This window comes from Ralstonia pickettii (assembly GCF_016466415.2).
In the GTDB taxonomy this organism is placed as follows: Bacteria; Pseudomonadota; Gammaproteobacteria; order Burkholderiales; family Burkholderiaceae; genus Ralstonia; species Ralstonia pickettii.
On record NZ_CP066771.1, the window covers coordinates 1,525,167 to 1,640,509 of the forward strand.

At 62.8% G+C, this 115,343-nt stretch carries 98 protein-coding genes, 2 tRNA genes and 2 pseudogenes (2 of these 102 cut by a window edge); 33 read left to right on the forward strand and 69 right to left on the reverse strand.

Annotated elements, in window-relative coordinates:
* From clpX to RP6297_RS07270, 8 genes are all read right to left on the reverse strand, one after another.
* Nucleotides 1-206, reverse strand: the beginning of a protein-coding gene (gene clpX / locus RP6297_RS07235; protein ID WP_009238059.1) for an ATP-dependent Clp protease ATP-binding subunit ClpX. It extends 1,069 nt beyond the left edge of the window; 206 of the gene's 1,275 nt are visible here — the first part of the coding sequence; its start codon is at nt 204-206; its stop codon lies off the left edge, out of view.
* A 196-nt stretch (nt 207-402) separates the two neighbouring features.
* On the reverse strand, nt 403-1,050 hold the full coding sequence (clpP, locus tag RP6297_RS07240) for an ATP-dependent Clp endopeptidase proteolytic subunit ClpP (protein ID WP_004627017.1): 648 nt from the start codon (nt 1,048-1,050) through the stop codon (nt 403-405).
* A 41-nt stretch (nt 1,051-1,091) separates the two neighbouring features.
* A complete protein-coding gene (gene tig / locus RP6297_RS07245; protein ID WP_009238058.1) occupies nt 1,092-2,435 on the reverse strand; it encodes a trigger factor in 1,344 nt (447 codons plus the stop codon).
* A gap of 244 nt (nt 2,436-2,679) precedes the next feature.
* A complete protein-coding gene (mnmC, locus tag RP6297_RS07250) occupies nt 2,680-4,698 on the reverse strand; it encodes a bifunctional tRNA (5-methylaminomethyl-2-thiouridine)(34)-methyltransferase MnmD/FAD-dependent 5-carboxymethylaminomethyl-2-thiouridine(34) oxidoreductase MnmC (RefSeq protein WP_009238057.1) in 2,019 nt (672 codons plus the stop codon).
* A 257-nt stretch (nt 4,699-4,955) separates the two neighbouring features.
* On the reverse strand, nt 4,956-5,150 hold the full coding sequence (locus RP6297_RS07255) for a hypothetical protein (RefSeq protein WP_009238056.1): 195 nt from the start codon (nt 5,148-5,150) through the stop codon (nt 4,956-4,958).
* 101 nt (nt 5,151-5,251) lie between these two features.
* Nucleotides 5,252-6,658, reverse strand: a complete 1,407-nt coding sequence (locus RP6297_RS07260; protein ID WP_009238055.1) for an MFS transporter — start codon at nt 6,656-6,658, stop codon at nt 5,252-5,254.
* Between the two features lie 80 nt (nt 6,659-6,738).
* The gene (locus RP6297_RS07265) at nt 6,739-7,926 is read right to left on the reverse strand and encodes a CaiB/BaiF CoA transferase family protein (RefSeq protein WP_009238054.1); all 1,188 of its coding nucleotides are present in this window, start codon (nt 7,924-7,926) and stop codon (nt 6,739-6,741) included.
* A complete protein-coding gene (locus tag RP6297_RS07270; RefSeq protein ID WP_009238053.1) occupies nt 7,923-9,686 on the reverse strand; it encodes an acyl-CoA dehydrogenase family protein in 1,764 nt (587 codons plus the stop codon). The genes RP6297_RS07265 and RP6297_RS07270 overlap by 4 nt, the downstream gene beginning before the upstream one ends.
* Before the next feature lie 117 nt (nt 9,687-9,803).
* On the opposite strand from RP6297_RS07270, the gene RP6297_RS07275 reads away from it, so the two are divergent.
* Nucleotides 9,804-10,700 carry a LysR family transcriptional regulator gene (locus RP6297_RS07275; RefSeq protein ID WP_009238052.1) on the forward strand — a complete coding sequence of 299 codons (897 nt, stop codon included), beginning with the start codon at nt 9,804-9,806 and terminating at the stop codon, nt 10,698-10,700.
* A 9-nt stretch (nt 10,701-10,709) separates the two neighbouring features.
* Here the strand turns inward: RP6297_RS07275 and RP6297_RS07280 are convergent, their stop codons facing one another.
* The 5 genes from RP6297_RS07280 to cyoA all read right to left on the reverse strand — a co-directional run bounded on the left by RP6297_RS07280 (nt 10,710) and on the right by cyoA (nt 15,390).
* Nucleotides 10,710-11,135, reverse strand: a complete 426-nt coding sequence (locus RP6297_RS07280; RefSeq protein WP_009238051.1) for a GNAT family N-acetyltransferase — start codon at nt 11,133-11,135, stop codon at nt 10,710-10,712.
* Nucleotides 11,136-11,150: 15 nt separating this feature from the next.
* Nucleotides 11,151-11,576 carry a cytochrome o ubiquinol oxidase subunit IV gene (gene cyoD / locus RP6297_RS07285; protein WP_009238050.1) on the reverse strand — a complete coding sequence of 142 codons (426 nt, stop codon included), beginning with the start codon at nt 11,574-11,576 and terminating at the stop codon, nt 11,151-11,153.
* Nucleotides 11,573-12,238, reverse strand: a complete 666-nt coding sequence (cyoC, locus tag RP6297_RS07290; RefSeq protein WP_009238049.1) for a cytochrome o ubiquinol oxidase subunit III — start codon at nt 12,236-12,238, stop codon at nt 11,573-11,575. Before cyoC ends, cyoD begins: the two co-directional genes overlap by 4 nt.
* Complete coding sequence (cyoB, locus tag RP6297_RS07295; protein ID WP_009238048.1) at nt 12,231-14,234, reverse strand: cytochrome o ubiquinol oxidase subunit I; 2,004 nt, start codon at nt 14,232-14,234, stop codon at nt 12,231-12,233. Before cyoB ends, cyoC begins: the two co-directional genes overlap by 8 nt.
* A 103-nt stretch (nt 14,235-14,337) precedes the next feature.
* Nucleotides 14,338-15,390, reverse strand: a complete 1,053-nt coding sequence (gene cyoA / locus RP6297_RS07300; RefSeq protein WP_009277499.1) for a ubiquinol oxidase subunit II — start codon at nt 15,388-15,390, stop codon at nt 14,338-14,340.
* Between the two features lie 157 nt (nt 15,391-15,547).
* Between cyoA and RP6297_RS07305 the strand changes: the two genes are divergently transcribed.
* Entirely contained in the window at nt 15,548-16,867 is a 1,320-nt protein-coding gene (locus tag RP6297_RS07305; RefSeq protein ID WP_009238046.1) for an MFS transporter, read from the forward strand.
* Between the two features lie 84 nt (nt 16,868-16,951).
* A complete protein-coding gene (locus tag RP6297_RS07310) occupies nt 16,952-17,140 on the forward strand; it encodes a CsbD family protein (protein WP_004627028.1) in 189 nt (62 codons plus the stop codon).
* An 840-nt stretch (nt 17,141-17,980) separates the two neighbouring features.
* Here RP6297_RS07310 and RP6297_RS07315 read toward each other — a convergent pair.
* Both RP6297_RS07315 and RP6297_RS07320 read right to left on the reverse strand, forming a co-directional pair.
* Nucleotides 17,981-18,733 carry a maleate cis-trans isomerase family protein gene (locus RP6297_RS07315; RefSeq protein ID WP_009238044.1) on the reverse strand — a complete coding sequence of 251 codons (753 nt, stop codon included), beginning with the start codon at nt 18,731-18,733 and terminating at the stop codon, nt 17,981-17,983.
* Between the two features lie 26 nt (nt 18,734-18,759).
* Nucleotides 18,760-20,079, reverse strand: a complete 1,320-nt coding sequence (locus RP6297_RS07320; protein ID WP_004627032.1) for an MFS transporter — start codon at nt 20,077-20,079, stop codon at nt 18,760-18,762.
* 213 nt (nt 20,080-20,292) lie between these two features.
* Here RP6297_RS07320 and RP6297_RS07325 point away from each other — a divergent pair, with 213 nt between their 5' ends.
* Together RP6297_RS07325 and RP6297_RS07330 are read left to right on the forward strand one after the other, a co-directional pair.
* Nucleotides 20,293-21,222 carry a LysR family transcriptional regulator gene (locus tag RP6297_RS07325; protein WP_009238043.1) on the forward strand — a complete coding sequence of 310 codons (930 nt, stop codon included), beginning with the start codon at nt 20,293-20,295 and terminating at the stop codon, nt 21,220-21,222.
* 119 nt (nt 21,223-21,341) lie between these two features.
* The gene (locus RP6297_RS07330; protein WP_223293267.1) at nt 21,342-21,593 is read left to right on the forward strand and encodes a hypothetical protein; all 252 of its coding nucleotides are present in this window, start codon (nt 21,342-21,344) and stop codon (nt 21,591-21,593) included.
* Nucleotides 21,594-21,701: 108 nt separating this feature from the next.
* On the opposite strand, the gene RP6297_RS07335 is transcribed toward RP6297_RS07330, so the two are convergent.
* The 22 genes from RP6297_RS07335 to cueR form a co-directional block, all read right to left on the reverse strand.
* Nucleotides 21,702-22,169: a hypothetical protein gene (locus RP6297_RS07335; protein WP_009238041.1), complete on the reverse strand. Its 468-nt coding sequence runs from the start codon at nt 22,167-22,169 to the stop codon at nt 21,702-21,704.
* A 17-nt stretch (nt 22,170-22,186) separates the two neighbouring features.
* Entirely contained in the window at nt 22,187-22,936 is a 750-nt protein-coding gene (locus tag RP6297_RS07340) for an FAD:protein FMN transferase (protein ID WP_223293268.1), read from the reverse strand.
* Between the two features lie 29 nt (nt 22,937-22,965).
* On the reverse strand, nt 22,966-23,526 hold the full coding sequence (locus RP6297_RS07345; protein ID WP_009238039.1) for an FMN-binding protein: 561 nt from the start codon (nt 23,524-23,526) through the stop codon (nt 22,966-22,968).
* A gap of 35 nt (nt 23,527-23,561) precedes the next feature.
* Entirely contained in the window at nt 23,562-24,938 is a 1,377-nt protein-coding gene (locus RP6297_RS07350) for a porin (protein ID WP_004627043.1), read from the reverse strand.
* 37 nt (nt 24,939-24,975) lie between these two features.
* Entirely contained in the window at nt 24,976-26,382 is a 1,407-nt protein-coding gene (locus RP6297_RS07355; RefSeq protein WP_037027432.1) for a cytochrome-c peroxidase, read from the reverse strand.
* Between the two features lie 359 nt (nt 26,383-26,741).
* Nucleotides 26,742-27,734 carry a DNA-binding protein gene (locus RP6297_RS07360; protein ID WP_009238037.1) on the reverse strand — a complete coding sequence of 331 codons (993 nt, stop codon included), beginning with the start codon at nt 27,732-27,734 and terminating at the stop codon, nt 26,742-26,744.
* A gap of 440 nt (nt 27,735-28,174) precedes the next feature.
* On the reverse strand, nt 28,175-29,533 hold the full coding sequence (locus RP6297_RS07365; protein ID WP_009240706.1) for a heavy metal sensor histidine kinase: 1,359 nt from the start codon (nt 29,531-29,533) through the stop codon (nt 28,175-28,177).
* A gap of 3 nt (nt 29,534-29,536) precedes the next feature.
* On the reverse strand, nt 29,537-30,214 hold the full coding sequence (locus RP6297_RS07370) for a heavy metal response regulator transcription factor (RefSeq protein WP_009240707.1): 678 nt from the start codon (nt 30,212-30,214) through the stop codon (nt 29,537-29,539).
* The gene (locus tag RP6297_RS07375) at nt 30,211-31,185 is read right to left on the reverse strand and encodes a cation diffusion facilitator family transporter (RefSeq protein ID WP_009240708.1); all 975 of its coding nucleotides are present in this window, start codon (nt 31,183-31,185) and stop codon (nt 30,211-30,213) included. Before RP6297_RS07375 ends, RP6297_RS07370 begins: the two co-directional genes overlap by 4 nt.
* A gap of 63 nt (nt 31,186-31,248) precedes the next feature.
* Nucleotides 31,249-34,425, reverse strand: coding sequence for a CusA/CzcA family heavy metal efflux RND transporter (locus tag RP6297_RS07380; RefSeq protein WP_009240709.1), 3,177 nt, complete (start codon nt 34,423-34,425; stop codon nt 31,249-31,251).
* A 13-nt stretch (nt 34,426-34,438) separates the two neighbouring features.
* Nucleotides 34,439-36,016 (reverse strand): efflux RND transporter periplasmic adaptor subunit, encoded by a 1,578-nt coding sequence (locus RP6297_RS07385; protein ID WP_009240710.1) that lies wholly within the window; start codon nt 36,014-36,016, stop codon nt 34,439-34,441.
* A gap of 15 nt (nt 36,017-36,031) precedes the next feature.
* Complete coding sequence (locus RP6297_RS07390) at nt 36,032-37,285, reverse strand: TolC family protein (RefSeq protein ID WP_009276932.1); 1,254 nt, start codon at nt 37,283-37,285, stop codon at nt 36,032-36,034.
* A 64-nt stretch (nt 37,286-37,349) separates the two neighbouring features.
* Nucleotides 37,350-37,682 carry a cation efflux protein, CzcI family gene (gene czcI, locus RP6297_RS07395; protein ID WP_223293269.1) on the reverse strand — a complete coding sequence of 111 codons (333 nt, stop codon included), beginning with the start codon at nt 37,680-37,682 and terminating at the stop codon, nt 37,350-37,352.
* A gap of 236 nt (nt 37,683-37,918) precedes the next feature.
* A complete protein-coding gene (locus tag RP6297_RS07400) occupies nt 37,919-38,299 on the reverse strand; it encodes a zinc ribbon domain-containing protein (protein WP_316857687.1) in 381 nt (126 codons plus the stop codon).
* A gap of 27 nt (nt 38,300-38,326) precedes the next feature.
* Entirely contained in the window at nt 38,327-38,587 is a 261-nt protein-coding gene (locus tag RP6297_RS07405; RefSeq protein WP_009240713.1) for a hypothetical protein, read from the reverse strand.
* Nucleotides 38,588-38,745: 158 nt separating this feature from the next.
* The gene (locus RP6297_RS07410; RefSeq protein ID WP_139181143.1) at nt 38,746-39,339 is read right to left on the reverse strand and encodes a sensor histidine kinase; all 594 of its coding nucleotides are present in this window, start codon (nt 39,337-39,339) and stop codon (nt 38,746-38,748) included.
* 221 nt (nt 39,340-39,560) lie between these two features.
* Complete coding sequence (locus RP6297_RS07415; protein WP_009240715.1) at nt 39,561-39,869, reverse strand: P-II family nitrogen regulator; 309 nt, start codon at nt 39,867-39,869, stop codon at nt 39,561-39,563.
* A gap of 391 nt (nt 39,870-40,260) precedes the next feature.
* Nucleotides 40,261-40,485 (reverse strand): DUF2933 domain-containing protein, encoded by a 225-nt coding sequence (locus tag RP6297_RS07420; protein WP_223293270.1) that lies wholly within the window; start codon nt 40,483-40,485, stop codon nt 40,261-40,263.
* 69 nt (nt 40,486-40,554) lie between these two features.
* The gene (locus RP6297_RS07425) at nt 40,555-40,866 is read right to left on the reverse strand and encodes a hypothetical protein (protein ID WP_009240718.1); all 312 of its coding nucleotides are present in this window, start codon (nt 40,864-40,866) and stop codon (nt 40,555-40,557) included.
* Nucleotides 40,867-40,997: 131 nt separating this feature from the next.
* Nucleotides 40,998-41,255, reverse strand: coding sequence for a hypothetical protein (locus RP6297_RS07430; protein WP_009240719.1), 258 nt, complete (start codon nt 41,253-41,255; stop codon nt 40,998-41,000).
* 606 nt (nt 41,256-41,861) lie between these two features.
* A complete protein-coding gene (locus RP6297_RS07435; protein ID WP_009240720.1) occupies nt 41,862-44,270 on the reverse strand; it encodes a heavy metal translocating P-type ATPase in 2,409 nt (802 codons plus the stop codon).
* Between the two features lie 12 nt (nt 44,271-44,282).
* The gene (cueR, locus tag RP6297_RS07440; RefSeq protein ID WP_009240721.1) at nt 44,283-44,711 is read right to left on the reverse strand and encodes a Cu(I)-responsive transcriptional regulator; all 429 of its coding nucleotides are present in this window, start codon (nt 44,709-44,711) and stop codon (nt 44,283-44,285) included.
* A 248-nt stretch (nt 44,712-44,959) separates the two neighbouring features.
* Here cueR and RP6297_RS07445 point away from each other — a divergent pair, with 248 nt between their 5' ends.
* The 5 genes from RP6297_RS07445 to RP6297_RS07465 all read left to right on the forward strand — a co-directional run bounded on the left by RP6297_RS07445 (nt 44,960) and on the right by RP6297_RS07465 (nt 51,768).
* Nucleotides 44,960-45,364, forward strand: a complete 405-nt coding sequence (locus RP6297_RS07445; RefSeq protein WP_009276929.1) for a hypothetical protein — start codon at nt 44,960-44,962, stop codon at nt 45,362-45,364.
* Nucleotides 45,365-45,435: 71 nt separating this feature from the next.
* Entirely contained in the window at nt 45,436-46,737 is a 1,302-nt protein-coding gene (locus tag RP6297_RS07450; RefSeq protein WP_009240723.1) for a TolC family protein, read from the forward strand.
* Nucleotides 46,734-48,269 carry an efflux RND transporter periplasmic adaptor subunit gene (locus RP6297_RS07455; RefSeq protein ID WP_009240724.1) on the forward strand — a complete coding sequence of 512 codons (1,536 nt, stop codon included), beginning with the start codon at nt 46,734-46,736 and terminating at the stop codon, nt 48,267-48,269. The genes RP6297_RS07450 and RP6297_RS07455 overlap by 4 nt, the downstream gene beginning before the upstream one ends.
* Nucleotides 48,266-51,433 carry an efflux RND transporter permease subunit gene (locus tag RP6297_RS07460; protein WP_009240725.1) on the forward strand — a complete coding sequence of 1,056 codons (3,168 nt, stop codon included), beginning with the start codon at nt 48,266-48,268 and terminating at the stop codon, nt 51,431-51,433. The genes RP6297_RS07455 and RP6297_RS07460 overlap by 4 nt, the downstream gene beginning before the upstream one ends.
* Nucleotides 51,430-51,768 carry a copper-binding protein gene (locus RP6297_RS07465; RefSeq protein ID WP_009240726.1) on the forward strand — a complete coding sequence of 113 codons (339 nt, stop codon included), beginning with the start codon at nt 51,430-51,432 and terminating at the stop codon, nt 51,766-51,768. The genes RP6297_RS07460 and RP6297_RS07465 overlap by 4 nt, the downstream gene beginning before the upstream one ends.
* Nucleotides 51,769-51,835: 67 nt before the next feature.
* On the opposite strand, the gene RP6297_RS07470 is transcribed toward RP6297_RS07465, so the two are convergent.
* Nucleotides 51,836-52,360 (reverse strand): hypothetical protein, encoded by a 525-nt coding sequence (locus RP6297_RS07470; protein ID WP_009240727.1) that lies wholly within the window; start codon nt 52,358-52,360, stop codon nt 51,836-51,838.
* A gap of 532 nt (nt 52,361-52,892) precedes the next feature.
* Here RP6297_RS07470 and RP6297_RS07475 point away from each other — a divergent pair.
* Nucleotides 52,893-54,059 (forward strand): NRAMP family divalent metal transporter, encoded by a 1,167-nt coding sequence (locus RP6297_RS07475; protein ID WP_009240728.1) that lies wholly within the window; start codon nt 52,893-52,895, stop codon nt 54,057-54,059.
* On the opposite strand, the pseudogene RP6297_RS07480 reads toward RP6297_RS07475, so the two are convergent.
* The 5 genes and pseudogenes from RP6297_RS07480 to RP6297_RS07500 all read right to left on the reverse strand — a co-directional run.
* Nucleotides 54,051-54,506: pseudogene (locus RP6297_RS07480) on the reverse strand (hypothetical protein); the annotation flags it as partial. The gene RP6297_RS07475 and the pseudogene RP6297_RS07480 overlap by 9 nt on opposite strands.
* Nucleotides 54,507-54,561: 55 nt before the next feature.
* A complete protein-coding gene (locus tag RP6297_RS07485; RefSeq protein ID WP_223293271.1) occupies nt 54,562-55,125 on the reverse strand; it encodes a YdcF family protein in 564 nt (187 codons plus the stop codon).
* Between the two features lie 145 nt (nt 55,126-55,270).
* Complete coding sequence (locus RP6297_RS07490) at nt 55,271-56,119, reverse strand: undecaprenyl-diphosphate phosphatase (RefSeq protein WP_009240731.1); 849 nt, start codon at nt 56,117-56,119, stop codon at nt 55,271-55,273.
* Nucleotides 56,120-56,182: 63 nt separating this feature from the next.
* On the reverse strand, nt 56,183-56,695 hold the full coding sequence (gene lspA, locus RP6297_RS07495) for a signal peptidase II (protein WP_009276927.1): 513 nt from the start codon (nt 56,693-56,695) through the stop codon (nt 56,183-56,185).
* A gap of 119 nt (nt 56,696-56,814) precedes the next feature.
* Nucleotides 56,815-59,217 carry a heavy metal translocating P-type ATPase gene (locus RP6297_RS07500; RefSeq protein ID WP_009240733.1) on the reverse strand — a complete coding sequence of 801 codons (2,403 nt, stop codon included), beginning with the start codon at nt 59,215-59,217 and terminating at the stop codon, nt 56,815-56,817.
* Between the two features lie 87 nt (nt 59,218-59,304).
* Here RP6297_RS07500 and cadR point away from each other — a divergent pair, with 87 nt between their 5' ends.
* The 3 genes from cadR (at nt 59,305) to RP6297_RS07515 (ending at nt 62,818) form a co-directional block, all read left to right on the forward strand.
* On the forward strand, nt 59,305-59,739 hold the full coding sequence (gene cadR / locus RP6297_RS07505) for a Cd(II)/Pb(II)-responsive transcriptional regulator (protein WP_009240734.1): 435 nt from the start codon (nt 59,305-59,307) through the stop codon (nt 59,737-59,739).
* A gap of 160 nt (nt 59,740-59,899) precedes the next feature.
* Nucleotides 59,900-61,828, forward strand: a complete 1,929-nt coding sequence (locus RP6297_RS07510) for a cytochrome c/FTR1 family iron permease (protein WP_009240735.1) — start codon at nt 59,900-59,902, stop codon at nt 61,826-61,828.
* 27 nt (nt 61,829-61,855) lie between these two features.
* Nucleotides 61,856-62,818 (forward strand): site-specific integrase, encoded by a 963-nt coding sequence (locus RP6297_RS07515; protein ID WP_009240736.1) that lies wholly within the window; start codon nt 61,856-61,858, stop codon nt 62,816-62,818.
* 126 nt (nt 62,819-62,944) lie between these two features.
* Here the strand turns inward: RP6297_RS07515 and RP6297_RS07520 are convergent, their stop codons facing one another.
* Nucleotides 62,945-65,878, reverse strand: a complete 2,934-nt coding sequence (locus RP6297_RS07520) for a Tn3 family transposase (protein ID WP_009240737.1) — start codon at nt 65,876-65,878, stop codon at nt 62,945-62,947.
* Between the two features lie 738 nt (nt 65,879-66,616).
* On the opposite strand from RP6297_RS07520, the gene RP6297_RS07525 reads away from it, so the two are divergent.
* Nucleotides 66,617-66,913: a site-specific integrase gene (locus tag RP6297_RS07525; RefSeq protein WP_223293272.1), complete on the forward strand. Its 297-nt coding sequence runs from the start codon at nt 66,617-66,619 to the stop codon at nt 66,911-66,913.
* Nucleotides 66,914-66,936: 23 nt separating this feature from the next.
* Here the strand turns inward: RP6297_RS07525 and RP6297_RS07530 are convergent.
* The 3 genes from RP6297_RS07530 to RP6297_RS07540 form a co-directional block, all read right to left on the reverse strand.
* Nucleotides 66,937-67,023: transfer RNA gene (locus tag RP6297_RS07530), tRNA-Leu, on the reverse strand.
* Nucleotides 67,024-67,174: 151 nt separating this feature from the next.
* Nucleotides 67,175-70,294, reverse strand: a complete 3,120-nt coding sequence (locus RP6297_RS07535; protein ID WP_009240740.1) for an efflux RND transporter permease subunit — start codon at nt 70,292-70,294, stop codon at nt 67,175-67,177.
* 42 nt (nt 70,295-70,336) lie between these two features.
* Nucleotides 70,337-71,545, reverse strand: a complete 1,209-nt coding sequence (locus RP6297_RS07540) for an efflux RND transporter periplasmic adaptor subunit (protein ID WP_009240741.1) — start codon at nt 71,543-71,545, stop codon at nt 70,337-70,339.
* Between the two features lie 185 nt (nt 71,546-71,730).
* On the opposite strand from RP6297_RS07540, the gene hpnD reads away from it, so the two are divergent.
* Nucleotides 71,731-72,564 (forward strand): presqualene diphosphate synthase HpnD, encoded by an 834-nt coding sequence (hpnD, locus tag RP6297_RS07545; RefSeq protein WP_009240742.1) that lies wholly within the window; start codon nt 71,731-71,733, stop codon nt 72,562-72,564.
* Here hpnD and RP6297_RS07550 read toward each other — a convergent pair whose 3' ends face one another.
* The 3 genes from RP6297_RS07550 to RP6297_RS07560 all read right to left on the reverse strand — a co-directional run bounded on the left by RP6297_RS07550 (nt 72,565) and on the right by RP6297_RS07560 (nt 75,928).
* On the reverse strand, nt 72,565-73,749 hold the full coding sequence (locus RP6297_RS07550) for a DUF1501 domain-containing protein (RefSeq protein WP_009240743.1): 1,185 nt from the start codon (nt 73,747-73,749) through the stop codon (nt 72,565-72,567).
* A gap of 25 nt (nt 73,750-73,774) precedes the next feature.
* Complete coding sequence (locus RP6297_RS07555; protein WP_009240744.1) at nt 73,775-75,412, reverse strand: DUF1800 domain-containing protein; 1,638 nt, start codon at nt 75,410-75,412, stop codon at nt 73,775-73,777.
* Nucleotides 75,413-75,481: 69 nt separating this feature from the next.
* Nucleotides 75,482-75,928 (reverse strand): hypothetical protein, encoded by a 447-nt coding sequence (locus RP6297_RS07560; protein WP_012762068.1) that lies wholly within the window; start codon nt 75,926-75,928, stop codon nt 75,482-75,484.
* A 190-nt stretch (nt 75,929-76,118) separates the two neighbouring features.
* Between RP6297_RS07560 and ompR the strand changes: the two genes are divergently transcribed.
* The 4 genes from ompR to RP6297_RS07580 all read left to right on the forward strand — a co-directional run bounded on the left by ompR (nt 76,119) and on the right by RP6297_RS07580 (nt 79,669).
* Nucleotides 76,119-76,841, forward strand: a complete 723-nt coding sequence (gene ompR / locus RP6297_RS07565; protein ID WP_004627064.1) for an osmolarity response regulator transcription factor OmpR — start codon at nt 76,119-76,121, stop codon at nt 76,839-76,841.
* A gap of 33 nt (nt 76,842-76,874) precedes the next feature.
* Nucleotides 76,875-78,236 carry an ATP-binding protein gene (locus RP6297_RS07570; RefSeq protein WP_009240746.1) on the forward strand — a complete coding sequence of 454 codons (1,362 nt, stop codon included), beginning with the start codon at nt 76,875-76,877 and terminating at the stop codon, nt 78,234-78,236.
* Nucleotides 78,237-78,519: 283 nt separating this feature from the next.
* The gene (locus RP6297_RS07575) at nt 78,520-79,068 is read left to right on the forward strand and encodes a peroxiredoxin (protein WP_004627068.1); all 549 of its coding nucleotides are present in this window, start codon (nt 78,520-78,522) and stop codon (nt 79,066-79,068) included.
* 79 nt (nt 79,069-79,147) lie between these two features.
* Nucleotides 79,148-79,669, forward strand: a complete 522-nt coding sequence (locus RP6297_RS07580) for a carboxymuconolactone decarboxylase family protein (RefSeq protein ID WP_009240747.1) — start codon at nt 79,148-79,150, stop codon at nt 79,667-79,669.
* Nucleotides 79,670-79,750: 81 nt separating this feature from the next.
* Here the strand turns inward: RP6297_RS07580 and ispF are convergent, their stop codons facing one another.
* Together ispF and ispD are read right to left on the reverse strand one after the other, a co-directional pair.
* Nucleotides 79,751-80,257, reverse strand: coding sequence for a 2-C-methyl-D-erythritol 2,4-cyclodiphosphate synthase (ispF, locus tag RP6297_RS07585; RefSeq protein WP_009240748.1), 507 nt, complete (start codon nt 80,255-80,257; stop codon nt 79,751-79,753).
* Nucleotides 80,254-81,012: a 2-C-methyl-D-erythritol 4-phosphate cytidylyltransferase gene (ispD, locus tag RP6297_RS07590; RefSeq protein WP_009240749.1), complete on the reverse strand. Its 759-nt coding sequence runs from the start codon at nt 81,010-81,012 to the stop codon at nt 80,254-80,256. Before ispD ends, ispF begins: the two co-directional genes overlap by 4 nt.
* Before the next feature lie 172 nt (nt 81,013-81,184).
* Between ispD and mfd the strand changes: the two genes are divergently transcribed.
* The 4 genes from mfd (at nt 81,185) to RP6297_RS07610 (ending at nt 87,886) form a co-directional block, all read left to right on the forward strand.
* On the forward strand, nt 81,185-84,616 hold the full coding sequence (gene mfd, locus RP6297_RS07595; protein WP_009240750.1) for a transcription-repair coupling factor: 3,432 nt from the start codon (nt 81,185-81,187) through the stop codon (nt 84,614-84,616).
* A gap of 37 nt (nt 84,617-84,653) precedes the next feature.
* Entirely contained in the window at nt 84,654-85,847 is a 1,194-nt protein-coding gene (gene argE / locus RP6297_RS07600; RefSeq protein WP_009240751.1) for an acetylornithine deacetylase, read from the forward strand.
* A 113-nt stretch (nt 85,848-85,960) separates the two neighbouring features.
* Nucleotides 85,961-86,818 carry a phosphoserine phosphatase SerB gene (gene serB, locus RP6297_RS07605; RefSeq protein ID WP_009240752.1) on the forward strand — a complete coding sequence of 286 codons (858 nt, stop codon included), beginning with the start codon at nt 85,961-85,963 and terminating at the stop codon, nt 86,816-86,818.
* 6 nt (nt 86,819-86,824) lie between these two features.
* Nucleotides 86,825-87,886, forward strand: coding sequence for a PDDEXK nuclease domain-containing protein (locus RP6297_RS07610; protein ID WP_009240753.1), 1,062 nt, complete (start codon nt 86,825-86,827; stop codon nt 87,884-87,886).
* A 74-nt stretch (nt 87,887-87,960) separates the two neighbouring features.
* Here RP6297_RS07610 and RP6297_RS07615 read toward each other — a convergent pair whose 3' ends face one another.
* The 9 genes from RP6297_RS07615 to phaC form a co-directional block, all read right to left on the reverse strand.
* Nucleotides 87,961-89,172, reverse strand: a complete 1,212-nt coding sequence (locus tag RP6297_RS07615; RefSeq protein WP_009240754.1) for a cystathionine beta-lyase — start codon at nt 89,170-89,172, stop codon at nt 87,961-87,963.
* 41 nt (nt 89,173-89,213) lie between these two features.
* Entirely contained in the window at nt 89,214-89,957 is a 744-nt protein-coding gene (locus tag RP6297_RS07620; RefSeq protein ID WP_009240755.1) for a hypothetical protein, read from the reverse strand.
* Nucleotides 89,932-91,116, reverse strand: a complete 1,185-nt coding sequence (gene bktB / locus RP6297_RS07625; protein ID WP_009240756.1) for a beta-ketothiolase BktB — start codon at nt 91,114-91,116, stop codon at nt 89,932-89,934. Before bktB ends, RP6297_RS07620 begins: the two co-directional genes overlap by 26 nt.
* A gap of 87 nt (nt 91,117-91,203) precedes the next feature.
* A complete protein-coding gene (gene rimO, locus RP6297_RS07630; RefSeq protein WP_009240757.1) occupies nt 91,204-92,565 on the reverse strand; it encodes a 30S ribosomal protein S12 methylthiotransferase RimO in 1,362 nt (453 codons plus the stop codon).
* Nucleotides 92,566-92,631: 66 nt separating this feature from the next.
* Nucleotides 92,632-93,612 (reverse strand): tRNA dihydrouridine synthase, encoded by a 981-nt coding sequence (locus tag RP6297_RS07635; protein WP_037028597.1) that lies wholly within the window; start codon nt 93,610-93,612, stop codon nt 92,632-92,634.
* Nucleotides 93,613-93,810: 198 nt separating this feature from the next.
* On the reverse strand, nt 93,811-94,365 hold the full coding sequence (gene phaR, locus RP6297_RS07640; protein WP_004627096.1) for a polyhydroxyalkanoate synthesis repressor PhaR: 555 nt from the start codon (nt 94,363-94,365) through the stop codon (nt 93,811-93,813).
* Between the two features lie 404 nt (nt 94,366-94,769).
* A complete protein-coding gene (locus RP6297_RS07645) occupies nt 94,770-95,510 on the reverse strand; it encodes a 3-ketoacyl-ACP reductase (RefSeq protein WP_009240759.1) in 741 nt (246 codons plus the stop codon).
* A 122-nt stretch (nt 95,511-95,632) separates the two neighbouring features.
* Nucleotides 95,633-96,814: an acetyl-CoA C-acetyltransferase gene (locus RP6297_RS07650; protein ID WP_009240760.1), complete on the reverse strand. Its 1,182-nt coding sequence runs from the start codon at nt 96,812-96,814 to the stop codon at nt 95,633-95,635.
* 88 nt (nt 96,815-96,902) lie between these two features.
* Nucleotides 96,903-98,696 carry a class I poly(R)-hydroxyalkanoic acid synthase gene (gene phaC / locus RP6297_RS07655; protein ID WP_009240761.1) on the reverse strand — a complete coding sequence of 598 codons (1,794 nt, stop codon included), beginning with the start codon at nt 98,694-98,696 and terminating at the stop codon, nt 96,903-96,905.
* A 270-nt stretch (nt 98,697-98,966) separates the two neighbouring features.
* Between phaC and RP6297_RS07660 the strand changes: the two genes are divergently transcribed.
* The gene (locus RP6297_RS07660; protein WP_009240762.1) at nt 98,967-99,203 is read left to right on the forward strand and encodes a hypothetical protein; all 237 of its coding nucleotides are present in this window, start codon (nt 98,967-98,969) and stop codon (nt 99,201-99,203) included.
* Nucleotides 99,204-99,207: 4 nt separating this feature from the next.
* Here the strand turns inward: RP6297_RS07660 and pgeF are convergent, their stop codons facing one another.
* Both pgeF and RP6297_RS07670 read right to left on the reverse strand, forming a co-directional pair.
* Complete coding sequence (gene pgeF / locus RP6297_RS07665) at nt 99,208-100,017, reverse strand: peptidoglycan editing factor PgeF (RefSeq protein ID WP_004627107.1); 810 nt, start codon at nt 100,015-100,017, stop codon at nt 99,208-99,210.
* A complete protein-coding gene (locus RP6297_RS07670) occupies nt 100,001-101,113 on the reverse strand; it encodes an RluA family pseudouridine synthase (RefSeq protein WP_009240763.1) in 1,113 nt (370 codons plus the stop codon). The genes pgeF and RP6297_RS07670 overlap by 17 nt, the downstream gene beginning before the upstream one ends.
* A 15-nt stretch (nt 101,114-101,128) precedes the next feature.
* Here RP6297_RS07670 and RP6297_RS07675 point away from each other — a divergent pair, with 15 nt between their 5' ends.
* Nucleotides 101,129-101,986 carry an outer membrane protein assembly factor BamD gene (locus RP6297_RS07675; RefSeq protein ID WP_037028599.1) on the forward strand — a complete coding sequence of 286 codons (858 nt, stop codon included), beginning with the start codon at nt 101,129-101,131 and terminating at the stop codon, nt 101,984-101,986.
* 58 nt (nt 101,987-102,044) lie between these two features.
* On the opposite strand, the pseudogene RP6297_RS07680 reads toward RP6297_RS07675, so the two are convergent.
* The 4 genes and pseudogenes from RP6297_RS07680 to RP6297_RS07695 all read right to left on the reverse strand — a co-directional run.
* Nucleotides 102,045-103,261, reverse strand: a pseudogene (locus RP6297_RS07680) (IS3 family transposase); the annotation flags it as partial.
* Between the two features lie 107 nt (nt 103,262-103,368).
* Nucleotides 103,369-105,510, reverse strand: a complete 2,142-nt coding sequence (locus RP6297_RS07685; RefSeq protein WP_171924785.1) for an ATP-dependent DNA helicase — start codon at nt 105,508-105,510, stop codon at nt 103,369-103,371.
* Nucleotides 105,511-105,594: 84 nt separating this feature from the next.
* A complete protein-coding gene (locus RP6297_RS07690) occupies nt 105,595-105,798 on the reverse strand; it encodes a DUF465 domain-containing protein (RefSeq protein ID WP_004627116.1) in 204 nt (67 codons plus the stop codon).
* Between the two features lie 35 nt (nt 105,799-105,833).
* A complete protein-coding gene (locus RP6297_RS07695) occupies nt 105,834-106,598 on the reverse strand; it encodes a hypothetical protein (protein ID WP_009277604.1) in 765 nt (254 codons plus the stop codon).
* A 110-nt stretch (nt 106,599-106,708) separates the two neighbouring features.
* Between RP6297_RS07695 and RP6297_RS07700 the strand changes: the two genes are divergently transcribed.
* Nucleotides 106,709-109,042 carry a Tex family protein gene (locus tag RP6297_RS07700; RefSeq protein ID WP_009240767.1) on the forward strand — a complete coding sequence of 778 codons (2,334 nt, stop codon included), beginning with the start codon at nt 106,709-106,711 and terminating at the stop codon, nt 109,040-109,042.
* 186 nt (nt 109,043-109,228) lie between these two features.
* Nucleotides 109,229-109,669, forward strand: coding sequence for a hypothetical protein (locus tag RP6297_RS07705; protein ID WP_009240768.1), 441 nt, complete (start codon nt 109,229-109,231; stop codon nt 109,667-109,669).
* Nucleotides 109,670-109,748: 79 nt separating this feature from the next.
* Here RP6297_RS07705 and RP6297_RS07710 read toward each other — a convergent pair whose 3' ends face one another.
* Nucleotides 109,749-111,650, reverse strand: coding sequence for a potassium transporter Kup (locus RP6297_RS07710; protein ID WP_009240769.1), 1,902 nt, complete (start codon nt 111,648-111,650; stop codon nt 109,749-109,751).
* 389 nt (nt 111,651-112,039) lie between these two features.
* On the opposite strand from RP6297_RS07710, the gene RP6297_RS07715 reads away from it, so the two are divergent.
* Complete coding sequence (locus RP6297_RS07715; RefSeq protein WP_009240770.1) at nt 112,040-112,279, forward strand: hypothetical protein; 240 nt, start codon at nt 112,040-112,042, stop codon at nt 112,277-112,279.
* Between the two features lie 25 nt (nt 112,280-112,304).
* On the opposite strand, the gene RP6297_RS07720 is transcribed toward RP6297_RS07715, so the two are convergent.
* Nucleotides 112,305-113,339, reverse strand: a complete 1,035-nt coding sequence (locus RP6297_RS07720) for a quinone-dependent dihydroorotate dehydrogenase (RefSeq protein ID WP_009277602.1) — start codon at nt 113,337-113,339, stop codon at nt 112,305-112,307.
* Between the two features lie 230 nt (nt 113,340-113,569).
* On the opposite strand from RP6297_RS07720, the gene RP6297_RS07725 reads away from it, so the two are divergent.
* The 4 genes from RP6297_RS07725 to RP6297_RS07740 form a co-directional block, all read left to right on the forward strand.
* Nucleotides 113,570-113,646, forward strand: a tRNA-Met gene (locus RP6297_RS07725).
* Nucleotides 113,647-113,837: 191 nt separating this feature from the next.
* Nucleotides 113,838-114,425 carry an NUDIX hydrolase gene (locus tag RP6297_RS07730; protein ID WP_009240772.1) on the forward strand — a complete coding sequence of 196 codons (588 nt, stop codon included), beginning with the start codon at nt 113,838-113,840 and terminating at the stop codon, nt 114,423-114,425.
* A gap of 24 nt (nt 114,426-114,449) precedes the next feature.
* Nucleotides 114,450-115,196 (forward strand): leucyl/phenylalanyl-tRNA--protein transferase, encoded by a 747-nt coding sequence (gene aat / locus RP6297_RS07735; RefSeq protein WP_009240773.1) that lies wholly within the window; start codon nt 114,450-114,452, stop codon nt 115,194-115,196.
* Nucleotides 115,183-115,343 carry the 5' end (the start) of an arginyltransferase gene (locus tag RP6297_RS07740; RefSeq protein WP_009240774.1) on the forward strand. It continues 604 nt past the right edge of the window, so 161 of the gene's 765 nt are visible here — the first part of the coding sequence; the start codon lies at nt 115,183-115,185; its stop codon lies off the right edge, out of view. Before aat ends, RP6297_RS07740 begins: the two co-directional genes overlap by 14 nt.

A 115,343-nucleotide genomic window follows, 5' to 3' on the forward strand; every position in this document is an offset into this window, starting at 1 on the left:
GTGGGCAGGTCGGACTTGACCGCCAGACCACCTTCTTTTTCAGAGATGGCAGCTTCGTCCCGGATGATTTCGTTGCACAGGTCGATACATTCATCGCAGATGAAGACCGAGGGGCCGGCAATCAGTTTTTTGACCTCATGCTGGCTCTTGCCGCAAAACGAGCAGTACAGCAGCTTTTCGCCAGTCGAGCCTTTCTTGTCCGCCATAACGATTACCAGTAGTTCTTGGCAGCATCATACGCCAAATTATCTGGCGACGATCCGCAGGTGTTGTTCCAAGCAAAAACGAGGCGCGAGGCCTCGTTTTTGACACCGCTTGACATGTTTCGTGCGGTTAGCCGGTGTGCCGTAAAACGCACCGGCCACGCCGTCTATCCATAGATCGGCACATTACCCCGACACTTCAGCGCTTTGCGATGACCTGGTCGATCAGGCCGTATTCCTTAGCCTGTTCGCTGCTCATGAAGTTATCACGATCCGTGTCGCGGGCGATCTTATCAACAGGCTGACCGGTCACTTCCGAGAGCACCGTATTCAGGCGCTCGCGCAGGTACAGAATCTCACGCGCCTGGATCTCGATGTCGGAAGCCTGGCCCCGCGCGCCGCCCAGCGGCTGGTGAATCATGATGCGCGAGTTCGGAAGGGCCAGACGCTTGCCCTTCGCGCCGGCTGCCAGCAGGAACGCGCCCATACTGGCTGCCATACCCATGCAAAGCGTGGACACGTCCGGCTTGATGAACTGCATCGTGTCGTACATTGCCAGACCGGACGATACAGAACCGCCCGGCGAATTGATGTACAGCGAGATGTCCTTGTCCGGATTCTCACTTTCCAGGAACAGCAGCTGTGCCACCACGAGGTTGGCAGTCTGGTCGTTGACCTCGCCCACCATGAAGATCACTCGCTCCTTTAGCAGGCGCGAGTAGATATCGTAGGCGCGTTCGCCGCGGCCCGACTGCTCGACCACCATCGGCACCAGACCGAGCCCCTGCGTTTCGAGCGCGGAAGCTTGGGTACGGGCAAGTTGGTCGATCAGTTCATTGCGGATCATGCGGTTCTCCGGTGCTTATTTCGGAAACTTTATCGATCGAATCAGCCTTGCGCCGGCGTGGCGGTCAGCTCTTCGAACGACACGACCTTGTCAGTCACCTTGGCCTTGTCGCACACAAAATTTACCACGTTGTTTTCGAGCACGTAGGCTTCCATCTCAGCCAGGCGCTGTTGGTCACCGTAGTACCAGCGGATGACTTCCTTCGGATCTTCGTAGCTCTTGGCGAACTCTTCGATCTCAGCCTTGATCTGCTCCGGCTTGGCTTCCAGGCCGTTGGCCTTCACGACTTCGGCCAGCACCAGGCCCAGCTTCACACGGCGCTCGGCTTGCTGCGTGAACATCTCCGCCGGGATCGGCATGTTCTTGGCGTTCGGCATGCCGCGCGATTCTAGGTCGCGGCGCGCCATTTCGACCAGACGCTCCTGGTCTTGCTCGACCAGCGACTTCGGCACGTCCAGCTCTGCCACCTTCAGCAGCGCTTCCATGACTTGATCCTTGAGCAACGCGTGCGTGCGGCGCTTGACCTCACGCTCGAGGTTTTCGCGGATGTCGGCGCGCATCTTGTCGAGGTTGCCGTCGGCGATGCCCAGCGATTGCGCGAAGGCTTCATTGACTTCCGGCAGGTGCGCCCACTCAACTTGCTTGAGCGTGACGGTGAACTCAGCCGTCTTACCAGCGACGTCCTTGCCGTGGTAATCCTCGGGGAACGCCAGCGGGAATTTTTTCGATTCGCCTTGCTTCAGGCCCAGCGTGGCTTGCTCGAACTCGGGCAGCATGCGGCCTTCGCCCAGCACGAAGCTGAAACCTTCAGCCTTACCGCCGGCGAATTCCACGCCGTCGATCGTGCCGACGAAATCAACCGTCACGCGGTCGCCGTCTTGGGCAACGGCTGCGCCGCCGTCACCGTGCTCGCCGGCTTCGCCGCGCGGGTGGTAATGCACGCGTTGCTTGCGCAGGATGTCGAGGGTCTTGTCGATTTCGGCATCGGTGATTTCGGTCTTGGTGCGGGTCAGTTCCGCACCGGCCAGATCGCCAAGCTTCACTTCCGGGTACACCTCGAAAGTGGCATCGAACGCGACTTGGTCATCGGCCACGCCTTCGGTCTTCAGCTCGAAGCGCGGTTGGCCGGCGACCTTCACGCCCTGCTCGTTGGTGATGTCGAAGAACTGACGGGCCGCCTTGTCGTAGCGGACTTCGAATTCGACTTGTTGGCCGTATTGCTTCTCGACCATCTTCATCGGGACCTTGCCCGGGCGGAAGCCGGACATCTTGACGGTCTTGGACAGACGCGCCAGACGGCTTTGCTTCTCTTGCTCCACTTCGGCCTTCGGGACAGCCAGGGTCACTTTGCGATCAAGCTTGCCGAGGTTTTCGATAGTCGACATGGTCGTAATTCCAGATTCAGAAGATGGTTGCGTCGAACGGCGCAGCGCCAGCAGCAGCCGTGGTTCAAAGTTCTTGGTCTTGCCGGGCTTGCAGGAATGCGGCGCGAGGGCCGCTTCAATGCACAATGCACGGCACGTCGGGCGCGTTCAGGCTGGCAAACGCAAAACGCATATTATGGCATGGAACGTTCGGCGGCCCTGATTTTTTGGGTCGGAACGCTTGGAAAACCCTTCAATCGGCGCGTTAATCCAGCGGTTCCGCAGCCTTGCTTTCCGTGCGTGCAGCGCCCTGCCCTTGGAGGCCTCCGTGTTGCAACGCACGCAGGACAAAGCGGCCAGGGTCGAGCGCTGCCACCAGGTCGGATTCCAGCGGGAGCGGGCCACCGTCAATCTGTGCCGCCAGCAACTCCGCGCCCAGTACCGACCATGTGAGGCCGCGCGAACCATACGCAAGTGCGGCATACAGCCCGGCAAGGCGAGGCAATTGCGCATGCGGCCCGCGCAAGCGAAAACCGGGTACCGCAGCGGCGGCCTCATCCGCCAGCGGACCGATCAACGGCAACCGATTGGCCGAGACGCATCGCACACCGACATAGCCTCGTAACTGGGCGGGGTCGAGCCTGCCCAGCGCGCCCGCTTGACCCGGTTGCAACGCGGTCAGCCGCCGGAGATTGGCGACGTGATCGGCGACGCGCTCCGTCAGATCGGATGCGCCCGGTTGGAATGAGGAACCTATGCGCACTGACTGTGCGCCCTGCTCGGCAGGCAAGAGGTACCCCTCGCCGCAAACAACGGCCTTTGGCCACGCGGCGCCGGCTTGCAATGCAGTGACGGGCACATCGGTGAGTTGACCGCGCACCGGCTTGAGCGACGCGGATGTCAACGGCGCCAGACGTGCCGCACCGAGACTGTTGGCGAGCACGATGACCGGCGCCCTGGCGATCACATTCTGGTGCGCGTCCAGCGCCGCCCATTGATCGCCGTCTTGGCGCAGCGATTCGACACGCGTGTTCCAACGTGCGTCGACAGCGGCCCCGGCAGCGGCGAGATTGGCACGGCAAATGTCCGGCGGTGCGACCCAGCCGGCTTGCGCAAACCACCACCCTCCCTGCGGAACGCTGGCTCCGATGCGTTCGGCGGCCTGCTCCACATTGAGCCAGTCGATGTAATCGGTTGGATAGCCGAGCGCTTGCACGATGCGTTGCTGCTCGATGGCATCGCCGGCGTGTTCAGCGAGTTGCAGGACGCCGGTGCATTGGAAACCTGCGGCGAAGCCGGCGCGATCCAGCGCGTCCCAGTGGCGGCGCGCAAGGAGATTGCCTGCGCGCGATAGCTGCGACAGCACGCTGTCGTCGATGGACACATGGGGATGCATGGCCGCTGCGCGATGCGCCGACGTGCCTCGCGCGGGGCCCTCGTTTTCGTCGATGAGCGTGATGCGCCAGCCGCGCGACGCGAGCCGTTCTGCAACGGCGCAGCCGGCAAGCCCGGCGCCGAGCACGATGGCGTGATGTTGGCTCCAGACCGGCGCTTCGGCCGGTCCGCGCCGCGTGCGCCAGTGGGTTGGAAATTGCGCGACGGTCATGTCGCGTTTGGTGCCGAAACCGGGCGCCTTGCGCACCTCGAAACCAGCTTCCTGCAAGCCGCGCCGTACGAATCCAGCGGCGGTATACGTGGCCAATGTCGCGCCGGCGCGCGCTACCCGCGCAAGCTGCTTGAACACGCGCGGCTGCCACAGATCCGGGTTTTTTGCGGGAGAGAAGCCGTCGAGATAAAACGCGTCGGCAGCGCACGACAGTTGGGGCAGCGTCTCCATCGCGTCACCAAACAGCAGCGTCAGGGTGACGCAGCCGCCATCGAACGCCAGGCGATGCACACCCGGCACGGGCACGGGCCACGATTGACGGAGCATCTCGGCAAGAGGCGCCAGCGCGCCGTCCTTTGGATGCACGATCGACAAGCCTACGCGATCGAATGGGTGCTTCTCGATCGAAACGAAATCGAGTCGCGCGCAACGCTGCGGATCGTGGCGCCACGCGGCCCACGTGGCAAGGAAATTCAGACCTTGGCCGAAGCCTGTTTCGACAATGGTGAAGGTTCGCTTGCCCTGCCACGCGCTAGGCAAGCCATTGCCGCCCAGGAAAACGTGATGCGCCTGCGCCAGACCGCCTTCGGAGCTGTGATAGACGTCGTCGTATTGCGCGGAGAACGGCGTGCCGTCCGACGTGAGCTGAGGCGTGGGGAGAACGAGGCCGCGTGGCATGGAACACCCTGGGAAGAAGCGGCAAATTGTAACGCCGCCCTTTCCCTGCGCCTTGATCTGAAGCAGTCCGCCTGGCGGCTTCAGGCTGGATGCCGGATCGGCCCGACTGTCCATGCGCACGATCATCGTGGTTAGATAACCGCGCGGCTCTCCCTCCCACCCCGTCTTTACGACGTCGCGGCAACACCTTCGCCGCATCTTATGAATGGGAATTCACAATGGAGCGCCAAGAGTGAGCGTGGCGCAGCCGGACAGCCTCAAGCCACATCATCTGCAGACCGGTGTCGCCAAGCCATGAGTGCAACCGCCAGCGCCGCCACTGAAAGGCCGATTGCCAGCCCGGTCAACCGCCCCGCGCGACGGGCTTCATCAGCTTGCTGGCGCGCCTCGATGGCCTGGCGCACGGTTTCCCAGAAGGCCTCGCGGTGCTCGTTTTCGTCGAAGATGGACATGGCGTGCTTCCCCGTTATGCATGGCTCGCCTTGTCATCGTAGGGAAGGTGCGGCAGTTGCGCCACCGCGCGTTTCGTGTAGGACGCGGTGGCCCCAACAACTCAGACAGCAGCCACAGGCTTGCCCACCGGGCCGGCGAGCGGCCGGGAGACATCGGCATCACCCTGCCCCAACTCCATTGCATCTGCGCGTTCGGCGGTGGACAGTTCGTCTGCGCGATATCCGGTGCGGTTGAGCAGTACCAGCGTGCATGCCAGCGACACCAGCGCATACAGCGCCGATGACACCGCCACGCCGACGATGTTGCCGCTGCTGTTGAGCATCCACTGCGCAAATACCGGCGTGCCGCCACCCACCACGAGCGAGCACAGCTGATACGCCAGCGACAACCCCGTATAGCGGACGCGCGTCGGAAACACGCGCGCCAGAATGCCGCCGATGGCGCCATAGAACATCGAGTGCGGAATCGTCGCCAGACACATGCCGAGCAGAGCAATCCAGACCACCTTCGTCTCGATGGCAAAGAACATCACCGGCATGAGCAGAAACTCCGGCAGCACCATCAGGCAGATCGCACGACGCATATCCATGCGCGAGACCAGCCATGCACCGAGTGGCTGCGTGATGAACTGCACCACCAGCGCAATCGCGATGATGCCGAGGAAGGTGTCCTGGGCGTAGCCGAGTTCCTTCGTGGCCCACGCCAGCGCGAAGTTGCTTTTCAGGTACGTCACATGAATGAGCGGCAGCGTACCGGCACCCAGCAGCACGAGGCCCCAGTGGTCGCGCACGACATCTTTGAGCGGCAGTTTGACGGTCTTCTTCTGTGCCAGCACGCGCTTCATGTCGTCCGACTCCTCCAGCTTCAGGCGGATGACCATGCCGACGATCACCAGCAGCGCCGACAGCAGGAACGGCACGCGCCAGCCCCACAGCATGAACTGCGGTGTCGGCAGCGCACTCAGCGCGAAGAACACCAGCGTTGCCAGCAGGTTGCCCGTAGGCGAACCCTGCTGAGCAAACGCCGAGTACAGAATGCTCTTGCGCTTGGGCGCGCTTTCGCTGGCAATCAGGACCGCACCGCCCCACTCGCCGCCCACGGCCACGCCCTGGATCACGCGCAGCACAACCAACCCGACCGGCGCCCATAGGCCGATCTGCGCATAGCCCGGCAGCAGGCCGATGCCCATCGTCGCCACGCCCATGAGGATGAGCGTGATGATGAGCGTGGTCTTGCGGCCGATCTTGTCGCCCAGATGCCCGAAGATGATCCCGCCGATGGGCCGCGCCGCAAAGCCGGCCCACAGCGTGACGAACGAGAGCAGCGTGGCGATGCCGGGGTCCAGCGTCCTGGAGAAGAACACTTTGCCGAACACAAGTGCGGCAGCGAGGCCGTAGATATAGAAGTCGTACCACTCGATGGTCGTGCCGATGAACGCGGCAACCGCGGCCCGGCGCGGCTGGAGGTTTGCGGCCGCGGCGACATGGGGCGCAGGCTGGTGAGGCATGTTGGTCTCCTTGGTGGTACTGCCGGTTTGGCGCAGCCTCTGCCGGGCTGTCTGCCGTGTCGTGGTGAACCTGGGTTACTTCATTTCAGAATGCCGGCCTGGAACAGGCGCCGCCGGGTGTCGGCGTCAATGCCGAGCGACGCGAGCACGGCATCGGTATCGGCACCGAGCGCGGGCGGTGCATTGCGATACGTGGCCGGCGTGCGCGACAGCTTGATCGGCGAGCCGGTCCCGCGGTACTCACCCAGCTCGACCACCATCTGCCGGTGCAGCGTATGCGGATGGCGCGCCACCACGTCGACACTCAACACCGGCCCGCACGGTACACCGCTATGGATCAGGTCTTGCGCGAGCGTCTCGCAATCGAAGCGTGCCAGTTGCGCTTCCAGCGCCACCTTGAGTTCCGCGCGGTGTGCGCAGCGGCTGCGGTTGTCGGCAAAGCGCGCGTCTTGCGCCAACCCAGCCGCACCGACATGCGCGCATAGCCTGGCGAACTGGCGATCGTTGCCCACCGCCAGAAAGATCGGCGCGGTGCCCGTCTGGTAGCTGTCGTACGGTGCGATGTTCGGGTGGGCATTGCCGCTGCGCTGCGGCACCTTGCCCGAGCCGAAGTAGTTGGGCAGATGCGGATGCAGCAGCGATACGCCGCAGTCATACAACGCGATGTCGATCGATTGCCCGCGGCCGCTCTTTTCCCGCTCGGCCAGGGCGAGCAAGATGCCGGCGAGCGCGTTGAGCCCAGTCACCATATCGACGATCGGCAGGCCGACGCGCATCGGGCCGCCGTCGCGCTCGCCGTTGACGCTCATCAGGCCGGCCATCGCCTGGATGGCGGCATCGTAGCCGGGCAACCCACCAAGCGGGCCATCGGGGCCGAAGCCGGAGACGGCGCAGTGGATCAAGCGCGGAAAACGCGGTTGCAGGTCGCGCTCGAAATCCATGCCCCAGCGGGCAAGCGTTCCGGGCTTGAAGTTCTCGACCAGCACGTCGGCGTCTTCGAGCAATTGCCAGAGCACCGCGCGGCCCTCCTCACAGGCCAAATCGACGGAGATGCCCAGCTTGTTGCGGTTGACACCGTTGAAGTACCAGGCGGTATCGCTCGCGTCGAAGGGCGGGCCCCAGGTGCGGGTCTCGTCGCCGACGGGCGGTTCGAGCTTGATGACCTGCGCGCCGTGATCGGCCAGCGCCTGCGTGCAATACGGGCCACCGAGCACGCGGCTCAGGTCGATGACTTTCAGGCCGTGCAACGCGCCATCGATCGCGCTCATTGCGCCTCTCCGGCCGGCAACGCCCGCATGGCCAGCGCTAACGGAACCTCGCGCTGCTTGACAAGCGAATCGAACAGCAATCCGTCATCGCTCGCGGGCAAGGCCAGGGGATCGATCGGCAGCAGCTTGTGACGCAGCACCAGATGCGCCAGCGCCAAACGACGATGGTCCGGCGCCAGAAGTATGCCCTCTACCGCCATGAAGATCGCGGTGGTGATGTGATACAGCGCGGAGCCCGCCTGACGCACGAGTTCGTCGCTGCCGTCTTCCGCCACCTTTGCGATTGAACGGCATACGCGGTCGAGCGTGGCTCGCAACAAAGCGTCGCTCTGCGCCGGCAACGTCACGCCATCGAGCAGGCCGACGAGATGCGCGCGCAGCGGTTCCAGCGCGCCTTCGCGCTTCACGGCGCGCGCGATGTCAAGCGCGACGATGTTGCTCGTGCCCTCCCAGATGGAGCCCAGATGTGCGTCACGCACGAGACGCGCATCGCTCCATTCTTCGATGTAGCCGGTGCCACCGCGCACTTCCATCGCGTCCCCTGTCACGCGGCGCGCATCGCGGCAAGCGCGGAACTTGATGAGCGGTGTCAGGATGCGCACGCATTTGGCGGCTTGCGCATCGCCTGCGTCGGCCAGGGGTAGCAGTTGCGCGATCTGCATGAACATCGAGCGCGCCTGCTCCGTTGGCAACAGCATCTTCAGGAGCTGGCGCTGCATCAACGGCATATCGATCAGCTTGCGGCCGAAGGCTTCTCGGTTGCGCGCAATGTGCAACGCTTCAGTGGTGGCGCGGCGCATCAGGCCGGCAGCGCGCACACCATTCGACAGGCGCGACATGTTGATCATGTCGGCCATCTGATGGAAGCCGCGGCCGATCTCGCCAATCAGGTATGCGGTGGCCCCTTCGAGCGCGATCTCGCCGCTGGCCATCGAGCGGGTGCCCAGCTTGTCTTTCAGGCGGACGATGCGGTAATGATTGCGCGAGCCGTCGCGCAGCGTCTTGGGCAACAGGAACAGCGCGAGGCCGTTGATACCCGATGGTGCGCCGTCCGGGCGGGCGAGCACCATGGCGAGATCGGCATCGGCGTTGGAACAGAACCATTTGTCGCCGTACAGGCGCCAGGTTTGCGTGCCGTCGGGCGCGGTTTCCAGCGCGGCGCGCGTAGCGATGCGGGCGACGTCGGAACCGGCCGCCTGCTCGGTCATGAACATCGCGCCCTGGTACAGCACATCGAAGTCGCGCGAGGCCAGCATCGGCAGGTAGCGCGCCAGGAGAGCCGGATCGCCAAATTTGCGCAGCGTGCGCGTGAGCGAATCCGTCATGCTGACCGGACAGCACAAACCGAACTCGGCCTGCACGAACAAATACGTGAGCGCGTATTTGACGAGGGGTGGCGGCGCATTACCGACGTGGCTCATCGACGCAAGCCCCAGCTCGGCATAGGCCACGCGCTCCAGCGCAACGTAATCGGGGTGCTTGACGATGGTCTGCAGGGCTTCGCCACGGCGAGTGCGGTGGCGTAGCTGCGGCGGGTTGTGATCCGCGCTGATGGCCCAGGCGTCAAGTTCATCGGAGACGCGTTGGCCAAGCGACTTGAGCTGCGGTTCAAGCTCGCGGTAGGGGGCGTCGCCCAGGTACAGCCGCAAGAGGCGCCCGAGGTCAGGATCGACGTGGAAGAAATTGATGCCCCGGCTGTCGGGGATGTTCTGATGGCCGCCGGACTGGGTCCTAAGCGGGTCGCGGGCGATGTCGTTCATGCGGGTGGCCTCGCTGTCTCCTGTTTTGTCCGGCCAGCATAGAAACGCCATCGATAATCGTCCAATACAGCTTTTGTCCTGTACGATAAGTGTTCCTTATCGTCAAACAAGACCGCCATGGACCTGAAGCAGCTGCGCTATTTCGTTGCCGTGGCGGAAGAACTGCACTTCGGGCGAGCGGCGCAACGGCTGTTCATCTCGCAGCCAGCGCTGAGCTTCGATATCCGCAAGTTCGAGGGTCAACTGGGCGTGCAGTTGCTGGCACGCACCAACAAGAGCGTCGCGCTCACCAACGCCGGCCAGGTTTTATTGGACGAGGCGCGCAAGCTGTTACAGCAGGCGGCCGAAGTGGAACGCATCACGCAGCGCTCCGCGCATGGGCTGGCAGGCCGGCTTCGCGTCGGTTTCGTCAATTCGATGCTGTATCGCGGCCTGCCACGCGCGGTGCAACGCTTCGAGGCCGACCACCCCGCCGTCGAGATCATCCTGCGCGAAATGAACACCGGCGAGCAGGTCCAAGCCATCCAGCGTCAGCAGATCGACCTAGGCTGCGCGTATTGGGGAACGTTTCCCGCCGAAGTCGTTTCCACGCCCATCTTCTCGGAACCCTTCCTGGTCTGCCTGCCCGCTGGCCATGCCTTGGCCCGTCGCAAGAGCTTGGCGCTGGACGCGCTCGCGCAAGCGCCGTTCATCCTCTTCCCGCGCACGGTATCGCCGCACTATCACGACCTGATCATCGCGCTGTGCGTTGATGCCGGCTTCAGCCCGGAGATTCGCCACGAGGCACGGCTGTGGCAAACGGTGGTGACGATGGTTGGGTTCGGCATGGGCGTGGCGCTCGTCCCCAAGACGCTGCAACACGCCGGCGACGCACGCGTCAGCTTTGTGCCGCTGGCCGGCGACAAAAAAGAATCGCCCGTGCTGTCGTTACGACGCACGGGCGATGCAGAGCCGGTCGCTAGCCGCTTTCTGGAATACCTCGAAGCCGCGGCGCAGGAAAACGTGAAACCTTGAAGGCTTCACTCACAGCGCCTTGCTGAGGAAAACGCGGCTCGTGCCGGGCGGGTCGCACGGCACCTCTCCGAACCGTACCCAGCCGTTGCGTTCGTAAAACTGCGGGGCCTGAAAGCTGATCGTATAGACCACCGCCGAGCGACAACCGCGTCGGCGCCCTTCTTCTTCAAACCTGCGCAACACCTCGGTGCCAATACCCATGCCGCGTAACGTTTCGGGCAGATGGAAGAGATCAAGAAACAGGAGCCCGAGCGATGTACGGCCGCTCGCACCACCCACCACATCGCCGCTGTCGGGATCGCGGACGAGCACTGCTAGCGGCCGGCGGTCACCATAGCCGACGTGCGTATCGTTGAAGTGGTTCAGCCCATTGCCGATGATCTGAATCGATTCGTCATCGGCGTCGTCGGTCACGATGATTTCTGGAGCGCGCATGCAGGCCCATTGCGTCTATTGCGTTCGGGCCGGCAGGACGGTAGGCGTCGTCTGCGCGGGCCGCATGTGCGGCATCATGTTTGTATTCAGGTGGTACATCACCCAAAGCGAACCGCTGAGCGTGATGACGACCAACACCAACGTGAACATCAGCGACAGCATGTTCCAACCGCCTTCGGATTTGGCGTTCATGTGCAGGAAAAAAATCATGTGTACCACGATCTGCACCGCGCCGATGAGCAGGATCGTCACGGCGGTGGTCGATGATCTGTCGAAGACGTTCGCCATCACCAGCCAGAACGGGATCGCCGTCAGGAAGACAGACAGCACGAAGCCCGTCAGGTAACCGCCGAGAGTGGCGTGCGGCCCGATCTCTTCTTCGTGATGATGGCCTTCGTGGCCATGACCGTGGCCGTTCATCGTTTGATCATGCGCGCTCATGGCAACGTTCCCATCAGGTAGACGAAGGTAAAGACGCCGATCCAGACGACGTCCAGAAAGTGCCAGAACATCGACAGGCACATCAGCCGACGCTTGTTGGCCGTGATCAGCCCGTGCTTGGACACTTGCACCATCAGCACGATCAGCCAGATCAGGCCAAACGTCACGTGCAGCCCGTGCGTGCCGACCAGTGAGAAGAACGAAGTCAGGAATGCACTGCGCGTCGGCCCCGCGCCCTCGTGGATCAGGTGCGCGAATTCGTAGAGCTCCACTGCAAGAAACGCCGCACCGAACACCCACGTGATGGCCAGCCAGATCTGCATGGCCGAGATCTTGTTCTGCTGCAGCTGCAGCATCGCAAAGCCGTACGTAATAGACGACAGCAGCAGGAACGATGTGTTGAGCGCCACCAGAGGCAACTCAAACAATTCTGCCCCCGTCGGCCCGCCTGCGTACTCGCGGCCCAGGACGCCATAGGCGGCAAACAGGCACGCGAAGATCAGGCAGTCGCTCATCAGGTACAGCCAGAATCCGAGCAGCGTGCCGTTTGGCACGTGCGGTTCTTCGGTGACGTGGAACTGGTAGCCGCCCGGCGGTATGTCATCCACCGTGGTGGTACCACTGGGGCCGGTCACATGCAGAGATGCGGTCGTTTCAGCCATGGCCTGCCATCAGTTGCGTGCGCGATGCTTCGGTGCGGATCACCTCTTCCGCCGGAATGTAGTAGTCGCGCTTGTAGTTGAAGGTATGAATGATCGCCGAGAGGATCGTGGCCGCGAACGACGCGATGGCCAGCCACCAGATATGCCAGATCAGCGCAAAACCGCACAACGTGGAGAGCCCCGCCAGCACAATGCCGGCGGCGGTGCCCTTGGGCATGTGGATCGGCTTGAAGCCTTCCTGAGGACGCCGGTAACCGTACTGCTTCATCTGCCACCAGGCGTCGGCGTCATGTACGAGCGGCGTCATTGCGAAGTTGTACTGCGGCGGCGGCGACGATGTGGACCACTCCAACGTGCGGCCATTCCACGGGTCGCCGGTCGTGTCGCGCAGTTCTTCCCGACGGAGGAAGCTGACCACAAGCTGGATCAGGAAGCAGGCAATGCCGACGGCGATCAGCAAGGCGCCCAATGCGGCAATCTGGAACCATATCTGCAAGGACGGATCGTCGAAATGGTTCATGCGGCGTGTGACCCCAAGCATGCCCAGCCAGTACAACGGCATGAACGCGATGTAGAAGCCGACAAACCAGAACCAGAACGACGCCTTGCCCCAAGATGAAACGAGGCGGTACCCAAAGGCCTTGGGAAACCAGTAGGTAATGCCGGCCATGAGGCCAAACAGCACGCCGCCGATGATCACGTTGTGGAAGTGCGCGATCAGGAAGAGGCTGTTGTGCAGCGAGAAGTCCGCCGGCGGCACCGCCAGCAGCACACCTGTCATGCCGCCAATGACGAACGTCACCATGAACCCGATCGTCCACAGCATGGGCGGTTCGAAGCGGATCTTGCCGTGATACATCGTGAACAGCCAATTGAAGATCTTGGCGCCTGTCGGGATCGAGATGATCATCGTCGTGATCCCGAAGAACGAGTTGACGCTGGCGCCCGAGCCCATGGTGAAAAAGTGGTGGAGCCAGACGAGGTACGACAGCACGGTGATCACGACCGTGGCGTACACCATCGACGCGTAGCCGAACAGGCGCTTGCGGGAAAACGTGGCCACCACCTCCGAGAAGATGCCGAACGCGGGCAGCACCAGGATATAGACCTCGGGGTGCCCCCAGATCCAGATCAGGTTCACATACATCATCGCGCTGCCGCCCTGCTCGACCGTAAAGAAATGGGTGCCAAGGTAACGGTCCAGGGCGAGCAGCGTCACTGCGGCCGTCAACACCGGAAAGGCGGCAACGATCAGCGTGTTCGTGCACAACGCTGTCCAGGTGAAGATCGGCATGCGCATCAACGTCATGCCGGGCGCGCGCATCTTAACGATGGTGACCAGCAGGTTGATGCCCGATAGCACGGTCCCGACGCCCGCTATCTGTAGCGCCCAAATGTAGTAATCGACACCCACATCGGGGCTGGCAAGAATGCCTGACAGCGGCGGATAGGCCAGCCAACCGGTGCGTGCGAATTCGCCCACGAACAGAGACATCATCACCAGGACGGCGCCGCCGGTGGTCATCCAGAAGCTGAAGTTGTTGAGGAAGGGGAACGCCACGTCGCGGGCGCCAATCTGCAGCGGCATGACAAAGTTCATGAGCCCCGTCACCAGCGGCATGGCGACGAAGAAGATCATGATCACGCCGTGCGCGGTGAAGATCTGGTCGTAGTGGTGCGGCGGCAGGTACCCCAGGTTGTCGCCAAAGGCCACCGCCTGCTGTATCCGCATCATGACGGCATCGGCAAAGCCGCGCAGCAACATCACGATGCCCAGCACGACGTACATGATGCCGATCTTCTTGTGGTCGATGCTGGTGAACCATTCACGCCAGAGGTAGCCCCAGAGGCGGAAGTACGTCAGCGCACCGACCAGCACGAGGCCGACCAGCGCGACGACCGCGAAGGTGGCGAGCAGGATCGGCTCGTGATACGGAATGGCCTCCCACGTCAGGCGGCCAAAAATCATGTTGGCGAGTTCAGAACGCTCGGGCATGGATGTCACCTGTGCCTGTATTGACCAATTCTGGCCGATCAATGTTGGCGAACAACATCAACGGGGCGGAAAGAGCTGAAAAGCCGAACGGGCGTGTCGCCGCTTACCGCAACAACCTTCGACCGTCGTTGATGGCCGCATCCGGCGCAAACATGGGCATGACATCGACCGTATTGCTGGCGGTACAGATTTCCGCCGACGGATCGAAGCGCTTCACGTTGCGGTTGCTCGCCATGGTGTCGGCCAGGCATGCCTGGCCATCCACACAGCGGTTCAGGATGCGGTCATAAAGGTCCGGCGCCACGCTGGCATAGCGCTGCACGGGTTCGCTCTCGCTGGGCTTGGCGAGCTTCACGTAAGCGTCCTTCGACAGCGACGTGCCCGACGACTTGACCTGCTGGACCCACCGGTCGAACTCGTCGTTCGACAGTCCGTGGAATTTGAACCGCATGTGCGAGAAGCCCGCGCCGCTGTAGTTGGACGAGAGCCCGTCATAGACGCCAGGCCGGTTGATCACCGCATGAAGCTTGGTTTCCATGCCCGGCATGGCATAGACCATGCCCGCCAGAGACGGCACGAAGAACGCGTTCATGACCGTGGTGGCCGTGATCCGGAACGCAATGGGGCGGTCGACCGGTGCAGCCAGCTCGTTGACGGTAGCAATGCCCTGCTCGGGATAGACGAACAGCCACTTCCAGTCCATTGCCACGACTTCCACGGTAAGCGGCTTGGTCTCGGCGGGCACCGGACGGTCCTGATCCAGCCGTGTCAGCGGCCGATACGGATCGAGTTGATGGGTGCTGACCCAGGTGACGGCGCCCAGCGTGATGATGATCAGGAGCGGTGCGGCCCAGATGGCCAGCTCCAGCACGGTGGAATGATCCCAATCGGGGTTGTAGTGCGCGTTTTCAGCGCTCTCCCGATACCGCCATGCAAACACCAGGGTCAGAACGATCACCGGGACGATGATCAGCAACATCAGACATGTCGCGATGATGATCAAATCCCGCTGTCGCACCGCCATGTCGCCAGCCGGCGACAACAGCACCGCGTGGCTACAACCTGTAAGGGTCACCAACAAGGCAATTGCTGCACCTCGCCAAAGCGACCTTCCCGTAATTCCAAGGGGTGTCACTACTGCATTGAAGCGTGGCATGGGTCTCGGAAGTGGCGTTTGATTAACGTCGCGCTGGGATGGCCCAACGATTTTTCGACTTGTCGTTGCAGTTTAGGCGCTATTCTGGTCTTGTGATGACGGACTTTTTGATCGCCGTACGACACCCCCTCCCCCGAATCCCGATGGAGACTCAACGATGGCAAGTCTGACCCACCAGCATCGCGCGTCGCCCACTGCCCCGCCCGCCCCGGGACACCATGAAGTTGCCCCGGCAGAGATTGCCATAGGCGTCGTGATCGGGCGCGCGTCGGAGTACTTCGACTTTTTCGTCTACGGCATCGCGTCGGTGCTGGTGTTCCCTTCGGTCTACTTTCCGTTTGCCAGTGAATTGGCCGGTCTGCTGTTCAGCTTCACGGTCTTTTCCTTCGCCTTTATCGGGCGCCCGTTCGGCACGGCGCTGTTCATGCGCATCCAGCGCCGATGGGGGCGCAGTACCAAACTGACGGCGTCGCTCTTCCTACTTGGCACGGCCACGGTGGGCATTGCGTTCTTGCCGTCGTACGCAACGATCGGCCATTCGGCCATCTATTTGCTGGCGCTCTTCCGCTTCATGCAGGGCATCGCGTTTGGCGGCTCGTGGGATGGCCTGCCCTCTTTGCTGGCGCTGAACTCCCCTGAAAACAAGCGCGGCTGGTACGCCATGGTCGGGCAGTTGGGCGCCCCGACCGGGTTCATCATCGCCGGGGCGCTGTTCCTGTTCCTCTATACCAGCCTGACGTTTCAGGAATTCATCGATTGGGGCTGGCGTTATCCGTTCTACGTCGCCTTCGCCATCAACGTGGTGGCGCTATTTGCGCGGCTGCGGCTGGTGGTGACGCACGAATACACGCAACTGCTCGAGGAAGAACAGCTGGAACCCATCAGCACCCTGCAGATGGTGAACGCGCAAGGGTTCAACATCTTCCTGGGGGCCTTTGCCGCACTTGCCAGCTATGCGCTGTTCCACCTGGTCACCGTGTTTCCGCTGTCATGGGTGTCGCTGCGCAAGACACAGAGCGTGCCTGCCGTGCTGACCGTCCAGATCATCGGCGCTGCGATCGCGTTTGTGGGGACGCTAGTTTCCGGCCTGATTGCCGACCGATTCGGTCGACGCACCACCTTGGCGGCTATGGCCGTGCTGATTGGCATCTTCAGCCTGGCCGCACCTTGGCTGCTCGATGGCGGTGTTGCGGGCCAGGACATTTTCATCCTGGTCGGCTTCGGTCTGCTGGGGCTGTCCTATGGCCAGGCGGCGGGCGTGGTGACGTCCAACTTTGAGAGTCGATTCCGCTATACCGGTGCCGCCCTGACGACCGATTTCGGCTGGCTGTTCGGTGCGGCATTCGCACCGCTCGTGGCGCTAGGCTTGTCGTCGCTGTTCGGCCTTGGCGCGGTCAGCCTGTACCTGCTCTCAGGGGTGGTGGGGACGCTGGTGGCGCTGCGGATCAATAAGGCGCTTGGGACACCGGATTCGTAATGCCGTTGCCCGGGGAAACGCCATAGGCACGCGAACTGCTACGAATCCGCAGTGCGCAAGAGCGCTTTTTCAAAGGAGCAGACCATGAACAAGGATCAAGTGAAAGGTACGGTCGAGAAAATGAAGGGCAAGGTCAACGAGGCCCTGGGCAAAGCGACCAATAATCCTGCACGCGAACTGAAGGGCGACCTCCAGCAGGCCGGTGGCCAAGCGCGCAAGGACGCGGGAGACGTCAAGGAAGCAGCGAAGGACATTGCAAAGAAGTCCCGCTGATTGGGCCGTGCATGGCTTCGGCACACCGGTGCTGACGCACATCGCCTAGAAGGAGGGCGACCGGGCGGTCGCCCTTTTTTTCGCCCACAGCGGAGCAGGCATGCTGCCATCGCAACGTGCAGCGGCCCAGAGTCGCGCTCGAGAAACGGTTTGCCCGATGCCTAGAAGATTGCCTTCATTGTCTCGGAACCACGCCCCCTTTCCGCCCCCCCAGCCTTGGACGGGTAATCTCCTTCAATGCGTGCAATGCTGTTGACGGTCTTCAGCCCAGGAAGGCCGTATTCCTCAAACGTCACCCCGCGCTGCCACAGCTCGCGAACCGTCGCCTTGATGTCAGAGACTTCCCACCCCATTCGCGTATGGGCCCCGGAGACACCTCCGGCGGACTGGAACAACGTGAAATAGCCGTTCCCCGCATTTGTAACGCAGACCGCCGGGCCGCTCCTCAACCAGCTCAAGACCCAGCTTCGACTGCCGCGCGCGTGCGAGATCCTGCGCCAGAATCCGGGTGGTACGTCGCCGGCGAGCGGGGGTGATAGCCGCCGTTGGTTTTCCATACGCGTCGACAACTCTGCTTGATGACACCGATGGCCTCGTTGCGTCAAGTTGCGCAGGGAGGACGTGCGCTCGCACATCGCGCGAATCACATCAATCGCGCAGTCGCTCGACGGTGCAGTCTTCATCGTCGACGTGGTCGCCAAAGACGACGATCTCCGCCCTCCCCTTCACGGGCGACTAGTCGGCCACCGTGCGGGCGGTGCCCTGGCGGTCATCCAGGATGGCAACCATTTTTACAGAGGTCGTCGTCATGGCATCTTCAATCAGTCCGGTTTGCTCGATTCAGAATGCTCCGGACAGCAGATAACCTGCACTCGGAACCTTCGCCTTCAGCCCAAGCGTCTTCAGCATCTGGTAGACCGTAGAAGTCGCCGCCGAGAACACAGGCCGATCGAGCCGGTCTTCGACCACCTGAATTGATGGCAGCGACGGCATCTGCACGCATGCCGACAGCACGACCGCATCGGCGCCGCTGATGTTGAGGCGATCCGCATGGCCGACAAGGTTTGCCGGATCGAGCCGACCCACGGCAAGATTGTCCGATACTTCCAGGCTGATTGAATCGGTGACTTCGATACCGGAATCCTCGATATAGTCGATCACTGTTTGCGTGAGCGGCTTCATGTATGGCGTGATGATTGCAACCTTCTTGTAGCCCTGTACATGGATGGCGTCTATCAGGGCTCCGGCGGAACTGAGCACAGGCGTGGGGGCGTTGTTCTGCTCGGTAATCCTGGCCAGACGCTCCTGCGAAACACGGTGATAGCCACGGCCCTGGCTCATGATGGCGACCAGGCAAGCATATGCCATGACATCGCAGCGGGCATCACTCAATTCAAGCGCGCAGCGGTCGCTTGCCACGTCCATGTTTTTCAGCTCCTCTGGTGTGACATGCATCATGCGCATGCGGGCTGAGTGGAACGTGAAACGTTCATCGGGAAACTCGGCGTAGCGGGAGGTCAGCATCGCCGGGATTTCGGTCTCCATCGTGGTATTGGAGCTGGGGACAATTTGCCCAATGCGGAAATTCTTCATGATCAGAGGCTTCCTTCGAGAAGAGATTAGTTGTCGCTGGTGAGACGCACGCCCTTGGTTTCCTGAAGCAGGAACACCATGGCCGACGCAATGAGGTAGGACACCGATGCCAGCGAAATCGTCGCAGTGAATCCGATCAGCGGTATCAGGATCGGCACCAGCTTGATACCGAGGATGGCGCCCACGCGGCCAAAGTTGAAACAGAAGCCGGCCGCCGTGGAACGAATGCTGGTGGGGAACAGCTCGGAATACCAGGCGCCGAAGCCGCTGAAGTAGCCGGTAAAGAAACCGAGCAGTGCCGCAAGGACGCCAATGGCGACGATGTTGCGGGTTGTGAATGCTAGTTTTCCGTCCGTCAGTGGCATCAATGTCGCGCCGTATGCGAACACCGGCACCATGATTGCCATGCCCAGGAAGAACAGCGCAAACGACTTGCGGCGACCAATCAATTCGGCAAGCTGGCCGTAGACGAGATAGCCTATCGTGGCACCGATGCCGGTCCAAATCAGGAACACCGGAGCCTGGTCCACACGCACATGCAGGATGCTCTGCAGATAGGTCGGGGTAAAGGTCGTGATGATCCAGTACCCGTACATGCCGAAGATCGAAATCGACAGGCCCAGCAGGGTCATCTTCAGGTAGGCCGGGCGGAAGATCTCGAACAGGCTCGACTTCTTCGCGTGTTTCGCCTTGTAGGTTCGGTTAGCAAGCCAGACCGGCGACTCCTTCACGAACAGCAGGATGAATACAAACGTCACGTATGCAGGAATCGATGCGTAGATGAAGAGCTTGCGCCAGGAATCGGGGTTCGAGGGGTCGAGTAGCGTCCATGCGAAGCATGCCGCCAGGAGTCCGCCGCCTGACCAACCGGTTTGCATGAACGCGATGGCCTTGGCGCGGCCCTCCGGGGCCCAGATCTCAGACACCAGTGCCGATGCAGCGGACCACAGGCCACCCACGGCCACACCGACGCAGAATCGGTAGACATTCAACTCGAGCACGCTCGATGCGAAGCCACACAGCAGCGTTCCGGTGCCATAGATGAACACGGACGCGAGAATGGTCTTCTTGCGTCCGATCCGGTCCGCGATATTGCCCAGAAACAGCCCACCGATCCCTGTTGCGAGCAGAAACCATGCGACAGTGGAGACGACATCCCTCAGGCCAACGGAGAAGGTATTCGCAATCGCAAGCATCACGAAACCGAAGATGGTCGCGTCCAGCGCATCGAACAGCCATGCCGCCCAGGAACCACCGAGCGTCACATAGCGCTGTACGGTAGACGAAAGAGCAGGCTGCCGGAACGCCCCGGTGCTTGCCGCGTCTGGCGATGAGTTGATAGTCAATTTGGTCTCCGTTCGTTATTGCCAGGTCTTGTCCGCTTGTGGGAAGAGGCCGACAGATCTTCGAGCTTGCGGCTACACTTGCGCCATGCGACTAACTCTGGGCGGATGAATGTTAGAAGCCCAACCAATGTTGGTACATCAATCATTCGCGAGCTCACCATCGCTGATTGCGATGGTGCTTCAGCAGCCAGGGCCACTGGATCACGCACGCCAATGAAACTGGATCCGCAATCACTTCGCCTGTTTATCAGCGTGCTTGAGGAAGGCACCATTGCGGCTGCCTCGCAGCGCGAACACATTGCCGCGGCCGCCGTGAGTCGCCGGCTCAGCGAGCTGGAGTCGCTTCTGGGATCGCAACTCCTGATTCGCAGCAATAAGGGCATCGAACCTACGGAAGCCGGAACGGCGCTGATGTACATGGCGCGCGGTGTCCTGAACGACCTCAGCGGCATCGTCTCGGAGATGCAGGAGTACTCGCATGGCAAGCGGGGATCGGTTCGCCTGCTCGCCAATATTTCCGCGATTACCCAGTTTTTGCCCGCACTCCTGAAATCGTTCATGGAAAAGCACCCGAATATCCGGGTGACCCTTGAACAGATGGAGAGCCTCGCGATCACGCGGAGCGTCGCCGAAAGCCGTGCCGATATTGGGCTCTTTACGCGCATGCCGCATGAGGCCAGCGTCGAGATCCACCCCTTTCGCACCGACGAACTCGTGGTCTTGCTTCAAGCGGATCACCCGCTTGCGGACCGCGCCAGCGTTTGCTTCGATGAAGTACTTGATTTCGACGTTGTGTCCCTGCACAGCGGGACACACCTGCACTACCAGATGCTGCAGGCCGCAAACGAATCCGGCCGCACATTCTCGCCGCGGATGGAGGTATCCAGTTACGATGCGCTCTGTTTAATGGTGCAGACCGGCATGGGCATCGGCATATTGCCAAAGGGCAGTACCAGCGCGTATAGCATGCCGGAAATGAAGATCCTGCGTCTGGACGAACCGTGGGCCCAGCGAGAACTATCGATGTGCGTGCGCAACGTGGAAACACTGACACCGGCGGCACGACTCCTGTTCGATCACCTTCAGCGCGAGCAATCTGCTGAAACACCTGCAGTGAATGGCACCGCGGCGACGTCCTCCTAGATGAAGCCACCGTGCAAGCTGTCCGGTCAATGGCGTGCGCGCCTGTCAAAGACCCGAAGACCGGTCAACCAACGCACACACCCTTCTCCAGACTGTTCGCATTCGGCCTAGACCGCACCGTGCCGCCGCCCGCACACTCGCCGACCTCGCCGGCCTCCACCCCGCTGACGTCGAGCGCGCTGCAACTGCTCAACAAACACCTCTGCCAGGCCGACCGCTACACCGGCATGCTCATCGTCCTGCAGCACGACGACGCCAAAGAGCCCGCTGTCATCTCCGCCGGCACCTATCGGCACGAGCGCGCCCGCGCGCTGACTGATTTTGCGCGGGCGTCGGTGCAGATTTCGGAGTTGATTGAGGCGGGGGTGTAGACGCCAAACTGCGGCACGCATCGCTGGAGGCTTCGGCCTTGCGATGCGGCGGTCAGAGTGGGACTTAAAGCAGAGCGAGCGCCTGCGCGCAAGACTGCCAGCCAATCTTTACACGGCCACCTTGCGCTTGCGGCGTCCGACCGCGATGTGTACCCACAGGGCGACACACGACAAAAGACCCGCAGACCAGTGAAGATACTCTGCACTTTGGCGCAACAACTGGCCATTCACGTAGTACAGCGCATAGCCCGTGACGACCAGCATCAATGCGAGGGAGCCGAGCAACGCTCCGGCTGCGCGATTACGTTTTCGCATCCATGCGTTACGGATATGCGGCCCCCACAGCATTCCAAACAGGTAAAGCACTGCCATGGCGGCCGCGCCGTGCAGCTTCATGCTCCAAGCGAGCACCAGCGTTCCGCCTTCGCTGCCGTCGTCTAGAAAATGCAGGACCAGCCAGGCGAGCCCCGTAACCAGCAGGGCAGCAAATACCCCATAGACCAGCCAGCGCCGTCGCGGACTAAGGCGAAAAGCGCTTTCGCGCAGATGGAGGGAGAAACGTGGTGGAACGGACATGGAGTACTGTCGGCCGGCTAAGCTCGCGAGTATACGACCACAGCCCCGCCGTACCGTCTCAACAGCGGATGCGCTGCATCGCCAGTGGCAAGCACGACTTTGGTCAGCGCGTCGGCCAGCATGCAGGTGGGCGCCTGCACCGTTGCACCGGCAAGCGGTGGCAGCAACCTGCCGCGAGCATCGCGGATGCGGGATGCACTTTCGGCGACTGCGCCAAAACCGCCAGCCGTCGAACTCGCCAGTGCCGCGTTGTCGAGCAGCACAGACGTTGCAACACGGGCAGCGTTTTGCGGGTCACGCACCTGCACCGACATCGGCCAGGCGCCGTGGTGGCGCAGGTCGCCGCCGGCATTCACGATCGCGCGCTCGACCGCGAAGGTGCGCAACACCTCGATCGCACAATCCACCGCAAAACCCTTGGCGATGCCTCCAAGATCCATGTATGCGCAGGTTTCTTTGACGACGATGTCACCGTCGAAGGAAATGGGAAACCGCCTGTCCGCGAGCAAGTCGGAGGGGCTGACACGGCAATCGAATGCGCGCTCCGACACGATATGCAGTTCAGCCGCAAGGCGCAGAACGGCAAGGGTCCGAGAATCTGCAATGAGCCTCTCACCCGGCGCCGCGCGATTGATGACCTGCAGTTCACTGTCCTTCGCATGAAAAGTGAGCAATGCGTGCACAGCGGCCATCTCGTCGAACGCGGCCGCCACGGCGGCTTCCGCCTCCGACCCTTCAGCCTGCACGTCGACCAGGGTGCCGAGCAACGGGCGCGCGCGCCGGCAAGTCGCGCGCATCAGCGCTGGACGAGCGCCAACCGCGCCATCACCGCAATGCGCCGGATGCCATCGGTGAGATGCGTGCACGACAACGTTGCTCCGCTGATGTTGTTGATGTCATCGCCCACACGCAGCGCCGAATTGGCCGACTTGCCCAGAAACTGTGCGCGCCACGGCTTGTTGCGGACTTCGTAGCCGTGGCTTTCTCGGTAGGTAAGGATTTCCACGCCGCTGATCTCGCCGGCGGTGTTCAGGGCCACGGCGTAGTTGATGAGCTCGAATTTGCCGATGACGGCGTCGGTCACGAAGTAGCCGAGTGTCTTATCACCTTGCTTGGCTTGCCATGCGCGCCACGCACCCGGCTTGGCCGGGCCGCCCGCACGTTCGGCCAACTGCTTGAGCTGGTCGGCTGAGAGCGTGAGCGGCACCGGCTCAAAGCCTGTGGCGCCGGGAAACATTGCCTTCTGGGCCTCGGCAGCGGACAGGTAGTCCGCCGCAAACGCCTTGGTGACAATCATGCCCGGCGCCCCCACGGCGGCGGCACAGACAAGAACAATGGGCACTGGCTGGTAACGCATGGCTTGCACCTCCTTGGATTTGCCGCTCCCGCAGCTTAGAACGACACGCCCAGACCCAGATCCACACGAGAGAAATCGCGGTTCTGCTTGAAGCGCTGGTAGTCCACCTTGAAGACCACGTTCGGGTTCAGATAGAAGTTCGCGCCGATGGTGTACACGGTGTCCGACAGCGAGGGCCAACCGGCAGGCATCGTGAAGCCCGGAGCCAGACCTTCGTACTTCTCGGCCATGTTGTAGCGTTCATAGCGGACGAACGGCGCGAAGCGGTAGTCGCCCTTCTGCCACAGGTTGTAGGCCGCCTGTGCATACCAGCCGTAGAACGCCGCCGGCATCGGGTTGGCGGCACCCGGGTTCAGCTGATTGGCGGCAGCGGTGTTGCTGAACGTACCGCGTGCATACAGGGCAGACAGATCCCACTTGCCCGGCGTCCAGCGCGCGTGCGCTTCGTACAGCGTGGCGCGCTGTTCAGGCAGCACGGCTTCGGTGCTCGACCGGCTGCTCTTGCCCGTGAAGACCGAGCCGCCCAGCGTCACGCCCGAAATACCGGTGTAGTTCAGCGCCACATACTGCGACAGGTTCTTGGCGTTGGCCAGCCCCAGTTCCTGGTGCGAGGTCTGCATCGGGGCGATGGCGTTGTTCTGCATCTCCAGCGCGGACTTAAACAGCGGGTTCTCCGGGTTGAAGTTCCACTTGGCCAGGTCCAGCCCGGTAGTCAGACCCACATTCCAGTTCAGGCCGAAATCGGTATCGCCGTACAGCGAGAGACCGCCCTCACGCCACGTGCTCGGGATGATCAGCGTCTCGACAAAGTTGCGATGCACGCCGTAGTAATTGGTCGGCTCGTGGTTGCGGTTGATGAACCCCGCTGGGATCAGGAACAGGCCCGCATTCAGGCCGATCTTGTCGGTCAGCTTGTGGTCGATGTAGAACTGCTCGACTTCGAATTCACCCGAGTCGGTGGCCGACGTGATGGCGTGCTCGATCTCGAATTCGGAGTTGAAGCGCGTCTTGTCGTCGAACTTGTAGCCGATACCGAACACTGCGCGCGCAAGGTCGAACTTGGTGTCTTCGGAACGGCGCGTCGGGCGGCTGTAGTTGGCTTCGCCGTAGCCCCACAGCGTAAGGTTGTCCAGCGGCGATGGCCTGGTCGAGGCGAGCTGTGCCGTCTGCACGGTCTGCTGCACGTCTTGCAGGGCCGCGGTTTGCTGTGCCTGTGCCTTCGCCTGCGTCTGCTGCTGCGTGGCGAGCGTCGCGTTCTGCGCCTTCACCTCTTTCAGTTCGGCCTTGAGCGCTTCAATCTGCGCGGCCATGGCGTCGAGTTTCTGTTCGAGTTGCGCGGTGGTGGCGGCATTGGCTGCGCCGGCCCCCATCAGCGCAATGGCGGCGGCTACCGACAAGGCGGTTCGTTTCATGCTGTGACGCTCCCTGGTCTTGAAATTTTGAATTGGCTTACTTGCTTGTTGCCGTCTTGCTCAGCGTGGCTCCGCTGGCAGAGACGGTCTGGATACGGGCGGCACCCACGCTGGCTGCGGTGGAACTGCATTGCGCTGGCACGCGATAGGCCGACGGGTTGGCCGGATCAAATCCGTCGGTGAGCGTGCACAGGAAATGCACGAGATCACTCATCTCCTGGTTCGTCAGCGACGGCGCGGTGCCTGGGTTGTATGGCACTTCGGTCACGTTCACGTTGCCATCGAAGGCGACCGGCAGATCGTTGTATGGCACATCGGGTGTGCCGTCGGCCTTGACGTACCAGCGGCCGGGGTCGGTATCGCGCGTGATGTACCACGCCACCACCTGATCCAGCGTCTGGAACACGCCGTTGTGGAAATACGGTGGCGTCAGCGCGATGTTGCGTAGCGTCGGCACTTTGAACTTGCCGCATGTCGAGCCACCTACGCGGAAGTCGGTACGCAGCGGCCCGCAGATGCCGAGGTCGTAATAGCTGTAGTTCGGATCGCCCAGCGCCAGGCCGTTCTTCGGCACGTACGGCAGCGTGGTGCCTTCCTGGTTGGCAGCAATGCTCCAGTTGCGCGGGATGCCGACGTTGTCGTATGTGAAATCGGTAAACAACGCCGGCGTGCTGCCCTTGCCTGTCGAGATATGGCAAGCGTTGCAATTGCCCTTGGTCGGGTTGTTGAACAGCAGCAGGCCGCGCGTCTCGGCATCCGTCAGCGTTGTCTTGCCGGCGAGGTAGGCGTCGAACTTGCTGTCGAAGGTGTGGAAGCTCGGGTCTTCAGATTGGAAGGCCGCCAGCGCGCGGCCGATGCTCTGCATGGCGGCCGCACTGTCCTGGATGCCGGCCTTGGTGAACGCCGCAGTGAACTGATCGAGGTACGGCCGCGTCAGCAGCGTCTTCAACACGTCGTCTGCCGAGGCGTTGGCCATCTCGAATTCATTGGTGAACGGCTGCTGCGCCTGATCAGCCAAGGATGCCGAACGACCATCGCGGAAGAAACCGCCGGAAGCCTTGCCGGTACTGTCGATCTTGAAGTTCGGCGTGAACGAAGCGTAATTTAGCGACGGGGTGTTTCGCAGGCCGGGCAAATCGGAATTCGGCCCGCCGATCGATACGGCCAGATTGTTCGGATCAGTGAAACCGCGCGCCGGGTCATGGCACGACGCGCAAGACTGTTTGCCCGAGGCCGAGAGCGTCTGATCGAAAAAGATTTGCTTGCCGACCTGCGCCATGGGCGACAGGCCATCTGTTGCCGCGGGGGAAGACGTGCTAGCGCTATCTCCGCCACCGCCGCATCCCGACACCAGCGCGGCGGACGCCGCAGCCGACAGCACCAAGCGAGCCGCACGCCACAGCCGGGCTTGTGCGCTGCTTCCTCGACATTTCTCTGCTTTCATTTCCCTGACGCGGCAAGCTCTTTAGCCTACTAAGGCGGCTCAATTAATGGTAATAGGGGTAAGCGTCCTTTTCGTGCAAAATCTGGGGGTAATAGGGGTAAGCGTCCTTTTCGTGCAAAATCTGGCGGTTCCGTCTGAGTTTTCCTTGTAGATCAGTGGCTTGGAAATTCAGCGATTTCGCGACAGTCGTCCTTTTTGTGCGGAATCTGGCGGTTTCATACTGCTGGCCCAGGCAAACCTAGCTGTGTCCGGAAGGCCTGGCTGAGGGTGGGCAGCATATTCACTGCGCAGTGAATATGTCGTTTCTGCCGAATATTGGCGGTGGCAGAGCTCCCGCCTGACATGCAGCGACTCACCCCTTACGCTGCCGGGCCCGCCACGCCGAGCTGCGCCCGGTAATCGGTCAGCATGACTTGCTGCGCCTCGAGAAGCGCGGAAAGCTTGGCCAACTCTCCAACCATGTTCTCGCGTTCCGTTCGCGCCGCCGCCAGCTCTCCCACTTGCGCCTGGACTGTGGCGCGCAGAGCATCACGCTCTGCTTCCATTCGGGCTCGATCGGCGCGCGCTTGGTCGAGTGCGAGTTGGGCCTGTTCGCCGCGCATCTCCAGCTCGCGAACGCGCTTCGCCGCGGTCCCGGCTTCGGTGACCAGCCGCGCGCCATCCTTGTTCAACTGCGTGATCTCTCCCTGCTTGACGATCAGCGTCTGGTTGGCCTGCCGGATTTCCGCCTGCAGTTGTTGAACCTGCTGCTCGTGCCGGCGGGCGTCCTGATCCCGCTGCTCCTTGCTGGCATTGCGGAAGTGCTCCAGTGCCTGGTGTGCGTGCTGCAGCTTGTCCTCCAGCGAGCGACGGAAGCCTTCATGCTCGGCCAGCCGGGCCGTGAGGTCCTGGAGCTGCTGTGCCGAGCGTTCAGCCTCGATGGTGCGCTGCTGCAGCGCCGTCTGCGTGTCACTTTGCGCGGCCCGCACGTTGGCAATGGTGGCGTGGGCCTGCGCCAGCTCGGCGCGAAGCGCGGCGAGGTCTGCGGACAGCTTGTCGGCCTCCGCCCGGACTTGCTGGCGCTGCGCCGTGGCGGCAGCAACCTGTTGGTCGACCACCGCCTGTCCTTCTTCATGCAGGCGCGCAGCCAATCTGCCGACCAGATCCAGGATGGCGTCGGAGGTCGTGCCAGCCCGCTTCAGCGCCGTGCCTTCCTCCTCTTCCAGTTCCTTCAAATAGCGGTGGATGGTCGTCTTCGAGCCCGTGTTGCCCAACGCGATACGTATCGCATCGATCGACGGGTGCTGCCCCTGGGCGAGCAGCGAATCGCGAGCACGCTTAATGTCAAGACGACTGAGTCCGGCACGGGCCATGGCGTTAGAATTTGATACGGTATTACGTACTATGTATATACGTATTAATTTGAGGCGTCAAGGCGCCTCACTGGAGCCAATCTCTCACACGTGATAATGGCGGATTATCACGTGTGAAACCTCTCACATAGGGCTCCAGTCCAAACCTTCGGTACGAAACTCCAGAAAAGCGCGATTCTCGAAATGCTGGCCGCGCTCACCTGTCTCACGGCGGAAGGCGACAGTACGTTGCGGCCGGCAACGCGAAAACTCACCTTGCGTAGCCGCGGTTCGTCGTTAGGCGAGATGCCAAGTGCCACACCCCAAAAACGTTCACCTTTCCACGGCAACGTATGGTGGTGCCCCAGCAGCCAATCTCCGCTGGTCTTGCATCTGTCGGGCCGGCTCGCATGCTTGTCAAATGCGAGACGCCAAGCCTCGCTATACGCGCACCCAGCTCGCTAATCGACGAACGGAAACCGGAGTGAGAACCGGGTGACGCTGCCAGGGAATGTCGCGACCGATGCAGTGCCCGCATGCAACTCCATGATAGATCTCACGATGGCGAGCCCTAAACCGGTCGACTGATCAGAGTGGGAACGCGCTTGGTCGCCACGATAGAACCGATCAAAAACGCGTTCCCTATCCTTGTCAGGTATCGGGACGCCCTGATTCAATACGTGCACTGTGACAGAGTCTTCGTCACGCTGACAGTTCAAGCTCACGACCGAGCCATTGTCAGCATGGCGGACCGCGTTCGAGAGCAGGTTGCCGACGGCGCGCCGGAACATGGTCAGGTCGGCACTCACACTGCCGGACGCCGAGACCTCAATCTTCACGCCCTTGTCTTCACCCAGTACGGCAAAGTAACTCGCCAGCTTGGACAATTCGGTGCCGAGCTCGATTGGCACACGGTCCAGTTCGACCGTTGCCGCATCGGCGCGCGCCAGGAAGAGCATGGAGTCGATCATGCGCGAGAGGCGCTGATATTCCGCCAAGTTGTCCTCCAGCAGGGTCACGTAGTCGGCTACTTCTCGTTCACGCGAGAGCGCCACCTCGGTGTGGCCGATCAGGTTATTCAATGGCGTGCGCAGGTCGTGCGCGAGATCGGCGGAAAAACGATACAACCGCTCATAGCCCGACTCCAGTCGCTCCAGCATGGCATTGAATGCGACGCCAATTTCGTGGACTTCCGTTGGCGTACTGGGGGCGTCGACGCGGTAGCTGAGTCGTTCGACGTTAATCCGGTGCACTTGCTGAATCAGTGCCTGTGCTGGCCTGAGTTCACGCCGGGTGATCAAGGCACCAAGAAGCGCAGTGAGAACCGCGCCCACCAGAATGCCGACGACGATGCTATTGCCCAGCCGGATCACCACCTGGCGCCGATCGTTTCCGTTCTTGGCCACCGATACTGTGGCGAACGGTACGCCATCACTCGCCTCGACGATACGCTTCCCCATGATCCATGTGCCGTCGTCATGAATTCCGGACCCAGTGGCAGCCAGATCGAAATCCGATCGCAGGCCGTCAGCCGTTCGATAGACGAGCCTGCCTTGCGGTGTTCGGAGTCTCAACGCCAAACCATCGTATCCCCTGACCAGATCGAACAAGCTGTGTTCGAATTTCTCGGTCTGCTCAAGGCTGCCAGCGTCTCGGACCAGGTGGCTCACCTGCGTCAGCTTGGCCTCGATGATTTCTACGTCCCGCGAGCGTAGTTGAGTATCCAGGGCGTAGTAGGCGTAGGCCCCCATGCTAGCCAGCGCAAACGTGACCAGGATCGAGAATAGCGAGGTCAGCCGACCGATCAGTGAACGCGCCACGTCTCATTTTCCGCGATGAGGATCAAGGACATAACCCATGCCCCGGACGGTATGGATCAGTTTGGTATCGAACGGCTCATCGAGCTTGGCGCGAAGACGGCGTATCGCCACGTCCACGACGTTCGTGTCGGTATCGAAGTTGACATCCCAGACGTGCGAGGCGATGGACGTGCGGGAAAGCACCTCCCCACTGCGGCGAGCCAACAGATGGAGCAGGACGAACTCCTGGCTGGTCAACTCCACCTTGACGCCGGCGCGTACGACTTTGCGGCCAAGGACATCGATATCGAGATCGCCGACGCTCAGATGCTCGGATTCGCGACCGCTGCTTTGCCGCAGGCAGCGGCGAATTCTGGCGAGCAGTTCGGCAAACGCGAACGGCTTCACCAAGTAGTCGTCGGCGCCGAGTTCGAAACCACGTACCCGATCGGCCACGTCATCCCGCGCCGTCAGAAACAGAACCGGGACATCACTCTTCTGCCGGATCATCTTGATCACGCTCCAGCCGTCTGCACCCGGCAGCATGACATCCAGCAGGATCAGGTCGTACCGCACCTCGCTGGCGAGATGCGCCCCGTCCATGCCGTTTGCGGCAATATCGACAACAAATCCGGATTCAGTCAGGCCCTTGAGCAGGTATTCCGCGGTTCGAGCCTCGTCCTCGATGACCAGTATTTTCAATGAGAGTGTCCTTGATGACCGTGGCGTTCGTCGGGTTGGCCGCTCGTCGCAGCAGCAATAGGCTCGCTGGGCCGGAAATGCGTCACGGCATCCGCCTGCGCGCACGGCCGCAGTTCGAACTGGATGGTGATATGCGTGATGCCGAAGCGTTCGGCAAGCCGGTCTCGGGCGACCGGCAGAATGTCGCGTTCGGGATTGACGGCGGGTTCGTTGACCAAGTGCACCGTCAAGCTGGTCTTGCCGCTCGTCAAGGACCACACATGCAGGTCGTGCATGCTGCGAACGCCGGGAATTGTCAACAGCGCCTGCTCCACGGATGGTAAGTCGATATCCTCTGGCACGCCTTCAAGCAGAATGTTGATGCTGGATTTGAGCAGGATCCAGGTGCGAGGCAGCACCCACAGCCCAATCAGCACGGCGATAGCCGAATCGACCCAGGTCCAACCGGTGAACCGGATAACGATCGCCGCAAAAATGACGCCGATCGAGCCCAGCAGATCGCTCCAGACCTCCAGGTAGGCCCCCTTGATGTTGAGGCTCTGTTCTCGGCCGCCTGCGAGAACTCGCATGCTGACGATGTTGACGACGAGGCCGATGGTGGCGATCCCCAGCATGCCCAACGATTGCACTTCGGCAGGCGCGCGCAAGCGCTGATATGCCTCGTAGAGGATGTACAGCGCTACCCCAAACAGCAACAGCGCATTGAAGGCCGCCGCCAGAATCTCAAAACGGTAGTACCCGAACGTCCGCTGCTTGTCTGCCGGCCGCTTGCCGATCTGGATCGCTGCGAGCGCAATGGCCAGTGCCGCGGCATCCGTGAACATATGCGCGGCATCGGAGATCAGCGCCAAGCTCTTGGTCAAAATGCCGCCGATCAACTCGGCGAGCAGAAACGTGCTGGTCAGCGCGAGCGCGATTTTCAATGCACGCTCGTTCCCGGTTGCATGGCTGTGGTCATGTCCTGCGCCCATGGCGAAAGCTCCTTGCGTAAGCGGCGCGGACCTTCTGTACCCGCGCCGTCAACTCCATCTCCGTCAGGCGGACCGCGGTGCCATCTCGCCCGTCCGCTCCACGTCCTCGGCTTCGTCCTTGCGGTGCGCCAGGCGATAGAGGACCGGCAATACCAGCAGGGTCAGTGCCGTCGATGAAAGGATCCCGCCAATGACCACGGTGGCAAGCGGCCGCTGCACCTCGGCTCCCGTTCCTGTGGCAATGGCCATGGGGACGAAGCCAAGCGAGGCGACCAACGCCGTCATCAAAACGGGCCGCAAGCGCGTAAGGGCCCCGGTGCGGATCGCGGTATCGAGCGATTGACCTTCTTCGCGCAGCGACCGGATGAACGACAGCATCACCAGACCGTTGAGCACCGCGACACCAGAGAGCGCGATAAAGCCGACCGCCGCCGAAATGGAGAGCGGTATGCCTCGCAACCACAACGCGAGAATACCGCCAGTCAACGCAAACGGAATGCCGGTGAACACGAGAAGCCCGTCCTTCACGTTGTTGAACATCGCAAAGAGCAGGACAAACACGAGCAGCAGCGCAACCGGCACCACGATCTGCAGCCGCGTCGTTGCAGACTGCAATTGCTCGAACGTACCGCCCCAGGTAATCCAGTACCCAGTGGGAATCTTGACCTGCCGCTCAATTGCGGCCTCGGCCTCCGGCACGAACGACCCAATGTCCCGGCCTCGCACGTTGGCGCTGATGACGATGCGGCGCTTGCCATTCTCACGCGACACCTGATTTGGCCCGGGGGCCAAGTCGAGCGAGGCCACTTCACTCAAGGGGATATAGGTCGTCTTCGACTCGCCGGCACCGTTTTTGGGCAGTGGCACCGGCAAGCGGCGCAGCGCCTCCAAGTCACCCCGTACGGCATCGGGCAGGCGCACCAGAATGTAGAACCGTCGGTCGCCCTGGAAGAACGTGCCTGCCTCCTTCCCGCCGATCGCAATCGCAACCGCGTCCTGCACATCGCTCATGTTCAATCCATACCGGGCCGCCTTTTGGCGATCGATGTTGACCGACAGCATGGGAAGCCCAGTGGTCTGTTCGATTTTGACTTCCGTAGCACCCTGTATGCCTTGCAATACCGCCGCAACCTTGCCGGCTGTTTCATTGAGCACATCGTTGTCGTCGCCGAAAATCTTGATCGCCACATCGGAGCGAACGCCGGAGATCAACTCGTTGAAGCGCAGCTGGATCGGCTGCGAGAACTCGTAGTTGTTGCCGGGAATCCTCTCAGCTTCCGCCTGAATCGCACTGAGCAGCTCCTCTTTTGTCTTCTTTGGCTTGGGCCACTGCGCCTGCGGCTTGAGCATGATGTAGCCGTCCGAGATGTTGGGCGGCATCGGGTCGGAGGCGATTTCCGCCGTCCCGGTACGGGCGAAGATGCGCTCGATCTCGGGGAACTTGGCCTTGAGCGTCGACTCGACCTGCTTTTGCATCTCCAGCGATTGAGACAGGCTCGTCCCGGGAATGCGCAGCGACTGGATCGCGATGTCGCCCTCGTTCAAATTCGGCACGAACTCGCTTCCCAACCGGGACGCCACGGCCAGGCAGAAGACGATCGCAATGCACGCGAAAGTCAGTACGACGGGCGTGTTGGCCAGGGACGCTTCGAGCATCGGCTGATAGCGATGCTTGGCCCACTCCATCAGCCGGTTTTCCTTCTCCGCCACCTTGCGCCCGATAAACAGGGCGACCGCCGCCGGCACGAACGTCATGGACAGCACCATGGCAGCAAGCAACGCCAGTACCACCGTGAACGCCATGGGGTGGAACATCTTGCCCTCCACTCCCGTCAAGGCAAAGATCGGCAAGTACACGATCATGATGATGAGTTGGCCGAAGAGCAGCGGTCGCCGCGCTTCCCGCGCGGCCGCGAACACCTCGTGGAAACGCTCGCTGCGGGTCAGCTCTCGCTTGTGGTGCTCCTGCGCGTGCGCCAGGCGACGCACGCAGTTCTCGACGATCACCACCGCGCCGTCAATGATGATGCCGAAATCCAGCGCCCCCAGACTCATCAGGTTTGCGCTGATCTTGTAGCTGACCATGCCGGTGAACGTGAACAGCATCGCCAGCGGGATGACCATCGCCGTGATGACAGCGGCGCGGATGTTGCCCAGGAACAGGAAAAGAATGGCGATAACGAGAGTCGCGCCTTCGAGCAGATTCTTCTTGACCGTAGCAATCGCCTTGTCGACCAGCACGGTCCGGTCATACACGGTCACGGCCTTGACGCCGGCGGGGAGCGTACGATTGATCTCCGCCATTTTCTTGTCGACGGCCTGGGATACCGCCCGACTGTTCTCGCCGATCAGCATGAACACTGTACCCAGCACGACCTCCTTGCCGTTCTCCGTGGCGGCACCGGTGCGCAGCTCCCGTCCGATGTCAACATCGGCGACGTCGCGGATGCGAATGGGCTGCCCTTGCGCCGTGCCCACGATGACGTCGCGTATATCGTCGAGCGATTTGACCTGTCCAGGGGCGCGTACGAGGTACTGCTCGCCGCGGCGCTCGATGTAGCCGGCGCCGACATTGCTGTTGTTCTTGTCGAGTGCGCTCACCAGATCCGTGAGCGTCAGCCCGTAGGAAGCCAGCCGTTCCAGGCTGGGCGCAACCAAGTACTCCTTGGCGTAACCACCAATCGAATTGATTTCGGTCACGCCGGTCACGTTGCGCAGTTGCGGCTTGACCACCCAATCCTGAATTTCCCGCAGATCGGTGGGCGTGTAGGCTGCCCCGTCGGGCTTGCGAGCGCCGTCTTCCGCTTCGACGGTCCACAGGTAGATTTCCCCCAGCCCCGTGGAGATTGGACCCATGGCGGGTGTGACCCCGCCGGGCAGCCGTTCCTTGGCCTCCTGGATCCGCTGGTTCACCAGTTGGCGAGCGAAATAGATGTCCGTGCCGTCCTTGAAGATCACTGTCACCTGGGACAGGCCGTACCGGGACAGCGAGCGCGTCTGCTCGAGCCCCGGCAAGCCTGCCATCACGGTCTCGATGGGGTAGGTGATCCGCTGCTCGGTCTCCAGCGGAGAATACCCGGGCGCCGCGGTATTGATCTGCACCTGGACGTTGGTGATGTCAGGCACCGCGTCGATGGGAAGCTTCCCGTAGTTGTAGACGCCGAGCGCTGCCATCCCGAGCACGGCGAGGATGATAAGCCAACGTTGCTCAATGGCAAACCGGATGATGCGTTCGAACATGCCCGTCTCCGTGTCAGTGCTCATGCTCGGCGCTAGCCTTGCCGAGTTCGGCTTTCAGGACGAAGCTGTTCGCGGTGGCATAGCGCGCGCCGGCGCTCAGGCCTTCCGTGATCTCCACCACTTTGCCAGTAGAACGCCCGGTCTTGACTGGCTGGGCGACGAAACCGCCCGGCACCGCAACGAACACTGCCGGCTTGCCATTAACTTCCTGGATCGCATCCGCCCTGACTGCAACAGGGACTTGAACGGCTGGCCCCAAGACCTGCACCGTCACGAACAGGCCAGGACGCCAAGCCATGCCGGGGTTCGCCAGCGTGACGCGGGCCTTTGCCGTGCGCGTCTGCTCACCAAGCAGTGAGCCCACATAGGACACCGAGCCGGTCGCCTTGCTGTCGAAGGCGGTCGAGCCGATCGTGACCTGCTGACCGACGCGAACATTGCCCAGATCCTTGGCCGCCACCACGAACTCCGCCCACACGGAGGACAGATCGGAAATCGTGAAGACGTTCGCATCCTCCTTGACGGCTTCACCGATTGCCAGATGCTTTTCCACCACCATGCCGTCGAATGGTGCGCGCAGCTCGAATCGGTTCAGGGCCGTCGTGGCCGGTGCGGCCCCGATCGCAACCAGTTTTTGCTGCGCGTTCTGCACGGCGATTTGCGCCTCCTGCAGTGCCGTCTGGGCCTGCAGGTAATCCTGCTCCGCGGAGATCTTCTCTTCCCACAGGCGCTTCTCGCGCGCGTAGGTCGTCTGAGCCAGGCTCAAGCGCTTCTGGGCCGCAAGCAGTTCGCTTCTTTGCTCGGACAGGGCGGTGCTCGCAATGACCGCCAATACCTGTCCGCTCTTGACCTGCTCGCCGATATTGGCGGGGACACGCTCGACGACCCCCGCAAGACGCGGTACCACATGGGCCGTGCGGTCTTCATTGAAGCGGATTTCTCCCGGGAATTGCACGCCCGACTGGACCGCTGCAGCGCCTGCGACTTCCACACCCACGCCGGCTTTGGCGATCTGGTCGACTGTCAATTCGATCTTGCCTTCCTCCTTGGAGAAGGCAACCGTCATCGGTTTCTGAACGCCCGGCAACATGACGGACGCGGTCGCGCCAAAAACGTGGGGCTCGGCAATGGCGGCCTCGCTCTCCAGGCTGTCTTTCGTGATCTTGAAGCCGATCGGCATCGATTCGCCGGTTACTCTCTTGATGGCGCCACTGGCCGAGATATTGGCAACCAAGGGCTTGCCGTCTCGGACGACCCACAGCTTTAGCTTGGGCTCCCCACCGTCCTCGGCCATGCCGAACTCGACGGTAGCGTCGCCAGCAGCGTAGACATTACCGCCGTGTGGGCCCTTCTTCGGCGCGTCATGGTGCTCCTGGTCGCCATGTGCTACCGCGTCTTCATGCTTGCCTTGCGACGGCTCGCCGTGGTGTTCGCGGTCCTGGTGACCGGCGGATTCTGCGTGTTCGGCCGCCTCGCGAGCGGACTCATTGCCCTCTGTCGAGCGCCCCAAAAATAGAACGGTGCCGGTGGCGATCAGGCCCGCAGCCACTAGAGCCGCGATCGCAGTCTTCTGCTTATTCGTAATAGACATGGTTCGGATTCTGAGTTAGCGGCCTAGCAGGCGGTCGACGGTCGTCGCGGATTGATAGACCTTCGCCAACACGTCGAGATAACGGATGCGTGCTTGGAACAACGTTCTTTGTGCGTCCAGCACGTCCAGAAAATTGAACTTCCCGGCTTCGAAGCCCCGTGCCGCTGCGCTATAGGCTTGCTCGGCGGCCGGCAGGATCGTCTCTTTGAGCGTCTGCGCGGAGCGACGAGAGACCGTCAATTCGTTCGACGCTTGCTGCATCTCATTGGAGAGCCGGATGCGGTTCGCCAGCACCTCGTCCTGCGCCTTGTCGGCACGCCGGATGGCCTCGTACAGGTTGCCCTGATTGCGATCGAACAAGGGCAGCGGAATCGACACGCCTAGCACCGCCATGTTGCGATTCGCGCTGTTGTCGCGCTTGGCGCCCACGCTGACGGTCACATCGGGGTATTGGCGGCTGCGCTCCACGCCCACCAGGGCTTGCCGGCGATCCAGCTCGACCTGGTCGGCCAATACGAGCGGCGAGTGGTCGAGCTCGGTCAGCAGCTCCGTGAGACCGGGCCGTGACGGCAGCGCGTCGAGGCTACCCTGCGCCGCGGAGAACTGCGGCGTGGCGTTGCCCCAGAGCGCTGCAAGCGAGGCCCGTGCGGAACGCAGTTCGGCGTTGGCGTTGTCGAGTTCGAGTTCGGCGTTGGCTTGCTCGACCTTTGCCTTGGTTTCTTCGACCGGCGAGATCTTGCCCGCTGCCACTCTGCGCGTTGCTGCCTGCGCGCCCTTGGCGGCCAAGTCCGCCGAGGCCTGCGCGAGCTTGACCCGTTCCTGGGCAACCAGCACTTCAAAGAAGCCGCGAATCACGTTGGATCGCAGTTCGGCCCGCGTTGTCGCCAGTTGCGCTTGCGCGAGTTCCCGGCCTTTTTCGGCCGCGACGATACGCGCCGAACGCTTGCCGCCCAGCTCCACAGGAATATTGAGCTGTCCGGTCGTCGTGCGCGACTCCGAGCGCGTGTCCTCCATGGTCGCGGCCACTTCGGGGTTGGGAATGGTGCGTGCCTGCATGACCGCACCTTCATTGGCATCGACTTCTTTCTGCGCAGCAAAAAGCGTGAAGTTACCTGCACTCGCCAATTCCATGGCGCGCTCAAGCGTCAAAGGACCAGGAGCCTCCAGTACTGTGCCGGAAGAAACAAGGGGTGCCGCGTTGGAATTCGCAGCAAAAGATGGGCTGATCACAACAGCCGCTAGCCCAAGCGGCAAAAATAGTCGTCGCATCGAATTGCACCAGGATACAAACCGTGGGAATTCGGCGAGACGCAGGTTCAGTGGGTCTCGCCGTCTATGTGAGACGGCGCCATTGGGGGCGATCCGGTGCGCGGGTGCTAGATGAGGTCAATTTCAACGCATGTGAAACGGGCGGCGTCTGGGCGCGATCGACCGTGTCGAGGCGAAGTGGCTGACCGCAGGCCATTGCGGCGGAGACCAGATGACATACGCCGCAGTCCGTATCGATCACGGCCTTCTTGTCATGCCCCGCTTTTGTGCTGGATTGATGGTGGTGCTCGTGGTGGCCGAAATGCCACTTGGATTGGCTGGCCTCTTCATGCTGGCAATAGGCGGCCGCTACCGCCCAGTTGAACTGGAATGGCAGGATCAACAAAAGCAGGATCAAGCAGAACCGCCGCATGAATGGCTGAAGAAGTGTTGGCTGGCGCGCGCAAATGGCACCGCTTTACGAATTTGCGCGTCAGTTTACTCGAAGAGCGGGATACGGATGATGACAGGGCGAGGTCTAGCGGCGCGCGCGCCCAACACAAGACTGCATCCGGGAGCGAATCCGGCGGCTACGACCGAGACCAAAAGGCCTGCTTGTCGGAGAGAGCCGCGCAGTGCACGACGAGGTCGGCGCTACAGCGCGGTGCCGCATTCGGCACAAAATTTCGCGCCCGGCTGGGCCGTGCTCCCGCATTGACCACACACCACCCCGGTAAGTGATTTTTCGCACTGCGGACAAAACCGCGCCCGCTGCGATGCAATCGAGCCACACCCGAGACAAGTGGTGGGCCAAGGATTCGAGGGGATCCCCGCCTGGGCGCGGTCGTGAGCGTCACCATGGCGTCTGCCGTGGTGACCGCCGTTCGGGCGGTGGCCACCGTGGTGACCGCCGAACAATCGCTTGAGCAGACTCATGCGTTTACATCCGTAGTTTTGTAGCGCTTCAGTATGGAGGACCAGGGGCTGCCCTGCGGGACCCGCTGCGATTGGCGAGTCGCCGGCCTTTGAAAGCATCAGCGATCGTCAATTCCAATGACTGAGTTACAGCCCGTTGGTGTAGACGTCGCGTTGTGCAACGTTCGCGCCGCCGGTATAGACGTCCCGCTGCGTGACACTCTGGCCGTCGGTGTACGGATCACGCGACTGCGCACGGCCACCATCGGTGTACGGGTCGCGCGGGCCCTGGGCGCGAGCGTTCTCGAGAACCGAGTTCACCTGGGTGCCGATGCCGGCCGCAAACGAAGGCATCGTCGAAGCAAACAGCAGGATGCCGGCAACTGCAATCTTGGACGTGGTCTTCATGGCTTTGTTCTCCGTGTCAGTGGTCAACCACCGTGGTTGACCGTGTGAGCAGTCTACGGAGACGGCACCCGCACGCTCATGACGACCTTATTACAATCTTGTCATGTAGAGCGCCGAGCGGCGCTTGGCTCCGGTGTCCGTGCGCGCGAGTCGCATCGTCACGATTCATGGCGCCGCAGCGCGAGCTCGCGTAGCGCCTGCAGCGTCCTGTCGGTAGCAGTCGCTAGCCGCGCAAACTCCTCCAGGTTCGAGCGCAACAAGGCCTCATATTCTTCGGCGCTGCGAGGGGCAATCAATGTCACTTCTGTTTGCAAGGCGAGAGTATGCAGCGGAGTGCGCAAGTCGTGATTGAGATCGGTGTAAATCGAGCGCACAGCCGCCACGGTCTCTTCGTGCTTCGACGAAACGTCGCGCAAGGCATCGACCAACGGTTGAACTTCGGTCGGTATGCTTCCCGACAGCGAAAGATGAACAATCCCAAAGGCTGTCTGATCGCCCTTGGCTGCGAGGCACCGCATTGGCGACAGGCTGCGCGAGACCAGACGATGGGTGCACATACCCACAATCAGCGGCAGGATCAGCGCCCAGATGAGAGCCCAGGTGAGACTTGGGGTCGCTGCGATCTGTCCTGAGCCCGCAAAGACCGATTGGACGACTACTGCTGCCATCGTTCCCAACGTCGCAAGTGCACTTGTCCGCCACGCCAACGAGCGGGGACCGTGCATGATTTGATGGTTCTTGAAAGCTGACACGATAGTTCGGCATGGCGCCCTGAGTGCGATTCGAACGGTTGGAGCCACCGGTTGTCCGGAGGCTCCAGATTTCGGCACCAGCGTAGACCGGAAAGCATCGCCGCAACCAAAGATGACAGAAATGTCATCTTGGTATAAACGTTTTGCAATGGTGAACGTGCCTGGACGTGTGGTGGAGTACCGCAGGCTGGGGGCTGCGCACGTGAGTACTGCCTGTCACATCACTTGGACTCGATGTGAAGGTGCAAGAGCTTCTCGACGGGAACAGCCGCCACGATCCCGGCACCCGGCACCGTCGACTTTCCGACCTCGACGATGGCGTTGGTGATGGCCTCGACGTCGGCCTCGTCCGCGAAAATTTCAACCTTGGTATGCACGCTGGTCAGGTCGCTGGAAAAGAAATTCTTGTACTCGCCATACCCCTTGACCCTTGTGATCGTCAGGTCCGGGGCGTGGACGGTCGCAAGCTTCCTTTCTAGCTGCTCCAGCAGTTCGGTGGGAACAATGGCAATCACCCATTTGATGCTCATGACCGTCTCCTTGATACCCCGGCTGCTGCGCCAGTTTTCGTTACGCTCTCGATGTCTTCAAGTCCTGCACGTCCAGGAAGCCATCAGCGGCGCTATCACGCGTGCTGAACGTCGCGTGTCCTCGAGTCCTGTGAGCTTCCAGCTTCCAACGCAGTCGGCCCAACCCAACCAACGGTATGGCTAGTCTGTTGGCAGCACGTCCAACTGCCTGTCATGCAACGGTGCATCGCCAGCATGCCCAATCCCCCGAGGATCGCGATGGCGCCGACGACGGCCAGGACGATCCAGACCACCTTCCATGTCGATAGTTCGCCCATCACGCCACCTCCTGTCCTTGGCGTGCTCGTGGCGGTGCTCGCATCTGTGATACGTGCCTGCACCGCGCCACGATTCACTTTTCGATCCGAAACGGCTGCTTCCGCTCAGGCGTGTCGTCGGTTGTCGAACGCCGCTGGTCGTCTTGACCTTGCATGCCTTTCATCATCAGCCACATCGATAGCGGGCAGACCAGAATCAACAGGTAGGGGCCAATGCCCAGCACGAAGGCACGAACTGACGGGAAAACGGTATAGGCGACTGCCAAGATCGCCACCAGGGCAGCGCCCACAGCGGCCATGGTTCTCGTATTGCATTTCATAGCGGTACTCCTGTGGTACTCGGTGGTTCTCGATACGGCCGGCCACCGTCATTTCGACGAGGGTGTCTGGATATTGTCCGCATACTTGCGCAGGATCTCTCCCATCGCCTGCATCATTTCTCCATGCATCTGCATCGAGAGCTTCTCGTTGCCGGGTGGCAACTGCCCCATCATCGGACAGCCGCCCATCATTCCGTCGCCGCCGCCCATCATGTGATCCATCATCATGGAGTGCATGGGGTCTTGCGAACCCGGCTTGGTGCCGTCGGTGCCACGGCTGGGGCTGGCTGCCATGCTCCAGCCACCAGCCCCAAGCAGGGCAAGCGCTAGCGCAGCGGCCACGACTGATTGCGTCTTCATGTCAATCTCCCTATTCGATTGAGTTGGATAGCGCTCACCTGATTTCGTGTGTCATCGACCGAGCGACTGGTCTCTCGGCACCCGCATCACGCTGACGCGGGCGCTTCGATCATCGGCCGCGGCACACACGCTCATTTCGCTTCGGGTAAGCCCTTCGGGCTGCCGCCGTCTGCCGGGCGGGCATCCGTCGATTTCATCATTTCAGCGCACTGCTTCTGCATCGCCTCTTTGCTCGATGCGGTACCGGAAGCGGCGGCAGAATGCTTCGCAGCCGCGCGCGCACTGTTGATGGCGTCCCAGTTGGGACCCGCGAAGGCGGCGCTAGCGGCGACACCGAACAAAATAGATACGGCGATTCTGAGAACGGAGTTCACGTTGGTCTTCCCCACACAAGGTTTCCTTCGGGCCCGATCCAAACGGGAATCCGCAGACATCCCGCCGGGAGGCGACTGAAATCAAGGCTCGCGGCGACGGACTGCCCGCGGATGGGGATCGATCAGATTCGCAAGCGTGCTGTTGCGAGGTAGATGGGCCCAGGCACTGCAACGGGCCGATGGGCCGTCCGGGTAACCGGTCCGGCATGAGGCGTTGGAGGTAGAACGTGTATGAGCCCGATGGCAGCGGGCAACATGCCAAGATCGTGAGCATGGCCGTTGGCATCCGCCCAATGGCGCCCATCGTGCCGATGGTCCGCGCAAAGCGCAGGCTGCGCCTCGTCCATGTCCTGGCAGTTCACGACGGAAACGGCCATCGCCGAGGCATCCACCATGGTCCCTGACCCGGGCGGGCAAACGTATCCCGCAATCGCCACGCGCGTGAACAACACCGTCGCGAGCAACGCTAGCGCAAGCAACCGAGCGAGGGGGTGATGGTGATGCTTCATGTATCCCTGCAAACAGGTGCGTTCAGTCTAGGCCCGCCAAAACTTGACCACAAGGCGGGCACGAATGGGGGACCATAGGCGGTGGGCATGATCTTCATCCAAAATGCAGCGCCTAAGGCACCTGCGCGCGCAACCGCAGCGCATTGGCAATCACTGACACCGAACTCAGGCTCATGGCCAATGCCGCGATCATCGGCGACAGCAGCCACCCCGTGAATGGATACAGCAGGCCAGCGGCCAGCGGGATGCCCAGCGCGTTGTAGACGAACGCAAATCCCAGGTTCTGTTTCATATTGGCAATGGTGGCTTGCGACAGTTCCCGCGCGCGCGCAAGACCGCGCAGGTCGCCCTTGACCAGCGTCACCTGGGCGCTGTGCATCGCCACATCGGTACCGGTTCCCATAGCGATGCCGACATCGGCTTTGGCCAGGGCTGGCGCATCGTTGATGCCGTCGCCGGCCATTGCCACCACGTGGCCTTCGGCTTGAAGTTTTGCGACCAGCGCCAGCTTGTCAGCCGGTTTGACCTCGCCGTGAAACTCCTCAATGCCAAGACGGCCGCCCACGGCTCGCGCTGTGGCGATGCTGTCGCCGCTGGCCATCACCACGCGAATCCCGGCCGCTTTGAGCGCCGCTAGCGCTTCGGGCGTGTTGGCCTTGATCGGGTCCGAGACCGCAAGCAGCCCCGCCAACTTCCGGTCAACGGCCAAGTACATGACGCTGGCGCCGCGCTGGCGCAAGGCATCGGCCTGCAGCGCCAACGGTTCGGTACTTACATGTTCCTGCCGCATCAGGGCAGCGTTGCCGAGGATGAGCTGGTCGCCGTCGACCTGACCCCGCACGCCCATGCCTGCATCTGCTGTGAATTGCTCCACTTTCCCCAAAGCCAGGCTGCGCTCGCGCGCCGCTGTGACAATGGTGGCCGCCAGCGGGTGTTCGCTGCCCTGGTCTAGACTCGCTGCTAGTCGGATCACTTCGATCTCAGTGAATGGGCCGACGCCTAGCGCCTGCTCGAAAGCCGGATGGCCCTCGGTCAGTGTGCCGGTCTTGTCGACGATCAGGGTGTCGACCTTGCGGAACTGCTCGATGGCCGCCGCATCGCGGAACAGAATGCCCTGGGTTGCCGCCTTGCCGCTGGCCACCATGATCGACATCGGAGTCGCCAGCCCCAGCGCACATGGACAGGCGATGATCAGCACGGCCACCGCATGGACCAGCCCAAAGACCCAGCTCGGCTCGGGACCGAAGAATCCCCAACCAAAGAAAGCAAGCACGGCGATGGCCACCACCACCAGCACGAACACGCCGGCCACCTGGTCCGCCATGCGCTGCATGGGCGCCTTCGAGCGCTGGGCCTGGGCCACCATCTGCACGATCTGCGACAGCACCGTTTGGGCACCGACTTTTTCCGAGCGCATTACCAGGCTACCCGACGTATTGAGCGTGGCACCGATCACGTGGTCGCCAGGGCGCTTGGAAACGGGCAATGGCTCACCGGTGATCATCGATTCGTTGATGGCGCTTGCTCCTTCGGTCACGACGCCATCGGTTGGCACCTTCTCGCCCGGTCGAATTCGCAGCAAGTCGCCGACATGCACGTGCGTGAGCGGAATATCCTCCTCGCTGCCATCCGGCTTGATGCGACGTGCCGTTTTGGGTGCCAGGCCAAGCAGCGACTTGATGGCGGCCGAAGTCTGCGAACGTGCCTTCAATTCGAAAATCTGGCCGAGCAGCGTCAGTGAAATGATGACGGCAGCGGCTTCGAAGTAGACCGCAATGCGGCCATGCACTACAAAGCTGCGGGGAAACAGCTCGGGCGCAACAGTGGCCGCAACGCTGTATATGAAGGCCGCGCCGGTGCCCAGGCCAATCAGCGTCCACATGTTCGGGCTGCGGTTGCGGAACGACTGCAGGCATCGGGCATAGATGGGGAAGCCGGCCCACAAGACCACGGGCGTGGACAAGGCAAGCTCTACCCAGCCTTGCGCCGCCGGAGCCACTCCCTTGACACGCCCCCCCAGCATCACCAGCGCTACGACGGCGATCGTCAGCGGCAAAGTCCACCAGAAGCGTCGGCGGAACGCGGCGAGTTCGGGATTCTCATCCGCTTCCAGACTCGGCATCGCCGGCTCAAGCGCCATGCCGCACTTTGGGCAACTCCCCGGATGGTCCTGACGGATCTCGGGGTGCATGGGGCAGGTGTAGACGGTGTCCGGCGCCGCGTTGGCAGTGTCAGCAGCGGAGGCGACATGAGGATGCGTGTACCGCGTGGGGTCCGCCTCGAACTTCTGCTGGCATGCTGCGCCGCAGAAGCTGTATCGGGTCCCCGCGTAGCTTGACTGGTACGGCGTATTGGGCTTGACCGTCATCCCGCACACCGGGTCCCGTTCCTCAGTGGCGGTCACGAGTGTCAGTCGGGTCGCCGTGGCATGTTGGTGGCCCCCACCTTGGGCACGCTCCGGCTCGCCGTCGTGCCCGGGCGCAGGGGATGACATATGCGGATGCTGTTGTTGGTCGCTCATTTTCGCGGCGCCTCAATGCCTTGTGGCCTGTGGTGCGGGCAACTGCCGTGGGGCAGCGCTGCCGATGGCCTCCAGGATCGGGCAGTCGGGGCGATCGTTGCCATCACAATGCTGCGCCAGATACCGCAGGGTGTCCCGCATGCCGCTGAGCGCGGCAATCCGGGCGTCCAGTTCCTGAATGCGCTGCAACGCGATGGCCTTGACCGCCGCGCTCGCGCGCCGCTTGTTTTGCCACAACCCAAGCAGCTCTCGAATCTGCACCATGGAGAAACCCAACGCCCGCGCACGCCCGATGAAGCGCAGGGTGTGGATGTCGTTTTCACGATACATCCGGTAGTTCCCCTCACTCCGGTCAGCCGAAGCGACCAAGCCAATACTTTCGTAGTAGCGGATCATTTTGGCCGAGACGCCGGAGACGCTCGCGGCTTGTCCGATATTCATGGCGTGCTCCTCGCTTCGTGTGCGCATAGCACCTTCGGTATCCCGTGCTCGTAACATCTTCCGCGGGACCGACACGTACCCAAATCTTCACGGTTTCACGCTACACCCTTCCCAAATGGGAAGGTCAAGGACGGTGCCATCGTGCTTTTGCCCGATGGCGATACGGGCGGTTGATCCCGCTTTCCGCGCAGTTGCATCGCGAGCAAAAAACGGTATCCTTGCGAAAATCCTGCCACTGCAAAGAACCCTTGCGTCACACGCCACGCCGGCATCCTTTCTTCGCCGGCATCCTCCTGCTGGTTTTTCTGACAGTTCAACTGGCAGCGACGGCTTACGCCTGTGCCGGCAGCCAGTACCAGATGGGCGGTGGCGAGGCAAAGGCAACTCTGACCGAATCGTGCGCTGACATGGCCGATCACGGTAGCAGCCAGGACAAGGACAACGGCGCGCTTTGCCTAGCCCACTGCCAGGCCGACTCCAAGAGCGCCGACCATGTCGCACCGCAACTGCCGGTGTTTTTGCCGGTGCTGGCCGGCGTCATCGCGCCGACGCCCGTGGTCCATGCCGATGTCCGTGCTGTGCTGCGTGCCGAGGTAACAGCGCGCGCTCCCCCGCCTCCGCTGGCCATTCTCTACTGCAGTTTCCAAACGTAGCCTCCAGACCGACGTCATCCAATGTTTCCCCTCTCTAGACTGGGGGAGCTGTCGTCGTTCTTGGAGGCTTTATGCTTTTTCCTCGTCGCCTGACGCTGGCGTTGCTTTGCGCGCCTGCTTTCGGCATCGCGATGTCGCATGCCGCGACCTCGCAATCCGTCCCTCCGCTTTCCGTTGAGGAAACTGTCGCGCTCGCCACTGCGCATGCCAGCGATGCGGAGTCCTCTCGAGGGACCATCGAAGCTGCGACGCAGATGGCGGTCGCCGCGGGCCAACTGCCGGACCCCATACTCAAGTTCGGACTCAACAACGTGCCGGTCAACGGCCCCGACCAGTTTTCGATCAGCCGGGACTTCATGACCATGCGCTCCATCAGCGTGATGCAGGAGTTCACACGTGGGGACAAACGCCGCGCCAAGGCTGCACGCTTCGAGGCTGAGGCGGCATCTGCTGAAGCACAGCGCGCCGTTGGCCTCGCCAACGTGCAGCGCAACGCCGTCGGTGCGTGGCTGGACCGCTGGTATGCCGAACAGACCGGCACGTTGCTAGGCCACCATGACCACCCGTTGGAACTCGCGTTGCAGGCGGCGACTGCCGCGTATCGCAGTGGACGGGGCACGCGCGCCGACGTGCTGGCGATGGAGCTGGAAATCCAGAAGCTGCACGATCGCCTGGACGAAAACCGCGCTGCCGTGGCGACCAGCACCGTCGCGCTGGAGCGCTGGGTTGGCCCGGCCGCCAACCGCCCGCTCTCCGAACCCCCACATCTCGATGCCCCCCCGCCGGTCGAGCGGTTGGTGCGCGGGGACCTGGATGCCGTGCCCGAGATCACCGCCGCGCAGCGCGAGGTGGGGCTGGCCGAGAGCGAGATCCGGGCCGCTGCGCAAGCAAAGAAGCCGGATGTCACTGTCGAGTTGATGTACAGCCAGCGCGGCTCCGCATTCTCGAACATGGGCTCCGTGAACGTCAGTTTTCCGCTGCCTTGGGACCAAGGCAACCGGCAGGACCGCGAAGTGGCGGCCAGGCTGGCGCAAGCCCAGGCAGCTCGCGCCAAGTCCGAAATCCTCCGGCGCGATACCCAGGCCATGGTCGGCGCCAAGCTCGCCGAGCTGCAGCGCAATCTCGAGCGGCTCAAGCGCTACGACGAGAAGACTCTGCCGCTCGCCAGCACGCAGGCGGAAGCGGCCCTGACCGCCTACCGGGCCAATACCGGATCGCTGCTGGCCGTGGCCGAGGCCAATCACCGAGCCATCGATACGGAATTAGAACGGCTCGCGTTGGAAGCCAAGACGGCCAAGCTGTGGGCGGACCTGACCTTCCTGGTTCCGCTGCCCACCGCGCAGACCGAGTCCGCCATCAAGGAACGCAAATGAAAAAACAGGTCATTGCAACGGCCGCGGGGCTCGTTCTTGTCGGGACCGCCATCTACGGCGCCTACCGGGTCGGCGTCAACCAGGGGGGCCGGTCGACACCATCGTCGATGCCGGCCAGCCCGGCCTCCAGCCTCGGGGCCGGCGACATCGATCCCAAGACCGGTAAGAAGGTGCTGTACTGGCACGACCCTATGGTGCCGGGGCAGCGCTTCGACAAGCCAGGCAAATCCCCCTTCATGGACATGCAACTGGTGCCCGTCTACGCCGAGGGGGATAGCGGTGCCAGCGGCATCACGGTTGATAGCCGTGTCGCGCAAAACCTCGGCATCCGCACGGCCGAGGTCAAGGCCGGCCGGTTGAGCGCGGTGCTGGAGGCGCCCGGCAACATCGCCATCGACGAACGCAGCGTGCAAGTGATCCAGGCGCGCACGAACGCCTTCGTCCAGCACGTTGCGGTCAGGGCAACCCTCGACCCCGTGCGGCGTGGGCAGGCACTGGTGACGCTGTATTCGCCGGACTGGGTGGCGGCCCAGGAAGAGTATCTGGCCGTGTTGCACCAGTCGGCACACGGTCAGGCCGATCTCGCCAGCGCGGCCAAGGCGCGCATGCTGCAAGCCGGCATGACGCCGGGTCAGGTCAGCGCGGTCGAGGCATCCGGACGGCTGCAGCCCAGTGTAGGTATCGCAAGCCCAATCGATGGCATCGTGACCGAGGTCGCGGTGCGGGACGGGATGACGGTCTCCCCCGGCATGACGCTGTTCCGCTTGGCCGACTTGAGCCAGGTCTGGGTGGTTGCCGAGGTGCCGGAAGGCCAGGCTCGCACCATCTCGCCGGGCCTGGCGGTCAAGGTGCTGCCGACCGGGGCAGCCGAGCCCCTGGTCGGCAAGGTCGACACTGTGTTGCCCGACGTCAACCCGGCGACGCGGACCATCAAGGTGCGCATCATCCTGCCCAACAAGGGCCGGCACCTGTTGCCGGGCATGTTTGCTACGGTCCGCTTTGACAGCGGTGAGCAGCAGGATGTGTTGACCCTCCCGTTGGAGGCCGTCATCCGTACCGGTCAGCGCAGCATTGTCATGGTCGATGGTGGCCAGGCGGGCTTTGTGGCCACCGAGATCAAGACCGGGCGCGAGGCCGCCGGCATGGTCGAAATCCTAGCGGGCCTCAAGGCTGGCCAGAAAGTGGTCACCTCCGGCCAGTTCCTGATCGATTCGGAAGCCAGCCTGCGCGGCACCACCGAGCGCATGGCGGCACCGGCTGCGGCCTCCGCGCCCGCAGCAGCCACCACCGAGCACGAAGGCGTCGGCCGCATCGAGGCCGTCACGGGTGAAGGCCTAACGATCTCGCATGGGCCGATTCCATCGATTCAGTGGGGTGCCATGACGATGGAATTCGGGGCGCCGTCGGCAGGCCTGCCGAAGGGCCTGAAGCCGGGCGACCGGGTGCGGTTCCGCTTCCACCTGGACAAGGACGGCATGGCGGTCCTCTCCTCCGTCGCGTCCGCCAGCACGGATCAGGGAGGCAAGCCATGATCGCCCGGCTAATTCTGGCGTCCATCCGCAACCGCTTCCTGATCCTGCTGGCGACGCTGATGCTGACCGCGTGGGGATTGTGGGCCGTGCGTAGCACGCCGCTCGATGCGCTGCCCGACCTGTCGGACGTGCAGGTCATCATCCGCACACCGTTTCCCGGCCAGGCGCCGCAGATCGTGGAGAACCAGGTCACCTATCCGCTGACCACCACCATGCTGTCGGTGCCGGGCGCCAAGACCGTGCGCGGCTATTCGTTCTTCGGTGACTCCTTCGTCTACGTGCTGTTTGAGGATGGCACCGACCTGTATTGGGCACGCTCGCGCGTGCTGGAATACCTGAACCAGGTGCAGTCCCGCCTGCCTGCCGCCGCCAAGCCCGCACTGGGCCCCGACGCAACCGGCGTGGGTTGGATCTACGAGTACGCGCTGGTGGACAAGAGCGGCCAGCACGACCTCAGCCAACTGCGCGCGCTGCAGGACTGGTTCCTGCGCTTCGAGCTCAAGTCGCTGCCCAATGTGGCCGAGGTGGCTTCGCTCGGCGGGATGGTCAAGCAGTTCCAGGTCGTCCTCATGCCGGATCGGTTACGCGCCTACAACCTGTCCCAAGCCAAAGTACTGGCGGCGCTCAAGGCGGCCAACCAGGAGACCGGTGGTTCGGTGCTGGAACTGGGCGAGGCAGAGTACATGGTCCGTGCCAGTGGCTACCTGAAGACGCTCGACGACTTCCGGCAGATTCCGCTGGTGACCAGCGATGCCGGCATTCCTGTGCGGCTGGGCGACGTCGCCACGCTCCAACTCGGCCCAGAGATGCGACGCGGCATTGCCGATCTCGACGGCCAGGGTGAAGTCGCCGGCGGTGTCATCGTGATGCGCTCCGGCAAGAACGCGCTGGAAACCATCGAAGCCGTCAAGGCCAAGCTCGCCACGCTGCAGAAGAGCCTGCCAGCCGGTGTCGAGATCGTGCCGACCTACGACCGTTCCGCGCTGATCAACCGCGCGGTGGAGAACCTGACGCACAAGCTGCTCGAGGAATTCATCGTCGTCGCGCTGGTGTGCCTGGTGTTCCTGTTCCACTTGCGCTCGGCGCTGGTCGCGATCGTTTCGCTGCCGCTGGGCGTGCTCGCCGCCTTCCTGGTGATGCGCTATCAGGGCGTCAATGCCAACATCATGTCGCTGGGCGGCATCGCCATCGCCGTCGGCGCCATGGTCGACGCGGCCGTGGTCATGATCGAAAACGCGCACAAGCACCTGGAGCATTGGCATGCGGACAATCCCGGCCGCAACCTGACGGGGCACGAGCGCTGGAGCGTGATCGGCGAATCGGCGGCGGAAGTGGGTCCGGCGCTGTTCTTTTCGCTGCTGATCATCACGCTGTCGTTCATTCCGGTGTTCACGCTGGAGGCACAGGAAGGACGGTTGTTCTCGCCACTGGCTTTCACCAAGACCTACTCGATGGCCGCTGCCGCAGGGCTGTCCGTGACGCTGGTGCCGGTGCTGATGGGCTACCTGATCCGCGGGCGCATCCCGACCGAGCAATCGAATCCGCTCAGCCGCTGGCTGATCCGGCTTTATCAACCGGTGTTGGCCAGAGTGCTGGCGTATCCCAAGACGACGGTTGTCATCGCCGCTGTGCTGCTTGCAGCCACGGCCTGGCCGATCCTGCGCACGGGCGGTGAATTCATGCCGCCGCTGGACGAGGGCGACCTGTTGTACATGCCGTCGGCGCTGCCGGGGTTGTCAGCGGGCAAGGCCGCCCAACTGCTGCAACAGACCGATCGCCTGATCAAGACCGTGCCGGAGGTCGCCAGCGTGTTCGGCAAGGCCGGCCGCGCCGACACCGCCACCGATCCGGCCCCCATCGAGATGTTCGAGACCACCATCCAGTTCAAGCCGCACGACCAATGGCGGCCCGGCATGACGACCGACAAGCTTGTGGAAGAACTGGACCGCGTGGTCAAGGTGCCGGGACTGTCCAACATCTGGGTGCCACCGATCCGCAACCGAATCGACATGCTCGCTACCGGCATCAAGAGCCCGGTCGGCATCAAGGTGGCGGGCGCAGACTTGAAGGAGATCGACCAACTGACCACGCGGATCGAGGAGGCAGTCAAGACCGTACCGGGGGTCACGTCCGCGCTGGCCGAACGCCTGTCCGGCGGGCGCTACGTCGACGTCGATATCGACCGAATGGCTGCGGGACGGTATGGGCTCAATATCGAAGACGTACAGAGCATCGTGTCGTCAGCCGTCGGCGGAGACAACGTGGGCGAAGTGGTCGATGGCCTGGCCCGGTTCCCGATCAACATGCGTTACCCACGGGACTACCGCGACTCGGTCGAGCAACTGCGCAGCCTGCCGATCGTCACCGACCGCGGCCAGCAGATCACGCTGTCTGACGTCGCTCGTATCCAGGTCGTGCAGGGGCCGCCGATGTTGCGCAGCGAGAACGCCCGCTTGTCCGGCTGGGTGTACGTGGACATCCGCGGACGCGATTTGCGCTCGGCGGTACAGGACATGCAAGCGGCCGTGGCCAAGGCGGTGCCCATGCCGGCTGGCTACGCGCTGAGCTGGTCCGGTCAGTTCGAATATCTCGAGCGTGCCAGCGCCAAGCTGAAGGTGGTGGTGCCGTTCACCCTACTGATCATCTTCGTGCTGCTGTACCTCGTGTTCGGCCGCATCGACGAGGCGCTGCTCATCATGGGCACACTGCCGTTGGCGCTGATTGGCGGCTTCTGGCTGCTCTATCTACTGGGCTACAACCTGTCGGTGGCCGGGATCGTTGGCTTCATCGCGCTGGCCGGCGTGGCGGCCGAGTTCGGCGTGATCATGCTGCTCTACCTCAAGCAGGCTTGGTCGGAGCGGCAGGAGGCTGGCCAGAACACCACACCTGCGCTGCTGGAAGCCATTCAAGAGGGCGCGGTGCTGCGGGTGCGCCCGAAGGCCATGACGGTCGCCGTCATCCTAGCCGGTCTGATTCCGATCATGTGGGCGCACGGTACCGGTTCCGAGATCATGCAGCGCATTGCCGCCCCGATGGTCGGCGGCATGCTCACCGCCCCCTTGCTATCCCTGTTTGTCGTTCCTGCTGTTTACCTGCTGCTACGCAAGCGCGGCAGGGGGCAATCCATTCCCCAACCACCCTCTCATGACGAGGTCTCACGATGAAATACGGTTCCGCTGTTGTATTCGCTCTGACGCTGGCGTCGGCGCCCGCCGCCTTTGCGGCTACGTCGATGGAGGGCATGGACATGAAGCCGGCAGGTCAAGCCAAGCAGGCATCCAAGCCCGTCGCGGCGGAGGTCCGCAAGGTGTACCTCGACACCGGCAAGATCACGCTCAAGCACGGCCCCATCGACAACCTCGGTATGGGCGCCATGACGATGACGTTTGCCGTCAAGGACAAGGCATCACTGCAGCACTTCAAGGAGGGCCAAGCGGTGTGGGCTGTCTTTGATATGGTCGACGGTCAGCCGACCGTGATCGATTTGCGGAGCAAGTAAGAGCAAGCCGTCGGTGGTGCGCGGCCCTTCAGTCGTGCGCCGCCACATGCGTCCGGGTTGAAATGACTCACTTCGCCGGTGCTGGTGGCCCCATCCAGTATTGCTGGTTCCACATCATGTTGTTCATCATCTGCTGCTGCATATTCAGGTACTGATCGGTCATGTACTGGCGTTGCCGAAGCTGCTCGGGCGTCAGGTTGGAGTAGTAACCGCCCATGTGCCCCCAACCGCCGCCACAACATCCCCGGCCGCCCATTCCCATCATTCCGGGGCCCATCATGCCGTATCCCATCATGCCCGGCCCCCACATACCGTGCATCGCGGTCATCGCGCTCTGCATCGTGGCCCAGTGCTGTTGCAACAGCCGCTGCCGCTCCTGAGGGTCCTGTGTTTGGCGAATCTGGTCCATTTGCGCCTGCATCACCTTCATCTGCTCCTGGACCTGCGCCAGTTGCTTGTCGAATTCAGCAGTGTTGGGCGCCGCAGCGGGGGCGCTTTTCTTGGTTGGCGTACTCTGCGCGACGGCGCTTACTGGCACCAACTGGCTGCCTAGAGCAAGGCCAGCGATGACAGCAACAACGATTTTTTTCATGATGTGTCTCCTGACACCGAACGATGATGAACAGGCCGAAATCTCTGCACCCAGCCTGTTTTCATAATGTTCGTCCTGGCTTTATTCGACTTGATGTCGGTCAACTGAGCACGCTTAGAAGCTCAAGTGTGCAAATGTGTCGAGGGAGGGATACCGGCACCGTCGTTTCGTCCAAGAATCCGTGCCAGCCATGATTGGCACGGCAGCCTTTCGACGCCGAGATCAGCGAACGAAGAATCCGTTTCCTGGGTGCCGAATCCGTAGCGGCGTCCTCCGCCGCTCGACTCGACCATTGGTCATCTTTTCAAATCAGTAGCTTAAGTTGAGATGTGGCGGATTTTTCGCGAATCCAGGCCGACGTTCACATAGGCGGAAGGAGTGATTCTCCCTTCGGGTCGTGCATGGCATAATGAATGCGAATAACTCTCATTAACAAAACGCACACATGAACACAAGCAGCACAACCGCAGCTCCCCTCTTTCGGTCCCGATGGGCTCGCTTTGCTGCCGTCGCTGGGCCTGGCCTGGTGGTCATGCTGGCCGACACCGACGCCGGCAGCATCATCACGGCCGCGCAGAGTGGTGCGCAATGGGGGTACAGCCTGCTATTGCTTCAAGCGATCCTCATCCCGATTCTCTTCGTCGTGCAGGAGCTTACGGTGCGACTTGGCATCGTGACGGGCCAGGGGCACGGGCGCGGGATTCAGCAGCACTTCGGGCCGGTTTGGGCGCGAATCTCAGTTGGAACTCTGCTGCTTGCCTGCGTTGGCGCGCTCGTGTCCGAGCTCAGCGGCATCGCTGGGGTCGGTGCCCTCGTTGGCATCCCCGCTTGGCAAAGCATGGCCGTCGTGGTGGTCGGGCTTGTCGCAATGGCATACACCGGCTCCTACCTGACCGTGGAGCGGATTGCGCTTGCCGTCGGGATGTTCGAGTTCGTGTTTCTGCTGGTGGCCTGGAAGGCGCAGCCCGAAGCACACCAGTTGGTCTCCGGCGCGATGAGCATGCCGTTACACGACACCAAGTACCTGTACCTGATCGCCGCCAATATCGGGGCAGTGATCATGCCCTGGATGGTGTTCTACCAGCAGTCCGCAGTGGTGGAAAAAGGATTGACGATCGATGATCTGCCGGCAGCGCGGTGGGACACCGCAGTGGGTGCCGTTGTAACGCAATTGATTATGGGGGCAGTGCTGGTCGCAACTGCGGCAACGATTGGCCGCGCAGGTAACGGGCAATCGCTCGATACGGTGCAGCAGATTGCGCAGGCAATCACTCCGTTCTTGGGCGAGCGCACTGGGACATTTATGTTCGCTCTTGGCATGATCGGCGCTGCCTTGGTCGCCACCATCGTTGTGACGCTTACAGCCGCTCGGGCTCTCGGCGAGGTCATGGGGTTCAAGCATTCGCTGGAACACCATCCGCGCGAGGCGCCATGGTTCTATGGTGTGTATACGTTGGCCCTTGCCCTCGGCGGTATCTTGGTCGCCTCGGGCGTGGATTTGGTCAAATTGAGCGTTGGCGTGCAGGTGATGAACGCGTTGCTCCTACCCATCGTCCTTGGCTTCCTGTATGTGCTGGCGCGCCGTGCACTGCCTGAGCCCCATAGCCTCAAGGGCGGCTATGCTGCTTTGGTGGTGACCATCATTGTCCTAACCGCGGGATTTGGTCTGTATTCCGGTGTGGTCGGGGCCCTAGGCTGATCGAGGGGTGAGCCAAACGAACTGCGCCTGACCGAAGATGCGCGCGAGTCCGACCAGCAGGCTTGCCCCCATGTCGGCGAACACGGCCATCCACATAGTCGCCTGCCCAGTGAAGGTAAGCACCAGAAGCACGGCCTTGATGCCGAGCGCGAGCGGGATCTTCTACATGAGTACCTGCGCCTAGCGCGGGAGAGCCACACGAAGGTCGGAAGGTTGCGCAGGTCATCATCCATCAGCGCCACGTCGGCCGTGTCGGTGCCCGCCGCGCCCATGACAAAGCCGATATGGGGCATCGTTGATTCCGTCCCCCGCCATGCCGACCTTGCCGGAGCGTGCGAGCTGCTCGACCTCGTGCAGCTCGTTGGCGGGCAGCAGGTTGCCTTGGGCGCGGTCGATTCCAGCCTGTGCGGCATTGCCTAGGGCCAGCCAGTGCCGCCGCCCAAGTAAACGAAGTCTGGCCCCCTGAGTCAGGTACGGCACCCGTCCGGGATGTGTTTTGGCTTTAGGATGGCTGTTTAAAGATGAGGTAGTCGAGATAAAGCCAAATTTCGCGCCACAGAAAGTTCGCCCGAGTGCTCAAGGACTCGAAACGGCTAGATGAGGTAGGCCCAGGCAGGGCCTGGAGTCCAATATCGTTAGCCATTGCAGTTGCTCTTCGCAAATGTAACGGATCGCTGACCAACAAAACCGTGTGGATTCCCAGTGGGTCTAATAGCTTCTTTGCATTGACAAGGTTTTGCCAAGTCGTACGCGAGGTGGTTTCCGCCAAGATCGCGTCAGGTGGTACACCGTGCTTGATAGCGTACTCGCGGCCGACTTTACCTTCACTTGGATAATCTGCCCCCGGTGTTCCGCCGGTGAATACCAGGTATCTCACCTGCTTGTTCTGGTAGCGCGTGATCGCCTCGTTAATCCGTTCACGATAAACGGGAGACGGCTTATTACCCCAGACTGCAGCGCCAAGAACAATAGCCGCATCCACGGGAGCATTGAACGACTGTTCTCCGTAACTGACAATCTGCCACGCTACTATGAACAATCCGATGGCGAACAAGAGGGCCAGCATCAGTGGCCCGATGACAATTGCGCGTCGGATTAACAATGGGCGTCGATTCACGTCATTCAACCGGCTGGCCTCCCCTTAACGAAAGGCCAAATCGCGCAGCTTTCTGAGAGAACTCCATCTCGACAGAAGCACATGACAAACACGGTTAGCCGATCCACAGTACCAACAGCGAAGCTAGCAAGCAGTAAAAGCCGAAGAAATGCCATCGGCCTTGCTCCAGCCAGCGCGAGAGCCACCGCAGCGCAACCCAACCTGCCAAAAAGCTCATCGCCATGCCGATCATGCTCGGCCCCATGAGGTGCAAGAATCCATCCGAGTGCATCGCTGTGGTGGTAGCTGCGTACTCTTTGTAGAGTCGATACGCTTCTTTGACGATCACTGCTGGGGTCAATACTACGGCCAACGCAAAGCTAAACTCTTCGGCACGTCGCCGCGCCACACCCAAGGCGAGCCCGGCCGAAATAGTGGCGCCTGAACGGGAGAAACCGCGAAATGGGAGACACAGCCCCTGCACAGCGCCAATCCATGCCGATTGGCGCAAGCTGAGGTTATCGATCCCTCGATCCTGGAGACGGGAGGACAGAATAATCAGCAGGCCGGCTGCCGCCAAGGCTGCGGCTATCAGGCGCGAGTTGCCAAACAGATGCTCGATCTCGAAATTCGCTGAGTCAGCTACGACTACATGCTTAATGAATTGCAGCAGCGTCACACCCACGATACCGGTTGCGAGCGTTGCAACCAGTATGCACAGGGCGTTAGTGCGAAATGCCTGTCCTGAACTGAAATAGGTGGCACGCCACGATTTCCAGAAATAGGCAATGACTGCGAACATCGTGCCGGTATGTAGCATGACCAGCAAAAGCGTCATTTGAGGCGCTGTTGGATCCAGCCCCATCAGCTTCTCGGCCACAATGACATGGGCCGAGCTCGATACAGGCAGCAGTTCGGCTGCCCCTTGAACGACAGCCAGGACAAGGATCTGTAGCAAGTTCATTTGTGCTTCTTCGCGGCAATTTAAAATTGGGACACGGGAATAAAGGGTGGCACTTGGTATAACTCAACCTGACTCGATGCCTGAGCGGGCATACTGGCGTTGCATCCTGGTGGCGCCCAGGAGACAGATCGCGCCAAGTGAAATCGCTACGTCAGCCAAGTTGAATGCGGGCCAGTGCCACGCTCGCCAATAGAAGTCGAGATAGTCGACGACCTGCCCACGCGCCACCCGGTCCGCTACGTTGCCGAGAGTGCCCGCGAGAATCAGCGCATAAGCCGCGGCTTCCAGTCGTGGTAAATTGCGGCGGAGCATCCAGATCAACCACGCGGACGCGGCGAAGGCGAGTGCGATAAAGAAATAGCGTTGCCAACCGCCGGCCCCGGCCAGAAAGCTGAACGCCGCGCCCGGATTGCGCACATGCACGAGATTGAAGAACGGTGCGATCTCCACACGCGTGCCGAGCAGCATGGAGGATGCCACGCTGAGCTTGACGACGTGGTCGAGCAGCGCGATCAGCCCCGCCAACAACAGCCATCGTGGCCACTCGCCTGTTCGTGATGAATGAAGCATGACCATGGCTCAATCAAAGAGGTCCGATCGCTTTGTAGGCAACGCGGCGGGACTTAACGCTTGTCCCCCTGGTTGATGCGGTGCCCTGTTCGCAGCCCGGGCCAAAGCGAAGAACTTCCCACCAGTCATTTGCGCAGCAACCTCAACCCGTTGCCGACCACCAGCAGGCTGGCGCCCATGTCGGCAAACACCGCCATCCACATGGTGGCCTGGCCGGTAAAGGTCAGCACCAGAAATACGGCCTTGATGCCGAGCGCCAGCGCAATGTTCTGCTTCAGCACCCCGGCAGTGGACCGGGATAGCCGTACGAACGCCGGGAGCTTGCGCAGATCGTCGTCCATCAGCGCGACGTCGGCCGTTTCGATCGCCGTGTCCGTCCCGGCGGCCCCCATCGCGAAACCGATATCGGCCCGTGCCAGTGCAGGCGCGTCGTTGATGCCATCGCCGACCATGCCGATGGCCCCTTGTCCGGCAAGCTGCTCGATTTCGCGCTGCTTGTCTTCGGGCAGCAGGTTGCCACGCGCGCGATCGATACCGACCTGCTGCGCGATCGCCTCCGCGGTATGCGGGTTGTCACCGCTCAACATCAGGGTTTTGATGCCCAGCGCATGCAACTCCTTGATCGCTTGGCGACTGCTGTCCTTGATGGTGTCGGCCACGCCGAACAGCGCGCGTACGCCGTCCGGGCCGATCAGCATCACAACGGTCTTGCCCTGGGTTTCAAGCGCGGCAAGGCTCGCTTCCAGCACCGGTGAGCACACGCCCAGTTCCTCGACCAGACGATGATTGCCCAGGTGATAGAGCACACCGTCGATATAACCCCGGACACCGCGCCCGGGCAAGGCCGCAAAGTCGGTGACGTCGCGCAGGGCTCGACCTTGGTCCTGCGCCGCGCGGGCTACCGCCTGGGAGACGGGGTGATCGGAGCGAACTGCCAGACTGGCGGCAAGCATCTCGGCGGCCGAAGCGTCGGCGCCATCCCAGGCCACGACATCGGTCAGCGCCGGCTTGCCGTGGGTGATGGTGCCGGTTTTATCGAGCGCCAACCACGTCAGCTTGCGACCTTCCTCGAGATAGACCCCGCCTTTGATCAGGATGCCGCGCCGCGCGGCGGCGGCCAGGCCGCTCACAATGCTCACGGGCGTCGAAATCACGAGGGCACACGGGCAGGCGATCACCAGCAGCACCAGCGCCTTGTAGATCCAATCCAGCCAGGTGGCGCCGAAGACCAGCGGAGGAATGATCGCTACCAGCAGCGCGACCGCGAATACGATGGGCGTGTACAGCCTGGCGAACTGATCAACGAAGCGCTGCGTGGGCGCTCGACTGCCTTGAGCGGCCTCCACTGCGTGAATGATACGAGCCAGTGTGGAGTCGCTTGCCGCCGCGGTAACGCGATACTCGAACGACCCCGACTCGTTGATGGTGCCGGCGAACACGGGGTCGCCTTCCGCCTTCTCGACCGGCAGACTCTCACCCGTGATCGGCGCCTGATTAACGGACGAGCGTCCCTGCAGGACCGTGCCATCGAGCGCAATACGCTCGCCCGGCTTGACCCGTACCCGGCTGCCGACCGCCACGGATTTGGCATCGACCTCGGACCAACTGCCGTCGCTGCGCTGTACCGTGGCTGTCTCCGGGGCGAGATCCATCAGCCCCCGGATCGCATCTCGGGCGCGGTCCAGCGAACGGGCTTCGATGACCTCCGCCAAGGCGAAGAGGACCATCACCATCGCCGCTTCCGGCCAGTGGCCGATCACCATCGCCCCCGTGACCGCAATCGACATGAGGGCATTCATGTTCAGGTTGCGGTTCTTGAGCGCGATCCAGCCTTTCTTGTAGGTGGACAGCCCGCCGGTCAGGATCGCGGCCAGCGCCAGGATCACCACCACCCAATGGTTGCCACCGTTGAGCCAATACACCACTTCCGCCAGGACGGCGTTCGCGCCGGCAATGGCAAGCGGCCACCATTTGGTGGGCGCGGCGTCTTGTTCGGGAAGCGGTGCTGCGGCAGAGCGGTCGCGCACCTCGGCATCGAAGCCAAGCGATTGAATGGCAGCCAGCACTTGCGGTAGCGCATCGGCAGCGTGTTGAACGGCGAGTGTGCGTTGGACGAGATTGAACTGCATGTCTGACACGCCCGCCATGCCCGCCAGCTTGCCGCGAATCAGCGTTTCTTCGGTCGGGCAGTCCATCTGACGAATGGTCAGGACTGTGCTCTGTCCGGCGGGGCTTTCATCCGCGCGAACCGCTCGCATGCCAACGGCTGCCAAGGCCTGCTCGATCGGCGCCGGGGATGGCAGCCGGTGCTGGACGGCCAGCGAACGCTGCATCAGGTTGAACTCAAGGTTGACCACGCCAGGCAGCGCCGCCAGCTTATTGCGAATGAGCGCTTCTTCCGTCGGGCAGTCCATGTTGTCGATCCGGTAGCGGGATCGTTTCAGGTCAACAGCCGCCGCATCGCCGTCCGCCGGCGTCACCACGTTGGTGGCAGCACAACCGCACCCCTTGGAGCCGCAATCACTCACAGCACCTCCCTTTGTCGCTTGAAATGGATTGGACTCAAGTACACACTCTATAGTTACTATAGAGTCAAGGGACTTCGGCCCGACATCATGAACATTCAGATCGGTGAATTCGCCAAGCGCACAGCCTGCCCGATTCAAACCATCCGGTACTACGAGCGCGAAGGCCTGTTGCCGCCGCCAGATCGCAGCTCGGGAAACTTCCGGCTGTACGGCGAGCGGCACATTGAACGGTTGCAGTTCATCCTCCACTGCCGGTCGCTGGACATGCCGCTGAACGACGTGCGTGCTCTCCTGCGCTACCGCGAGCAACCGGACGAGGATTGCGGCGTGGTCAACATCCTCCTGGACAAGCACATCCATGAGGTCGAGCGGCGCATCGAAGCGCTGGCGGTATTGAAGCGCCACTTGTGCGCTCTGCGCGAAACCTGCTCCGATGGCCGGGCTGCTGAAGCCTGCGGAATCCTGCAGGGGTTGTCCGAGGCTGGCTCCATGTGCGACGCCGACGCCACCCGTCAGGGCTGATACGCGGCCCACAAGGCGTCATCCCGATTTCTCGCGCTGATCCTCCGTGAAGGCACCTGCCTCCGCGATTGCGGGGACATGTCAATGTCCTTGTTGCGAAACATGAATTACAATCATTCTCATTCAAAGCTATCTCTCCCGCATCGCCGGTAGGCTCTTCATGCAATTGCAGCGCGTCGTTTCCCTCATCCTGTTCTACCTGCTGACATCGGTCTCAAGCGCGTACGCCGACACGCTGTCGACCCAAGACAAGACCAAGCAAGTCTGGCAGTTGCTTGACTATCTGGCGGTCGATTACGGCCGCTCCGTCAAGGATGGCCAGGTGGCCAACGCCGACGAGTACGCCGAAATGCAGGAGTTTGCGCATGCGGCGGAGCGTCAGATTGCCGAGCTGCCAGCTGGGGCACAGACGCAAGCCCTGCTCAAGGATGCCGGGGCATTGCGCACGCTCATTGCTGACAAATCCGCTTCTGCCGCCGTCGGTGAGCAGGCGCACAAACTCGCGGACAGCTTGCTGGCCGCCTATCCGGTGCCCATGGCGCCCAGTAAGGTGCCCGACCTCAAGCGCGGCGCTACGCTGTATCAAAGCCAGTGCGCGTCCTGCCACGGCAGCTCCGGACACGCGGATGGCCCACTGGCCGCCAAACTGAGTCCGCCGCCCATTGCCTTGGCCGACCACCAACGCGCCCAGGAGCGCAGCGTGTTCGCCCTCCAGCAAATCATCACGCGCGGTGTCGAGGGCACCTCGATGCCCAGCTTCGCGCAACTCACCGACGATGATCGTTGGGCGCTCGCCTATTTCGCGTCGACCTTGTCGTATTCCAATGCGGATCGGCAAGCCGGCGCCAAGTTGTGGGCGTCCCGCCCGGAGCTGCATAGCGCGGTGCCGACGCTCGCCAAGCTCAGCCAGACGCCCGAAGCGTTGCTGGCCAAGACGATCAACCCGGATGCCGCGCGGCAATTGACCGCCTATTTGAGAAGCACGCCGGATGTGCTGAACGCCTCCAACGCAGACAGTCTCGCGATCGCCAAGGACAAGCTCAAGGAAAGCGTGGCCGCCTTCGATCAGGGCGACAAATCGACCGCCTCACGCTTGGCGCTCTCCGCCTACCTCGACGGCTTCGAGCCGGTCGAACCGGCTCTGGCCGCCAAGAACCAGTCGCTGTTCCAGGACATCGAAAAGACGATGGGCCTGTATCGCAACGCGATCACCACCGGCCAGGCTGAGCAGGTACGGGAAATCGCGCAGCATCTGCAGACCATGCTGACTGAAGCCCAGGATGCGCTGGGCGGCACCAACGACCCGCTGTCGACGTTCCTGGGCGCTTTGACGATTCTGCTGCGCGAAGGCCTGGAAGCGCTGCTCGTCGTGGTCGCCATGATGGCGTTCCTGAAGAAGGCCGAGCGTACCGACGTGCTTCCGTATGTCCATGCGGGCTGGATCGCTGCGCTGGCTGCCGGTGGGCTGACGTGGGCCATCGCCACGTACCTGGTGGACTTGAGCGGGGCCAGCCGTGAAATGACCGAAGGTTTCTCGGCGATTTTTGCGGCTGTGGTTCTGCTCGGCGTGGGCATGTGGATGCACCAGAAGAGCCTGGCGGGTCGCTGGCAGGCCTACGTGAAGCAGAAACTGTCCTCCGCGCTGAACAAGCGTTCGGCGATCATGCTCTTCGTGCTGTCGTTCGTGACGGTGTACCGCGAGGTGTTTGAGACCGTGCTGTTCTACGCCGCGCTGTGGAGCGAAGGAAACGGCATCTACCTGCTGGCCGGGTTGGGCTCGGGGATCGCCATCCTGGCGGTCATCGCCGTCGTTCTGTTGCGCTCCTCGGCACGCCTGCCAATCGGCCAGTTCTTCGCCTTCAGTTCGGCCCTGGTCGGTGTCCTAGCAGTGGTGTTGATCGGCAAAGGGGTGGCGGCGCTGCAGAAGGTCGGCTTCCTGCATATCACGCCGATTTCGATGCCACGCATCGACGTGCTCGGGATTTATCCCTCCGTGCAGACGGTGATCGCACAGGTAGCGATCTTGCTCATCATTGCGCTCAGCATCGCGTATAACCTACGATCGCAGAAGGCATCGAGCAAAGCGTAGTCGCTGCCACCTTGATTTGAGAGTTCAATGGCGGATATCGACAGGTACCTGCAGGCTGCGACCCGCGATCACACGCGGCGCAGCTATCAGTCTGCTATCCGTCATTTCGAGCAGGAATGGGGTGGCTTCCTGCCAGCCAGCGCCGACAGCATTGCACGCTATCTGGCCGAGCACGCGCAGGTGCTCTCCATCAATACACTGCGACAACGGTTGGCTGCGATCGCGCAATGGCATGTTGCGCAGGGCTTTCCTGACCCCACGCGAGCACCACATGTCCGCAAGGTGCTCAAGGGCATCCAGGCACTGCACCCCGCGCAAGAGCGGCGCGCCAAGCCATTGCAGCTCGCCCAGTTGGAGCAACTGGTTGCCTCGCTGGATGCGCAGATCGCGACCGCCTCGTCTGAGGGCAACGCCCATCAACTCCAGGTGCATACCCGCAACAAGGCGCTGGTGCTGATCGGCTTCTGGCGGGGCTTCCGGTCGGACGAACTGAGTCGGCTGCAGATCGAGCACATCACGGTGGAGCCCGGCCGGGGCATGACGATTTTCCTGCCGCGCACCAAGACGGACCGCAACCATGTCGGCACGACCCACAAGGCGCCCACGTTGTCGCGCTTGTGCCCAGTCGCCGCCTACGAGGCCTGGCTGGCGGCGTCCGGCCTGACTGAGGGCCCGGTGTTCCGCAGGATTGACCGCTGGAGCCGAATCGCCACCGATGGACTGCAGGCCAGCAGCATCGTGCCTTTGTTGCGCGCGCTGCTCCATCGCGCGGGACTGCCGCAATCGGACCGCTACAGCAGTCACTCGCTGCGACGCGGCTTTGCAACCTGGGCGAACTCGAACCAGTGGGATCTCAAGATGCTGATGGAATACGTCGGCTGGAAGGACGTACGCTCGGCCATGCGCTATATCGACGCGGCCGACCCATTCGCGCAGCATCGAATCGAAACAGCGCTGTCGGTCGCACCCCCGCCGGGCATTGCAGGCTGACAGGTTCGATCAAGCGGACCTCTTCAATTGCTTTGGCGAAGCGACCTTGCATGATCCGCTAACGGGCACGATTGGGGTTGACTAGGGCGCATGAGACGTGACGCCGCACCCGCACCAAGTTGTCCTTCACGCTTGGCTTGCGCGTCGCCGAGGTGCCGCCTCCAACAATGCGTCCTGGTATTGGTGGATCGGGAAGCTCAGAATGCCCCGGAAATTCACATGCGCGAAGTGTGCCGGCCCCATGCGTCGGAGCCAGTCATCGTCGACGCGTTGCCTCTTACCGCGCCATGCGTCGACTGTGACTTGCATCCGTTGCATGTTCCAGCCAATCACCAGATTCGTCAGCAGCGTGAGCGATCCGGAAATCGCCATCATCTCGTCCTGACGCCGCCCACGATCGTGCTGGACTTTGCTGGAGTAGATGGCCCGCTGGAGCTGGTGTACCGATTCGCCACGGTTGAGCAGCGTGCGCAGCTCCCGCCGAAACTCGCTGTTGCTGAAGAAATCGCACAGGAATAGCGTGCGCAACAGCTTGCCCAGTTGATCGGCTGCCCGGTGGATCGGGTCGCCCTGGGCAGCGCTGCCAAATCGCTGCAGCGCCACGATGGCGCTCACGCGCCCAGAGTGAATGGAGGCCACCAGGCGCAGCAAACCATCCCAGCCTTCACGGATCGCCTTGGGCGAGATGTCGAGCGAGACGGCACCCTCCAAACCGTCTGGCACCTGCAGGCCGCGCGGCAGGTACAGCTTGCGCTCCGACAGATTGCGCAGCCAGGGACACAGATCGAAGCCGAGCAACTTGGCTACCGCCATCCCCACGTTCGTGTATCCATGGGTATCCACGGCAAGACGGAGCAACCCGCCGTCGGCGCGGGTCTCGTTGTGGCGCATCACGCCTTCGATCGCAACGCCAGTCTGGCGCTCGTTGAGCACCATGGGCTGGTTGTAGACGATCCCGTGCTGGTCCAGCACGTGCGTATAGATCCCGACAGCATGGGTGCGGCGGCGTGGGTCGGCGCGAGCGTAGAACAGGTGGGGTGAGGTATCCAGGCTCATCGAATCGCTCGACGCCAGTTGCCCCGTTCCCCACAGCTCGGTGATCGGGTGCGTGCGCTGGAATTCCACCACCCGCTCGTTCGCACGGCGCAGCCGCCCAGGCATCTCCAGGGCGCGCATCGCGGTTGAGACATGCGCGGGGTCCAGTTGCGGGATCATGGCCGCCACTCCCTTGGCATCCAGTTCAGTGCCGTGGGCAATGAGCCCTGCGTAGAGCGCGATCAGTTCATGCGAGTCTCTGGCCTTGCGGGCCAGCAGCACTTCACTGAAATTGGTACGCGCATCCATCTCCAGGATCATGTCGGCAAACTGCGCGTTGCCGATGTCCTTGAACAGCAGATCACGGGTGCGCGTGGGTATGCCGTCTGTGTCCGCCGCTTCGAGCGGCGACTGATGGAGCACGCCATTTGCATCAATGGTGAAGTGGCCGGCTTCGCGGGCCTCGTTCAGTGCGGCGAGACTCGCTTTCAGGTGGTCCGTCAGCCGGTTGAGATAGGTGTCCGCTTGGCTCGGCAAGCCGAGCGAGGACAGATACCGGTCACGTTCGCCCCCCCACTGCGACGGTGGGATCAGCAACTGATCGCGCTCACGGAACGACAGGCTGTGGTTGATCCACACCGTGCCGCGGCGCAGCCCTCTGCGCAAGCCCAGCATCGCGCTGGCTTCCATGGCGCGCATCGCGCGCTGACGGTCTTCGCTGTTGACCAAGTCGCGCCAACTGGCACTGACCGGCACCTGGCAGTCGGGCGGCAACTCCGTCGCCCCTCGATCATGCAAGCTGCCGACGAACTCTAGCTGCTGCACAGCAGGATCGGCGCCGTTGCTGGCAAACTCCAATCCGCGCAGAGCAGTCAGGAGATTGCGGATACGGTGTTGGTCTTCGGTGAGCGTTTCGCGCACACTGGCCGCGTGGCTCGCGGGTGGTTTGGCCGAGAAGCCCTCCAGCAACTTGCCGATGTCGGCCAGCCGGTCTTCCGCTGAACGACGGGTATCGTCAACCAGCGCTTTGATGTCGACCAACTGCTGCCGGTATTCAACAGCCGAGCGCACTTGCTTGGCCGTGGTCTTGTTGTAAGCCCGGCGGACCAGGTCGGAAACGCGCCGCCCGGATTGGTAGGCCATCGCATCCGTCAGCTCCAGCAGGGTCACGCGCAGGAAGAACACCAGTTCGATCGTGCGCGTCGAGGTTTTCAGTTCGCGGACTTTGGCGGGGCGGCGAGCCTGGATGCGCTGGCCGTAGGCGCGCTGTTTTTCGATGGGGGCAGCATCGAATGCCCAGGTATGTGCGCCGAGATCCTTCAGGAAGCGGATCTTGTCCAGCGTCTCGGTCATGGTTGACGGGCTGTGCCGGGCTGGTGGGGTCTTGAGCCATTCGAGTATGGTCGTACCCGATGTTGCATGCTGAGCGAACACAGCCGCTTCGGCCTGTGCGATCTGCGTCAGCGGAACAACTGCCTCAATCATGGCCAGCAATTCGCGCTCGATGCCGGCCCAAATGGAACGGGCAATATCCAGCAGTGCGCGCGTGGAAGGGATCAGAATCCGTCGCTCATACAGCCAGAAGTGAGCGTGCTGGAGCAACTCATCGATCGTCAGCGATTCGGCGGCATCCTGCCGCATCCAGGCTTCCAGCCCAGCCCACTGGTCGCCATCAAGCCGCGTCAGGCCAAGGTAGTCGCATGCCCAAACCTGATGTTCGTAAAGGGTCTTGTATCGCTGATAAATGGTGCGCAGCGAAGCAATGGTTGGCGTCGACACCCCCAGCCTGGCGCCGATATAGCGCAGCAACTGCCGGGGAAGGGTGTTGAGTTGGTCGAGGGTATGACCGCTGGCGCGAAGAAAGACCAGTTGGATGGCGGCCCCGGCGCGGCCGTCACGCCGGAATTTCTGGTTGATCGCGACGACATCGCTCTCGGTCAGCGCGAAGTAGCGGTCGACGTCGAACTCTGACAACCGCGTGGGCAAGGAGTCCTTCCCCACATAGCGAAATTCCAAGCCCGGCATCTTCAGCCCCCGTCAAGGTGGCGCGATCCGAAATCGCGGGCGAACATCGTACTCCTGAAGTCACTCGGGGGCAGCAGACAATTGTCAGCAAAGACCGCGGTGCCTTATGGATAAAGGCTTTGTGGGGAAACCGCCAGATTTTGCACGAAAAGTACGACTACCCCTAATAGGAACAATTCGCGTTCGCATTCTATGCGAATGTCCAAAGGAAATCACCTGCATTTTTTCGAGAGGTCGCCCGAGCGCGGCCCAGCACGTTCGTTTCGTGGGCGCCGCCCGCCTTGCACCCACAATTTGGGCCTCACTGGCACCTGTGGAGCGCAAACTCCGGCTGCAGCAAGCGCCCCTCCCTCCCCGCAGATACCTCAGTTTCTCCGCATCCCGCTGGCCACAAGCGCCACGATGTCAATGGCGGTGAGCACGTCGTTTTGGCTGATCGTCATTCTTTGCGGCCTCCCATCCAGCGTTGGGCCGCCTGCTGCAACCACGCGCAGCCGCGCGCCCCAACCCGTTTGCTCTGCCATTCATGCGCCCACTGCCCAGCGCGTGGGGTGGCTCTGCGCCCTCCATGGACAGGCGAGCGCAGGCGGCGAGGCTGCAGCCTTGCTCAAGGATTGTTGGTTCATGGCGTGGAAATGAAAAAGCCCGCCGGGTGGCGGGCTGTTTGGATGCGGCCGTAATTGCGAACGCGCGGGGTCTCGTTACTTGGGCTGCGCCGGAATGACCAGGTGGGTCGCCTTGGCCGCCTTCTTGGCTTTGCTCTGCCCGGCTTTGGCCTTGCCACTGTCAGGCAGGCACACCTATGCGTTGACGATGCTCTCTGCCGGCGAACACCCCATGTGGGTCGCAAAGCAGATGGGCCACGCGGACTGGACGATGATTGCGCGCGTCTACGGCCGGTGGATGCCATCAGCGGATGCCGAGGCCGGTTCCAGGGCGGTGGAAAAGTTCGCCGGAAATGCTGGCAAATTTGCTGGCAAAGCGGACGTGAAACTGGCAAAAAGCGGTTGGATTTTCGCCAACCTGAAAATCTAAAACATTGATTTCAAAGGGATTTTTGGTGCGAGGGAGGGGACTCGAACCCCTACACCATTGCTGGCGTCAGGACCTAAACCTGGTGCGTCTACCAATTTCGCCACCCTCGCCGGATGGATTGCGGCGCCCCTGAGCAGAGGCGCCGGAAAGGAAGCCCGCGATTATATCGCAGTCGTTCGGGGGTTTCCATCCCCTACCCGATTTGACGTAGTGCAGGGGTTCGACTCCCCCTCCCTCGCACCGGCTGCCGGGGCGCAAACGTCAGACCGCCGGGGCGGCCGCTTGCGCATCGGGCCGCTTGACGCGGAACCACGCCGCATACAACGCCGGCAAGAACAGCAGCGTCAAGACCGTGGCGATGATCAGGCCACCCATGATGGCGGCGGCCATCGGGCCCCAGAACACGCTGCGCGACAGCGGAATCATTGCCAGCACCGCCGCCGCCGCAGTCAGGATGATCGGCCGGAAACGACGCACGGCCGCTTCGACGATGGCATTCCACGTCGGCACGCCGGCCGCCACATCCTGCTCGATCTGGTCCACCAGAATGACCGAATTACGGATGATCATCCCGATCAGCGCCGTAATACCGAGTTGCGCAACAAAGCCCATCGGCGCGCGCAGCAGCAGCAACGTGGCTGCCGCGCCAATCAGCCCCAGCGGCCCGGTCAGGAACACCATCACTGAGCGCGAGAAGCTGTGCAGCTGGAGCATCAGCAGCGTGAAAATGATGAAAATGCACAGCGGCATCTGTGCAGCGATGGACGCACCCGCGTTGGCACTTTCCTCTTCTGCGCCGGCAATCTTGATCTGATAATCCGGCGGCAAGTCCGCGCGAATCTTGTCGAGCAGCGGGTTGATCTGCGCGGTCACGGTCGGGCCCTGCACGCCGTCCACCACGTCGGATTGCACGGTGATGCCGTAGTCGCGGTTCTCACGCCAGATCACGCCGGGTTCCCACGCAAAACCAACTCGCGCCACCTGCGTCAGCGGCACCGTGCGGCCACTGCTGGTCGGGACTTGCACGCGCTGCAGTGCGTCGAGCGTGTTGCGCTCGTCCTCCTGCGGACGCATCACGATGTCGAGCAGCTTGTCGCCGTCGCGGTATTGGGCGATGGGCGCGCCGGACATCACCGTCTGCGTGACCTGCGAGATGGAACCGGTCGACACACCCAGCGCGCGCGCCTTGTCCTGGTCGATGTCCAGGCGCAGCACCTTGACGTTCTCGTTCCAGTTGTCGTTCACGCCGACGGTGTTCGGATTGGCGCTCATGATGGCCTTGACCTGATCGGCAATCTTGCGCACCCCGCCAATGTCCGGGCCCATCACGCGGAACTGCACCGGATACGGCACCGGCGGTCCGTTCGGCAGCAGTTTCACACGGCCGCGCAGATGCGGGAATTGCGACTTCAGCAGCCCGATGACGTGTTGCCGCACACCCTCGCGCGCCTCCAGCGAAGTGGGCATCACGATGGCCTGCGCCACGTTTGTCTGCGGAAGAATCTGGTCCAGCGGCAGGTAGAAGCGCGGCGCACCCGAGCCGATGAACAGCGTCACGCTGTCGACGTTCTGCTCCTTGCGCATCAGCGCCTCGAAGCGTTTGGCTTCAGCTTCGGTCTGGTTGAAGCTGGAGCCTTCCGGCAGCCACAGCTCGACCATCAGTTCCGGGCGGCTCGAATCGGGGAAGAACTGCTTCTCGACATACTTGAAGCCGAACACGCCCAGCCCAAAGGCCACCAGCGTGATGACGATCACCGTCTTGCGGTATTCCACGCACCAGTTCACCCAGCCGCGGAAGCGGTTGTAGAACGGGGTGTCGAACAGCTCGTGGTGCCCGCCGCCCTCCACATGCGATTTCGTCCGCAGCAGCAGGAAACCGAGATACGGGACAAACACCACCGCCGCAAACCACGACAGCACCAGCGCCAGCGCGGTCACCGCAAAGATGCCGAACGTGTATTCGCCCACCGTCGAACGCGCCAGCCCCACGGGCAGGAACCCCGTGGCAGTGATGAGCGTGCCGGTCAGCATCGGCATGGCGGTCGACGTGTACGCGAAAGTGGCGGCCTCCATCTTGGAGAAGCCCTCTTCCAGCTTGCGCACCATCATTTCGACCGCGATGATCGCGTCGTCCACCAGCAGGCCCAGCGCGATGATCAGCGCACCAAGCGAAATCTTGTGCAGCCCGATGTCGAAGATGTTCATGAACAGGAACGTCACCGCCAGCACCAGCGGGATCGTCAGGCCCACCACTAGGCCCGGCCACACGTCGATGCGCAGCTTCGGCTTGGTGTGCAAGCCGAGCGAGAGGAAACTCACGCCCAGCACGATCACCACCGCCTCGATCAGCACGTGCACAAACTCGCCCACCGAACTCTGCACCGATTTCGGCTGGTTCTGCACCTGCTGCATCTCGATGCCCATCGGCAGCTTGGCGCGGATCTTGTCAACCGTGGCACGCAAGTCCTTGCCGAGCTGGATGATGTCGCCGCCCTTGGTCATCGAGATGCCCAGGCCGATCACCTCCTTGCCGTTGAAGCGCATCTTGGCGTGCGGCGGGTCCACGTAGCCGTGCTTGACCGTGGCGATGTCTCCGAGGCGGATATTGGTCGTGCCGCCGGGGCCGCGCAGCGTCAGGTTCTCCAGATCGCGGATGTCCGAAAACTGGCCCGACAGGCGAATCTGCACGTTGTCGGTCGGCGTGACCAGCACGCCGCTGGGGCCGATGTTGTTCTGCTGGCTGATCTGCGTGGCGATGCTGTTGATGTCCAGACCCATCTGCGACAGCTTGGCCTGCTGGAACTCGATGTAGATCTTTTCGTCCTGATCGCCCAGCAGTTCGACCTTGGCGACGTTGGGCACGCGCAGCAGCTGCTGGCGGATCGCATCGGCGTAGTCGTTGAGCTGGCGATAAGTGAAGCCATCGGCGGATAGCGCATAGATCGAGCCATACACGTCGCCGAAATCATCATTGAAGTACGGCCCGCGCACGCCTTGCGGCAACGTAGGCGCGATATCGCCCACTTTCTTGCGCACGGTGTACCAAAGCTGCTGCGTTTCCTTGGCGGGCGACGTGTCGGCCAGTTGGAAGGTGACGAGCGTTTCGCCGGGCTTGGAGTAGCTGCGGATCTTCCAGGCGTACGGCACTTCCTGCAGCGCCTTCTCGATCTTGTCGGTGACCTGGCGCGACATCTGCTCGGCCGTGGCGCCGGGCCAGAAGGCCTGCACGACCATCGCGCGGAAGGTGAAAGGCGGATCTTCATCCTGCCCCAGCTTGGAATACGCAAAGATGCCGCCGAGCAACAGCGCCACCAGCAAGAAGCGCGTGAGCGGTTGATGTTCAAGCGCCCAGCGTGACAGGTTGAAACGGGAATGTTCCATACGCGCGAAGGTTGGCGTGTTGGGGCGGGAGCCGGATGCGGCTTACCGGCGCGGCGTGATGGCGGACTGCGCCGACGGCTGATCGGCCGGCGCCATCGGCATCACCTTCTGGCCGGCCTTGAGCAGGTGCACGCCGGCGGTCACGATGGTCTGGCCGGGTTGCAGCCCGCTCTTCACCAGCAGCACGTTGTCGCGTGGCGCGCCCACCGTCACCGGCACGGGCTTCACCGTTTGCGATGCGGCGTCGTACAGCCAGACCACATTTTTGCCTTGATCCTGGAGCAGCGCGCTCATCGGCACCCGCACGCCCATGCCGCCGCTATCGCCACCGCCGCCGGGCCGCACAAAGGTGGCCGCTGCGGTCATGCCAAGTTTGAGTTCCGGCGGTGGATTCGGTACCGAAATCTTGACGGTGTACGTGCGTGTGACCGGGTCGGCTGCCGGCGCAATCTCGCGCACCTTGGCAGGAATGCTGCGCGACTGATCGGCCCACAGCTTCACGCTCACCTCGGGCGATTTGCGCAGCGTATCCACCTGATCCTCGGGAATGCCGACCACGACTTCCTTCTCTGCCGTTTGCGCCACGCGCACCACCGGTTGGCCTGCGGACACCACCTGTCCGACTTCGGCGTCGACCCCGGTCACTACGCCATCGGCGTCGGCTTCAAGCGTGGCATAACCGGCTTGATTCACCTGGTTGCGATAGCCGGCCCCGGCCTGCTCGTAGCGGGCTTGCGCGGCGTCATAGTTGGCTTGATGGCGTTGCTGCTCCGCCGCGCTGATAAAGCCCTTGGCGAACAGTTCGGAGTAGCGCTTGAGATCAGCCGCGGCCAGATCGCGATCGGTCTTGGCCGCCGACAACTGCGCCTGGGCCGATTGCTGGGCAAGAGCCAGATCTGTCGGGTCCAGCCGCGCAAGCACCTGGCCTTTCTTGACGGTGGCGCCAACGTCCACGAGCCGGGCGACGATCTTGCCCGGTACGCGGAAGCCCAGGCGCGATTCGATGCGCGGGCGTACGTCGCCGGAGAATTCCGCGGTGCCGGCGCCCTGCTCGCTGGTCACTGTCATGGTCCGCACCGGGCGCACCTCGGGCGCCTTGGGTGCCTCCTTGCTGCAGCCGGCCAGTAGCGCCGCGCCGGTCAGCAAAGCCGCCGATGCCGCTGTCGCCAATGAACGCCAGCGCGGCCGAGACCGCGTGTCGGAGAAACCGGTGAAGTCGGAATGCGGGTACGGCAAACGCAACGCTGGCATGACACGCTCTCAGTAAATAACTGACCGGTCAGTAATATACCCACGGCAATGCGCAGGGTCAACGACACGGCCGCGTCTGATTGACTTTTCTTGGCAGGTGCCCAGGCAAGGCTTTACGGCATGCTGCACCGCAACGCGCTGTAGAATGGCCGCCCTGCTTCAAACCTCACCAGAACGGCCTTCCCGTGACCCCCGACGATTACTGCGCCGACAAAGCGGCACCGCCCGGCAGCGACGTGTACTACAGCGTATTGTTTCTGGCGCCCGAACGCCGCCGCGCGACCATCGCGCTGGAAGCCGTACGCCGCGAGCTGGAAGACGCCGTACGCGACGCGAGCGATCCGGCGGTCGTTCAATCGAAGCTGCAGTGGTGGCGGCAGGAGCTTGCGCGGCTGTTCGAGGGCCGCCCTGAGCACCCCGCGGCGAAGGCATTGCAGCCGCATCTGGCCCGCTACGATATCGGCGCCGTGCATCTGGGCGAATTATTGGCCGGCGTCGAGGCTGACGCCATGCAAAACCGCTATCTGGATTGGCCCAACCTGCGCCGCCACGGCGATCAGGTGGCGGGCGTGGCAGGCCGGCTGACGGCTCGCATTGCCGGACAGACGCATGCGCGCACGCTGGAATTCGCGCGGCTGATGGCACTCGCCGAGCAGCTCGTTCATTTCGTCAGGAACCTGGGCGAAGACGTGCGCCATAACCGCGTCTACATCCCCGTGGACGAGCTGCAGCGGTTCAACGTACCCGCCGCCGATCTGTTCAACCGCCGATATGCAGAAGGCTTCAAGCCGTTGATGACCTTTCAGGCCGAGCGTGCCCGCGCGACCTACAAGGAAGCACTTGCCGCGCTGCCGGCAGAAGACCGCCGCGCGCAGCGCTCGGCGCTGATTCGCGGCGTGCTCGCCATGCGCCTGCTCGACGAGGTGGAAGCCGACGGCTTCCAGGTGCTCACGCAGCGCACGGACCTGACGCCGCTGCGCAAGCTCTGGCTGGCCTGGAAGACGCAGATCCGCGCTTGATCAGGCCTTGATGAGGTCCAGTGGCGCAAACCGCCCAGCCAGCACGGGCTGCGAATCCATCCCCCACCAGCGCTCCAGCACCGTGGCGTAAAGCGAGCGGAAATCGACCGACGGGTCGAGATTGCCGCCGCCGTCCAGCCGTTCCAGCACCGGGCCCTGCCCGGCCAGCCCACCCTTGACGCGGCCACCGGCCACAAAATGGGCGGCAGCCGTACCATGATCCGTGCCGTTGTTCAGGTTTTCGCGGGGGCGGCGGCCAAACTCCGAATACGTGACGATCAGCGTGTCGTTCCAGCGGCCCAACTCCGTCAACGCGCTCTTGAGCGAAGCGATGCCCTCGCCCAACTGCCGCAGCAGGTTCGCCTGCGTGCCTTGCTGATTGGTATGGGTATCAAAGCTACCCAGCGACAGGCACACCACGGCAACGTCCGCACCGCCTCGGCCTGGTGCTGCCACCACCTGCATCGCCGCCTTGATCGAGTTGCCGAACCCGCCGTCAGGAAAGCGCGTCTGGAACGCGAACTTGCCGGATTTCGGGCGCAGTCCGTCGGCCGCCTTGACGATATCAGCCTCCACCTTCAGCACGTGCGCCAGCGTGGCGTTGCCCATGGCATGCGAAGGCATCGCCAGCTTGGCTTCGTTGAGAAACGCATCGGGATTGGCCAGCGCCACGGCCCGTGCGCCGCCGTCGAGCGGGCCAAGATCAGCAGTGCCGATGATCACGCCATCGGCGCCGAACGATGGCGGCACGGGCCGCGCGGCAAACGCACGCGTCAACCAGCCCTCGCGCAGGTACTGGTCGGAGCGCGAGGCCGTGTCCCAGATCTCGATCGAGCGAAAGTGCGAGAGATTCGGCTGCGGATACGACAGGCCCTGCACCACCGACAATTCTCCCGCCTGCCACAGCGGCATCATCGCCTGCAAAGACGGATGCAGGCCGTAGCGGTCGTCCAGTTGCAGCACCTGCTCCCGCTTGATGGCGATGCGCGGGCGCAGCGCGTAGTACTGTGCGCTCGTGTAGGGCACCACGGTGTTCAGCCCGTCATTGCCGCCCTTGAGTTCGATGAGGATGAGCAGATTGCCATAGCCCTTGCGCTTGTCTTGCCCTTGCGCAAAGACAATCCCCGGGACCGCGCCACCCATGCCGAGCATGGCGCCTGCCTTCAGAAAATCGCGACGTTCCATGATGTGTGCTCCTGCAGCGGTGGCGTTACTTCAACTGGTAAGCCGGGTCCATCATCAGCGTGCGCAGGTACGCCGTACCGGCCAGCTTGACGGGAATCGGCGCGGTCGGCTCGATGGGCAACACGGCGCGCTGGATCGAAATGCGTGGGGCCAGTTGCGGAGGGTCATCTCCATCCGCGCCAAACTGCGCCAGCCATTTGGCTGAGTTGAACGACACCATCGTCTGCGACTGCGCCAGCTTGAAGCGGCCCTCCTGGCCCATGCCCTTGAGCGCCTGCCCCAGACCCTGCACGGCGCCGCCCTGCTTCAGGTCTTCGCGCATGGCGGCCATCATCATGCCGGGCTTCTGTTGTTGGCTCTGTTGCTGGGCCTGCTGCTGGGCTGCCGGCGCCTTCATTTCCGTGGAGCGGAAGAGTTGGTCGAGGAACTGCTTGCGCCCCAGCAACGTCGTCGCGTTGATCCACGCATCGCCGCCCGGCCAGCCCTTCACGTTGGGCGGGGCCAGCAGGTTCTGCCCTAGCTGCGCCGACTTGATGGCAAACGGCGTCGGGTCGGTGTACTGCACATTGAACTGCTTGAGCGTGCCGACGATCATTTCCACCGGGGACTTCACGAGCGTTGCGCGCGATTGCGGCGCCCAGAACGCCTGGGTGAGGAACAGCTCGCGCAACGCCACCTTGATGTCGTAGCCGCTTGCCCGGAACGCATCGGCCACGTGCTGCGCTTGTGCCGCATCTACGTCAGGCGAAATGAACTCGCGCCAAAGCTTGGTAACGATGAAGTTGGCCGTCTCGGGGCGAGACAGCAGGATGTCGAGCATCTGGTCGCCGTCGTAATCGCCGCTCTGGCCGAACACCGTCTTCACGCCCGTGTCGTGAATCTGCGGGCGCCAGATGTAGGCGAAATCGTGCTCGCGATCGATGCTCCAGCCCGTGTAGGTGCGCGCGGCTTCCTTGATGTCCTGTTCGGTGTAATGGCCTTCACCCAGCGTGAAAAGCTCCATCACCTCGCGCGCGAAGTTCTCGTTCGGCTTGCCCTTGCGGCTCTCGGCGCCGTCCAGATAAATCAGCATCGCCGGGTCTTTGCCGATGGCGTGCAGCATGGTGCCGAAGTTGCCCACCGCGTTCAGCCGGAGCAGCACGTTTTGCCGATACATCAATTGCGCGAACGGCACCTTCTGCGAACTGGAAACGAAATGGTTGTGCCAGAACAGCGTCATGCGTTCTGTCAGCGGCGACGGCGTCCTGATCATCTCGCCCATCCACCAGGCCCGCAATTCCAGCTCGTGCGCAGCATTCTTCTGGCGCGCCGCCTTGCGGGCATCTTCGTCGGGCAGCTTGTTGTAGGGGATGATCGGTTCGTTCACCCACGCCGGGGGCGTTTGCGTGGCAATGGTGCCCGTCTGCGCGAGCACCCGGTCGACGGCTTCGCGGTGCGTGAGTTCGGCGTAGGCGTCGAGTTCGCTCTCGGAAGGCGCAAAGCCGACGCGGGTGAGGAAATAGCGCGCATCGTCGCGGTCGAGGCGTTGCTCGTCGGCGGCCGGCGCCTTGGCTTGCGCAGTGTGGCGATGCGGCTTATTGTGCGTTGCCGCGTGCGTGGTCTGCAGTGAAAGTGCGCAGACGGCTGCCAGCGCCAAGAAGATCGTGGTGCTATGGATTCGCATGTCGGTCCCCCGAAACGACCCTACTGCTTTGCCGGGGCAGCGACTCCTGCGCCGTTCCTCGGCCCCTACCTAGCCGCCACGATGGTAGATATCCCGCGTGACGTCATAGATGTTCTGACGCAATTGCTTGCGTTCCTCGGGAGACAGCTTGCGTTGCGCAGACCCTCGATCGGCATTCTCTCCACGGCGGTTCTCCATCGCGGCGGCGCGGCGGCTGCGTTCTTCGCCACCACGGCCGTGCGCCGGACCCTGCCCACCCCTTTTCTCCTGCGCGCCGGCCTGCATTGCGTGTCCGCCGCCGAAAAAACCGCCGAGTCCGCCAAAGCCACCGCGTTCACTGCGCGCGTGCGCCTGCGAACCGGCCGCACAGAGGGCAAGAACACAGGTCAACAGCGCCGCGCGCCGCCGAAACATCACCGAGCGATTCGAAAAAGGAAGTTGAGAAGCCACGTCTTTGTTGCTGGAAACCGATGCGCCATGCATCATTGCGCGACAATCGATAACAGGCAACCGCATTGCACGCCAGTCCCCTCCGCGGGGGTCGACAGACCCCAAACCGTTGCGAGGAACTGCCAGGGCAGTGTAGCTGCGCGTCCTACAGACTGTTCGCGTGACTCGGTAAATAATGTAACCGTCTGTTTCAATTGGGCTTTTACTGCCTTCTGCTGTCCATTGGGCCCATGTTTTTGTCGTTACCATTAGCGCCATGGAAAATTCCGGTCAAAAGATTCTCGTCGTCGACGACGACCCCCGCCTGCGCGACCTGCTGCGCCGTTACCTGGGGGAACAGGGCTTCACCGTGCTGGTGGCGGAAAACGCCACGGCCATGAACAAACTCTGGCTGCGCGAGCGCTTCGACCTGCTCGTGCTTGACCTGATGATGCCGGGTGAAGACGGCTTGTCGATCTGCCGTCGCCTGCGCGGCGCAAATGATCAAACGCCCATCATCATGCTTACCGCCAAGGGCGAAGACGTCGACCGCATTGTCGGCCTTGAAATGGGCGCGGACGATTATCTTCCCAAGCCTTTCAACCCCCGCGAACTGATCGCGCGCATCCACGCCGTGCTGCGCCGCCGCGGCCCCGCCGAAATCCCGGGTGCGCCGTCCGAGACGCCGGAAACGTTCGCCTTTGGCGATTTCGTGCTCAACCTGGCCACGCGCACGCTCAAGAAAAACGACGAAGAGATCACCCTCACGACGGGTGAATTCTCCGTGCTCAAGGTGTTTGCACGCCATCCGCGCCAACCCCTATCGCGCGAGAAGCTGATGGAAATGGCGCGCGGCCGCGAATACGAAGTGTTCGACCGCAGCCTTGATGTGCAGATTTCGCGCCTGCGCAAGCTGATCGAACCGGACGCCAGCAACCCGCGCTTCATCCAGACCGTGTGGGGCCTGGGCTACGTGTTCATTCCCGACGGCGCCAAGTAAGCGCCCGAGCAACCTTTCTCTTCCGCATCCGACTTGCGCATCCCGCGTCCGGCCGCGTTACGGCGTCTGCTGATCAGTGTGTTTGGCTCGCTGTTCTGGCGAACCTTCATGCTGATCGCATTGCTGATCGCGATCTCACTGGGCGTATGGTTCCAGAGCTTCCGTATTTTCGAACGCGAGCCGCGCGCCCAGCAGATCGCCATGCAGGTCGTCAGCGTGGTCAAGCTCACGCGCGCGGCGCTGCTGTATTCCGATCCGTCACGACGCCGCTTCCTGCTGCTCGATCTCGTGCAGAACGAAGGCATCAAGGTCTACCCGCGCGAGAAGGAAGACGAATATCGCGAGCCGCACACCAACCCGTACCTGACGCAGCTTGTCCAAAAGGAAATTCGCAACCGGCTCGGTGCCGACGCGGTGATCGCCACGGCCGTCAATGACATCCCGGGCGTGTGGGTCAGCTTCCAGATCGAGGGCGACGACTACTGGGTCGCCATCAGCCCGGACCGTTTCGAGCACGTGCCTGGCTTGCAATGGCTGTGGTGGTCGATGGCGGCGCTGGTGTTGTCGGTGCTGGGCGCGGCGTTCATTACGTCACGCGTGAACCAGCCGCTCAAGCGGTTGGCCGACACGGCGCGCGCCATCAGCGCCGGAGAGGACCCGAAGGCGCTGCCCGAAGGCGGCGGCACGGAAGTGGCGCAGGCGAACCACAGTTTCAATCAGATGGTGCGCGACCTCAAGCAGCTCGAGGCCGATCGCGCCGTCATGCTGGCCGGCATCTCGCACGACCTGCGCACGCCCCTCACGCGCCTGCGTCTGGAAACCGAGATGAGCCCCGTCGACGAGCAAACACGCGAATTGATGGTGGCCGACATCGAACAGATGGACGCGATCATCGGCCAGTTCCTCGACTACGCGCGCCCCAACGGCGAGATGCTCGAAGACGTGGACCTGACCGAACTCGTGCGCGATATGGCGCCCGTTTACTCTGCGCATGACGATATCGACCTCACGCTCAAGCTCGCGCCCGAGGCCATCGCCCGCTGCAACCGCATGGAAACGCAGCGCATTCTCGACAACCTGATCGAAAACGCACGCCGCTACGGCAAGACCCCCGGCACGAACCGCGCAGAGATCACCGTCAGCACGTTCCTGCAAGGCAACGAGGTTGTGTTGTGCGTGGCCGATCGCGGTGCGGGTGTGCCGACGGATCAGCTTGCGTTGCTCACGCGGCCGTTCTACCGCCTCGAATCGGCACGCAGCGAAGCCAAGGGCGCCGGGCTTGGCATGTCGATCGTCAATCGCATCCTGCAGCGCAGCGGCGGCCGCCTCGTGCTTGAGAACCGCACACCGCCCGAAACGGGACTGCTCGTCAGCGCCTGCTACGCGCGCGCCTGATCCGGCACACTGCGCCGCCTCTCCCGGGCATATCCCCTGCTTCCCACGACTGTCATGCGTCGCCGATAAGGTGCGGCGGCAGGCAGCGCTATGGCTGGCGTTGAGAATATCAATTGGCCGGTTTTGAATTCATCGCCAATACTCCAGCCGCTAGGCTGTGCGCCTGCGCGTTCTTCGTCTCCGTCCGAACATCCTCCAGTCGAACCGGACGGCCGGTGAGCGTGTGTCTGCAAGTCCCCGTTTGGGTTTCGTACCCACTGCCACACAACTCCAGGAGAAGCTCATGAAGACCATTGGTGACAAGCTCGAACCGTTCAAGGTCGTCGGCGTCAAGCCCGGGTTCAACAATCACGAAGAGAACGGCGAGTCGGCGTTCGAAGACATCACCGAGACCTCGTTCCCGGGCAAATGGAAAGTCATCTTCTTCTATCCGAAGGACTTCACCTTTGTCTGTCCGACCGAAATCGTTGCCTTCGCCAAACTGAACGACGACTTTGCCGATCGAGACACGATCGTGCTGGGTGGCTCGACCGACAATGAATTCGTCAAGCTCGCATGGCGCCGCGAGCACAAAGACCTGAACAAGCTCAACCAGTGGTCGTTTGCAGATTCCACGGGTGCCTTGGTCGACCAGCTTGGCGTGCGCGAGCACGAGGCCGGTGTTGCGTTGCGCGCCACGTTCATCGTCGATCCGGACAACGTCATCCAGCACGTGTCGGTCAACAACCTGAACGTGGGTCGCAATCCGGACGAAGTGCTGCGCATTCTCGACGGCCTGCAGACGGACGAGTTGTGCCCGTGTAACCGCGCAGTCGGCGGTGCGACGCTGTAACGGCCACGCGGCGCCCTCCGAAGCCGAAGCCCGCCCTGCGCGGGCTTTCTTTTTCAGCCGCCGCTGACAGGAGACATCGATGGAATTTCTGCAGACGATCAAGGGTCGGATTCCCGACTACGCCAAGGACATCCGCCTGAACCTGGATGGCACGATCTCGCGCTCCTCGCTGGAGGGCAATGATGCCGTGGGCGTCGCGCTGGCGGCCGCATTTGCCGCGAAGAGCAAGGTGCTGACCGACGCCATCCGCAATGCCGGGGTCCTATCGCCCGAGGAGGTGAACGGCGCGCTGACCGCCGCCGCCCTCATGGGCATGAATAACGTCTGGTATCCGTACATCGAGATGGCCGACGATTCCGACCTCGCCCAGCAGAAGGCGGAATTGCGCATGAACGCCTACGCCAACAACGGCGGCGTCGACAAGCGCAGGTTCGAGATGTACGCCCTGGCCGCGTCCATCATCGGCAAATGCCATTTCTGCATTAAATCGCACTACGACTTGCTGAAGAATCACCAGGGCATGAGCGCGCAGCAATTGCGCGATGTCGGCCGCATTGCGGCTGTCATCAACGCGGCAGCGCAAGTCATCGCGGCCGAATAGCCGCACCAGTTCAGCAAACGAAAACGGCAGCCCGCATCGCTCCGGTGCTGCCGCTTGCCTTGGCACGATAACGATGCCAAGTCAGTCCTGATCGGCCCCTTCCGCACGATAGATCAGCACCACCGCCTGCGCGACGATGCCCTCCTCCTTGCCTTCGAAGCCGAGCTTCTCGTTGGTCTTGGCCTTGACGTTGCACCGTTCGGGCGCGATGCCGAGGTCTTCCGCAAGATTTGCCACCATGCCCGGCACGTGTGGCGCGAGCTTCGGCTTCTGCGCGATGACGGTGGCGTCGACATTGCCGATCGCATAACCGGCCTTGTGCACGCGGCGCACGGCTTCGCGCAGCAGCATGCGGCTGTCGGCGCCGGCAAAGGCCGGATCGGTGTCGGGAAAATGCCGGCCGATGTCGCCCAGCCCGGCGGCGCCGAACAGCGCATCGGTAATTGCATGCAGCAGCGCATCGGCGTCGGAGTGGCCGAGCAGCCCGCGTGTGTGCGGAATCTCCACGCCACCCAGGATCAGCTTGCGCCCCTCTACCAATGCATGCACGTCATAGCCCTGGCCAATGCGAATGTCCATCCAGTTCATGCTTGCGATGCCTCGTTGGGTTGTGCGCGCTGCGCGAGGATGGCCTCGGCGAGCGCGAAATCGTCGGGATACGTCACCTTGAAGTTGCGCAGCGCCCCCGGAACAAGCAGCGGCGGGTGGCCGGCGGCTTCAATGGCGCTGGCTTCATCGGTGACGATGCGATGTTGCAAGAGCGCTTCCCGCAAGGCGCGCTCCAGCAGCCCGAGCGGGAACATCTGCGGCGTCTGCGCTTGCCAAAGGCCATCGCGCGGCACGGTGGCGTTGATGTGCTGAGCCGCATCGGCACGTTTGAGCGTGTCGGCCACGGGCAGCGCAAGGATGCCCCCCGCAGCTTGCGTGCCATCTGCCTCTACCGCCGCGACCAAACGAGCGATCAGGGCAGGCGTCAGGCCCGGGCGCGCTGCGTCATGCACGAGCACCCAATCGTCGTCGTGCGCCCCCAGGCCACGCAACGCCGCCAACCCGTGCGTGACGGATGCGTGGCGCGAGTCGCCACCGCAATCGACCTCCACCAGCTTGGGCGCGTCGAAACCGCCGTCGGGAAAGCGCTGTACGAGCGGCTGTGCGCCGGGCGTCGTCACCACCAGCACGGTATCGATTTCGGGGCTGGCCAGGAACGCCTGCGCGGTATGCCAGAGCATCGGCCGCCCGGCAATCACCTGATATTGCTTGGGCAGATCGCCGCCGGCGCGCGAGCCGGTGCCGGCCGAGGGAATCAGCGCAAAACGGCGTCGGCCAGGGTGGGAAATCGACATGACAGGCGGGAAAGTGAACGTGGGCGCAGCATTTGCGTGGGTTTTGGCTCGCCCAAGCGCGCGGCTGGCGCGGATTTTATAATAGCGGTCTGCATCACGACACCCCGCCTGCATATGCCGGCGGGGTGTCGTGTTTTGTCTTGCAGTCGTGCCCTACACAACCTCTCGCCTCATGTCCGATTTTTCGCTCTCCGCCCTGCCCGCCGTCAAACCGGGCTCGCGCTTCGTCTTCAGCGGCCTGCAGGGTGCGGCAGATGCCCTGCTGCTGGCGCGCTACCTGGAGCAGCATCGCGCCGCCGTGCCGATGCTGGCGGTGGTCTGCGCCAATGCCGTCGATGCCCAGCGCCTGGCGGAAGAGTTGCGCTGGTTTGCACCGCAGGCGCGTGTGAAGCTGCTGCCGGACTGGGAAACGCTGCCCTATGACAATTTCTCGCCGCACCAGGATCTGATCTCCGAACGGCTGGCGACGCTGCATGACCTGCAGAACGGTGCGTGCGACATCCTGCTCGTACCGGCTTCCACGGCGCTGCAACGCGTGGCGCCGCCATCGTTCCTGGCTGCCTACACGTTCTTCTTCAAGAAGGGCGAAAAGCTGGACGAGGCTGCGCTGAAAGCGCAATTCACCCTGGCCGGCTACGAGCACGTCAGCGCCGTGATGCGCCCGGGCGAATACTCCGTGCGCGGCGGCCTGATCGACCTGTTCCCGATGGGCTCGCCGCTGCCGTATCGGCTTGACCTGTTCGGCGACGAGATCGAGACCATCCGTTCGTTCGACCCGGACACGCAGCGCAGCCTCTACCCCGTCAACGAAGTCCGTCTGCTGCCGGGCCGCGAGTTTCCGATGGACGAGGCGTCGCGCACCGCCTTCCGCGGGCGCTGGCGCGAGGTGTTCGAAGGTGACCCGACGCGCTCGCCCATCTACAAGGACATCGGCAACGGCGTGCCGAGCGCCGGCATCGAGTATTACCTGCCGCTGTTCTTTGAAGAGACCGCGACGCTGTTCGACTACCTGCCGGGCGCCACACACCTCGCCTTCGTCGGCGACATCGAAGGCGCGGTGCGACGCTTCTGGGCCGACACCACGCAGCGCTACAACTTCATGCGCCACGACCGCGAGCGGCCGTTGCTGCAGCCGTCGGCGCTGTATCTGGATGAAGAGGCGTTCTTCGTTGCCGCCAAGCCGCACGCACGTCTGGTGTTGCGCGCGGAGCCCGGCGATGCACCGCTTTCGCTGCCGTTGCCGAACGTGGCCGTCAACCGCCGCGCGGAAGACCCGCTGGTCAATCTCGAATCGTTCCTGATGCGCAGCAATTGCCGCGTGATGATCTGCGCCGAATCCGCAGGCCGCCGCGAAACGCTTGCGCAAATGCTGGCCGCCAGCGGCCTCCACCCCGAAGGCGTCGCGGACTTCGCCGACCTGATGAGCGGCGATGCCAAGTTCGTGCTCGGCGTGGCTCCGCTTTACCAGGGTTTCATCCTCGGCGACGAACGCGTCGCGCTCATCACCGAGACTGAGCTGTACGCGCAAACCGTGCGTCGCGCAGGTCGCCGCAAGCAGGAACAGGCCACCGCCGTCGATTCGATGGTGCGCGATCTGGCCGAGTTGAAGATCGGCGACCCGGTGGTGCACAGCGAACACGGCATCGGCCGCTACCAGGGCCTGGTGTCCATCGACATGGGCAATGGCGAAGAAGAGTTCCTGCACCTCGACTACGACAAGGGCAGCAAGCTCTACGTGCCGGTGCATCAGTTGCACGTGATCTCGCGCTACTCAGGCTCCGATCCGGAAACCGCGCCGCTGCATTCGCTCGGCTCCGGCCAATGGGAAAAGGCCAAGCGCAAGGCGGCGCAGCAGATTCGCGATACGGCCGCCGAGCTTCTGAACCTGTACGCGCGGCGCGCATTGCGCCAGGGCTTCGCGTTCCCGCTCACGCCCGAGGACTACGCCACGTTTGCCGAGAGCTTCGGCTTTGAGGAAACTCCCGATCAGGCCGCCGCCATCGCGGCGGTGATCGCCGACATGACGTCGGGCAAGCCGATGGACCGGCTCGTCTGCGGCGACGTCGGCTTCGGCAAGACGGAAGTCGCGCTGCGTGCCGCGTTTGTGGCGGTCATGGGCGGCAAGCAGGTGGCCATCCTGGCGCCGACCACGCTGCTGGCCGAACAGCATTACCAGACGCTGGTCGACCGCTTTGCCGACTGGCCGGTGCGCATTGCCGAGATCTCGCGTTTCAAGAACAAAAAAGAAATCGACGCCGCGATCGAAGCCATCAATGCCGGCACGATCGACATCGTGATCGGCACGCATAAGCTGCTCTCGCCGGACGTGAAGTTCGACCGCCTGGGGCTCGTCATCATCGACGAGGAACACCGCTTTGGGGTGCGCCAGAAAGAAGCGCTCAAGACGCTGCGCGCCGAGGTGGACGTTCTTACGCTCACCGCCACGCCGATCCCACGCACGCTTGGCATGGCGCTGGAAGGCCTGCGCGATTTCTCGGTGATCGCCACCGCGCCGCAAAAGCGGCTGGCCATCAAGACGTTCCTGCGCCGCGAGGAAGACGGCGTGCTGCGCGAGGCCATCCTGCGTGAGTTGAAACGCGGCGGGCAGGTCTACTTCCTGCACAACGAGGTCGAGACCATCGAGAACAAGCGCGCCAAGCTCGAGGAGCTGATCCCGGAAGCGCGCGTGGTGGTCGCCCACGGCCAGATGCACGAGCGCGAGCTGGAGCGCGTGATGCGCGATTTCGTGGCGCAGCGCGCCAACATCCTGCTGTGCACGACGATCATCGAGACCGGTATCGACGTGCCGACCGCCAACACGATCCTGATCCACCGCGCCGACAAATTCGGCCTGGCGCAGTTGCACCAGTTGCGCGGTCGCGTCGGGCGCTCGCACCACCAGGCGTATGCGTACCTGCTGGTGCACGACGTCGACGGCCTTACCAAGCAGGCACAGCGCCGCCTTGAAGCCATTCAGCAGATGGAAGAACTCGGTGCGGGCTTCTACCTGGCGATGCACGATCTGGAAATACGCGGCGCCGGGGAGGTGCTGGGCGACAAGCAATCGGGCGAGATTTCGGAGATCGGCTTCCAGCTCTACACCGACATGCTCAACCAGGCGGTGAAGTCGCTCAAGGCCGGCAAGGAACCCGACCTGATGGCGCCGCTCGCGGCCACGACCGAGATCAACCTCGGCACGCCGGCCCTGCTGCCGCAAGACTATTGCGGCGACGTGCAGGAACGCCTGTCGCTGTACAAGCGTCTGGCCAATTGCGAAAGCAGCGAGACGATCGACAATATCCAGGAGGAGCTGATCGACCGTTTCGGCAAGCTGCCGCCGCAGGCACAATCGCTCATCGAAACGCACCGGCTGCGCATTGCCGCCGCGCCGCTGGGTATCCGCAAGATCGACACCGGCGCAAACGCGGTCACGCTGCAGTTCATACCGAACCCGCCTGTCGACGCCATCAAGATCATCGATCTCGTGCAGAAGAACCGGCAGATCAAGCTGGCGGGGCAGGATCGCCTGCGCATCGAAAACATTCCGGCCGAATTCGCCGCGCTGACGCAGACCATCCGTCATGCCATGCGGCAATTGGCGTGATCCGGTAGCATCCGCCGATCAGAACAAGGACACCATCATGAGCACCGCCGTCACCCCGTTCTCCACCCTCGACTGGACAACCAAGCTCGTCAGTTTCGACACCACCAGCCGCGGCTCCAACCTGGCCCTGATCGAGACTGTGCGCGACTACCTGCGCGGCGTCGGTCTCGAATCGCATCTGTCGCATAACGACGATGGCAACAAGGCCAACCTGTTCGCCACGATTCCGGCAGCGGACGGCAGCGTGCAAGGCGGCATCGTGCTGTCGGGCCATACCGATGTGGTGCCGGTGGATGGCCAGAAATGGGACAGCAACCCGTTTGCGCCGGAAGTGCGCGACGGCAAGCTCTACGGACGCGGCACGTGCGATATGAAAGGGTTCATTGCCGCGTCGCTGGCGCTGGTGCCGTCCCTGCTGCAGGCCAGGCTGCGCGAGCCTGTGCACCTTGCGCTGTCATACGACGAGGAAGTCGGCTGCGTAGGCGCGCCGCGCATGATCGAAGATCTGATCGCCCGCGGCATCAAGCCCGCCGGGTGCATCGTGGGCGAGCCCACCTCCATGCGCCCGATCGTCGCGCACAAGGGCATCAACGCCTACCGCTGCCGGGTGCATGGCCGCGCCGCGCATTCGTCGCTCACGCCGCAGGGCGTCAATGCCATCGAATACGCCGCGCGCATCATCTGTTTCGTGCGTGACTTGGCCGATGAATTTCGCGCCAAGGGCCCGTTCGATGAGGCGTTTGACGTGCCGTTCACCACGGCATCGACGGGCCTCATCAACGGCGGCATTGCGCTGAATACGATCCCCGCGCTGTGCGAGCTGGTGTTTGAATTCCGCAACCTGCCAGGCGTGGATGCGCCGGCCATCCGCGCGCGCGTCGAGCGCTACGTGCGCGAAACCATCGAGCCCGCCATGCAGCGGGAGCATCCTGACGCCCACATCGAACTCGACGAGATTGCCGCTGCGCCTTCGCTGGACGCATCGGAGCAAGCCGCCATCACACAGCTGGTGCGTGTGCTGACCGAAGATAACGACAAGCGTAAGGTCGCCTACGGCACGGAAGCCGGCCTCTTCCAGCGCGCCGGCATTCCGGCCGTACTGTGCGGCCCGGGCAACATCGAACAAGCGCACAAGGCCAACGAGTACGTCGAACTCGCCCAGCTCGACGCCTGCGACCGTTTCCTCGCCAAGGTGGCGCGCAGCCTGATGGTCGAAACCGCGTCCGCCTAACGCCTACACAGCAACGCCTCACCTTTTGGTGGGGCGCATTCTCTCCGGGGCGTTCGCTACAATGTTGGGCTTCCCCGGCGCCGAACTGCTCGCTCCCCCGCTCCCATCACTCCATGCCCGTCATTCTGCAAAGCCCGTCGCCGCTGTCCACCGGCGACATTGAATCCGTCCGCAGCCTGTTCGGCAGCGCCACCTACGAGATGCGTGCCCCCAACGTCGCGGCCATCGAATGGGTGCACGAACTGCCCAGCGAATTACGCGTCCAGCTTGATGCCATCTGCGCCCACCTGAAGATGGACTACGCATGGATTCCCGACGAATGGACGTTCGGCGATTTCCGCGTGCTGGCGATGGACATGGATTCCACGCTGATCACGATCGAGTGCATCGACGAAATCGCAGACTTCTGCGGGCTGAAGCCGCAAGTGGCGGCCATCACCGAAGCGTCGATGCGGGGCGAGATCAAGGATTTCAACGAGAGCCTGACCCGTCGCGTCGAACTGCTCAAGGGCCTGGATGCGAGCGTGCTGGAGCGGGTCTACGCGGAGCGCCTGCAGCTCTCCCTTGGCGCGGAAAAGATGCTCAAGGCCGTGCAGGCACTGGGCATTCGCACGCTGCTGGTGTCGGGCGGGTTCGAATTCTTCACGTCGCGCCTGCAGGAGCGTCTGGGCCTGGACCGCACGCGCGCCAACACGCTGGAGATTGTCGACGGCAAACTGACCGGCCGCGTGCTCGGCGAGATCGTCAATGCGGATGTGAAGGCGCAGACGCTCAAGGGCTTCTGCCAGGAACTGGGCGTGTCGCCGCATAACGCCATCGCCATGGGCGACGGCTCGAACGATCTGAAGATGATGGGCGTGGCGGGCCTGTCGGTCGCGTTCCGCGCCAAGCCCATCGTGCAGGCACAGGCCGACGTGGCGTTCAACGTTGTCGGCCTGGATGGGTTGTTGAATCTGTTTCCGCAGCAATAAGCCGCGATGGCGACCCGCCCGCCTGCCCGCAGAAAACTCGCACCGGTGGTGCGAGAAACGGTAGATGCGCAGGATTACGCAGCCCTGCTCACCGAGATCAGGGCGCGCATCCAGGCTGCGCAATATGCTGCCCTACGGGCGGTCAACAAAGAACTGGTGGGCCTGTATTGGGACATCGGCCAACTGATCGTGGCGCGGCAGCAAACCGAGGGTTGGGGCAAAGCGGTCGTGCAGCAGCTCGCCACAGACCTGCAGGCGAGCTTCCCCGGCACGGGCGGCTTTTCAGCATCCAACCTGTGGCGGATGAAGGGCTTCTTCGAGACGTACTGCGACGCGGCAAAACTCGCACCACTGGTGCGAGAAATTGGCTGGAGCCATAACCTGCTCATTCTTGAGCGCTGCAAAGACGCTCAAGAACGCGAGTTCTACTTGCGCATGACCCGCAAATTCGGCTGGTCGAAGAACGTTCTGGCACATCAGATCGATAACCAGAGCTACGAAAAATCGCTCCTGGGCCAGACCAATTTCGACCAGGCGCTGACGCCGGCCCTCCGCGCGCAAGCCAAGTTGGCGGTCAGAGATGAATACGCCTTCGATTTTCTCGAACTCGGCGACCGGCACAGTGAGCGGGAGCTGGAGCGTGCACTCATCACCCGCATCGAAGACTTCCTGCGCGCAATGGGCGGCATGTTCGCCTTCCTGGGGAGCCAGTACCGGCTTGAAGTCGACGGCGACGAGTATTTCATCGACCTGCTTCTATTCCACCGCCGTTTGCGCTCCCTAGTCGCCATCGAACTGAAAATCGGCAAATTCGAGCCCGAGTTCGTCGGCAAGATGCAGTTCTACCTGGCGGCTCTCGACGAACAGGTCCGCCAGGACGACGAAAATCCATCCATCGGCATCATTCTGTGCAAGGAAAAGAAGCGCACCATCGTCGAATACGCGCTGCGCGACGCAAGGAAACCGATTGGTGTGGCGACCTACGCCATCACCAAGAGCTTGCCGAAGGAGCTCCAAGGTCAATTGCCATCGCCTGAAGCCATTGCGCGCCTGCTTGAAACGCTGTAGCCACGACCATTGAAAACGGGGCGTCACGATCAACTCGCACGCCCCGTCATCACCGCCTTCTGAAGCCCGAACGGTCAAGCCCCCAGGTGCGTTTCCATCGCCTGCTTCAAATCCGCAATCAAATCACGCGGATCTTCCAGCCCGATATACAGCCGCACGAAACCGCCCACATTCTCCCAGTCGGCCGGCGGCCAAGCGGTCGCCGTGCGCATCGACGGAATGTTGTACGGCAACGCCAGGCTGTGGGCCCCGCCCCACGAAAAACCGATCGCAAAGTAGCGCAGGCCTTCAATGAAGGCGTCGATCTGCGCCTGCGAGTAGCGCTCGTGCAGCACGATCGAGAACAACCCGCTCGCGCCGGTAAAGTCGCGTTTCCAGTTTTCATGGCCCGGACAATCCGGCAGCGCCGGGTGCAGCACGCGCACGACTTCCGGCCGATCCGCCAGCCATTCGGCCACTTCGCGGGCATGCGCGTCGTGCGCCGCCAAGCGCGTGGGCAGGCTCGGCAGGCCACGTAGCACGAAATAGCAATCGTCCGCCGAAACGCCCCAGCCCATGCGCATCCGCGTGGCCAGCAGCTTGTGGTGCAGCGCTTCGTCACTCGTGATGGCGGCACCCATGAGCACGTCGCTGCCGCCCGATTGGTACTTGGTCAGCGCTTGCACGGAGATGTCGATACCGTGCTCGAAAGGCTGGTAATACACGCCTCCACTCCACGTGTTGTCGATTGCCGTAATGGCGCCGGCCTTGCGCGCCACCTCGGCGATGGCCGTGCAATCGGGCACCTCCATGGTCACCGAACCCGGCGCTTCGAGCCACACGAGTTTGGTGTTGTGACGGATCAGGTCGGCAATGCCGGCGCCGATCATCGGATCGTAATAGCGCACGGTAATGCCGAACTGGCGCGCCATCCATTCGCCGTGGTCGCGGTTCGGGCCATAGGCGTTGTCCGGAATCAGCACGTCGTCGCCGGATTTGATAAGCGTGAAGTACACCAGCGAAATCGCCGCCAGCCCGGAAGGCAGCAGCAGCGTGTGCGAACCGCCCTCGATCTGCGCAAGGGCCTGGCACAGCGTGTCGGAAGTTGGCGTGGCATGCAGGCCATAGCGCCAGTGCACCACGCTGCCGCTGCCGAAGGCGCGCATATCGGCAAGATTCTTGAACACCACGGTCGACGCACGATGCGTGGCATGCGAGAACGCTGCAAAGCCCGGCGGGATCTGCAATTCCGGGTGTACCGCCTGGGTCGCGGGAAACATGGGCGGGAGCTTGGTGTCGTCGTTCACGTAGTTTCCTGTTTGATGGCGTATGAGCGATTTCGGGTGGCTTACCAGTGCGCGCTGGATCGTGTTGGTTTGCCGGCTGGCGGTGCGATCTGGCCCGGCCCGGCCGGAACCAGCGGCGTCATTGGCGTGGCTGGCGTCGCCGCATTGCTGTTGGCTGCCGCATCGTACGGCGGAATCACGACCACCGCGACAGGCCGCAGCACGAACGGCAGCGTATGGCCGTCGTGGGCGACGTCCGTCCACGTACCGCGCACAATGCCGTGGCCGTCGATGGCGCCTTCCCAGGTGCCGGTGACGTGCGTGCCGTCATCGGACTCCTCCATGAGAAAGCCGCCGTTTTCATATTCGCCGGTCACCAGGCGCACGCCCGCCGCATTGCCCGGGACGTATTCGCCGTGGACGCTGTCAATTTCACCGGCCTTGCGACCAAGACGCATGCGGATCGGCATGTCGCCGATCACGCCGGCATAGACGGGATATTTTGCGTAGTCGGGCTGCGGTTGCAGCACGTGCAACGGCGACGTCTGAGCCGAGAACGCGTTGTCGCCCTTCCTGGCCTGAGCGCGGCGCTTGTCGCCATCGGCAACGGCGCGGTTCAGGCCCAGGTCGCCTGGCTGCACGTTGGTGCTGCCGGTCGACACGTCGTAGCCGTTGTTGGCGGCCGGCGTCTGGGCAGACACCGGCGCCACGCCTGCGGCCAGCACCAGCGCAAGCAACGCGCCGGTTGGCCGAATCAGGCGTTCAATCGAGAAAATGCGTTCAGATGCGCTCGAACACCGCCGCAATGCCCTGTCCTCCACCGATACACATGGTCACCAGCGCGTAGCGACCGCCGATGCGCTGCAGCTCGTGCAACGCCTTGACCGTGATCAGGGCACCCGTTGCGCCGATCGGGTGGCCGAGCGAAATGCCCGAACCGTTCGGGTTGACCTTGGCCGGGTCCAGGCCGAGTTCCTTCGTCACCGCGCAAGCCTGGGCGGCAAATGCCTCGTTGGCTTCGATCACATCCAGATCCTTGACCGACAGGCCTGCCCGCTCCAGCGCCTTGCGCGTGGCCGGCACCGGACCGATGCCCATGATCTTCGGATCGACGCCAGCGTGGCCGTACGACACCAGCCGCGCCAGCGGCTTGAGGCCGCGCTTTTCGGCCACCGAACGCTCCATCAGCACCAGCGCCGCGCCTGCATCGTTGAGGCCCGAAGCGTTGCCCGCCGTCACCGTACCGTTTTCTTTCGTGAAGACCGGCTTGAGCTTGGTCATGTCGTCGATGGTCGCGTCGTGGCGGACGTGCTCATCGGTATCGAACTGGATATCGCCCTTGCGCGACTTGATCGTCACCGGAACGATCTGGTCCTTGAAGTAGCCGGCCTGCATGGCACGCGATGCACGCTGGTGGGACTCCAGCGCGGTCTGATCTTGCTGCTCGCGGCTGATGCCGAATTCGCGGGCGACGTTTTCCGCCGTCACACCCATGTGGATCGTGTGGAACGGGTCGTGCAGCGCGCCGAGCATCATGTCGACCATCTTGGCGTCGCCCATGCGCGAACCCCAACGGGCGGCAGGCGCCAGGTACGGCGCGCGGCTCATGCTTTCCGCGCCGCCGGCAATGGCGATATCGGCATCGCCCAGCAGCACGGTTTGCGCTGCGCTCACCACGGCCTGGAGGCCAGAGCCGCACAGGCGGTTGACGTTGAATGCGGGCGTTTCGGCCGACACCCCGCCGTTGACTGCGGCCACACGCGAGAGATACATGTCGCGCGGCTCGGTGTTGATCACGTGGCCAAACACCACGTGGCCGACGTCCTCGCCCTTCACGCCGGCGCGGGCCAGCGCCTCGCGCACGACGAGCGCGCCCAGTTCGCACGGCGCCACATCCTTCAAGCTGCCGCCAAACGTCCCGATTGCGGTACGAACGCCGCTGACCACCACCACTTCACGTGCCATTGCTGTCTCCTGAGCCATCGAAATTGGATGGCGGCCAGTATAAACGCACGACCGTTCGCAAAATTTAGGTACGACTACCTAAGTGGGTCAGACTTCGCCCCACAGGTCGTGGCCATCTGCGCCGGTAATCTTGACCGACACGAAATCGCCCGCCTTGTAGCGCTTGTACGGCTTCGACGGCGGCGCGATATAGACGAGGCCGTCAATCTCCGGGGCATCCGCCGATGAACGGCCGATGCCGCCGTCCTGATTCACTTCGTCCACAAGCACGCGCAGCGACTTGCCAACCTTGCGCTGCAGACGGCGCGCAGACACGCGCTCGGCGACTTCCATGAAACGCGCACGGCGCTCCTCGCGCACCTCGTCGGGCAACGCGCCCGGCAGGTCGTTGGCGGTGGCGCCCTCGACCGGCGAATACGCGAAGCAGCCCACGCGGTCCAGTTCGGCCTCGGCAATGAAGTCGAGCAGCGTTTGGAACTCTTCCTCCGTTTCACCCGGGAAACCCGCGATGAACGTGCTGCGGATGGTCAGCTCCGGGCACACCTCGCGCCAGGCGCGGATGCGGTCCAGCGTCTTCTCGGCGTTGGCGGGGCGCTTCATGCGCTTGAGCACGTCCGGGTGGGCGTGCTGCAGCGGCACGTCCAGATAGGGAAGGACCTTGCCCTCAGCCATCAGGGGCATCACCTCATCCACGCTCGGATAGGGGTAGACGTAGTGCAGGCGCACCCAGGCGCCGTACTGCGACGCCAATTCGCCGAGCGCGCCCACCAGCTCGGTCATGCGCGTCTTCAGCGGGCGGCCGTTCCAGAAGCCCATGCGGAATTTGACATCGACGCCATAAGCGCTGGTGTCCTGCGAGATGACGAGCAGTTCCTTCACGCCGGCCTTCAGCAGGTTTTCCGCCTCCAGCATCACTTCGGCCACCGGGCGCGAAACGAGATCGCCGCGCATCGACGGGATGATGCAGAAGCTGCACCGGTGGTTGCAGCCCTCGGAAATCTTCAGATACGCGTAGTGCTTCGGCGTGAGCTTGATGCCCTGTGGCGGCACAAGGTCAATGAACGGGTCGTGCGGCTTGGGCAGGTGCGTGTGCACTGCCTCCATCACCTCGCCCAGCGCATGCGGCCCGGTCACAGCCAGCACCTTCGGGTGCACGCTGGTGATGATGTCCTGGCCGGCAGCGTCCTTTTTGGCACCCAGGCAGCCGGTCACGATCACCTTGCCGTTCTCGGCCAGCGCCTCGCCAATCGCATCCAGGCTTTCCTGCACGGCCTCGTCGATGAAGCCGCAGGTGTTGACGACCACCAGGTCCGCTCCGCCGTACGTGCCGGAAATCTCATACCCCTCCGCGCGCAGTTGGGTGATGATCTGCTCGGAATCGACCAAGGCCTTGGGACAACCGAGACTGACGAACCCCACCTTGGGGCTCTGGGTACTGACGTCGGACATGGGAACAACCTGATGTGGGAGAGGATTTGCGCTGCGCACGTGGGGTGTGCCGCGCGGTTGCATATTTTAACCGTTCGCCGCGCCTGGGCGGCCAAGCCGAAGCTGCATCTGTTCAATCACGCGCTCGATTTCCAGCGCGTCCTGCAGCCTGCGAATGGCATCATGCAGCTCTGCGGCCTGCGGCCACGTCCGCTTCAGATAGCTCAGCCACAGTTTGACGCGGCCATGCTCGTGCTTGGCTGAGATGCGCGCATGCAGCTTCTTCAGGTAATCGGCGAGATAGCCGAGCACGATCGGCCACTCCGCCGCGGACGGCGCCTCGTCCATCTGGCCGCGGATGCGCTGGGCCAGGAACGGGTCGGACACGGCGCCACGGCCGATCATCACGTCACTACAGCCGCTGACGGCGCGGCAGCGCTCCCAGTCGGCCACGGTCCAGACTTCGCCGTTGGCGGTGACGGGAATGCTCACAGCGTCGGCGATGCGTGCGATCCAGTCCCAGTGGGCCGGCGGACGGTAGCCGTGATCGCGCGTGCGGGCATGCACGACGAGCGATTCGGCGCCGCCTTCCGCCAGCGCCGTCGCACAGTCAATCGCGCGGGACGTATCGGAAACACCGAGCCGCATCTTGGCCGTCACCGAAATATTGGCCGGCACTGCGGCCCGCACGGCATGCACGATGTCGTACAGCACTTCGGGCGTGGCGAGCAGCATGGCACCGCCGCCGTGGCGGTTCACGACCTTGGCGGGGCAGCCGAAGTTGAGGTCGATGCCATGCGGCGTGAGGGTTGCCGCGTATGCCGCATTGCGGGCCAGCCATTCCGGATCGCTGCCGAGGAGTTGGATGGTCATCGGCGTGCCGCTGGCCGTATAGCCGCCGTTGCGAATCTCGGGCGTCTCACGTTCGTAGGTTCGCGCGGGAAGCAACGAGCCCGTCACGCGGACGAACTCCGATACGCATCCGTCGTAGCCGCCAGCTCGCGTCAGCACGTCGCGCATGACGTAATCGGCAACGCCCTCCATCGGGGCGAGCAAAAGCCGACTCATGGCAAAACGGAAGGCAGCCGGCACGCAGGCCAGGGACGGACATCAAACATGGGGAAACCGGGGCGGGATCGTGATCGTCGGAGAGGCGTACACCTCACCTGAAGGACCGGTATTTTACCTTGCCGCCCTCTCTGGCGTGCGCCCAACAAAAAAGGCGAACCGCCCCGCGATTCGCCTTGTTTTGCCAGCCCGCCGAACTTACTTCTTCTCGGGCGGCTGGTTGAACGGGAACGTCCCGAACATGTTCTTGGCCTGGCTCTGCATCTGCTCCTGCATCTGCACGAACAGGTTTTTGCTCTGCTCGATGTAGTTGCTCATCATGCCTTGCATCATCGGCCCCTGCATGTTCATGAACTGCGACCACATGTCGGGGTTGAACGTGTTGCCACTGTACAGGTCCTTCGAGTTCTCGGCCAGCTTGCTCTGGATGTCGACAAACGCCTGGATGTTCTTTTCCAGGTACGTGCCCATCATGCCCTGCATGGCGTTGCCGTAGAAACGGATGATCTGGGCGAGCATCGCGCCCGAGAACATCGGCACGCCGCCGGTTTCCTCTTCCAGAATGATCTGCAGCAGGATGCTGCGGGTCAGGTCTTCACCGGATTTCGCATCGACGACGCGAAACTCTTCGGTTTCCATCACGAGCTGCTTGACGTCTGCCAGCGTGATGTACGTGCTGGTCTGGGTATCGTAGAGCCGGCGGTTGGGATATTTCTTGATCAGCCGTTCGGTGCCCTTCTTGCTGGTGGCCATCGTGCCTTTCCGTGTTGGCGATGCTGCTGCGGTGCAGCCGATGCAGTGCGAAATGACCGCACCAAGCGATGCAGCAAAATACGCGGTTGCCCGGCTGTTCCGATCTGCGCGTGAATGCTGCATTCAACAGCAGCGCAGATGCATCCGGTTATGATCGGACGCCCCGTGTCTCCCTGCGGAGCGCCTCCGTGGTTGGATTCTATGCGGATCGCCCTGCAAAGAAAAGGCGACCTTCCCCGGTAAAAACCCGCAGCATTTTGATGCGGCTCACGCACTCGAACCGCCGTCCGGGGCAGATGCAAGATGCCTGCTGCAATGCAATCGAGCATCGCAGCATGCACGCAATTCAGGGGAAAAAATGCTGCGCCCATGCTGCAGCATTGCCGCAGCATGGGCGTGGGGCGTCAGCCCATGTGCAGGCCGCCGTTGAGGGAGAAGTCCGCGCCGGTGGAGAAGCCGGATTCTTCAGATGCCAGCCATGCGCAGATCGAGGCAATCTCGGTCGGTTCGCCCAAGCGCTTGACGGGAATCGTGCTGACGATCTTGTCGAGCACATCCTGACGAATGGCCTTCACCATATCGGTCGCAATATAGCCCGGCGACACCGTGTTGACCGTCACGCCCTTGGTCGCGACTTCCTGCGCCAGCGCCATCGTGAAGCCGTGCAGGCCGGCCTTGGCGGTGGAGTAGTTGGTCTGGCCAAACTGGCCCTTCTGGCCATTCACCGACGAGATGTTGATGATTCGGCCCCAGCCGCGATCCGCCATGCCGTCGATGACCTGCTTCGTCACGTTGAACAGCGACGTCAGGTTGGTGTCGATCACCGCATCCCAGTCGGCGCGGGTCATCTTGCGGAAGACCACGTCGCGCGTGATGCCGGCGTTGTTGATCAGGACGTCCACCTCGCCGACTTCGGCCTTCACCTTGTCGAACGCAGCCTTGGTCGACTCCCAGTCACCGACGTTGCCTTCGGACGGCACGAAATCGAAACCAAGCGCCTTCTGTTGTTCCAGCCATTTCGCCTTGCGCGGCGAGTTCGGGCCGCAGCCTGCGACAACAGTGAAGCCGTCGCGCGCCAAGCGCTGGCAAATCGCCGTTCCGATACCGCCCATGCCACCGGTGACGTATGCGATGCGTTTGGTCATGTCCACTCCTAGTCCTTGTTGTTAGAACCGCCCTGCGTCTTTGCCGGGCGGCAGATGCTCAGGTGTCTCCGATTGGCGTGTGCGGCATTCGTTCCGCGTCACGCCAACCTCACTGCAAAAAATTACGGACGCTCAACTGCCAGCGCCACGCCCATGCCGCCGCCGATACACAGCGAGGCCAGGCCCTTCTTCGCATCGCGCTTCTGCATTTCGTGCAGCAGCGTGACCAGGATGCGGCAGCCCGAGGCGCCGATCGGGTGACCGATCGCAATCGCACCACCATTGACGTTGATCTTGGACGTATCCCAGCCCATCTGTTGATGCACGGCCAGCGCCTGAGCGGCGAACGCCTCGTTGATCTCCATCAGGTCCAGATCGCCCACCGACCAACCGGCGCGCGACAGGCAGCGCTTCGATGCCGGCACCGGCCCCATGCCCATGACCTTCGGGTCCAGGCCTGCGCTCGCATATGCACGGATCGTTGCCAGCGGTGTCAAGCCCAGCTCCTTGGCCTTGGCGGCCGACATCACCACGACAGCGGCGGCGCCATCGTTCAGACCAGAGGCGTTGGCCGCCGTCACTGTGCCGGCCTTGTCAAAGGCGGGTTTCAGGCCAGCCATCGACTCGAGCGTGGCGCCATGGCGAACGAATTCATCCTGCGCAAAGGCAATCGGATCGCCCTTGCGCTGCGGGATCAGGATCGGAACGATCTCGTCATTGAACCGGCCCGACTTCTGCGCGGCTTCCGCTTTGTTCTGCGACGCCACGGCAAACTCGTCCTGCGCTTCACGCGTGATGCCGTATTCCTTGGCAACGTTCTCGGCCGTGATGCCCATGTGGTACTGGTTGTAGACGTCCCATAGCCCATCCACAATCATCGAGTCGATCAGCTTGGCATCGCCCATGCGGAAACCGTCGCGCGAGCCCGGCAGGACGTGCGGCGCGGCGGACATGTTTTCCTGGCCGCCAGCCACGACGATCTCGGCATCGCCCGCGATGATGGCGTTGGCGGCCAGCATCACGGCCTTCAGGCCGGAGCCGCACACCTTGTTGATGGTCAGGCCCGGCACCATGTTCGGCAGCCCAGCCTTGATGACGGCCTGGCGCGCCGGGTTCTGCCCCGAACCTGCCGTCAGCACCTGGCCCATGATGACTTCGCTCACCTGGTCCGGCGCAACCTTGGCGCGTGCCAGCGCTTCGCGGATAACGGCCGCGCCAAGCTCAGGCGCAGCAATCTTCGCCAGCGAGCCACCAAACTTGCCCACGGCGGTGCGTACCGCCGATACGATCACAACATCGGTCATTTGCTTACCTTCCACTGTCGAAAGAGGGGTCGTTGGACACCGTCAGCGGCCGAAGCCGCGACGGCAACGGGGGTTCATGCGCGCGATCTTACGCTTTCTGTTTGACGTAGCGGCCAGGCGCCGGCTCGATGGCTGGGTAGTCCGCATTGCCGTAACCCTTGGGTGCAGCTTTCTGCGCACCGGCGTGTGACGCCAGCCAAGTTGACCAATCCGGCCACCAGCTGCCCGGATGCTCCTTCGCACCCTCGAACCACGCATCGGCGGACTCGGGCAGCTTGGCATTGATCCAGTGCGAACGCTTGTTGGCCGCAGGCGGGTTGATGACGCCTGCGATATGTCCCGAAGCGCCCAGGACGAAACGCCGCTTGCCCTTGAGCAGCGGCACCGAGCCATAGGCCGACTTCCACGGCACGATGTGGTCTTCACGCGAGCCGTAGATGTAGACCGGCGCATCAATCTTGCCGAGGTCCACCGGCGTGCCATTCACCTTCAGCTTGCCCGGCGTCTTGAGGTCGTTCTGCAGATACGTATGGCGCAGATACCAGCAGTACCACGGGCCCGGCAGGTTGGTGGAGTCGCCGTTCCAGTACAGCAGATCGAACGGCGCCGGCGTCTTGCCCTTCAGATAGTTCTCGACAACGTAGTTCCAGACCAGATCGTTCGGCCGCAGGAACGAGAACGTGTTTGCCAGCTCCACGCCACGCAGCAGGCCCGGGCCGGTCGGCGCATTGCTGCCGATGGTCTTTTCACGCATTTCCACCTGGGCCTGGTCGACAAACACGTCGAGAATGCCGGTGTCAGTAAAGTCCAGCAGCGTCGTCAGCAGGGTCAGGCTTGCCGCAGGATGCTCGCCGCGTTCAGCCAGCACCGCCAGCGCAGTCGACAGGATCGTTCCGCCCACGCAAAAGCCCAGCACATTGATCTGGTCCTGCGCTGAGATCTCGCGCGCGACACGAATGGCCTCGATCGCGCCGCCTTCGATGTAGTCGTCCCACGTGCGGGACGCCATGCTCGCGTCTGGATTGCGCCACGACACCAGGAACACGGTATTGCCTTGCTCCACCGCATAGCGCACGAGCGAATTGGCCGGCTGCAGATCGAGGATGTAGTACTTGTTGATGCAAGGCGGCACCAGCAGCAGCGGGCGCGCATGCACCTTGGCTGTCAGCGGCTTGTACTGGATGAGCTGGAAGTAGTCGTTCTCGAAAACGACCGCGCCTTCGCTGTTGGCGACGTTGCGGCCGATCTCGAACGCGGTCTCGTCGGTCTGCGAGATCTTTCCGCGCTCCATGTCCTGCAGCATGTTCAGGATACCGGTGCGCAGGGATTCGCCACGCGACTCAATCAACTGCTTCTGTGCTTCAGGGTTGGTCGCCAGGAAGTTGGACGGCGACATGGCGGCCGTCCATTGCGACACGGCAAAACGCACGCGCTCGCGGGTCTTGGCATCTGCCTGCACGGCGTCAGCCATTTCCATCAACGTGCGGGCGTTGAGCACGTAGAACGCAGCCGCGTAGCCGTAGAGCGGGCTCTTGCGCCACGCATCGTTCGAGAAACGGCGATCCGACGGCGCCACGGCCTCGGCGCTTTCGCCGGTGCTCATGTGACGCCAGATCTGGAGCCACTCTTCAAGATACTTCTGCTGGATTTCGGCCAGCCGCTCGTGCGGAATCAGTGCGAACGGAGCCGCGCCCTCGCCCATCGCTGCGCCGTTGAACTGGCCAAGACCAGGCGCCGCGGCGCCGGGTTGCGCGAAGCCGCCCGCAAAGGCTTGCCATTGCTTGAATTGCTCAGCCCACTGCGTAGGGTCCGACAAGCCCTGCCAGGGAGCTTGAGTGTGGGCGCTAGATGCTTTGGATGATGTCGATTGACGCGATGCCATAGTGCCCTCGATCCGACGATATGCGCCGCTCCGGTTGGAACGGCGGCGCAACTCGTAGTATTGCGAGGCATTGTTGCCTTGCCGTTTCAAGGCTGTCAATCGTAGTTACCTGACGATCGAACAGAAACGCCGGCCCAGCGCGGGTCTTGCGGCATTCAACGAAAACGGCGGCCACCAAATGGCTAAGCGCGGCGCCAGGGCTATGGTCCAATTTGCGCAGTTTCGTGCGAGACTGCCCCATTACGCCAACGCCGGGCACCGCTTCTTCCCATGTATATCGTCGCCATCGCGTGGCTCTATGTCGTGCTGATGATGTCCTTGACTGAGCAATCTTGGGTTGCCGGCATCGGCACATTTGTCTTCTACGGCGTGGCGCCGCTATCGCTCTTCCTGTGGATTGTCAGCACGCCGGCGCGCAGGCGGCGCCGGAAAGCCCAGGAAGCTGCGCAGGACAAGGCGGACACCACCGCCACATTGAGCAGCGACACAGGCGACGGCGCCGCCTGAACGCTTACTCGGCGCGCCAGATAAGCGTGGCCATACGGCCTGTGATGCGCTCCCGTCGGTATGAATAGAAGCGCTCGGCGTCCATCATCGTGCACAGGCCGCCGCCGTACACGTCGGTACAACCAACCCGCGCCAGCCGCAGCCGGGCCAGCGCATACAGGTCGGCAAAGAACTTGCCAGCCGATACGCCCTCCCGGAACGCCGCTTCCGTGGCAGGCAGTTCGCCGGGCCTGACGGCGTCGATAAAGGCTTGACGCACTTCCTCACCCACTTCAAAGCATGATGGTCCGATGGCGGGCCCCAGCCATGCCAGCCACGTGGGATCGGCCTCCTGGCCGCTGGCACGCAGCCGCTGCATCATGGCGTCGAGCGTGCGCTCGATCACGCCGCCACAGAGACCACGCCAGCCCGCATGCGCGGCGCCCACAGTGACGCCGCGGGCGTCGCTCAGCAAGACAGGCAGGCAATCGGCCGTCATGACTACGCAGACGCGATCCCGCCAGGACGCCACCGCCGCATCGGCGACCACAGGCGCTGACGTACCAACGAGTTGATCAAGATCAGCCACATCGGTGCCGTGCACCTGTTCCATCCATGTTGGATCGGCGGGTAGCGCTGCACGCAAGATGCGGCGATTCTGATCAACGGCTTCGGGCGCGTCACCGACGTGCTGGCCGAGGTTCAGGCCACCCGGCAAACCGCCGGCCAAACCGTAAGGTCCTGTACTGACGCCACCCAGGCGCGTCGTGGCCAGCGCCTTGACGCGAGGATGCGCAGGCCAGTCGGGGACGATCCAGTCAGTTGACATCGGCATCGGGGTCCAGGTCGAGAGCTTCCAGCAGATCGGCAAAATCGTCGGGCACGCCGGCTTCCCAGTGCACCGATTTGCCCGATGCTGGGTGCACGAGCCCCAGGCGCACTGCATGCAGCGCCTGCCGCGTAAAAGGCACCGGCAACTGCGCCTTGATCGTCTGCGGCTGGCCACGTCGGAAGTTGCGCGTGTAGACCGGATCGCCAAGCAACGGATGCCCCTCCGATTCAAAGTGCACACGAATCTGGTGTGTACGGCCGGTCTCAAGCTGGCAACGCACCAGCGACACCTGGGCGCGCCCGAGGTCGACCACGTCCAGCGTCTTGAAATGCGTCCGCGCCGGCTTGCCGCTGGCCGTCTCGATGATGGCCATGCGCGTGCGGTCGCGCGGGTCCCGGCCGATCGGAGCATCGATCGTGGCTTCTTCCGGCGTTTCGCCCCACACCAGCGCGAGATAAGTCCGCTTGACGGTACGTGCCTGCAATTGGCGCACGAGGTCGGTCTGCGCAGGCAGCGTACGGGCGACCACCATCAGGCCGGAAGTGTCTTTATCGAGGCGGTGAACGATGCCGGCACGCGGCAACTCTACGGCGTCGGGATAGCGGTGCAGCAGGCCGTTGAGTACGGTGCCGCTCCAGTTGCCCGCGGCGGGATGCACCACCAGCCCGGCAGGCTTGTTGATGACGAGCAGCGTGTCGTCTTCGTACACCACATCCAGGTCGATGGGCTCGGCGACGAAGGCGTTTTCGTCGGCCGCGCGTTGCGGGACGACTTCGATGCGGTCACCGCCGGAGATCGCCGCACGCGGGCGCACCACCTCACCACGCAGGCGCACCGCGCCGGCATCAATCCATTGCTGGAGGCGGCTGCGCGAATAGTCGGGCAGCAGCTTGGCAAGCGCCTTATCCAGGCGTTCGCCGTGCATGGTTTCCGGAATCTCTATGATGATCGGCTCGGCTGCCTGGCCCGCACCGGCGGCAGGCAAATCGAGCGCCTCATCATCGAGGGCGTCTTCCGTCTCCGGCGCAGTGAGGGAAACGTCAGCCAGTGCGTCGTCTGACACAGGGCTTGGGCTATAATGCTTGATGCGATTTTTCATTCAGAAAAGGTGCCCATGTCGGTCACGAGCGTAAAGCAGGCGCGTATTGTTAGTCGAATTGGCAATCGAATCCGCGCGCAAATCGGAGCAGTGTTGATGGCAGGCGTTGCATGCCTAGCTATCTCGGCCTGCGGCATCCTGCCGGAACAGCAAGACGAAACGGCTGGCTGGTCAGCCAACAAATTATATTCCGAAGCGAAGGACTCGCTCGACGGCGGCGACTACGCCAAGGCGGTCAAGTACTACGAAAAGCTCGAAAGCCGCTATCCGTTCGGCCAATATGCCCAACAGGCCCAGATCGAGACCGCCTACGCCAACTACAAGGATGGCGAGACGGCTGCCGCACTGGCCGCCGTGGACCGCTTCATCCAGTTGCACCCCAATCACCCCAGCGTCGATTACGCCTATTACCTCAACGGCCTGATCAACTTCAACGACAACCTGGGCTGGCTCGGTCGCTTCTCGAACCAGGACTTGAGCGAGCGCGACCCGAAGGCCGCACGCGCCGCGTACGATGCGTTCAAGACGCTGTTCACGCGTTTCCCGAACAGCAAGTACACGCCGGACGCCACCCAGCGCATGCAGTACATCGTGAACGCGATGGCCGAGCATGAAGTGGGCGCCGCACGCTACTACTACCGCCGCGGCGCCTACCTGGCTGCCGTCAACCGCGCGCAGGACGCCATCAAGGATTACGACCGCGCCCCGGCAGTGGAAGAAGCGCTGTACATCATGATGAAGTCGTACGAAGCGCTGGGCATGAAAGACATGCGGGACGACACCGAACGCATCATCAAGCAGAATTACCCGAAGAGCGATTTCCTCGCCTACGGCCAGCGCAAGAAAGACAAGCCCTGGTACCAATGGTGGTAAGCAGCGCTTGAGCAGTGTCAAGTCCTGCCATAGGTTGACACAGTGCTCAGTCAGCGAGCGCCCGATGCACCGCATCGGGCGTTTTGTATTTCAAGGCCAGATGAGGCCGTTCGTGGTTGTAGATATGCACGGCCTGCGCCACCATGCGTGCGGCCTGCTCTAGGTCGGCGGGGCGCTTGAGCAGCAACTCCCCTTTGAGGATGCCGTTGACCCGTTCGGCCAGGGCATTCTGGTAGCAGTCGTAGCCGTCGGTCATGGAGCACGTGATGCCGTGCCGCTGATGGATGCGCTGGTACTCGGCTGAACAGTATTGGATGCCCCGATCCGAGTGATGAACCAGAGGCTGTCGCGTATGGCGCGTCTTCAGCGCCATCTTCAACGCCTGGGCGACCGACTCGGCATGCAGGCTGTCATGCACGCGGTAGCCCACGATCTTGCGCGAGTAGGCGTCAGTCACCAGACTCAGGTACGCACAGCGCTGGGCGGTCGGCAGATAGGTAATGTCGGCCACCCAGACCTGCTCCGGCCCGGTGGGGATGACCTGGTTCGGGCCGTCCTTGAGCAGATTGGGATGGCGCCGGAAGCGATGATGACTGTGTGTGGTCTTGTGATACGCCCGCTGCGGCACGACCAGCAGCCGGGCTGCACGCAGGATATCGAACAGGCGATCCCGGCCAACCTGGATGCCTGCCTCGGCCAGGGGCGTGCGCAGCACGTGCTGGAGCTTGCGCGTACCCAAGCGCGGCTGGCGCAGCCGTAAGTGGTTGACCAACGCACAGACCTTGGCCTCACGCGCGCTTTGCCGTGTCTCGCTTTGCTGGCGTTTGTAGTACGCCTGGCGGCTGATGCCAATGTAGCGGCAGGCCCTGCCCACACTCAGCCCTTGGACGAGCTTTTGCGTGAGGACCTGCCCGAAGGCTTTTTTACGACGCGCGCCCCATGCTCTTTCTGGATCACGTCGATCACCGCCTCGAACAGGCGTGCCTTCTCTTGGGCCTCCCGCAACTGCACTTCCAATTCCTTGATGCGCTGCTCTGGCGTGAGCGACTTGCGCTGGCTGCTTTGATTTTCCATCGTGGTTTTGGCCTCCGCTGAGGCGCTCCAGTCCTGTCGTCCGTGCTTGCGCAACCATACCAGCACCGTCGAGCGACCCTGAATGCCATAGCGTCGCTGTGCCTCTTTGTAGGTCAGCTCGCCTTTTTCCACCTGCTCAACCACTGCCAACTTAAAAGCCAGCGTGTAGTCCCTCTGCGTTCGCTTCTTCTGCCCTTCCATCTTGACGCTCACTCCCTGTCGGGGAAAAAGTGTCAACCTTATTCAGGACGGGTCAGCACAGAAAAAAGCCCGGTCGATTGGCCGGGCTTTTTGTTTGTTCGTGCAGATCAGTCATCCGTTTCGGTCGGCTGCGGAACATCCGCATCCGGCCGCAGGGAGCGCAGGAATTCGGCCGCCGTCTCGGCTTCGCGCGTACGCTTGAACGGCGGCAGGCTCTGCCAGATCTGGCGACCGTAGTTTTTCTCGACCAGCCGCGGGTCGCAGATCATCAGCACACCGCGATCGGTCTCGGACCGAATCAACCGCCCTGCGCCCTGCTTGAGCGTGATGACTGCGTGCGGCAACTGGTGGACGGCAAACGGGCTCAGCCCCTTTTTCTCCAACGCCTCCATGCGGGCACTGAGCACTGGGTCATCGGGCGGGGCAAACGGCAACTTGTCGATGACGACCAGCGAGAGCGCATCGCCGCGTACGTCCACCCCTTCCCAGAAACTCTGGCTACCGATCAGCACCGCGTTGCCGAGCGCGCGGAAGCGGTCCAGCAGTTCCGTCCGGCTGGCCTGCCCCTGCACGAGCAGTGGGTAATCCCAGCCCCGTTGCGCGAATTCGTCCGTCAATCGTTCGGCGGCGCGGTTCACGGCGCGCAGCGTCGTGCATAGAAGGAAAGTCTTGCCGCCCGCCGCTTCGATCAGCGGCAAGGTTGCGTCGAGCACCGCATCGGTAAAGCGCGGATCGCTCGGCTGCGGCAGATCGCGCGGCACATAGAGCAAGCCTTGCGATGCATAGTCGAACGGGCTGTCGAGCGTCATCGATCGGTCACGATCCAGGCCCAACTGCGCGGCATAGTGCGTGAAGTTCCCGCGCACCGACAGCGTAGCCGAGGTGAAGACCCACGCGCGCGGCTGGCCGGCACGCTGGCGCGAAAAAATCGGCGCGATCGACAATGGCGTCAGATGCAATTGCACGGAGTTGGCGAATACCTCGACCCAGCGCACACGTTCGTCGACAGGCGCCGCGCTTTCGCCCTCCTTGCCCTCGTCGTCACCTTCCTTCTTTGGCGCCTTTGGCGGCTTGGGATCGACCCACGCCTCAAGCTTCTCGCACAGCGCCACGGCGCGGCGATGGCATTGCTCGATGGTCTCCGCGCGTTCCGCCTGGGCCTCCAGAGCGCCGGTAAAGTCGGAAAGCGCCTGCTCTAGCTTCGGCAGCACCTCGTAGAACGGCTTGGCGATCGCCGCGTCGTTGTCGATCTGCTTGATCGACAAGCGTGAGCCATCCTGGCGGAAGACCAGGCGTAGATCACGCGCGGCACGCTCCAGCGGCGCGGCAATCGCGACCCAATCCACCGCATCGCGGGCATGCGAAAGGCCTTCGGCCACGCTGTCGCGTGCGAGTTCGAGAATCTGGTTCGTGGAGATGGTCTCGCCAAAGAACAACGTGGCGGTTTCTGGCAGCTGGTGCGCTTCGTCGAAGATGATCGTGTTGGCGGCGGGCAGCAACTCCGCCATGCCGGTGTCCTTCAACATCACGTCTGCAAAGAACAGGTGATGGTTCACCACCACCACGTCGGCCTGCTGCGCCTCCTTGCGGGCGCGCATGACGAAGCAGTCTTTGTAGTATGCGCAGTCCGAACCCAGGCAGTTGTCGCGCGTGGACGTGACGAGGTTCCACACCGGCGCGTTTTCGGGCACGCTGGCAAGTTCGGCCTTGTCTCCCGTTTTCGTTGTCTTCAGGAACAGATTGATCTGCCGCAGCCATGCGGCATCCTGGCGAGAAGAGAGACGCCCGTTCTGCGACGTGCGCTCGACGTGGTAATGGCAGACGTAGTTGGCGCGCCCCTTGAGCAACGCCACCGACACCGGTGCATTGAGCGCCTTGCGCACCGTCGGGATGTCACGCAGGAAAAGCTGATCCTGCAGGTTCTTCGTCCCGGTGGAGACGATCACCTTGCCGCCCCAAAGCATCGCGGGAACAAGGTAGGCGTACGTTTTGCCCGTGCCGGTCCCGGCCTCGACGATGATCGAATCGGCGGCTTCGATGGCGTTGGCCACGGCCTGCGCCATCGTCAGCTGCGCACTGCGGGGCCGGTACCCCTCGATACCCTTGGCGAGCGTGCCGTCGTCGGCGAACAGCGTCGACAGCTCCGCATGATGCGCATCGGCAGGTAGAGAAGCGGCGGGAGCCGAAACGTCGCCGGCAGCGGCGTCGGAGTCAGCCGACGGCTCGGCCAGCGGGGAAAGCGAAGTCAACGCGGAATCCGTGGGGTCAAATGACGGAGGCCGCACGTGATTGCGGCCTCTCGGGATGAAAATCGAACCAAGTTCGGGCGGGCGCTAGGCCGGCACGTCCGGCTCAAGCTGCAACTGTAGCAGGGTGATGGTGTCCTTGAGTTTCAGGCGGCGTTTCTTGAGGCGGCGCAGCTGCAACTCGTCGTGATTGGCAGTCGTCGCCAGCCGGTCGATCAGGAAATCCAGATCGCGGTGCTCGATCTGCAATTCAATGATGCGACGCGAGATCGTATTCAGATCGCTGTCCATCGCTTTCCTCCCGGAAACCCGGCCTTGGCTGAAGTTTAGAACCCCAGCGGACTGGTGTTGTTCTGGTTTTGCTGGTTGCGGCGCTTGGTTTGTTCGCGGCGTTCCTCCAGTTCCTTCTGGCGCTTGGCCGCGTCTTGCTGCTTTTCCTGGAATTGCTTGGCGCTTTCCGCACGCTTGGCGGCATTGGCTGCGCCCTGCTCCTGTGCGGCTTTCAGCTTGGCGTCGTAATCTGCCTGCTTCTTGGTTGCGGCCTGCGCGTTGGCCGCACGCTGCGGCGCTTGCGCCTGGCGCTGCGCCTCATTCAGGCGCTGCTGCTCCTGCTTGTTCTCAAACTCGGAGCGATTCTTCTGCTCGGCGGCTTCGCGCTGCGGGCGCTCGGCATTGTATTGGGCTTCGCGGATGGCGCGCTCCTGATCGCGACGGGCAGCGCGGTCGGCACGTTCGGCCTCATCCAGCGCAAGCTCGCGCTCGCGGATGGAGTGCAGCTCTGTGCGGCGCACATCCTTGGCCTTGTCGATGCAGCGCGTAACGAGGAACTTGCCGTAGCAAGCGCGCTCTGCCTCGGCGTACCGATACTCGGCCCAGGATTTGGCGCTGTTGATGCGATCGTGCTCAGCGCCGAAATCGGGGGACGTGGCGGGCGCTGCAGCGGCGGGCGCAGAGGCCAGCTGCGACTGACTCCATGCGGGCGCGCCAAACAGCGCGACGCTGAGCACGGACACCGGCAGAACCAGACGGGAAGCGATGCGCGCGGCAGCGCGGCGACGGGCAGAAGACGGAAGCGTAGGCATAGCGCGCATTTTATCACCGCGCCTGTGCGGCAAACGCCGCGCGGCCACGGATTTACGCTCAGGAACAGGGTTCGCGTTGTGGCAAAATGCGCGGCTTTCCATCGCACTCTCTGGAAGCAATGACTGATTCCGTGTTGCAGAAGATCGTCTCCCGCATCGCCACTGAACTGGCGGTCCGGCCGCAGCAGGTTGCCGCCGCCGTGCAACTGCTGGACGAAGGCGCCACCGTGCCTTTCATCGCGCGGTACCGCAAGGAAGTGACGGACAACCTGGACGACACGCAACTGCGCAACCTGGAAGAGCGCCTGCTGTACCTGCGCGAACTGGAAGACCGCCGCGCGGCCATCCTGGCTTCCATTGAAGAGCAAGGTAAGCTGACCGATGCCCTGCGCACCGCCATCGAGGCGGCCGAGACCAAGCAGGTGCTGGAAGATCTCTACCTGCCCTACAAGCCCAAGCGCCGCACGCGCGCCCAAATCGCCCGCGAATGCGGCCTGGAGCCGCTGGCCCAGGCGCTGCTGGCCGACCCCACGCTTGATCCGCAAACCGAAGCCGCCAAGTTCGTGAACGGCAACCCGACCGCCGATGGCGGTGTGCCGGACGTGAAGGCAGCGCTGGACGGCGCGCGCGACATCCTCTCCGAGCAGTTTGGCGAGACGGCGGAGCTGCTTGGCAAGGTGCGCGACCACCTCTGGAACCAAGGCCAGGTGTCGTCGACCGTGGTGGAAGGCAAGGAAACTGCCGAAGAAGAAAAATTCCGCGATTACTACGCGTACAGCGAGCCGATCCGCAACGTGCCCTCGCACCGCGCGCTGGCCCTGTTCAGGGGCCGCAACGCCGGCGTGCTGTTTGTCAAACTCGGATTGGGCGAAGAACAGGATGCCCTGACCCCGCACCCGTGCGAGATCATGATTGCCCGCCATGTCGGCATCGAAAACAAGGGTCGCGCGGCTGACAAGTGGCTGTCAGACGTGTGCCGCTGGTGCTGGCGCGTCAAGGTGCAACCGCATATCGAAACCGAACTGCTCACGCAACTGCGTGAGTCTGCCGAGGCCGAGGCCATCAAAATCTTTGGCCGCAATCTGCACGATCTGCTGCTGGCGGCACCGGCTGGGCCGAAGGCCGTAATGGGCATCGACCCCGGCATCCGCACCGGTTGCAAGGTGGCCGTGGTCGACCACACCGGCAAGCTGCTGGAGACGGCCACCATTTATCCGCACGAGCCGCGTCGCGACTGGAACGGCTCGCTGGCCACGCTCGCGCGGCTGGCGAAACAGCATGGGGTGGCATTGGTCTCGATCGGCAACGGCACGGCAAGCCGTGAGACCGACAAATTGGTGCAAGACCTGATGCGCAACGCCCCGGAGCTGAAGCTGACCAAGATCGTGGTGAGCGAAGCTGGCGCGTCGGTGTATTCGGCATCGGAATTGGCCGCCAAGGAATTCCCGGAACTGGACGTGTCGCTGCGAGGGGCGGTGTCGATCGCACGACGCCTGCAGGACCCGCTGGCGGAACTCGTGAAGATCGACCCGAAGTCGATCGGCGTCGGCCAGTATCAGCACGACGTGAACCAGCGCGAGCTGGCACGCGCGCTGGACGCCATCGTCGAGGATTGCGTGAACGCGGTCGGCGTGGATGTGAACACAGCCTCTGCCCCACTGCTGGCGCGCGTATCGGGCCTGAACTCCATCCTCGCCAAGAACATCGTCGAGTATCGCGATGCCAACGGCGCGTTCGCCAACCGCGACGCGCTCAAGAAAGTCCCGCGCCTGGGCGACAAGACGTTCGAGCAGGCCGCAGGCTTCCTGCGCATCAACGACGGCGACAATCCGCTGGATCGTTCCTCGGTGCACCCGGAAGCGTATCCGGTAGTCAAGCGCATTCTGGACAGCATCAAGAAGGGCATCGGCGACGTGCTCGGCAACCGCGAGGCACTGCGTGGCCTGACCGCCCGTGACTTCACCGACGAGAAGTTCGGCCTGCCGACCGTGGTCGACATCCTCTCCGAACTGGAAAAGCCCGGCCGCGACCCGCGCCCCGAGTTCAAGACGGCGACGTTCCAGGACGGCGTGGAAGACATCAAGGACCTGCAGCCCCGCATGGTGCTCGAAGGCGTGGTGACGAACGTGGCGGCGTTTGGCGCCTTTATCGACATCGGCGTGCATCAGGACGGCCTGGTACACGTGTCGGCGCTGTCGACGAAGTTCGTGCGTGACCCGCATGAGGTGGTCAAGCCGGGCCAGATCGTCAAGGTCAAGGTGATGGAGGTGGACGTGAAGCGCAACCGCATCGGCCTGACGATGCGCCTGTCGGATGAGCCCGGTCAGGCGGCCGCGCGCACCGGCAACGGCGACCGCCCGAGCAGCGGCGGCAGTCGCCACGGCGGTCAGCAACGTCGTGCGCCGGAACCGTCCGGCGCCATGGCAGAAGCGTTCGCCAAGCTCAAGCGCTAGTGCGCATTCTGTTGAGCGGAACCCGCCCAGTTTTCCGACTCGGCGGGTTTTTTCATGGCCGCGTGCGGGCCGTTACAAGTCCTTACGCGCATGGATCTTTGCTAACACTCATGCGTCGTCGGCCCGTCTTTTCGGCCCGTTAAGGTGACACAGGCGCACCGCCTGGGACCCACGAGGAGAAACGCCATGAAGACGAGCCACACCCTGATTGCCGCCCTGCTTGCTGTTGCCGGTACCGCCGCTTTCGCGCAGACCACGCCCGTCCAGCAAGTTCAGCAAGACAATCAGCAGATTCGCCAGGACAACCGTGACATCCGCCACGACAACCGCGATGTCCGCCGTGATCGCGCGGACATCGGCGCCGACAAGGCCGCATTGAACGCCGATCGCGCCGCCCGCAACGCCGATCAACGCCGCGAAGACCGCGACCTGGCCAAGGGCAACGTCGCGGGCGCCGAATACTGGAACAAGAAGCGCGCCGAAGAGCAGCATGAAGTCAACGCGGAACGCCGCGACCTGCACCACGACCGCAAAGACCTGCGACACGACGTCAAGGACCGCAACCACGACGTCCACGCCCGCAACGACGAAGTCCGCGAGCGCAATCACGCCGCTGCGAAGATGTAATTGCAGCGCCGCCCCAACAAACAAAGCGGCCCGTGCGTCTCTCTCGCACGGGCCGTTTTGCTATGCAGCGGTAGGTTGATCAGATCTCGACCTTGGTACCCAGTTCCACTACGCGGTTGGCCGGGATGTGGAAGAAGTCCGACGGCTTGGCGCCGTTCTGATGCATCCACGCAAACAGGCGCTCGCGCCACATCGACATACCCGGCAGCTTGGACGGCACCACCGACTCACGCGCGATGAAGAACGATGTATCCATCAATTCACAGCGCGTGCCGATCTGCGGCTGCCCCAGTTCGAGCACGCGGTATACGTCCGGCGTTTCCTTGAAGCCGTAATCCGCCTTGACGATGTAGATGCCGCTGCCCAGATCGCGCACGGACACGCGGTGCTTGTCGTCCACGTAGGGAATATCGCGTGTGACGAAGCTGATGAAGATCACGCGCTCGTGGAGCACGCGGTTGTGCTTGAGGTTATGCAGCAACGACACCGGCACGAATTCGGTATTGCCTGTGAGGAAAACGGCCGTGCCCTCGACCCGATGCGGCGGATGGGCCAGCAACCCAGCCAGGAACGGCTCGAGTGGGATGCCATCCTCGAGGCTGCGCGCACGCAGAAGCTTCTTGCCCTTGTACCAGGTCATCAGGAGGAAGAACACACCGGCGCCCAGCGTCAACGGGAACCAACCGCCATCGCGGATCTTCAAGAGGTTGGCGGCGAAGAACGCCAAGTCCACCACCAGGAAACAGACGCTCACGAGCGTCACCAGCGCCGGATGCCAACGCCAGACGGAGCGCATCACCACCGCGGCCAGCACCGTGGTAATGACCATCGTGGTCGTCACGGCGATCCCGTAGGCGGCAGCCAGGTTGTCGGACTTCTTGAACGCCAGCACCACGCCCACCACCAGGATCAGCAGCATCCAGTTGACCATCGGCACGTAGATCTGGCCGATCTCGGCTTCCGACGTGTAGCGAATGCGCATGCGCGGCACAAAGCCAAGCTGAATCGCCTGACTCGTCAGCGAGAACGCTCCCGAAATCACGGCCTGCGAGGCAATGACGGTAGCCGCCGCCGCAAGCACCACCATCGGGAGTTGCAGCGCTTCCGGCACGGAACGGTAAAACGGGTTTTCGATGGTGCTTGGGTCGGTCAGCAGCATGGCGCCTTGGCCGAAGTAGTTCACCAACAAGCTCGGCGCTACGATGAAGAACCACGCCCAGCGGATGGGTCGGGCGCCGAAGTGGCCCATGTCGGCGTACAGCGCTTCAGCGCCGGTCAGCACCAGAAACACCGAACCCAGCACGATGAACGCCTGCAGCGCATGGTCGTGCAGGAACGAAATCGCATACATCGGGTTGACGGCCACCAGAATCTGCGGCGCCTTCACCAGATTCATCATGCCCAGCGCGGCTAGCGCGGCAAACCACAGCAGCATCACCGGACCGAACAGCTTGCCGACGACCGACGTGCCGCTGCGCTGAATCAGGAACAGCGCCGCCAGGATCACGATCGTGATCGGCAGCACAAAGGGCGACAGCGCGGGCGCGGCGATCTCCAGGCCCTCCATGGCCGACAGGACGGAGATGGCCGGCGTGATCACGGCGTCGCCGTAGAACATGCACGCGCCGAAGACGCCCAGCATCATCAGCAGCGACATGCGCCGGGAATCGGTATTGGCCGTACGCAGCGACAGCGCCATCAGCGCGAGAATGCCGCCCTCGCCGTTGTTGTCGGCGCGCATGACGAACAGCACATACTTGAGCGACACCACGATCACCATCGCCCAGAACAGCATGGAGATGATGCCGAGCACCGCGGCACTGGAGAACGGAATGCCGTGATCGGGGCTGAAGCATTCCTTGAGCGAATACAGCGGGCTGGTGCCGATGTCTCCGAACACTACACCCACGGCGCCGATCACCATGGCGCGCAGGTTCACGTTGGTCTGGGGCGACCCGGTTGCTGTTAGAGCTTGACTCATGAACTTGGAAATCGGCCAGAGGGGTGGCCGCTCAAAAAATCGTGCATTGCACAATGAGGGCGGATTGTACTCCCCGGCTTCGTCACGCCAACCCCTCGAACGGCCATTCGTTGCCGCAGTGCATCACGGTGCGCTGCCACTCCGCCAAACTGTTTTGCGGGGCCGAAAAAACCTAGCCAAGGCATAAAAGCGGCGCAGAAGCCATATTTTCGGCTACCGATCGCCTCAGTCGGCGCACATGCCTCAGGCAATGCTTACTCTGCTGCACATAGCCGAAAGTAGAACAGCGGCCGACAGAACTTTGTAGGAAAATGCCGGACAAACCTTGATTGCAAACTTTGTTGAGCGACTGGTACCTAGCTGCTCGACGCTTCCCACCGGGGACAGCTTTGCCCCATTCATCCCTCCGCATCTTGGGCCGCTCCAAGCCCTCGCTGACCGCACTGATCGTGTTGCTGGTCGTGGCCGCCCTGTTGTTTGCGATCCCGCGCATGATCCTGCCGTGGGCGCAATCGGCCTTCCTGCAAAACCTCGACCCGGCGGTTTGGGCCGATTACGCGGGCCCATATGACCTGGCAGCCGCAGTGGTGGCCGCCAGCGCGTTCGTCATCTTCCTGCTCCGCCGCTAGGCGCCGCGCACCTGCCGCACTTGTTCTAACGCGCCAACGCGCGCGCGCATTCGGCAATCAGGGCCGGGCCGCGATAGATCAATCCCGTATAAAGCTGTACCAGTTGCGCGCCCGCGTCGATCTTCTCGCGCGCGTGCTCGCCCGCGAGGATGCCGCCCACGCCAATGATGGGCACCGCATCGCCCAGCAAACCATGCAAGGCGCGAATCACCCGCGTCGAGCCCTCGCGCACCGGCTGGCCCGACAAGCCACCCGCCTCTTCCGCATGCGCCAGACCGACGACCGCCTCACGGCTGATCGTCGTGTTGGTCGCAATCACGCCGTCCATCTTATGGCGCAGGAGCGCATCGGCAACGTTGGCAATCTGGTCATCGTCCAGGTCTGGCGCGATCTTCAGTGCCACCGGTACGTAGCGCTTGTGCTGATCTGCCAGGCGCTGCTGTGCTCCGCGTAGCGTCCCGAGCAGACTGTCCAGTTCGCTCGCGCCCTGCAGTTGACGCAGGTTCTTCGTGTTCGGCGACGAAATGTTGACCGTAACATAGCTTGCATGCGGATACACGCGCTCCAGGCAATGCAGGTAATCGTCGACAGCACGCTCGATGGGCGTATCGGCGTTCTTGCCGATGTTCAGACCCAGCACGCCGCCGCCCTCCCTCCACTTCGATGCCTTCACGTTGTTGATGAACGCATCGACACCGCCGTTGTTGAAACCCATGCGGTTGATCAGCGCATTGGCCTCCGGCAAGCGGAACATGCGCGGGCGCGGATTGCCCGGCTGCGCACGCGGTGTGACCGTGCCAACCTCAATGAAGCCGAAGCCGAGGGCGCCGAGCGCATCGATATACGCACCGTCCTTGTCCAGGCCGGCAGCCAGCCCAACCGGATTGGGAAACATCACGCCCATCACCGTGCGCGGTTGCGCGGCTACCCGCCCACCGATACAGCCCGAAAGCCCCATCGCGTGGGCCCGCTTGAGCTGATTCAGCGTGGAGTGATGCGCGTCTTCTGGGTCCATCGAAAACAGCAGCGGGCGGGCAAGCGGGTACAGGGCGTTGAGCACGGTCGGAATCAAGAGAAGAACGCGAAAGGCGGCATTGTAAACGGCCGGCACGCCGCAATGCATCGTGCGCGCCGCTTTCGAACATGACTGCGCACGATGTGTCTAAGAATCTAACGGCGCGTGGCGTCGCGGACCCTCTGCAGGGGCAGCATGCACCATCAATATGCACGTCGCGCGAAATAAGTGTTGCGTTGCCGCATAGGTTTCCCTATACTGTTTTATTCGACGGACGCGGGGTGGAGCAGTCTGGCAGCTCGTCGGGCTCATAACCCGAAGGTCGCAGGTTCAAATCCTGCCCCCGCAACCAGCCAAAGTAGAACGGCTCGCTCCAAGACCTGAGCCAAATCATGAAGCCCGCACACAGCGGGCTTTTTGCTTTTCTACGTTTCCACCCGTCGTTTTGCGTGCAACTCAGTCGATACGTGTGCCCCGCCCGAGCCACGCGGGACCGTATCGCCGCGGTGATACACTGAGACATTCCACCCGCGACGATTCCCCATGAAATTCTGTTCCAACTGCGGCCAGTCAGTCGTCTCGCGCATTCCTGCCGGCGACAACCGACTGCGCGACGTTTGCGACCACTGCAATACGATTCACTATGTGAATCCGCGCAACGTGGTCGGCACCGTGCCCGTTTGGAACGACCAGGTCCTCCTCTGCAAGCGCGCGATTGAGCCGCGCTACGGCTTCTGGACCCTGCCCGCCGGCTTCATGGAAATCGGGGAGACGACCGCCCAGGCCGCCAACCGGGAAACCGTGGAAGAAGCCGGCGCCAATGTTGAAATCGGCGAACTGTATTCGGTGCTCAACGTACCGCACGTGCATCAGGTGCATCTGTTCTATCTGGCCAAGTTGAACGATCTGGATTTCGCGCCGGGCGAAGAAAGCCTGGAAGTCGCACTCTTCAATGAGGCCGACATCCCTTGGGATGATCTCGCCTTCCCGACTGTCATCCACACGCTGCGCTGTTTCTTCGCAGACCGCGCGGCTGGCAAGCTTGCCGACGGCAGCTTCCGACTCCATACGCTCGACATCTACAAGCCGATGCGCTCCGCCGCGATAGACACGCCGGCCACGACGCCGTAACGCCCACCTCACGTTGTCTGCATCATGATCGCCTGGCTGGATCCGCATGATCCCTTCCCGCCGGTCGATCGTGCGCTGGGGCCGGAGTCAGAAGCGCCTGGTCTGCTGGCCGCAAGCGCCGAGCTATCGCCGCAACGGCTGCTGATTGCGTATCGGCAAGGTATTTTCCCGTGGTACGCCCAGGGCCAGCCGGTGCTGTGGTGGAGCACCGACCCTCGCATGGTGCTTCGCCCCGAAGACTTTCGCGTATCGACGACGTTCCGCAAAACGCTGCGCCGCGTGCTTGACGACCCCGCCTGGGAAATCCGCATCGACCACGGATTCCGAGAAACGATGGTGGCGTGTGCCACCACAGCCCGCCCCGGCCAGCACGGCACGTGGATCACCGAAGACGTTATTCAGGCGTACACATCCCTGCACCGCCGCGGCTATGCACACAGCGTTGAGGCCTGGTACGCGGGGGAACGCGTGGGCGGCTTGTACGGCGTGGCGCTCGGCCGCATGTTCTATGGCGAGTCGATGTTTGCGCATCGCACCGATGCTTCCAAAATCGCGCTGGCGGCGCTCTGCGCCTTCCTCGGCGGTCAGGGCGTCGCGATGATAGACTGCCAGCAGGAGACCGAGCATCTTGCGTCGCTGGGCGGCGCCCCAGTGCCGCGCGCGGCGTTTCTTGCACATGTGCGGGAAGCGGCCAATGCGCCGGCCATCGTGCCTTGGCACTTCGACAAATCGGTGCTCCGCCGGTGGACCGTGCGCAATGAGCAAGCTTAAGGAACTTCCCCTCTCAGCATTGCAGTTCTATGCAACCGCGCCCTACGCGTGCAGCTATCTGGATGGGCGCTTGGCGCGCTCCCAGGTCGCTACGCCGGCACATCTGATCAATGCCGACGTCTATTCGAAGCTTGTGCGCGCCGGCTT

Coding starts and splice junctions, on each gene's coding strand:
- RP6297_RS07550 (WP_009240743.1), bottom strand. CDS start 73,749: ATGGAACGTCGCGATTTTCTGAAGGCAGGCGCCATGCTCGGCATGGGT.
- cadR (WP_009240734.1), top strand. CDS start 59,305: ATGAACATTCAGATCGGTGAATTCGCCAAGCGCACAGCCTGCCCGATT.
- RP6297_RS07255 (WP_009238056.1), bottom strand. CDS start 5,150: ATGTCCATCTTCGACGAAAACGAGCACCGCGAGGCCTTCTGGGAAACC.
- cueR (WP_009240721.1), bottom strand. CDS start 44,711: ATGAATATCGGACAAGCCGCGAGCGTCTCCGGCGTCTCGGCCAAAATG.
- cyoD (WP_009238050.1), bottom strand. CDS start 11,576: ATGAGCGCGCATGATCAAACGATGAACGGCCACGGTCATGGCCACGAA.
- mnmC (WP_009238057.1), bottom strand. CDS start 4,698: ATGCCACGCGGCCTCGTTCTCCCCACGCCTCAGCTCACGTCGGACGGC.
- RP6297_RS07650 (WP_009240760.1), bottom strand. CDS start 96,814: ATGACCGATGTTGTGATCGTATCGGCGGTACGCACCGCCGTGGGCAAG.
- RP6297_RS07375 (WP_009240708.1), bottom strand. CDS start 31,185: ATGGGCGCAGGACATGACCACAGCCATGCAACCGGGAACGAGCGTGCA.
- RP6297_RS07705 (WP_009240768.1), top strand. CDS start 109,229: ATGAAGACGAGCCACACCCTGATTGCCGCCCTGCTTGCTGTTGCCGGT.
- cyoC (WP_009238049.1), bottom strand. CDS start 12,238: ATGGCTGAAACGACCGCATCTCTGCATGTGACCGGCCCCAGTGGTACC.
- RP6297_RS07310 (WP_004627028.1), top strand. CDS start 16,952: ATGAACAAGGATCAAGTGAAAGGTACGGTCGAGAAAATGAAGGGCAAG.
- RP6297_RS07345 (WP_009238039.1), bottom strand. CDS start 23,526: ATGCGTTACCAGCCAGTGCCCATTGTTCTTGTCTGTGCCGCCGCCGTG.
- RP6297_RS07710 (WP_009240769.1), bottom strand. CDS start 111,650: ATGAGTCAAGCTCTAACAGCAACCGGGTCGCCCCAGACCAACGTGAAC.
- bktB (WP_009240756.1), bottom strand. CDS start 91,116: ATGGCACGTGAAGTGGTGGTGGTCAGCGGCGTTCGTACCGCAATCGGG.
- cyoA (WP_009277499.1), bottom strand. CDS start 15,390: ATGCCACGCTTCAATGCAGTAGTGACACCCCTTGGAATTACGGGAAGG.
- RP6297_RS07520 (WP_009240737.1), bottom strand. CDS start 65,878: ATGCCGGGCTTGGAATTTCGCTATGTGGGGAAGGACTCCTTGCCCACG.
- RP6297_RS07385 (WP_009240710.1), bottom strand. CDS start 36,016: ATGTCTATTACGAATAAGCAGAAGACTGCGATCGCGGCTCTAGTGGCT.
- RP6297_RS07475 (WP_009240728.1), top strand. CDS start 52,893: ATGCTGGCCGACACCGACGCCGGCAGCATCATCACGGCCGCGCAGAGT.
- RP6297_RS07610 (WP_009240753.1), top strand. CDS start 86,825: ATGGCGACCCGCCCGCCTGCCCGCAGAAAACTCGCACCGGTGGTGCGA.
- RP6297_RS07700 (WP_009240767.1), top strand. CDS start 106,709: ATGACTGATTCCGTGTTGCAGAAGATCGTCTCCCGCATCGCCACTGAA.
- RP6297_RS07635 (WP_037028597.1), bottom strand. CDS start 93,612: ATGAGTCGGCTTTTGCTCGCCCCGATGGAGGGCGTTGCCGATTACGTC.
- lspA (WP_009276927.1), bottom strand. CDS start 56,695: ATGGTCATGCTTCATTCATCACGAACAGGCGAGTGGCCACGATGGCTG.
- RP6297_RS07465 (WP_009240726.1), top strand. CDS start 51,430: ATGAAATACGGTTCCGCTGTTGTATTCGCTCTGACGCTGGCGTCGGCG.
- RP6297_RS07425 (WP_009240718.1), bottom strand. CDS start 40,866: ATGAAGACGCAATCAGTCGTGGCCGCTGCGCTAGCGCTTGCCCTGCTT.
- aat (WP_009240773.1), top strand. CDS start 114,450: ATGATCGCCTGGCTGGATCCGCATGATCCCTTCCCGCCGGTCGATCGT.
- phaC (WP_009240761.1), bottom strand. CDS start 98,696: ATGGCATCGCGTCAATCGACATCATCCAAAGCATCTAGCGCCCACACT.
- rimO (WP_009240757.1), bottom strand. CDS start 92,565: ATGTCCGACGTCAGTACCCAGAGCCCCAAGGTGGGGTTCGTCAGTCTC.
- RP6297_RS07555 (WP_009240744.1), bottom strand. CDS start 75,412: ATGCGAATCCATAGCACCACGATCTTCTTGGCGCTGGCAGCCGTCTGC.
- RP6297_RS07350 (WP_004627043.1), bottom strand. CDS start 24,938: ATGAAACGAACCGCCTTGTCGGTAGCCGCCGCCATTGCGCTGATGGGG.
- serB (WP_009240752.1), top strand. CDS start 85,961: ATGCCCGTCATTCTGCAAAGCCCGTCGCCGCTGTCCACCGGCGACATT.
- RP6297_RS07325 (WP_009238043.1), top strand. CDS start 20,293: ATGAAACTGGATCCGCAATCACTTCGCCTGTTTATCAGCGTGCTTGAG.
- RP6297_RS07730 (WP_009240772.1), top strand. CDS start 113,838: ATGAAATTCTGTTCCAACTGCGGCCAGTCAGTCGTCTCGCGCATTCCT.
- RP6297_RS07460 (WP_009240725.1), top strand. CDS start 48,266: ATGATCGCCCGGCTAATTCTGGCGTCCATCCGCAACCGCTTCCTGATC.
- RP6297_RS07490 (WP_009240731.1), bottom strand. CDS start 56,119: ATGAACTTGCTACAGATCCTTGTCCTGGCTGTCGTTCAAGGGGCAGCC.
- RP6297_RS07405 (WP_009240713.1), bottom strand. CDS start 38,587: ATGAAGACCACGTCCAAGATTGCAGTTGCCGGCATCCTGCTGTTTGCT.
- RP6297_RS07265 (WP_009238054.1), bottom strand. CDS start 7,926: ATGAGCGCGATCGATGGCGCGTTGCACGGCCTGAAAGTCATCGACCTG.
- RP6297_RS07560 (WP_012762068.1), bottom strand. CDS start 75,928: ATGCGGTTGCCTGTTATCGATTGTCGCGCAATGATGCATGGCGCATCG.
- phaR (WP_004627096.1), bottom strand. CDS start 94,365: ATGGCCACCAGCAAGAAGGGCACCGAACGGCTGATCAAGAAATATCCC.
- RP6297_RS07360 (WP_009238037.1), bottom strand. CDS start 27,734: ATGGCCCGTGCCGGACTCAGTCGTCTTGACATTAAGCGTGCTCGCGAT.
- RP6297_RS07450 (WP_009240723.1), top strand. CDS start 45,436: ATGCTTTTTCCTCGTCGCCTGACGCTGGCGTTGCTTTGCGCGCCTGCT.
- RP6297_RS07275 (WP_009238052.1), top strand. CDS start 9,804: ATGGACCTGAAGCAGCTGCGCTATTTCGTTGCCGTGGCGGAAGAACTG.
- RP6297_RS07435 (WP_009240720.1), bottom strand. CDS start 44,270: ATGAGCGACCAACAACAGCATCCGCATATGTCATCCCCTGCGCCCGGG.
- ispF (WP_009240748.1), bottom strand. CDS start 80,257: ATGAACTGGATGGACATTCGCATTGGCCAGGGCTATGACGTGCATGCA.
- RP6297_RS07575 (WP_004627068.1), top strand. CDS start 78,520: ATGAAGACCATTGGTGACAAGCTCGAACCGTTCAAGGTCGTCGGCGTC.
- RP6297_RS07270 (WP_009238053.1), bottom strand. CDS start 9,686: ATGAACGACATCGCCCGCGACCCGCTTAGGACCCAGTCCGGCGGCCAT.
- ispD (WP_009240749.1), bottom strand. CDS start 81,012: ATGTCGATTTCCCACCCTGGCCGACGCCGTTTTGCGCTGATTCCCTCG.
- RP6297_RS07390 (WP_009276932.1), bottom strand. CDS start 37,285: ATGCGACGACTATTTTTGCCGCTTGGGCTAGCGGCTGTTGTGATCAGC.
- RP6297_RS07380 (WP_009240709.1), bottom strand. CDS start 34,425: ATGTTCGAACGCATCATCCGGTTTGCCATTGAGCAACGTTGGCTTATC.
- RP6297_RS07305 (WP_009238046.1), top strand. CDS start 15,548: ATGGCAAGTCTGACCCACCAGCATCGCGCGTCGCCCACTGCCCCGCCC.
- tig (WP_009238058.1), bottom strand. CDS start 2,435: ATGTCGACTATCGAAAACCTCGGCAAGCTTGATCGCAAAGTGACCCTG.
- RP6297_RS07415 (WP_009240715.1), bottom strand. CDS start 39,869: ATGAGCATCAAATGGGTGATTGCCATTGTTCCCACCGAACTGCTGGAG.
- pgeF (WP_004627107.1), bottom strand. CDS start 100,017: ATGCCGATGTCAACTGACTGGATCGTCCCCGACTGGCCTGCGCATCCT.
- RP6297_RS07470 (WP_009240727.1), bottom strand. CDS start 52,360: ATGAAAAAAATCGTTGTTGCTGTCATCGCTGGCCTTGCTCTAGGCAGC.
- RP6297_RS07580 (WP_009240747.1), top strand. CDS start 79,148: ATGGAATTTCTGCAGACGATCAAGGGTCGGATTCCCGACTACGCCAAG.
- RP6297_RS07260 (WP_009238055.1), bottom strand. CDS start 6,658: ATGCCTCACCAGCCTGCGCCCCATGTCGCCGCGGCCGCAAACCTCCAG.
- RP6297_RS07670 (WP_009240763.1), bottom strand. CDS start 101,113: ATGAAAAATCGCATCAAGCATTATAGCCCAAGCCCTGTGTCAGACGAC.
- RP6297_RS07420 (WP_223293270.1), bottom strand. CDS start 40,485: ATGGCCGCTGTGGGCGCTGCCCTGGTGGCGATCTTGGCAGTCGCCTAT.
- RP6297_RS07695 (WP_009277604.1), bottom strand. CDS start 106,598: ATGCGCGCTATGCCTACGCTTCCGTCTTCTGCCCGTCGCCGCGCTGCC.
- cyoB (WP_009238048.1), bottom strand. CDS start 14,234: ATGCCCGAGCGTTCTGAACTCGCCAACATGATTTTTGGCCGCCTGACG.
- RP6297_RS07280 (WP_009238051.1), bottom strand. CDS start 11,135: ATGCGCGCTCCAGAAATCATCGTGACCGACGACGCCGATGACGAATCG.
- mfd (WP_009240750.1), top strand. CDS start 81,185: ATGTCCGATTTTTCGCTCTCCGCCCTGCCCGCCGTCAAACCGGGCTCG.
- RP6297_RS07540 (WP_009240741.1), bottom strand. CDS start 71,545: ATGCCAGCGTTGCGTTTGCCGTACCCGCATTCCGACTTCACCGGTTTC.
- RP6297_RS07485 (WP_223293271.1), bottom strand. CDS start 55,125: ATGCTGGCCCTCTTGTTCGCCATCGGATTGTTCATAGTAGCGTGGCAG.
- RP6297_RS07690 (WP_004627116.1), bottom strand. CDS start 105,798: ATGGACAGCGATCTGAATACGATCTCGCGTCGCATCATTGAATTGCAG.
- clpP (WP_004627017.1), bottom strand. CDS start 1,050: ATGATCCGCAATGAACTGATCGACCAACTTGCCCGTACCCAAGCTTCC.
- RP6297_RS07400 (WP_316857687.1), bottom strand. CDS start 38,299: ATGCTTTCAAAGGCCGGCGACTCGCCAATCGCAGCGGGTCCCGCAGGG.
- RP6297_RS07660 (WP_009240762.1), top strand. CDS start 98,967: ATGTATATCGTCGCCATCGCGTGGCTCTATGTCGTGCTGATGATGTCC.
- RP6297_RS07335 (WP_009238041.1), bottom strand. CDS start 22,169: ATGTCCGTTCCACCACGTTTCTCCCTCCATCTGCGCGAAAGCGCTTTT.
- RP6297_RS07510 (WP_009240735.1), top strand. CDS start 59,900: ATGCAATTGCAGCGCGTCGTTTCCCTCATCCTGTTCTACCTGCTGACA.
- ompR (WP_004627064.1), top strand. CDS start 76,119: ATGGAAAATTCCGGTCAAAAGATTCTCGTCGTCGACGACGACCCCCGC.
- argE (WP_009240751.1), top strand. CDS start 84,654: ATGAGCACCGCCGTCACCCCGTTCTCCACCCTCGACTGGACAACCAAG.
- RP6297_RS07355 (WP_037027432.1), bottom strand. CDS start 26,382: ATGAAAGCAGAGAAATGTCGAGGAAGCAGCGCACAAGCCCGGCTGTGG.
- RP6297_RS07645 (WP_009240759.1), bottom strand. CDS start 95,510: ATGACCAAACGCATCGCATACGTCACCGGTGGCATGGGCGGTATCGGA.
- RP6297_RS07455 (WP_009240724.1), top strand. CDS start 46,734: ATGAAAAAACAGGTCATTGCAACGGCCGCGGGGCTCGTTCTTGTCGGG.
- RP6297_RS07515 (WP_009240736.1), top strand. CDS start 61,856: ATGGCGGATATCGACAGGTACCTGCAGGCTGCGACCCGCGATCACACG.
- RP6297_RS07315 (WP_009238044.1), bottom strand. CDS start 18,733: ATGAAGAATTTCCGCATTGGGCAAATTGTCCCCAGCTCCAATACCACG.
- RP6297_RS07535 (WP_009240740.1), bottom strand. CDS start 70,294: ATGGAACATTCCCGTTTCAACCTGTCACGCTGGGCGCTTGAACATCAA.
- RP6297_RS07675 (WP_037028599.1), top strand. CDS start 101,129: ATGTCGGTCACGAGCGTAAAGCAGGCGCGTATTGTTAGTCGAATTGGC.